The sequence below is a fragment of the Peribacillus sp. GL_122 genome (assembly GCF_057835005.1).
Genome location: NZ_CM174415.1, coordinates 4,155,732 through 4,271,074, shown reverse-complemented (window position 1 = coordinate 4,271,074; position 115,343 = coordinate 4,155,732). Strand labels below are relative to the sequence as shown.

General features: G+C 42.8%; 111 protein-coding genes, 1 pseudogene, 1 riboswitch and 2 other annotated features (2 of these 115 cut by a window edge). Of the genes and pseudogenes, 89 read left to right on the top strand and 23 right to left on the bottom strand.

The features are described 5' to 3' along the window. Nucleotides 1-152, bottom strand: partial view of a histidinol-phosphatase HisJ gene (gene hisJ / locus AC3ISB_RS20640; protein WP_141993928.1) — the beginning only. 652 nt of this gene lie to the left of the window's left edge; only the first 152 of its 804 coding nucleotides appear in the window; the start codon lies at nt 150-152; its stop codon lies beyond the left edge, outside the window. A gap of 166 nt (nt 153-318) precedes the next feature. Between hisJ and ezrA the strand changes: the two genes are divergently transcribed. The 8 genes from ezrA to rarD all read left to right on the top strand — a co-directional run bounded on the left by ezrA (nt 319) and on the right by rarD (nt 10,325). Next, a complete protein-coding gene (gene ezrA / locus AC3ISB_RS20635) occupies nt 319-2,013 on the top strand; it encodes a septation ring formation regulator EzrA (RefSeq protein WP_141993927.1) in 1,695 nt (564 codons plus the stop codon). 232 nt (nt 2,014-2,245) lie between these two features. After that, on the top strand, nt 2,246-3,394 hold the full coding sequence (locus AC3ISB_RS20630; RefSeq protein ID WP_098369943.1) for a cysteine desulfurase family protein: 1,149 nt from the start codon (nt 2,246-2,248) through the stop codon (nt 3,392-3,394). After that, nucleotides 3,391-4,602 carry a tRNA uracil 4-sulfurtransferase ThiI gene (gene thiI, locus AC3ISB_RS20625; protein WP_098369944.1) on the top strand — a complete coding sequence of 404 codons (1,212 nt, stop codon included), beginning with the start codon at nt 3,391-3,393 and terminating at the stop codon, nt 4,600-4,602. Before AC3ISB_RS20630 ends, thiI begins: the two co-directional genes overlap by 4 nt. An 82-nt stretch (nt 4,603-4,684) precedes the next feature. Then, nucleotides 4,685-4,891, top strand: coding sequence for an alpha/beta-type small acid-soluble spore protein (locus AC3ISB_RS20620; protein WP_034309203.1), 207 nt, complete (start codon nt 4,685-4,687; stop codon nt 4,889-4,891). Between the two features lie 796 nt (nt 4,892-5,687). Then, nucleotides 5,688-5,876: a hypothetical protein gene (locus tag AC3ISB_RS20615; protein WP_489274079.1), complete on the top strand. Its 189-nt coding sequence runs from the start codon at nt 5,688-5,690 to the stop codon at nt 5,874-5,876. 101 nt (nt 5,877-5,977) lie between these two features. Then, nucleotides 5,978-7,561, top strand: a complete 1,584-nt coding sequence (gene mbcS / locus AC3ISB_RS20610; RefSeq protein ID WP_489274077.1) for an acyl-CoA synthetase MbcS — start codon at nt 5,978-5,980, stop codon at nt 7,559-7,561. A gap of 152 nt (nt 7,562-7,713) precedes the next feature. Continuing rightward, entirely contained in the window at nt 7,714-9,315 is a 1,602-nt protein-coding gene (locus tag AC3ISB_RS20605) for an amidohydrolase (RefSeq protein WP_489274075.1), read from the top strand. An 80-nt stretch (nt 9,316-9,395) separates the two neighbouring features. Next, nucleotides 9,396-10,325, top strand: a complete 930-nt coding sequence (rarD, locus tag AC3ISB_RS20600; protein WP_489274073.1) for an EamA family transporter RarD — start codon at nt 9,396-9,398, stop codon at nt 10,323-10,325. 93 nt (nt 10,326-10,418) lie between these two features. Here rarD and AC3ISB_RS20595 read toward each other — a convergent pair whose 3' ends face one another. Continuing rightward, a complete protein-coding gene (locus AC3ISB_RS20595) occupies nt 10,419-11,246 on the bottom strand; it encodes a protein-glutamine gamma-glutamyltransferase (RefSeq protein WP_489274071.1) in 828 nt (275 codons plus the stop codon). Nucleotides 11,247-11,549: 303 nt separating this feature from the next. Further along, nucleotides 11,550-11,658, top strand: a riboswitch (TPP riboswitch). A 134-nt stretch (nt 11,659-11,792) separates the two neighbouring features. On the opposite strand from AC3ISB_RS20595, the gene AC3ISB_RS20590 reads away from it, so the two are divergent. Genes AC3ISB_RS20590 through AC3ISB_RS20570 form a run of 5 tightly spaced genes read left to right on the top strand, consistent with a single transcriptional unit; the run spans nt 11,793 to nt 15,385 of the window. Beyond that, entirely contained in the window at nt 11,793-12,797 is a 1,005-nt protein-coding gene (locus AC3ISB_RS20590) for an ABC transporter substrate-binding protein (RefSeq protein WP_489274069.1), read from the top strand. An 11-nt stretch (nt 12,798-12,808) separates the two neighbouring features. Beyond that, complete coding sequence (locus AC3ISB_RS20585; protein WP_034309193.1) at nt 12,809-13,093, top strand: thiamine-binding protein; 285 nt, start codon at nt 12,809-12,811, stop codon at nt 13,091-13,093. Next, nucleotides 13,090-13,872 (top strand): ABC transporter permease, encoded by a 783-nt coding sequence (locus AC3ISB_RS20580; protein WP_098369949.1) that lies wholly within the window; start codon nt 13,090-13,092, stop codon nt 13,870-13,872. The genes AC3ISB_RS20585 and AC3ISB_RS20580 overlap by 4 nt, the downstream gene beginning before the upstream one ends. Then, nucleotides 13,856-14,599: an ABC transporter ATP-binding protein gene (locus AC3ISB_RS20575; protein WP_141993921.1), complete on the top strand. Its 744-nt coding sequence runs from the start codon at nt 13,856-13,858 to the stop codon at nt 14,597-14,599. Before AC3ISB_RS20580 ends, AC3ISB_RS20575 begins: the two co-directional genes overlap by 17 nt. 15 nt (nt 14,600-14,614) lie before the next feature. Then, the gene (locus AC3ISB_RS20570) at nt 14,615-15,385 is read left to right on the top strand and encodes a TatD family hydrolase (protein ID WP_144551107.1); all 771 of its coding nucleotides are present in this window, start codon (nt 14,615-14,617) and stop codon (nt 15,383-15,385) included. Nucleotides 15,386-15,420: 35 nt separating this feature from the next. On the opposite strand, the gene AC3ISB_RS20565 is transcribed toward AC3ISB_RS20570, so the two are convergent. Next, the gene (locus tag AC3ISB_RS20565; RefSeq protein WP_141993919.1) at nt 15,421-16,221 is read right to left on the bottom strand and encodes an NAD kinase; all 801 of its coding nucleotides are present in this window, start codon (nt 16,219-16,221) and stop codon (nt 15,421-15,423) included. Nucleotides 16,222-16,549: 328 nt separating this feature from the next. Here AC3ISB_RS20565 and AC3ISB_RS20560 point away from each other — a divergent pair, with 328 nt between their 5' ends. From AC3ISB_RS20560 to tpx, 9 genes are all read left to right on the top strand, one after another. Then, complete coding sequence (locus AC3ISB_RS20560) at nt 16,550-18,217, top strand: sigma-54-dependent Fis family transcriptional regulator (protein ID WP_181762272.1); 1,668 nt, start codon at nt 16,550-16,552, stop codon at nt 18,215-18,217. A 155-nt stretch (nt 18,218-18,372) separates the two neighbouring features. Next, nucleotides 18,373-19,347 carry a 2-keto-3-deoxygluconate permease gene (locus AC3ISB_RS20555; protein WP_063232702.1) on the top strand — a complete coding sequence of 325 codons (975 nt, stop codon included), beginning with the start codon at nt 18,373-18,375 and terminating at the stop codon, nt 19,345-19,347. 29 nt (nt 19,348-19,376) lie between these two features. Next, on the top strand, nt 19,377-20,669 hold the full coding sequence (locus AC3ISB_RS20550; RefSeq protein ID WP_141993917.1) for a four-carbon acid sugar kinase family protein: 1,293 nt from the start codon (nt 19,377-19,379) through the stop codon (nt 20,667-20,669). Beyond that, entirely contained in the window at nt 20,669-21,664 is a 996-nt protein-coding gene (gene pdxA / locus AC3ISB_RS20545) for a 4-hydroxythreonine-4-phosphate dehydrogenase PdxA (protein WP_098369955.1), read from the top strand. Before AC3ISB_RS20550 ends, pdxA begins: the two co-directional genes overlap by 1 nt. Before the next feature lie 307 nt (nt 21,665-21,971). Next, nucleotides 21,972-22,973: a signal peptide peptidase SppA gene (gene sppA / locus AC3ISB_RS20540; RefSeq protein ID WP_098369956.1), complete on the top strand. Its 1,002-nt coding sequence runs from the start codon at nt 21,972-21,974 to the stop codon at nt 22,971-22,973. A gap of 12 nt (nt 22,974-22,985) precedes the next feature. Then, nucleotides 22,986-23,525, top strand: a complete 540-nt coding sequence (locus AC3ISB_RS20535) for an RDD family protein (RefSeq protein ID WP_489274064.1) — start codon at nt 22,986-22,988, stop codon at nt 23,523-23,525. A 99-nt stretch (nt 23,526-23,624) separates the two neighbouring features. Continuing rightward, the gene (locus AC3ISB_RS20530) at nt 23,625-24,317 is read left to right on the top strand and encodes a DUF2953 domain-containing protein (protein WP_480338518.1); all 693 of its coding nucleotides are present in this window, start codon (nt 23,625-23,627) and stop codon (nt 24,315-24,317) included. Between the two features lie 14 nt (nt 24,318-24,331). Further along, nucleotides 24,332-24,808 (top strand): GerW family sporulation protein, encoded by a 477-nt coding sequence (ytfJ, locus tag AC3ISB_RS20525; protein ID WP_489274062.1) that lies wholly within the window; start codon nt 24,332-24,334, stop codon nt 24,806-24,808. Nucleotides 24,809-24,981: 173 nt separating this feature from the next. Then, entirely contained in the window at nt 24,982-25,482 is a 501-nt protein-coding gene (gene tpx, locus AC3ISB_RS20520; protein ID WP_034309176.1) for a thiol peroxidase, read from the top strand. 168 nt (nt 25,483-25,650) lie between these two features. Here the strand turns inward: tpx and AC3ISB_RS20515 are convergent, their stop codons facing one another. After that, nucleotides 25,651-26,007 (bottom strand): hypothetical protein, encoded by a 357-nt coding sequence (locus AC3ISB_RS20515; protein WP_489274060.1) that lies wholly within the window; start codon nt 26,005-26,007, stop codon nt 25,651-25,653. A gap of 489 nt (nt 26,008-26,496) precedes the next feature. Here AC3ISB_RS20515 and AC3ISB_RS20510 point away from each other — a divergent pair, with 489 nt between their 5' ends. The 4 genes from AC3ISB_RS20510 (at nt 26,497) to AC3ISB_RS20495 (ending at nt 30,428) form a co-directional block, all read left to right on the top strand. Continuing rightward, complete coding sequence (locus AC3ISB_RS20510; RefSeq protein ID WP_098369961.1) at nt 26,497-27,483, top strand: class I SAM-dependent methyltransferase; 987 nt, start codon at nt 26,497-26,499, stop codon at nt 27,481-27,483. A gap of 177 nt (nt 27,484-27,660) precedes the next feature. Further along, nucleotides 27,661-28,866 (top strand): acetate kinase, encoded by a 1,206-nt coding sequence (locus AC3ISB_RS20505; RefSeq protein WP_480338520.1) that lies wholly within the window; start codon nt 27,661-27,663, stop codon nt 28,864-28,866. Between the two features lie 210 nt (nt 28,867-29,076). Continuing rightward, a complete protein-coding gene (locus AC3ISB_RS20500) occupies nt 29,077-29,919 on the top strand; it encodes an EcsC family protein (RefSeq protein ID WP_098369963.1) in 843 nt (280 codons plus the stop codon). Beyond that, the gene (locus AC3ISB_RS20495) at nt 29,916-30,428 is read left to right on the top strand and encodes a MogA/MoaB family molybdenum cofactor biosynthesis protein (protein WP_098369964.1); all 513 of its coding nucleotides are present in this window, start codon (nt 29,916-29,918) and stop codon (nt 30,426-30,428) included. The genes AC3ISB_RS20500 and AC3ISB_RS20495 overlap by 4 nt, the downstream gene beginning before the upstream one ends. A gap of 58 nt (nt 30,429-30,486) precedes the next feature. On the opposite strand, the gene AC3ISB_RS20490 is transcribed toward AC3ISB_RS20495, so the two are convergent. After that, nucleotides 30,487-30,801 (bottom strand): hypothetical protein, encoded by a 315-nt coding sequence (locus AC3ISB_RS20490; protein WP_480338522.1) that lies wholly within the window; start codon nt 30,799-30,801, stop codon nt 30,487-30,489. A 212-nt stretch (nt 30,802-31,013) separates the two neighbouring features. Here AC3ISB_RS20490 and AC3ISB_RS20485 point away from each other — a divergent pair, with 212 nt between their 5' ends. Together AC3ISB_RS20485 and argH are read left to right on the top strand one after the other, a co-directional pair. Further along, a complete protein-coding gene (locus AC3ISB_RS20485) occupies nt 31,014-32,219 on the top strand; it encodes an argininosuccinate synthase (RefSeq protein ID WP_144526551.1) in 1,206 nt (401 codons plus the stop codon). Then, a complete protein-coding gene (argH, locus tag AC3ISB_RS20480) occupies nt 32,216-33,595 on the top strand; it encodes an argininosuccinate lyase (RefSeq protein ID WP_144551124.1) in 1,380 nt (459 codons plus the stop codon). Before AC3ISB_RS20485 ends, argH begins: the two co-directional genes overlap by 4 nt. A 55-nt stretch (nt 33,596-33,650) precedes the next feature. Here the strand turns inward: argH and AC3ISB_RS20475 are convergent, their stop codons facing one another. Further along, nucleotides 33,651-34,085 (bottom strand): universal stress protein, encoded by a 435-nt coding sequence (locus AC3ISB_RS20475; protein WP_141993998.1) that lies wholly within the window; start codon nt 34,083-34,085, stop codon nt 33,651-33,653. A 490-nt stretch (nt 34,086-34,575) separates the two neighbouring features. Then, the gene (locus AC3ISB_RS20470; protein ID WP_480338523.1) at nt 34,576-35,673 is read right to left on the bottom strand and encodes a M24 family metallopeptidase; all 1,098 of its coding nucleotides are present in this window, start codon (nt 35,671-35,673) and stop codon (nt 34,576-34,578) included. A gap of 119 nt (nt 35,674-35,792) precedes the next feature. Here AC3ISB_RS20470 and AC3ISB_RS20465 point away from each other — a divergent pair, with 119 nt between their 5' ends. The 3 genes from AC3ISB_RS20465 to AC3ISB_RS20455 all read left to right on the top strand — a co-directional run bounded on the left by AC3ISB_RS20465 (nt 35,793) and on the right by AC3ISB_RS20455 (nt 38,287). Then, nucleotides 35,793-36,473: a metal-dependent hydrolase gene (locus AC3ISB_RS20465; protein ID WP_098369969.1), complete on the top strand. Its 681-nt coding sequence runs from the start codon at nt 35,793-35,795 to the stop codon at nt 36,471-36,473. A 198-nt stretch (nt 36,474-36,671) separates the two neighbouring features. Then, nucleotides 36,672-36,896 carry a hypothetical protein gene (locus tag AC3ISB_RS20460; RefSeq protein ID WP_098369970.1) on the top strand — a complete coding sequence of 75 codons (225 nt, stop codon included), beginning with the start codon at nt 36,672-36,674 and terminating at the stop codon, nt 36,894-36,896. Between the two features lie 71 nt (nt 36,897-36,967). Beyond that, the gene (locus AC3ISB_RS20455) at nt 36,968-38,287 is read left to right on the top strand and encodes a DRTGG domain-containing protein (protein ID WP_137018167.1); all 1,320 of its coding nucleotides are present in this window, start codon (nt 36,968-36,970) and stop codon (nt 38,285-38,287) included. A 27-nt stretch (nt 38,288-38,314) separates the two neighbouring features. Here AC3ISB_RS20455 and AC3ISB_RS20450 read toward each other — a convergent pair whose 3' ends face one another. Next, nucleotides 38,315-38,617: a YtpI family protein gene (locus AC3ISB_RS20450; protein WP_076364735.1), complete on the bottom strand. Its 303-nt coding sequence runs from the start codon at nt 38,615-38,617 to the stop codon at nt 38,315-38,317. A 168-nt stretch (nt 38,618-38,785) separates the two neighbouring features. Between AC3ISB_RS20450 and AC3ISB_RS20445 the strand changes: the two genes are divergently transcribed. Further along, nucleotides 38,786-39,724: a DHH family phosphoesterase gene (locus AC3ISB_RS20445; RefSeq protein WP_144526553.1), complete on the top strand. Its 939-nt coding sequence runs from the start codon at nt 38,786-38,788 to the stop codon at nt 39,722-39,724. A 57-nt stretch (nt 39,725-39,781) separates the two neighbouring features. Here AC3ISB_RS20445 and ytrI read toward each other — a convergent pair whose 3' ends face one another. Next, nucleotides 39,782-40,285: a sporulation membrane protein YtrI gene (ytrI, locus tag AC3ISB_RS20440; RefSeq protein ID WP_480338524.1), complete on the bottom strand. Its 504-nt coding sequence runs from the start codon at nt 40,283-40,285 to the stop codon at nt 39,782-39,784. Further along, the gene (gene ytrH, locus AC3ISB_RS20435) at nt 40,282-40,617 is read right to left on the bottom strand and encodes a sporulation membrane protein YtrH (protein WP_098369973.1); all 336 of its coding nucleotides are present in this window, start codon (nt 40,615-40,617) and stop codon (nt 40,282-40,284) included. Before ytrH ends, ytrI begins: the two co-directional genes overlap by 4 nt. 182 nt (nt 40,618-40,799) lie before the next feature. On the opposite strand from ytrH, the gene dnaE reads away from it, so the two are divergent. The 10 genes from dnaE (at nt 40,800) to aceA (ending at nt 54,942) form a co-directional block, all read left to right on the top strand. Beyond that, nucleotides 40,800-44,159, top strand: a complete 3,360-nt coding sequence (gene dnaE / locus AC3ISB_RS20430; protein WP_489274054.1) for a DNA polymerase III subunit alpha — start codon at nt 40,800-40,802, stop codon at nt 44,157-44,159. Nucleotides 44,160-44,271: 112 nt separating this feature from the next. Then, on the top strand, nt 44,272-45,513 hold the full coding sequence (gene ystJ, locus AC3ISB_RS20425; protein WP_141993903.1) for an NADP-dependent malic enzyme: 1,242 nt from the start codon (nt 44,272-44,274) through the stop codon (nt 45,511-45,513). Between the two features lie 5 nt (nt 45,514-45,518). Then, complete coding sequence (locus AC3ISB_RS20420) at nt 45,519-46,148, top strand: FadR/GntR family transcriptional regulator (RefSeq protein ID WP_098369976.1); 630 nt, start codon at nt 45,519-45,521, stop codon at nt 46,146-46,148. Between the two features lie 90 nt (nt 46,149-46,238). Next, nucleotides 46,239-47,102, top strand: coding sequence for an acetyl-CoA carboxylase, carboxyltransferase subunit beta (gene accD, locus AC3ISB_RS20415; RefSeq protein WP_098369977.1), 864 nt, complete (start codon nt 46,239-46,241; stop codon nt 47,100-47,102). Then, a complete protein-coding gene (gene accA, locus AC3ISB_RS20410) occupies nt 47,099-48,097 on the top strand; it encodes an acetyl-CoA carboxylase carboxyl transferase subunit alpha (RefSeq protein ID WP_098369978.1) in 999 nt (332 codons plus the stop codon). The genes accD and accA overlap by 4 nt, the downstream gene beginning before the upstream one ends. A 268-nt stretch (nt 48,098-48,365) precedes the next feature. Next, nucleotides 48,366-49,325: a 6-phosphofructokinase gene (pfkA, locus tag AC3ISB_RS20405; protein WP_480338526.1), complete on the top strand. Its 960-nt coding sequence runs from the start codon at nt 48,366-48,368 to the stop codon at nt 49,323-49,325. 98 nt (nt 49,326-49,423) lie between these two features. Next, complete coding sequence (gene pyk, locus AC3ISB_RS20400; protein ID WP_480338527.1) at nt 49,424-51,184, top strand: pyruvate kinase; 1,761 nt, start codon at nt 49,424-49,426, stop codon at nt 51,182-51,184. 81 nt (nt 51,185-51,265) lie between these two features. Further along, nucleotides 51,266-51,658, top strand: coding sequence for an FxsA family protein (locus AC3ISB_RS20395; protein WP_098369980.1), 393 nt, complete (start codon nt 51,266-51,268; stop codon nt 51,656-51,658). A gap of 376 nt (nt 51,659-52,034) precedes the next feature. Beyond that, nucleotides 52,035-53,627, top strand: a complete 1,593-nt coding sequence (aceB, locus tag AC3ISB_RS20390) for a malate synthase A (protein ID WP_489274049.1) — start codon at nt 52,035-52,037, stop codon at nt 53,625-53,627. A 31-nt stretch (nt 53,628-53,658) separates the two neighbouring features. Continuing rightward, nucleotides 53,659-54,942: an isocitrate lyase gene (gene aceA, locus AC3ISB_RS20385; RefSeq protein ID WP_098369982.1), complete on the top strand. Its 1,284-nt coding sequence runs from the start codon at nt 53,659-53,661 to the stop codon at nt 54,940-54,942. A gap of 86 nt (nt 54,943-55,028) precedes the next feature. Here the strand turns inward: aceA and ytvI are convergent, their stop codons facing one another. Beyond that, the gene (gene ytvI, locus AC3ISB_RS20380; protein WP_098369983.1) at nt 55,029-56,153 is read right to left on the bottom strand and encodes a sporulation integral membrane protein YtvI; all 1,125 of its coding nucleotides are present in this window, start codon (nt 56,151-56,153) and stop codon (nt 55,029-55,031) included. A 193-nt stretch (nt 56,154-56,346) separates the two neighbouring features. Between ytvI and AC3ISB_RS20375 the strand changes: the two genes are divergently transcribed. From AC3ISB_RS20375 to AC3ISB_RS20315, 13 genes are all read left to right on the top strand, one after another. Then, nucleotides 56,347-56,808, top strand: coding sequence for a DUF441 domain-containing protein (locus AC3ISB_RS20375; RefSeq protein WP_034309113.1), 462 nt, complete (start codon nt 56,347-56,349; stop codon nt 56,806-56,808). 539 nt (nt 56,809-57,347) lie between these two features. Continuing rightward, on the top strand, nt 57,348-58,463 hold the full coding sequence (citZ, locus tag AC3ISB_RS20370) for a citrate synthase (protein WP_141993900.1): 1,116 nt from the start codon (nt 57,348-57,350) through the stop codon (nt 58,461-58,463). Between the two features lie 95 nt (nt 58,464-58,558). After that, nucleotides 58,559-59,875, top strand: a complete 1,317-nt coding sequence (icd, locus tag AC3ISB_RS20365; RefSeq protein WP_427614037.1) for an NADP-dependent isocitrate dehydrogenase — start codon at nt 58,559-58,561, stop codon at nt 59,873-59,875. 122 nt (nt 59,876-59,997) lie between these two features. Next, nucleotides 59,998-60,933 (top strand): malate dehydrogenase, encoded by a 936-nt coding sequence (mdh, locus tag AC3ISB_RS20360; RefSeq protein ID WP_098369986.1) that lies wholly within the window; start codon nt 59,998-60,000, stop codon nt 60,931-60,933. Between the two features lie 238 nt (nt 60,934-61,171). After that, nucleotides 61,172-61,891: a response regulator transcription factor gene (locus AC3ISB_RS20355; protein WP_098369987.1), complete on the top strand. Its 720-nt coding sequence runs from the start codon at nt 61,172-61,174 to the stop codon at nt 61,889-61,891. Beyond that, nucleotides 61,888-63,663, top strand: a complete 1,776-nt coding sequence (pnpS, locus tag AC3ISB_RS20350; protein ID WP_141993897.1) for a two-component system histidine kinase PnpS — start codon at nt 61,888-61,890, stop codon at nt 63,661-63,663. Before AC3ISB_RS20355 ends, pnpS begins: the two co-directional genes overlap by 4 nt. A gap of 252 nt (nt 63,664-63,915) precedes the next feature. Continuing rightward, nucleotides 63,916-64,950 (top strand): FtsH protease activity modulator HflK, encoded by a 1,035-nt coding sequence (gene hflK / locus AC3ISB_RS20345; RefSeq protein ID WP_141993997.1) that lies wholly within the window; start codon nt 63,916-63,918, stop codon nt 64,948-64,950. After that, complete coding sequence (gene hflC, locus AC3ISB_RS20340) at nt 64,947-65,879, top strand: protease modulator HflC (protein ID WP_098369989.1); 933 nt, start codon at nt 64,947-64,949, stop codon at nt 65,877-65,879. Before hflK ends, hflC begins: the two co-directional genes overlap by 4 nt. Before the next feature lie 127 nt (nt 65,880-66,006). Beyond that, nucleotides 66,007-68,631, top strand: coding sequence for a DNA polymerase I (gene polA, locus AC3ISB_RS20335; RefSeq protein ID WP_489274046.1), 2,625 nt, complete (start codon nt 66,007-66,009; stop codon nt 68,629-68,631). 19 nt (nt 68,632-68,650) lie between these two features. Next, the gene (mutM, locus tag AC3ISB_RS20330; protein WP_141993895.1) at nt 68,651-69,481 is read left to right on the top strand and encodes a DNA-formamidopyrimidine glycosylase; all 831 of its coding nucleotides are present in this window, start codon (nt 68,651-68,653) and stop codon (nt 69,479-69,481) included. A 79-nt stretch (nt 69,482-69,560) separates the two neighbouring features. Further along, nucleotides 69,561-70,193 (top strand): sporulation membrane protein YtaF, encoded by a 633-nt coding sequence (gene ytaF, locus AC3ISB_RS20325; RefSeq protein WP_098369992.1) that lies wholly within the window; start codon nt 69,561-69,563, stop codon nt 70,191-70,193. A 23-nt stretch (nt 70,194-70,216) separates the two neighbouring features. Then, nucleotides 70,217-70,816 carry a dephospho-CoA kinase gene (gene coaE, locus AC3ISB_RS20320; protein ID WP_098369993.1) on the top strand — a complete coding sequence of 200 codons (600 nt, stop codon included), beginning with the start codon at nt 70,217-70,219 and terminating at the stop codon, nt 70,814-70,816. 159 nt (nt 70,817-70,975) lie between these two features. Further along, the gene (locus AC3ISB_RS20315) at nt 70,976-72,013 is read left to right on the top strand and encodes a glyceraldehyde-3-phosphate dehydrogenase (protein WP_141993894.1); all 1,038 of its coding nucleotides are present in this window, start codon (nt 70,976-70,978) and stop codon (nt 72,011-72,013) included. A 144-nt stretch (nt 72,014-72,157) separates the two neighbouring features. On the opposite strand, the pseudogene AC3ISB_RS20310 reads toward AC3ISB_RS20315, so the two are convergent. Continuing rightward, a pseudogene (locus AC3ISB_RS20310) lies at nt 72,158-72,399 on the bottom strand (IS5/IS1182 family transposase); the annotation flags it as partial. Nucleotides 72,400-72,984: 585 nt separating this feature from the next. On the opposite strand from AC3ISB_RS20310, the gene speD reads away from it, so the two are divergent. The 13 genes from speD (at nt 72,985) to AC3ISB_RS20245 (ending at nt 83,107) form a co-directional block, all read left to right on the top strand. Then, complete coding sequence (gene speD / locus AC3ISB_RS20305) at nt 72,985-73,365, top strand: adenosylmethionine decarboxylase (RefSeq protein WP_034311443.1); 381 nt, start codon at nt 72,985-72,987, stop codon at nt 73,363-73,365. Between the two features lie 268 nt (nt 73,366-73,633). Continuing rightward, nucleotides 73,634-74,095 carry a transcriptional regulator NrdR gene (gene nrdR, locus AC3ISB_RS20300; protein ID WP_057911467.1) on the top strand — a complete coding sequence of 154 codons (462 nt, stop codon included), beginning with the start codon at nt 73,634-73,636 and terminating at the stop codon, nt 74,093-74,095. Between the two features lie 58 nt (nt 74,096-74,153). Continuing rightward, nucleotides 74,154-75,572, top strand: coding sequence for a replication initiation and membrane attachment family protein (locus AC3ISB_RS20295; protein WP_489274042.1), 1,419 nt, complete (start codon nt 74,154-74,156; stop codon nt 75,570-75,572). Beyond that, the gene (gene dnaI, locus AC3ISB_RS20290; protein WP_098369997.1) at nt 75,559-76,497 is read left to right on the top strand and encodes a primosomal protein DnaI; all 939 of its coding nucleotides are present in this window, start codon (nt 75,559-75,561) and stop codon (nt 76,495-76,497) included. The genes AC3ISB_RS20295 and dnaI overlap by 14 nt, the downstream gene beginning before the upstream one ends. 120 nt (nt 76,498-76,617) lie before the next feature. Next, a complete protein-coding gene (gene ytxC, locus AC3ISB_RS20285; RefSeq protein WP_489274040.1) occupies nt 76,618-77,478 on the top strand; it encodes a sporulation protein YtxC in 861 nt (286 codons plus the stop codon). Between the two features lie 389 nt (nt 77,479-77,867). Then, a complete protein-coding gene (gene thrS, locus AC3ISB_RS20280; protein WP_098369999.1) occupies nt 77,868-79,799 on the top strand; it encodes a threonine--tRNA ligase in 1,932 nt (643 codons plus the stop codon). Nucleotides 79,800-79,921: 122 nt separating this feature from the next. Then, on the top strand, nt 79,922-80,092 hold the full coding sequence (locus AC3ISB_RS20275) for a hypothetical protein (RefSeq protein ID WP_179085987.1): 171 nt from the start codon (nt 79,922-79,924) through the stop codon (nt 80,090-80,092). A 53-nt stretch (nt 80,093-80,145) separates the two neighbouring features. Beyond that, entirely contained in the window at nt 80,146-80,640 is a 495-nt protein-coding gene (locus tag AC3ISB_RS20270; RefSeq protein WP_141993891.1) for a GNAT family N-acetyltransferase, read from the top strand. A gap of 127 nt (nt 80,641-80,767) precedes the next feature. Next, nucleotides 80,768-80,904: a sequence feature (ribosomal protein L20 leader region), on the top strand. A 98-nt stretch (nt 80,905-81,002) separates the two neighbouring features. Beyond that, complete coding sequence (gene infC, locus AC3ISB_RS20265; protein ID WP_034309072.1) at nt 81,003-81,503, top strand: translation initiation factor IF-3; 501 nt, start codon at nt 81,003-81,005, stop codon at nt 81,501-81,503. Between the two features lie 34 nt (nt 81,504-81,537). After that, complete coding sequence (rpmI, locus tag AC3ISB_RS20260; RefSeq protein ID WP_034309070.1) at nt 81,538-81,738, top strand: 50S ribosomal protein L35; 201 nt, start codon at nt 81,538-81,540, stop codon at nt 81,736-81,738. 35 nt (nt 81,739-81,773) lie between these two features. After that, on the top strand, nt 81,774-82,133 hold the full coding sequence (gene rplT / locus AC3ISB_RS20255; protein ID WP_034309067.1) for a 50S ribosomal protein L20: 360 nt from the start codon (nt 81,774-81,776) through the stop codon (nt 82,131-82,133). A 68-nt stretch (nt 82,134-82,201) separates the two neighbouring features. Next, nucleotides 82,202-82,477, top strand: a complete 276-nt coding sequence (locus AC3ISB_RS20250) for a DUF1294 domain-containing protein (RefSeq protein WP_098370001.1) — start codon at nt 82,202-82,204, stop codon at nt 82,475-82,477. Between the two features lie 60 nt (nt 82,478-82,537). Further along, nucleotides 82,538-83,107, top strand: coding sequence for a TVP38/TMEM64 family protein (locus AC3ISB_RS20245; RefSeq protein ID WP_098370002.1), 570 nt, complete (start codon nt 82,538-82,540; stop codon nt 83,105-83,107). Nucleotides 83,108-83,160: 53 nt separating this feature from the next. Here the strand turns inward: AC3ISB_RS20245 and AC3ISB_RS20240 are convergent, their stop codons facing one another. Further along, nucleotides 83,161-83,541: a sigma-w pathway protein ysdB gene (locus tag AC3ISB_RS20240; RefSeq protein WP_141993889.1), complete on the bottom strand. Its 381-nt coding sequence runs from the start codon at nt 83,539-83,541 to the stop codon at nt 83,161-83,163. Nucleotides 83,542-83,650: 109 nt separating this feature from the next. Between AC3ISB_RS20240 and AC3ISB_RS20235 the strand changes: the two genes are divergently transcribed. Both AC3ISB_RS20235 and AC3ISB_RS20230 read left to right on the top strand, forming a co-directional pair. Further along, the gene (locus tag AC3ISB_RS20235; RefSeq protein ID WP_489274035.1) at nt 83,651-84,139 is read left to right on the top strand and encodes a dUTP diphosphatase; all 489 of its coding nucleotides are present in this window, start codon (nt 83,651-83,653) and stop codon (nt 84,137-84,139) included. 64 nt (nt 84,140-84,203) lie between these two features. Beyond that, entirely contained in the window at nt 84,204-85,289 is a 1,086-nt protein-coding gene (locus tag AC3ISB_RS20230) for a M42 family metallopeptidase (RefSeq protein ID WP_489274033.1), read from the top strand. Nucleotides 85,290-85,349: 60 nt separating this feature from the next. Here AC3ISB_RS20230 and AC3ISB_RS20225 read toward each other — a convergent pair whose 3' ends face one another. From AC3ISB_RS20225 to AC3ISB_RS20210, 4 genes are all read right to left on the bottom strand, one after another. Further along, nucleotides 85,350-86,054 (bottom strand): LutC/YkgG family protein, encoded by a 705-nt coding sequence (locus tag AC3ISB_RS20225; protein ID WP_489276976.1) that lies wholly within the window; start codon nt 86,052-86,054, stop codon nt 85,350-85,352. Then, entirely contained in the window at nt 86,048-87,478 is a 1,431-nt protein-coding gene (locus tag AC3ISB_RS20220) for a LutB/LldF family L-lactate oxidation iron-sulfur protein (RefSeq protein ID WP_489274031.1), read from the bottom strand. Before AC3ISB_RS20220 ends, AC3ISB_RS20225 begins: the two co-directional genes overlap by 7 nt. Nucleotides 87,479-87,501: 23 nt before the next feature. Further along, entirely contained in the window at nt 87,502-88,218 is a 717-nt protein-coding gene (locus AC3ISB_RS20215) for a (Fe-S)-binding protein (protein ID WP_489274030.1), read from the bottom strand. Between the two features lie 186 nt (nt 88,219-88,404). Further along, nucleotides 88,405-89,130: a FadR/GntR family transcriptional regulator gene (locus AC3ISB_RS20210; RefSeq protein ID WP_141993886.1), complete on the bottom strand. Its 726-nt coding sequence runs from the start codon at nt 89,128-89,130 to the stop codon at nt 88,405-88,407. A 254-nt stretch (nt 89,131-89,384) separates the two neighbouring features. Here AC3ISB_RS20210 and AC3ISB_RS20205 point away from each other — a divergent pair, with 254 nt between their 5' ends. From AC3ISB_RS20205 to AC3ISB_RS20175, 7 genes are all read left to right on the top strand, one after another. Then, nucleotides 89,385-91,073: an L-lactate permease gene (locus AC3ISB_RS20205; protein ID WP_144526573.1), complete on the top strand. Its 1,689-nt coding sequence runs from the start codon at nt 89,385-89,387 to the stop codon at nt 91,071-91,073. A 73-nt stretch (nt 91,074-91,146) separates the two neighbouring features. Beyond that, the gene (locus tag AC3ISB_RS20200; RefSeq protein ID WP_141993884.1) at nt 91,147-92,259 is read left to right on the top strand and encodes a PucR family transcriptional regulator; all 1,113 of its coding nucleotides are present in this window, start codon (nt 91,147-91,149) and stop codon (nt 92,257-92,259) included. A 118-nt stretch (nt 92,260-92,377) separates the two neighbouring features. After that, nucleotides 92,378-93,790, top strand: a complete 1,413-nt coding sequence (glcD, locus tag AC3ISB_RS20195) for a glycolate oxidase subunit GlcD (protein WP_098370012.1) — start codon at nt 92,378-92,380, stop codon at nt 93,788-93,790. Next, nucleotides 93,787-95,112: a (Fe-S)-binding protein gene (locus AC3ISB_RS20190; RefSeq protein ID WP_489274027.1), complete on the top strand. Its 1,326-nt coding sequence runs from the start codon at nt 93,787-93,789 to the stop codon at nt 95,110-95,112. Before glcD ends, AC3ISB_RS20190 begins: the two co-directional genes overlap by 4 nt. A 232-nt stretch (nt 95,113-95,344) precedes the next feature. Next, a complete protein-coding gene (locus AC3ISB_RS20185) occupies nt 95,345-96,274 on the top strand; it encodes a YsnF/AvaK domain-containing protein (protein WP_480338534.1) in 930 nt (309 codons plus the stop codon). Between the two features lie 169 nt (nt 96,275-96,443). Next, the gene (locus tag AC3ISB_RS20180; RefSeq protein WP_489274025.1) at nt 96,444-97,256 is read left to right on the top strand and encodes a general stress protein; all 813 of its coding nucleotides are present in this window, start codon (nt 96,444-96,446) and stop codon (nt 97,254-97,256) included. A gap of 403 nt (nt 97,257-97,659) precedes the next feature. Further along, nucleotides 97,660-98,043, top strand: coding sequence for a general stress protein (locus AC3ISB_RS20175; RefSeq protein ID WP_489274023.1), 384 nt, complete (start codon nt 97,660-97,662; stop codon nt 98,041-98,043). Nucleotides 98,044-98,059: 16 nt separating this feature from the next. Here the strand turns inward: AC3ISB_RS20175 and sspI are convergent, their stop codons facing one another. Beyond that, on the bottom strand, nt 98,060-98,269 hold the full coding sequence (gene sspI / locus AC3ISB_RS20170; RefSeq protein ID WP_061464325.1) for a small acid-soluble spore protein SspI: 210 nt from the start codon (nt 98,267-98,269) through the stop codon (nt 98,060-98,062). Nucleotides 98,270-98,391: 122 nt separating this feature from the next. On the opposite strand from sspI, the gene AC3ISB_RS20165 reads away from it, so the two are divergent. The 3 genes from AC3ISB_RS20165 to pheT all read left to right on the top strand — a co-directional run bounded on the left by AC3ISB_RS20165 (nt 98,392) and on the right by pheT (nt 102,978). Beyond that, nucleotides 98,392-99,150, top strand: a complete 759-nt coding sequence (locus tag AC3ISB_RS20165; protein ID WP_489274021.1) for a TrmH family RNA methyltransferase — start codon at nt 98,392-98,394, stop codon at nt 99,148-99,150. Between the two features lie 44 nt (nt 99,151-99,194). Continuing rightward, nucleotides 99,195-99,436, top strand: a binding site (T-box leader). A 58-nt stretch (nt 99,437-99,494) separates the two neighbouring features. Continuing rightward, the gene (gene pheS, locus AC3ISB_RS20160; protein WP_098370018.1) at nt 99,495-100,535 is read left to right on the top strand and encodes a phenylalanine--tRNA ligase subunit alpha; all 1,041 of its coding nucleotides are present in this window, start codon (nt 99,495-99,497) and stop codon (nt 100,533-100,535) included. Between the two features lie 28 nt (nt 100,536-100,563). After that, nucleotides 100,564-102,978: a phenylalanine--tRNA ligase subunit beta gene (gene pheT / locus AC3ISB_RS20155; RefSeq protein ID WP_339200493.1), complete on the top strand. Its 2,415-nt coding sequence runs from the start codon at nt 100,564-100,566 to the stop codon at nt 102,976-102,978. Nucleotides 102,979-103,049: 71 nt separating this feature from the next. On the opposite strand, the gene AC3ISB_RS20150 is transcribed toward pheT, so the two are convergent. The 5 genes from AC3ISB_RS20150 to rnhC all read right to left on the bottom strand — a co-directional run bounded on the left by AC3ISB_RS20150 (nt 103,050) and on the right by rnhC (nt 105,079). Then, on the bottom strand, nt 103,050-103,259 hold the full coding sequence (locus AC3ISB_RS20150; protein WP_489274019.1) for a hypothetical protein: 210 nt from the start codon (nt 103,257-103,259) through the stop codon (nt 103,050-103,052). A gap of 137 nt (nt 103,260-103,396) precedes the next feature. After that, nucleotides 103,397-103,606: a hypothetical protein gene (locus tag AC3ISB_RS20145; RefSeq protein ID WP_489274017.1), complete on the bottom strand. Its 210-nt coding sequence runs from the start codon at nt 103,604-103,606 to the stop codon at nt 103,397-103,399. Next, the gene (locus AC3ISB_RS20140; protein ID WP_489274015.1) at nt 103,603-103,749 is read right to left on the bottom strand and encodes a hypothetical protein; all 147 of its coding nucleotides are present in this window, start codon (nt 103,747-103,749) and stop codon (nt 103,603-103,605) included. The genes AC3ISB_RS20145 and AC3ISB_RS20140 overlap by 4 nt, the downstream gene beginning before the upstream one ends. 99 nt (nt 103,750-103,848) lie before the next feature. Then, the gene (locus tag AC3ISB_RS20135) at nt 103,849-104,079 is read right to left on the bottom strand and encodes a hypothetical protein (RefSeq protein ID WP_489274013.1); all 231 of its coding nucleotides are present in this window, start codon (nt 104,077-104,079) and stop codon (nt 103,849-103,851) included. Nucleotides 104,080-104,119: 40 nt separating this feature from the next. Further along, the gene (gene rnhC, locus AC3ISB_RS20130) at nt 104,120-105,079 is read right to left on the bottom strand and encodes a ribonuclease HIII (RefSeq protein WP_347940070.1); all 960 of its coding nucleotides are present in this window, start codon (nt 105,077-105,079) and stop codon (nt 104,120-104,122) included. A gap of 172 nt (nt 105,080-105,251) precedes the next feature. Between rnhC and zapA the strand changes: the two genes are divergently transcribed. From zapA to AC3ISB_RS20085, 9 genes are all read left to right on the top strand, one after another. Further along, nucleotides 105,252-105,512, top strand: coding sequence for a cell division protein ZapA (gene zapA / locus AC3ISB_RS20125; protein WP_048678967.1), 261 nt, complete (start codon nt 105,252-105,254; stop codon nt 105,510-105,512). Between the two features lie 4 nt (nt 105,513-105,516). Beyond that, the gene (locus AC3ISB_RS20120) at nt 105,517-106,062 is read left to right on the top strand and encodes a CvpA family protein (protein ID WP_098370021.1); all 546 of its coding nucleotides are present in this window, start codon (nt 105,517-105,519) and stop codon (nt 106,060-106,062) included. A 210-nt stretch (nt 106,063-106,272) separates the two neighbouring features. After that, complete coding sequence (polX, locus tag AC3ISB_RS20115; RefSeq protein WP_098370022.1) at nt 106,273-107,991, top strand: DNA polymerase/3'-5' exonuclease PolX; 1,719 nt, start codon at nt 106,273-106,275, stop codon at nt 107,989-107,991. Between the two features lie 35 nt (nt 107,992-108,026). Next, entirely contained in the window at nt 108,027-110,381 is a 2,355-nt protein-coding gene (locus AC3ISB_RS20110) for an endonuclease MutS2 (protein WP_144526581.1), read from the top strand. Between the two features lie 65 nt (nt 110,382-110,446). Beyond that, nucleotides 110,447-110,854, top strand: a complete 408-nt coding sequence (locus AC3ISB_RS20105) for a DUF350 domain-containing protein (RefSeq protein ID WP_098370024.1) — start codon at nt 110,447-110,449, stop codon at nt 110,852-110,854. Nucleotides 110,855-111,146: 292 nt separating this feature from the next. Then, nucleotides 111,147-112,844, top strand: coding sequence for a long-chain-fatty-acid--CoA ligase (locus AC3ISB_RS20100; protein WP_377407965.1), 1,698 nt, complete (start codon nt 111,147-111,149; stop codon nt 112,842-112,844). Between the two features lie 199 nt (nt 112,845-113,043). Then, nucleotides 113,044-113,631, top strand: a complete 588-nt coding sequence (fadR, locus tag AC3ISB_RS20095; protein WP_141994379.1) for a fatty acid metabolism transcriptional regulator FadR — start codon at nt 113,044-113,046, stop codon at nt 113,629-113,631. 123 nt (nt 113,632-113,754) lie between these two features. Beyond that, the gene (locus AC3ISB_RS20090; protein WP_141994378.1) at nt 113,755-114,528 is read left to right on the top strand and encodes an enoyl-CoA hydratase; all 774 of its coding nucleotides are present in this window, start codon (nt 113,755-113,757) and stop codon (nt 114,526-114,528) included. Nucleotides 114,529-114,650: 122 nt separating this feature from the next. After that, a protein-coding gene (locus AC3ISB_RS20085; RefSeq protein WP_098370028.1) for an electron transfer flavoprotein subunit beta/FixA family protein crosses the window boundary here: on the top strand, nt 114,651-115,343 show its 5' portion. 81 nt of this gene lie beyond the right edge of the window; the window shows 693 of its 774 coding nt (coding positions 1-693); the start codon lies at nt 114,651-114,653; its stop codon lies beyond the right edge, outside the window.

The window sequence follows — 115,343 nt, the reverse complement described above, 5'->3', positions numbered from 1 at the left end:
GTAGGATCTTGAAAATTTCGTGGCAATGGAGCATGTTCCGTAAATGAGATTTCCTTTAATCCTAGCTCGATTCCCCGCGTAATATATTCATCGAATTTATCCGTAGAGCCGTGTGGGCAAAACGGAGTGTGCACATGACCGTCAACTTTCATGGTTCTTCCCTCCCAAAAAACAGGTATTTGTAGCAATTTTCTACAAAAAAATCATTTTTCTCGTCAAAAATTATTGCTAACATGGTATCATAAAAGCATTAAATTTAACATTTTTAAAATTGATATAAACGAGCAAGACTGTAAGGACTAGAACAGGGGGCTTACCATGGATTACATAATTGGCGTAATTGTATTAATTTTGATTTTCATCATTTGGGGTTATTTTTTCAAAAAGAGATATTTTAAAGAAATCGATCGACTGGAATCCTGGAAAATAAGCATCATGCACCGCCCCGTGCTGGAAGAGCTTTCTAAAGTCAAACAATTGAATATGACAGGTGAAACAGAGGAAATGTTCGAAAACTGGCGCATTGAATGGGACGCCATCATTACGGATCATATGCCCGAAGTCGAAGAGCTTTTATTCGATGCCGAGGAATTCGTCGATAAATACCGTTTCAGCCGATCAAAAGAGGTACAGCACAAAATTACAGTCAAGCTGAATGAAATCGAAGAAATGATCAAAAAGATCTTATACGAACTGAATGAACTCGTAGGCAGTGAGGAAAAGAATCGATTGGAAATTGAGGATATCAAAGAATCCTACCGTCAATTGAAGAAATCCCTGCTTGCTCACAGGCATAATTATGGGAAAGCGGCTGATAAGCTGGAAAATTCCTTGGATGAAGTAGTGCAAATCCTCCAGAAGTATGAAGAAGAGACGGTGAACGGCAATTATTTGAATGCGAGGGAGCTTGTTCTATCCATTAAGGGAAAATTGGCGCTTCTGTCAGTTAAAATGGAAATGCTCCCAAAATTATTGGTAGATAGCCAATCAGAGCTGCATTCCCAGCTTCATGAATTGAAGGATGGTTATGAGGAGATGTCAGGGCAAGGTTATCTGTTGAGCCATATCCAATTCGAGCAGGAAATATCACGGCTTGAGGAAGAACTGGAACTATATAAAACACAATTGGAGAATGCCGAAACGGAAGCCGTGGAAAAGGGCATTAAGGAAATGCGCGAAAGCATTGAAGTGCTGTATGACCTTTTGGAAAAAGAAGTACTTTCAAAACAGTATATCTTGAAAAATGATGAAGTTCTCAGAAAAACGTTAAGTGACCTTGAATATGAAAACGATAAACTTAAAGTTGAAACCATACATGTTCAACACACATATCATTTGACGGAAAATGAGCTCGATGCACAACGGAAAATGGAAAAGCAGATTGCCCAGATTTCGAAACGCCATCAATTGCTCGTCTTGAAAATGGAGGATAATGTGATGGCAAGCTCCCTTATCAGTGAAGAGATGCAGGGGCTGGCGGCACAGTTGAAGGAATTACAGGAAAATCAGAAAGACTTTACCCTTAAATTACAGGCTTTACGAAAAGATGAAATGGATGCCAGGGATGCATTGGCCGAATTGAAACGCAAAATGGTCGATACTGGACGTTTAATTACAAAAAGCAATATTCCAGGTCTCCCAGAAGAGTATAAAGTGGTGCTTCAGGACGCCAAAGAAAGCATGGATGACGTTCAGGGGAAACTTGAAGAAAAGCCGCTTGACATGGCCTCTGTTTATATTTATTTGGAAAAGGCGGTTCAACAGGTGAATAGGGTCCACGAAAAAGCCAATGAATTGATCGAACATATGTATTTGGCCGAAAAGGTGATCCAATTCGGAAATCGCTATCGAAGCAGTCACGATATGGTTGCCGAGAGCCTTAGGGAGGCGGAGGCCAAATTCCGAAGCTACGAATATCAAGCCGCATTGGAAACGGCAGCCACGGCCATAGAAAAGGTCGACCCAGGCAGTTTACAAAAAATCGGGGCGAACATAGAAGAAGTCCTTTCCTAAAAAACCCGCCATGGCGGGTTTTTTTCTTTTACAGGACCCTGAATCGACTAGGTGGGAAGTTAAATCATTCTGCAGGAATAAAAAGAAGCAGGTCTCCTATCATTCAGTGGACCAGTGTTTTACATTCTCTTTCAAATTCAATTATGTTAATATTAGAAGTTGCAACAGCAACATTGAAACTTATATTTAGTAGAGTGACCATCATAGATACAAAAACATGGAAGGTGAACCCATGATTTATTTTGATAATAGTGCAACAACAAAACCATATCCCGAAGTAATCGAATCATTCATGAAGGTTGCTTCGGACTATTTCGGAAACCCCTCTTCGCTTCATGGACTTGGGGTGCAATCCGAAAAACTGCTTTCCGCTGCAAGAAAGCAAATCGCTGATTTATTAAAGGTGAAGAGTTCGGAAATATATTTCACTTCCGGGGGGACGGAAGGAAATAATCTTGCCATCAAAGGGGCCGCCCACTCTCAGGGAAATCGCGGCAAACACATAATCACGACAGCGATTGAACATCCTTCTGTAGAAGATGCATGCCAATCATTGACGAAAATGGGCTTTGAGATCACATATCTTCCCGTTAACGAATTTGGGCAAATTGATGTAATGGATCTTAAGGAAGCATTGAGGGAAGATACCATTTTGGTTTCCGTCATGCATGTTAATAATGAAGTTGGCTCGATACAGCCGATTGCTGAAATTGGCAAATTGTTAAAACAATACCCAAACGTGCTCTTTCATGTCGATAATGTACAGGGAACAGGCAAAGTTTCGTTATCATTGCGTGAAGCCAATGTGGATTTATGTACAATTTCCGGCCACAAGGTTCACGGCTTGAAGGGGACGGGCATCCTTTATGTTCGTGAAGGCGTTCGGGTCGATCCGCTTTTCCATGGTGGCAATCAAGAAACGAAAATCAGGAGCGGCACCGAAAATGTTGCGGGAATCGTCGCCCTATCGAAGGCTTTGCGTATTAGTATGAACAATCAATTGCTGTATCATGATAAGCTGCAGCAAATCAAAACTTATTTATATAAAGGCTTGAAGGAAATGGACGGGGTAATGGTTAACAGTCCTGAAAAGGGTGCACCCCATATTATGAATTTTTCCGTTCCGGGGCTTAAATCCGAGGTATTGCTGCATGCACTTGAATCGGAAGGAATTTATGTTTCGACGACCAGTGCCTGTTCTTCGAAAAAAAGAACGGTAAGCAAAACGGTGGATGCGATGTTCCATAATTCAGCCCGTTCCGAAAGCGTCATCCGAATCAGTACTACCTATAGCAATGAAATGGAAGAAGCAAAGCATGTTCTGGCGGCGATACAGAAAATAGTCGCTAATTTAGAAAAAATAATGAGGGTTGCAAAATGAAATTTGATCATATAATTATCCGCTATGGAGAAATCTCCACGAAAAAAAGAAACCGTAAAGGCTTTGTAGACAAAATGAAGGCACATATCCGCTGGAGTTTAAAAGATATAGAAGGTGTAGTGCTTACTGCCAACCGGGAGCGGATGTACGTTCTCCTGAACGGTGCGGACCATAAGCCTGTCATTGAGCGGTTGAAAGGCATTTTTGGAATTCAGTCATTAAGCCCTGCAATAAAAATAGAGCGTGATCTTGAAGTGATGAAAACGGCAGCATTGTATTATCTTAATCATACTCTTGAAGAGGTGAACACGTTCAAAATCACGACAAAACGCGCGGATAAGGATTTTCCATATAATACCGATGAAATTAACAGGGCAATTGGCGGGCATTTACTTCGAAATACAGAAGATTTAAAAGTGGATGTAAAGAACCCTGATTTGAACCTGCTAGTGGAAGTGAGACGCGAAGCCGTGTATTTGACAGGTGAAATCATCCAGGGGGCAGGCGGTCTTCCATTCGGTTCAAGCGGGAAGGCGATGCTGATGCTTTCAGGCGGGATTGATAGCCCTGTTGCGGGATTCCTTTCGATGAAACGGGGATTGGACGTGGAAGCAATCCATTTTTACAGCCCGCCGTTCACAAGCGAACGTTCACGTCAAAAGGTCATTGATTTGGCAGGCAAGCTTGCAGAAATAAGTGGAAGCATGAAAGTGCATATCGTTCCATTTACGGAAATCCAATTATTGATTCAAAAACAAATCCCGGAAAACTACTCAATGACTACAACAAGGCGTTTAATGATGCGGGTCGCCGATCGAATCCGTGAAAAGGAAGAAGCCATGGCACTGATTACCGGTGAAAGCCTTGGACAGGTTGCGAGCCAGACGATGAGCAGCATGTTTGCCATCAATGAGGTGACGAATACACCGATCCTGCGTCCGCTGATTACCATGGATAAGACAGAAATCATCAAAATTGCAAGAGAGCTTGATACTTTTGAAATATCCAATCTGCCGTACGAGGATTGCTGTACGGTCTTTACGCCGGCAAGCCCAAAAACGAAACCGAAACGTGAAAAAGTCAATTACTATGAAAGCTTCGTCGACTTTGAATCCTTGATTGAAAAAGCGGTCTCCGAAACAGAAATATTAACGGTTAAACCTGGTCAGACTTTCGATAAGGAAGAAGCGATGGAAGACTTATTTTAATATCCTGTAATTACCAATGAAATTGAACGAATGAAGCCATGTGTTTTAACACACTCTATAATCACAAGGAGGTGAAAAACACATGGCAAACAACAACAGCTCAAACGAATTATTGGTACCTGGAGTGGAACAAGCTCTACAACAAATGAAATATGAAATCGCTACAGAATTCGGCGTACAACTTGGTGCCGACACAACATCTCGCGCTAACGGTTCAGTTGGTGGAGAAATCACAAAACGCCTTGTTCAAATGGCTGAACAACAATTAGGCGGAGGATTCAACAGATAATTTAATAAACATGGCTACAGAGAGCGGGTTCTAACACCCGCTCTCTTTATTTTTGTTGACAAAATTCGTGACGGCCGATTAAAGTGCGGACCATTATTTTAAACAAGACCTAGTAATACCTCATGATTTTTTACTTTTTTATATAAAATGAAAACTCACTGGATTGAAGAAATTTGCGACACTCCTGCCGAAAAACTGGCTAGCTGAGACCCCAGAGACGCTTGCTTTGATGAGGCTTGGCAGACAGTCGGCGGAAAGGGAGCGGGTTTCTGAAATCAACTGTAACGGTTTTTTTTAGTGAAAACTGGATTTTCATCGAATTTGACTACAACCTAAAGAGAGCGGGTACTAACACCCGCTCTCTTATTTTGTTGACAAAATTCGTAGCGGCCGAATAAAGTGCGGACCATTATTTTAAACAAGACTTAGTAATACTTCATGATTTTTTACTTTTGTATATAAAATGAAAACTCACTGGATTGAAGAAATTTGCGACACTCCTGCCGAAAAACTGGCTAGCCGAGACCCCAGAGACGCTTGCTTTGATGAGGCTTGGCAGACAGTCGGCGGAAAGGGAGCGGGTTTCTGAAATCAACTGTAACGGTTTTTTTTTAGTGAAAACTGGATTTTCATCGAATTTGACTACAACCTAAAGAGAGCGGGTACTAACACCCGCTCTCTTATTTTGTTGACAAAATTCGTAGCGGCCGAATAAAGTGCGGACCATTATTTTAAACAAGCCTTAGTAATACTTCATGATTTTTTACTGTTTTATATAAAATGAAAACTCACTGGATTGAAGAAATTTGCGACACTCCTGCCGAAAAACTGGCTAGCCGAGACCCCACAGACGCTTGCTTTGATGAGGCTTGGCAGACAGTCGGCGGAAAGGGAGCGGGTTTCTGAAATCAACTGTAACGGTTTTTTTAGTGAAAACTGGATTTTCATCGAATTTGACTACAGTCTAAAGAGAGGCGGGTTCTAACACCCGCTCTCTTTATTTATTTGTAAAAATAAATAGAAATATTAGAGAAGTATCTTGTATAATGAGTAGGTACTAAGAGTTCATAATTGGAGGGGAAGAATATGAAGCGTGAAGACTTATTGGCTCCGGAACATTACAACTTAGTGAGTGAAATGGAAAGTTTTGCAAAAGATCCAGAAAAAGTTGCCGTCCTCTGGGAGAATGAAACCGGGGATAAAAAACAACTTACATATGAGAATTTATTAAAAAGTGCAAATAAAATCGGAAATGCCTTCAAGAAAAAAGGACTGGGTAAAGGTGATACGGTCCTTATCATAATCCCTCGTTTGGTGGAAGCTTATCAAGTGTATTTAGCCGCATTGAAAATTGGCATGATTGTCATACCTTGTTCCGAAATGCTTCGTGCGAAGGACTTGCAGTATCGAGTCAACCATGGTGATGTCAAAGGAATCATCAGTTATCATGAATATACTCATGAATTGAATGAAATAGAAGGGGCGGAAAGCCTCCTGAAATTTTCAATCGGAAAACGAATCGAAAATTGGCTGGATTTGAATGAGCTTGCCGATGAGGAATCAGATCAGCTGACTATGGCCGACACGAAGAGTGAGGATATGGCGTTCTTATCGTATACTTCCGGAACGACAGGAAATCCAAAAGGGGTCGTCCATACACATGGATGGGCTTATGCACATTTGAAAACGTCTGCAGCAAACTGGCTCGGCATCAGCGAAACGGATGTGGTTTGGGCAACTGCAGGCCCAGGGTGGCAAAAGTGGATCTGGAGTCCTTTCCTGGCGGTTCTGGGAACGGGAGCGGCCGGTCTTGCCTATCATGGGAAGTTCGAGGCGAAAAAATATCTTCAGCTGCTTCAGGACTACAAAGTGAATGCATTATGCTGCACACCGACCGAGTATCGATTGATGGCAAAGGCAGATAACCTTGATGACTATGATTTATCCCATCTTCATAGTGCTGTATCAGCGGGAGAGCCTTTAAATCAAAAAGTGTTCGAGGTCTTTAAAAACCATTTCAATATTGAAGTGCGTGATGGATATGGTCAGACCGAAAATACCCTGCTGGTAGGTGTAACGAAAGGCATGGAAATTAAATTGGGCTCCATGGGCAAACCGACTCCGGGCAACCATGTGGAAATCATTGATGATTCCGGTAAACCTTGTTCTCCTGGCATAGTGGGGGATATTGCCGTACATGTAGATACACCTGCTCTCTTTAAAGAATATTTTAAAGATCCCGAGCGGACATCGCAGCAATTCCGCGGGGACTATTATATCACCGGCGACCAAGCGAAAAAGGATGAAGATGGTTATTTCTGGTTTGAGGGTCGTTCTGATGATATCATCATCAGCTCGGGATATACGATTGGACCGTTTGAAGTGGAAGATGCACTCGTTAAGCATCCATTTGTTAAAGAGTGTGCCGTTATCGCAAGCCCTGATGAAATAAGGGGAAATGTGGTCAAGGCATATGTAGTTCTGATGGAGGATATCGATCCGAACAGCCAAGGCTTGATCCAGACGCTCCAATCGCACGTGAAAGAATTGACTGCCCCATATAAATATCCAAGGAAAATCGAATTTTTAGAAGAGCTGCCCAAAACGACATCAGGTAAAATCAAACGAGTGGATTTACGCAAAAGGGAAGAAGCACTCCTTAACAATTGATTGATAGCATTACCGTCAGCCCCCACGGCTGGCGTTTTTTTATTAACAGGTGTTTGGATAAAAGCATAAATATGGGAATTCATGATATGAGATGGTACACTTACTGCATATCTGCACAGTAACAATCATTTAATAAGGAGTGTAAAGCCGGAATGGGAACGTTATGGTTCAATGGGTCGATTTATACGATGATTAAAGAATACGATCAAGTAGAGGCAGTCTTCACTGAAAAGGGGGTAATTGTTGATACTGGCAGCCTGGACTATTTGAAAAATGAATATGCCGGCAATATTTCCAGGGAAATCGACTTAAATGGACAAACGATGCTGCCGGGGTTAGTGGATAGTCACCTTCATTTGGTCGGGCATGGTGAAAGGCTGCTACGTTTAGACCTCTCTTTGATGGATAGCAGGGAGTCCATCTTGAAATCCTTGAAGGAAAAGTGCTCAAAAACCCCGGCTGGAAAGTGGATTGTTGCCGAAGGGTGGAATGAAAATGAATGGCCAAGTCCTGAATTGATATTACGGGATGAGCTTGACGCGATATCGACAGAACATCCCATCGTATTGAAAAGGATCTGCCGTCATGCCTTGGTGGTCAATTCCCGCGCCCTTTTGGAAGCGGATATTAAAGAAGATATAAAAGAACCTTCAGGCGGGGTGATCTGCCGTTATCCTGACGGACGTTTGAATGGTTTATTTAAAGAAAGTCAGGCGCAGAGCCTTATTTTAGACAGTCTTCCCGGCATTGATCAAGAGTATATCGAAAACGCGCTCACAGAGGCCATAGAAGACGCATATAAGCTAGGTTTGACTGGCGGACATACAGAGGACCTCCATTATTACAATGGCTTCATGCCGACATATCAGGCGTTTAAATCGGTAATCGAGGACCGGGAAATGGCCTTCCGCGCCAATTTGCTCGTCCATCACGAAGCGTTTGAAGAAATGCTGGCAGCAGGCGGCGGCTATCAGAAAGGTACGCGATATATCAAATTCGACAGCATGAAGATATTTACCGACGGCTCCTTGGGCGGACGCACAGCCCTGTTGAGCGAGCCTTATGTAGATCAAGAGGATACGAATGGAGTCGCGATATTCACTGAAAACGAGCTTCAGGAATGGGTGAAAAAAGCAAGGGATGCCGGAATGCCGATTGCTGTCCATGCGATTGGCGATCTCGCTTTTGAATACGTCTTGAATGCAATAGAAGCCCTCCCCCCGAAAAAGGGGCAGAGGGACCGGCTCATCCATGCGCAGATTGTCCGGCCGGAGCTGTTGGAGCGGGCGGCAAAGCTGCCGGTAATCTTTGATATCCAACCGGGTTTCGTCCCGTCCGATTTCCCGTGGGTGGAAGAAAAGGTTCCAGCCGATCTATTGGAATCCTCCTATGCTTGGAAAACCTATTTGAAGTTGGGCATCATTTGTGCGGGAGGGTCGGATGCACCCATTGAACCATTAAATCCAATTTTGGGCATTCATGCAGCTGTCACAAGGATGAAAATCAACAGTGAGGACCGGACCGTATATGGCTTGGGCGAAAGGCTTTCCGTATACGAGGCTTTCGCACTGTATACAAAAGGGAGTGCTGCAGCAATCGGCCAGGAAAAACGTCGCGGTGTGATCATTGAAGGGTACGATGCCGATTTTACCGTGTTTAATCTGGATGTTTTTGCTGTTGCGCCGGAAGATCTCCTAAAAGCTGAGGCGGTCATGACGGTCATCGATGACAAAATCATGTATGATAAAAAATAACAGTTGCAAAAAAAGAAATGCGAATACAAAATTGTTAGATGGAATTAGATAAAGGAATGTAAATGGAAAGAAGGCTTGTTATGAAAGTGGATGAACAAAAAGAAGGGGCGATCTATGCAGCCCTTTCTTACATGATGTGGGGAGTCGTGCCGATTTACTGGAAGTTCCTTCAGGGAGTCGGTGCAACAGAAATTTTAGCTCAGAGGGTATTATGGTCTTTCGTGTTCATGCTGGTTTTATTGATGTTCATGAAAAAATGGCAAGCGTTTCTTGTTTATGTCAAAAACATATTGGGAAATCCCAAACTCTTTGCGGCATTACTAATGGCGTCACTGCTTGTTACAGCTAATTGGGGAGTGTTCATCTGGGCCGTTAACTCAGGACGGATCCTCGACACGAGCCTTGGATATTATATCAATCCGCTAGTCAGTGTACTATTGGGAGTGATAGTTTTAAAAGAAAAATTGAGCAGGGCCCAAATCATTTCATTCCTGCTTGCAGGAATCGGAGTCTTGATCCTTGGCATTCATTTTGGCACGATCCCGTGGATCTCTCTTGTTTTGGCCATGACGTTCGGATTATACGGTCTGGCAAAAAAAATGATCAAGGCCGAATCGGCGATCGGGCTGACGCTCGAAACGATGATGGTAACGCCTCTTGCTCTGGGTTACCTGATATACTTGATGAACAGGTCAGAAATGCAATTCTTTACAGAGGGAAGCACAAGCCTGCTGTTGGTGGGCGGCGGGATTGTCACGGCATTGCCTCTTTTATATTTTGCGAAAGGGGCGGAGAAGATCCCGTTATCGATGCTTGGCATTTTTCAGTATATCGCTCCGACCTTATCTTTATTGATCGGGGTATTCGTCTATCATGAAAGTTTTACTAAAGCACATCTTTTAGCCTTTTTGTTCATATGGTCAGCCTTGGCTGTTTATACATTATCCATAACGAAATGGGGTCAGGCAAGTGCCCGCAGGTTCAAAGGCAAAAGGAATATTGGTGCGTGAATAACAAAAAATGCTTGGGAGATTTCTCCCCAAGCATTTTTTGATATGCCAGTTTTAATGAAGCAGTTTTACGGCATAAGTGAAATGCCAGGGTCATGAAAGGTAAATATTCGAACCTATTTCAGAAACAATACAATTGGAAAGGCTGACAGGACTGTGATCAGGCTTTGCACGGGGGATATTTAGTTGGAATTGACTATAGAAGGAACTATCCAGGAAAATGATATGATCTGTCAGGAATGCTGATATGGTGGCGAATGGCTTTCTATTGCTATTTAATTCAGTGATGATTCCCTGTGCACTGGTAATCCCGATCCCGTGGCCATAAAAGAGGTTATTTCCTAATAATATGGCATTTTCACCTTGCCATTCAGGAGTTGACTCGTCGTGTTCAGGGTTTTTGAAGTAAACACAATCACCTGGTGAATAATCCCTTCCTTTATGAATGATGAGAGCCATATTTTGTGGAGGGTGCCAGTCATATAAAACTAGGTTTGAAAAAAGGTTGTCGAAATTCCTCGGGCCGATTAAATCCAAAATGGCCTTTAAAAAAGTGACGACTATTGCTGTCCCGCATTCGAAAGCATAAAGCCTTCCATTTATGAAAATGTCAACGAGTGCAGCATGAGGGAGAATCCCTGGCTGAAGGGTAAAGGTGCCATCCTTTGAAAGGCGCCAATATTGTTTATTGCTTTCCGATTCCTCAAGTGTGGAAAATTCTACATTACTTTTATCCAACGCAATAGCTGCCGCAATGACTCGGTTCCTCAGTTGTATCTCGAAATTAAACTCTCCAAAGTTCCGATATTCAAAGACGTTAGAATCTTCCGCCAGCAAATGGACAATTTCAAGCGATTTAGCAGATGCTATTCCTGGTTGGATTTGACTGACATCTAACCATTTGTGATTAATCTTTATCATGATCATATCCACCTTTTACTTATGAAATTAACGGTTTATAAAACCGGTAAACAAAAATGTCTACATGTAATGCTCATTATATGAATGCAAGCTTTGAATTGACTATTTGGAACGTGTCAGTCAGCGTTGCAGCCGAGAATGATTGGAATGAAAAGAGGCAGAATTTTATTGCTTTCATTCCAAAAGATGTTTTGCTAGATATCCTAGAGTGCAAGGAATACCTTTCCAATTAGCGAGAAGAAGCAAATTAGTATTCCTTTTTCCCCATGAATTGATATAATGAGAGAGAAAAGTTCATATGTGCGAGAAATGTAGGGGGGCCAGTATGCTGGCTGAGATTGCATCCTTTAGATGCTGACTCTTTGAACCTGATCTGGATGATGCCAGCGGAGGGAACATATTATTACTGATTTTCTGTTTTGTATGTTAACGTCCGAATTCATCTTCGGGCGTTTTTTGCTTTTTTATCCAGTATTTGAATAAACCCTGGAGCCCCATTATGGTTCCGGCATATGGAACTTATATGATGTGTAGGAGGATAATGACTTGAATAAATTCTTGCCACTGTTAACTTCGTTGTTCCTTTTGGCTGGATGCGGTGCAGGCGGAACTAATGAAAAAGAAGAAGCATCTAAAAATGAAGGAAATGAAAAATTAAAAAAAGTATCGGTCGTGCTCGATTGGACACCGAATACAAACCATACAGGATTGTATGTAGCCAAGGAAAAAGGTTATTTTAAAGAACAAGGTCTTGATGTGGAAATTATCATGCCAGGTGAAGCCGGAGCTGATAAGCTTGTCGCTTCAGGGAAATCTGAATTTGGCGTGAGTTACCAGGAGGGCATAACGCAGGCCCGCGTGCAGGGCGTGCCGATTGTTTCGGTAGCTGCCGTCATTCAGCATAATACCTCGGGATTCGCTTCCCCTGAGGCAAAGAACATTAAAACTCCCAAGGATTTTGAAGGGAAAACGTATGGCGGCTGGGGGTCTCCGGTTGAAAAGGCCATCATTGATTCACTCATGAAAAAAGAAAATGCGGATGTAAATAAAGTGGATATAGTCAATACAGGAGACACGGATTTTTTCACTTCGGTTAAAAGGGATATAGATTTTGCCTGGATTTATTATGGATGGACAGGCATTGAGGCTGAATTGCGAAATGAAAAGCTTAATATGGTTTACTTAACCGAATACTCTGATAAGCTTGATTACTATACGCCTGTATTAACTACGAATGAAAAGATGATAAAAGAAGATCCGGAGACTGTTAAAGCATTCGTTCAAGCAGCTTCGAAAGGGTACCAGTTTGCGATTAAGAATCCTGACGATGCAGCGGACATGTTAATTAAGTCTGCACCGGATCTTGATGCAAAACTAGTGAAGAAAAGCCAGGAGTGGCTTGCAGACAAGTATCAGGATGATGCTCCGCGATGGGGTGAACAAAAGCTTGAAATTTGGAAGAATTACAGTGAATGGATGACTGAAAATAAGCTTCTTGAAGGTGATTTCGATCCTGAAAAGGCATTTACCAATGAATTTTTACCAAAATAGGAGGAAATACAATGGCCAACTCATTAATTAGTATTCAGATTATTCCTAAAGGGGAAAATGTCATCCCTATGGTCGATGAAGCAATCAAGATCATTGAAGAATCAGGTGTCAAGTATGAGGTTCACCCGCTAGAAACGACAATGGAGGGTGAGCTTTCCGAACTTTTTGCCGTGATAGAAAAAATGAATGTAAGAATGATTGAAATAGGATCGCCGAATGTCATTTCCCAAGTGAAAATATTATATCAGCCAAGCGGGATTACGATGGATACGTTAACGGAGAAATATCGCGCATGATCGGAAGGGGAATTTGGAAGAAGGGGGCTCCCTTCTTTCTTTTATTATTGTTGCTGATAGTATGGGAGTCAGTGACAGTCTTATTGAAAGTCGAAGAATGGCTGCTTCCCGCTCCATCGGCCATTTTCATTGAAGGAATTGAGTCGTCCCGCAATCTTTACGGACACCTTATATCCACAACCGAGCTTGCGTTGTCGGGTTTTTTTATTGGAAGCTGCATCGGCTTATTGATCGCGGCAATTTTACACCTATTTCCCGGTGTGAAGGACGCGGTTTATCCTCTGCTCATACTATCACAAAATATACCCATCATTGTTTTGGCGCCGCTCTTGGTGATCTGGTTTGGCTTTGGCATGCTGCCTAAGTTAATAGTGATTTCGCTTGTATGTTTTTTTCCGGTGGCAGTTGCATCATTGGACGGTTTTCGCCAGACACCATACGAACTTAAGCATTATTTCAAGATGATGGGAGCGGGAAAAAACCAGTTATTTTGGAAGCTGGAACTTCCTCACTCGATTCCGTTCATTTTCTCCGGCCTGAAAATTTCAGCCACCTATAGTGTAATGGGTGCAGTTATTTCGGAATGGCTTGGAGCAAAATCGGGGATTGGTGTTTATATGACTCTCGCTTCCTCTGCGTTCAGGACAGATCGGGTGTTTGTTGCCATTTTCATCATCATGGGAATGAGCCTGATCTTTTTTGGAATCATCACCATCCTGGAGAAATACTTAGTTTCTTGGAAGAGAAAGGAGGGCGAAAAGGATGAAGCTGGAAATTAAAGACGTCTCCTATTCTTTCGATGATAAACAGAATATATTGGAGAAGATGAATTTCCATGTGGATGAAGGAGAATTTGTCACGATCCTTGGGCCATCAGGCAGCGGTAAAAGTACATTGTTCCACTTGATCGGCGGCATTTTGAAGCCGGATCATGGCATCATTTCACTGGATGGTAAAAAGATAAATGGCTTAAAGGGCCATATCAGCTATATGCCTCAGCAGCCTTCCCTTTTACCTTGGAGGACGGTATTGGAAAATGTTTTGCTTGGAAGTGAACTTGCTGGGGTCAGAGATAAAGAAAAGGCAAAAGCCCTTTTGATGAAAGCTGGATTAGAAGAGTACGAGAAAGCATATCCGCATGAATTATCTGGTGGCATGAAGCAAAGGGCCGCATTCATCCGGAGTATCTTAAGTCCACAGGACTTGATGTGCTTGGACGAACCCTTTTCTGCCTTGGATGAACTGACAAGATTGCAAATGCAAAAATGGCTGTTGTCGGTTTGGGAAGAAAATCGGAGGTCGGTGCTTTTTGTTACGCATAGCATAGATGAAGCGGTTTTCCTTTCAGATAGGATTTATGTGTTATCAGCAAAACCGGCTGCTGTCATCAAAGAAGTGGAAATTCCATTTCCAAGGCCAAGAAGTGAAGAACAGCTTCTTAGTGATGAGTTTTTTCATTTGAAGAGAGACTTATATGCAGCACTGAAACCAACTTTTTCTACTTAAGGGAGGCGATTAAACTTGAGGATCATCGACAGTCATATCCATTTGGACCGGTATGATGTTGTTAAGCGGAAGCAGATTCTGACTGACATGGAAAAGGTTCATATGGAATCCTTGCTGTCTGTTTCCATGAATTTGGCCTCTTCGATTAACAATTATCAGCTCTCACTGAAGGATTCACGAATAAAGCCTGCCTTTGGTTTTCATCCAGAGCAGCCCCTCCCAAGCGATGAAGAAGTGAACGAACTTTTGAACTGGATGCGGGAACATCGTCAAGATATGGTTGCCATAGGTGAGGTTGGGCTGCCCTATTACTTAAGGCAGGAAAATCCCGATATTGATAACTCAGCGTATATAGTGATACTGGAGAGGTTCCTGACCTTAGCTAAAGAGGTTGAAAAGCCGGTTATCCTTCATGCCGTACATGACGATGCACCCATCGTTTGCGACCTTTTGGATAAGCATCAAATCACAAAGGCACACTTTCATTGGTTTAAAGGCGATATCCGGACAGTCGAAAGAATGGCCGAAAAGGGCTACCGTATTTCGATTACACCTGATGTTTGTTATGAGAGGGAAATACAGGAATTAGTTTTTGCATACCCACTTAAGCTGATGATGATTGAAACGGATGGACCATGGCCGTTTGAAGGGGTTTTCAATGGGAAATGGACCCATCCCGGCATGATGCATGAGAGTGTGCGTCAGATTGCTTCGATTAAAGGATTGCCGATTGAGGATGTCTATGAAATCCTTTATCAAAATACGAAAGATTTTTATCATATATAAAGGTACCGGTTACCATACCCGGTACCTTTTTTAGTTCAAAGAAAGGTTCTTTTAACCTTTTCCCAAAAGGAATTGTCTTTTAGCTTAACGGTCTTGATGACTTTACCGCTTAACCGGACCTTTACCTTTTCGACATGATTGATGCTTAGTGCTTCATTGTCCATTCCGATGATCGGATAGCTTGGTCCGTTTTCTTCAAGGTGGACGGTCAACGTCTTATCACCGCTTAAAATAAATGAGGAACCTAGGGTCCGATAGGTATTATTATTGACGGAAGCAAGTTCACTCACTTGAAAGCAAGGGAGGAGAGGATCGACAACGGCCCCATTGACCGATTTATTATAGGCGGTGCTTCCAGTCGGAGTCGCAATGATGATCCCGTCCCCGCGAAAAGTTTCAAAATGGAGTTGATCAATGAAAATATCCATGATGAACGTTTTGGTGATGGAAGACCGGATACTGAGTTCATTAAGGGCATAAAAGGAGGGCTGATCGTCCAATTGGATAGCGATAGTTGGATATTTACGTACCTCGATTTGCTCTTTTGTCATGGCATCGATCATTTTATCACTGTCTTCCAAGTGGAAATCGCAATACATATTCAAGTTACCTGTGGTGGAAATGCCCGCATATAAACAGTCATCCCTGAATCCGGTTTTACGGGCTGCCTGCAGGAATGTGCCGTCATCACCGATGCTTACGATGATGTTTGCTTTCGTGAAATCCTGGATGACTTCATACGAATGTTGCTTCGCCAAGTCTGACAAGTATTCCACCTTGCTGATCATCTCTGCATTCGGTGCATGGAAAAAATAAATATTCCTTCGAGTGTTCATCATGTTCCCCCCTAGTATGTATGGTGATGAAAGGGCTTTCTTTTCTTTCAAGAAGGGAAAGCCGCCAGTACAAAATGAAGCTGCACATTTCGTACACTTTTATATGACATAGTTTATCATGGAATGAAGCATTTTTGTTATTCGTTTGAGGAAGCAGTATCGAAGAAAGAATGATTAACTGGATAGCGAAGCAGTTCCTTTTAGGAAGTGAAAAGCGAATGATGGTATAATTAATTCTCAATAAGGGCTCTTTCAATCCCTGTCATACAATGGGTATATGATTAAATGGTGAATAGGGTTCGGATATATAAGAAAGTAGGTTATGTGTATGAAAGTACATATCATTGCCCCGTATGAATCAATGATTCCAATAATTAAAGCGTGCGTGCCTCTTTATCCAGATTTAGGAATAGGGTATTCCATAGGAGACTTGGAAAAGGGTGTGGAACTTGCGAAATTGGAAGAGGAAAACGGAGCGGATGCTATAATCAGCAGGGGAGGAACGGCTAAGTTAATTAAGAAATCCGTCAATATCCCAGTGATCGACATGCACCTTTCCGGTTATGATATGATTCGTTCCCTGACATTAGCCAGTGAGCTTAAAGATAAAACGGCGATCGTGGGATTTTCAAATATAACATCAGGTGCCCAATCGATAATCGACTTATTGGACCTTCCTTTACAGGTTTATACGGTCCGTGAGTCAAAAGATGTTGCTCCTCTCATTTTGACTTTGAAAAACGAGGGTTATAAACAGATCGTTGGTGATGTGATTACAATCAATACAACCATCTCTTATGGCATGAAAGGATTCCTCATTCAATCGGGAAAGGAATCAATCATAAGGGCAATCAATGATGCGAAGGAAATGATTACCTATCTTCAATACAAAAGCGACATCAATAGGATGTTTGAAAGGCTTTTAGTCAAAGAAGTCCAAAATATCGTCATTTTAAATAGTGATAATCAAATCGTCTATGAGCATTTAACCGATTTTGACTCCAATCCATTGACCGATGATCAATTTAGAAGCATGAATGGAGAAGTGAACGTAAGTAAGCAGCTGCATACCAGTTTTTCACACGATGGCAGCAGTATAGAGGTAGACGGCTTTTGGCATGATGGTTTGTACTCGTCATATGGGGTTTATGTATTAGATGCCAGTCCAATGAAACGATTCGATCAAAAAGGTGTACAGATCAAGGCAGCTTCTATCTCAGAACCGATTGCCTTGGATACCGTTCTGATCAAAAATGTAACAGCACTCTATAAGAACCATGAAATCATTCACTTAAAAGGAAATCGAGGGACGGGTAAAGAGTTTCTTGTCAATCATATACATAATGAACAAACAAAAAATGGAAAGCTCCTTACAATTGATTTCAAAGAATTCAAGGAAGCTGATCTTAACAAGCTGCCTCTTGAGCATATCCGCACCATAACTATGAAGAATATCGATTGTCTGCAGGATTATGAACCATTAAGAGAATTTCTAAGCACTTGCTGCAGAAAAAGTCTATCGATATTCATTGTAGCAAATGTTCAAATCAACGAAGCTATTGCTGGAAATTTTGCAATAAATACGATTCATATGCAGGATTTATCGCAACGTAAGAGCGATATAGGAAACTTAACGAAATTCTTCTTATCCTATTATCATCAGAAGTACGGAACAACGGCGATGAATATAAAAAGTGATGCCCTTGCACTTCTGGAAGAGTATTCGTATCCTAACAACATTGACGATTTAAAACAATTAATTAAGCAAATAGCCTTGAATGAACAAGAGTATGTGATACGAAAGGAAACGATCGAGAAAATAATAGCGGATAATAACATTCCGACTGATATCTTCGTTTCACAAAAAGCGACGCTAAAAGAAATGGAAAAGTATATCATTCAGCGAGTTCTTAAAGAGGAAAATTATAATCAAACGAAAACTGCCGAACGATTGGGTATCAACCGGGCAACATTATGGCGCAAACTTAAAGAATGACTTTAAGTTTGCTTTTTTTTTGATTAAAGTGTTGCATTTTTAAACTATTTTTATTAAAAATAGTTTTATATTTTCATAAGTGTTGCTTTTATTAACATCATATTCTAATATAAAGTTTGTAAGCGCTTTAATAATAAAACAAAGGGGTTTTTATTATGAGAATTAAAGCAACGCTTGATCGTATCCCAGGGGGGATGATGGTTGTTCCGCTATTGCTGGCAGCCACTATCAATACATTATTTCCTAGTCTATTAAGGATTGGCGGTTTTACGGAAGCACTGTTCGTGAACAGTTCAAGTGCTTTGATAGCATTATTCCTATTAATTGCCGGAACGCAAATCAATCTTCGTACAGCAGGAACTTCGGTAAAAAAGGGCGTTACACTTTTAACATATAAATGGGTGTTAGGAGCGCTGGTCGGGCTACTAGGATTCTGGCTGGCCGATAGTAACGGATTATTTTTAGGAATGGCACCATTGGCAATTATTGCAGCCATGACAAATTCCAATGGCGGGCTTTATATTGCATTAGCCGGTCAGTATGGGAAGGAAGAAGACAAGGCCGCCTACCCATTTCTCGCTTTAAGTGACGGTCCATTCTTAACAATGGTAGCGCTTGCTATTTTCGGGACAATGGGCTTCGCTGATGGCATGTTCTCTCCAACTTCGTTCATAGCCGTATTGCTTCCGCTACTAGTCGGGGTGGTATTGGGGAATTTAGATTCCGAGATGAAAGATTTCCTTTCTAAAGGAAGCGATAAGCTTGTTCCGTTCTTTGCCTTTTCATTAGGTATGGGGATTAATTTCACAGCGATAATCCAAGGAGGATTAAGTGGGGTATTACTTGGTGTGATTACAGTTCTCCTAACTGGTGGAGGAGGGTATCTGATCTTTAAATGGATAGGATGGAACCCTATTGTCGGTGCTTCCGAAGGTTCCACTGCGGGTAATGCTGTCGGGACCCCGGTAGCTATCGTGGCAGCAAATGCCTCATTCGGAATCCATGCTGAGCTTGCTACTGTTCAAATTGCAGCAAGTGTCGTGACAACAGCTATCCTTCTCCCGATATTCATCGGCTTCCTATCCAAGCACTTGGATAAGAAGGGTGGAGTGGCTAAATACAATAATTAGGCTAGCCCATGTTTTGGAGGGGATTGAAAATGAAATTAGCGATCATCGCGGATGATTTAACGGGTGCCAATGATAGCGGTGTCCAATTAGCTCGACATGGTCTTAAAACGACCGTACTATTTGGATTGGATGAAGAAAATGTACGAAATTATGATGCCGTCGTATTTGATACAGACAGCCGCTCACTGGAGAGGCAAGATGCTTACGATAAAGTCAAGGCAGCAGCAGATTTTTTAAAGCAGGCTGGCTTCTCAACGATCTTCAAAAAGCTGGATTCGACAATGCGCGGAAATATCGGTGCTGAAATGGATGCCATGTATGATGCTATAAAACCGGATTTAGTCATGATTGCTCCAGGGTATCCCAAAAATGGAAGATCCATTCTGGATTCTACCCATTATTTAAATGGCATCCCTCTTGGTGAAACAGAGATTTCCAAGGATCCAAAAACGCCTGTGACCCAATCATATCTGCCAGAGTTGATTGGTTCCCAGACATCACATCGAATTGGTACAATTACAGTGGGAGATTTGGAAAAAGGCAAAAACCATGTGAACAATAAGTTAAAAGGGTTTATAGACGATTCGATAACGTATATCATCATCGATGCAACCGAAGAGCAGCATTTGAAAGACATATTGAATTATACAAAGGAAATGGATCTTGAATTGGCCTGGGCGGGATCGGCAGGAATCGCCAATTACCTGCCTGACCATTACTCCATTCCACAAAAGGAAAATCGATTGACGATCCCTAATTCTAGCTCGCCGGTCCTTACGGTGATCGGAAGTGTAAATAAGAATTCAAGGAAACAATTGAAAAAAATGTTGGAACAGATACAGGTACATGCAATATCATTCGAGTCCCATAAAGCTGTAGGGGACGACCGGGAAAGAACAGAGGAAATCAGGAGAGTCTATCATGAGGCCATCCAAATGGCAGCAGAAGGGCAGGATGTCGTCATTTATTCCACTGCAGAAAAAGCGGATATTGAAATGGCTTGGAAAACGGGCGAATCTAAAGGCCTTACTCATACTCAGGTCAGCAACGAGATTGTGAAAGCGATTGGCACAGTATGTTCTGTCCTGTTAGAGAAACAATATTTTAAAGGTGTGACAATGACCGGCGGCGATACAGCCAAGCAAATATGCAATCTATGGGATGTAAAAGGTTTCGAATTGCTTGATGAACTGGAAATAGGAGTCCCTATCTCCAAATTCTTGGGTAATGACGCTATTTATGTCGTCACGAAAGCTGGAGGATTTGGTTCAGAGGACGTATTTATCCATGCGTTGAATAAGTTGAAAGGGGAGAATGCTTGATGAGACCCATTATCGGAATTACTATGGGAGATGCGGCGGGAATTGGCCCGGAAATTATCGTAAAAGCATTGGCTCACGTTGAGGTGTATCAACAGTGCAGGCCGCTTATTATCGGAGATGCGAAAATAATAGAAAAGGTAAAGCCTATCGTAGGCTTTGAGGGGATGGTGCATGCCATTAAAGATCCTGCAGAGGCGAAGTATGAGTTCGGTTCGATAGATGTTCTGGATTTGGACATCCTGCCTTTAGACCTTCCGTTTGGAGAGGTTTCTGCTCTAGCGGGAGACGGCGCCTTTAAATTTTTGGCAAAGGCCATCGACTTGGCAAAGGAGAAGAAAATTCATTCAATCTGTACGGCCCCTTTGAATAAAGAAGCGCTCCACAAAGGTGGTCATATGTACCCTGGCCATACAGAGATTCTTGCTGATCTTACAGGTACAGATGACTTTTCGATGATGCTGACCACTCCCAATTTAAAGGTCATCCATTTGACGACTCATATGGGGCTGATCGAAGCTATCGAAAGCATTAATCCTGAGCGGACGTACAGAGTGATTAAGCTTGCACATGAAACGCTGACAAAGGCGGGCTTTCAAAACCCAAGCATCGCTGTTTGTGGTATAAACCCCCATGCAGGGGAAAATGGCTTATTTGGAAATGGTGAAGAAGAAGAGAAATTAATGCCTGGAATAGAACGGGCACAGGGTGAGGGAATCAATGTAAGCGGGCCGCTTCCTGCAGATACATTGTTCTTCAGGGCTGGCCGTGGAGATTTTGATATTGTCATTGCCTGTTATCATGATCAGGGACATGCCCCGATCAAGGTCATGGGAATTGAGGCTGGAGTCAATATTACCGTAGGGCTCAAGGGCGGTATAGTCCGAACTTCCGTAGATCATGGGACAGCATTTGATATTGCCGGGAAGAATATCGCTGATGAAAAAAGCATGCTTGCGGCCATTCAGTCAGCAATTGAATTAGCTCCAAAGCAATAAATATAGAAGCTGCCGGGATGAATCCCGGCAGCTTTTTAGTTTGGCTGATTTTCCGTTTAAAGCATGGCCTGCTCCGGCTCAAAATTAGAAACTTGAGGAAATTTTTTTATTTGCATGTATAACATCATCCCTCTTTTGTATAAATAGGAAAGAAAGGTATATGCAAATTGTACAAAATGCACCAATGCATTTCCAATTAGAGGATTATTTGCTACAATTTTATATGTCTTAGTTTATCATAGAATGAAACATTTTCATCATTAGTTCGTATGGTAAGAAGGATACATATATTTAAGGGGGAAAACAGATGAATGGAAAGCGTTGGGCGGCACTTGGAATCGCAGCCGTTTTATTTTTTGTCTCTATTGCTGTTGGGGCGGCTACGACTCTATTTACAGCGGATACGGAAAATATCATTGATGAATTATTTGCTTCCGAAAGTGCATTTTACGAGGAAGTCATAGAAGGCGATGATTACTCAAATGTTATTGCCGTATTTGATGTAGAGGGCACGATTCAAGATACAGGAGAAGCCTCATTACTTAGTTCAGCAACATATAATCACCGTGCCTTCATGGATAAGCTGAAGATGGCAGAGGAAAATGATGATATCAAAGGAATCATCCTTCGGGTCAATTCTCCAGGAGGCGGTGTCGTCGAAAGTGCAGAGATTTATGACAAGATCCTTGATATCAAGAAAGTGAAAAAACCTGTCTATGTTTCCATGGGGTCTATGGCGGCTTCCGGCGGATATTATATTTCTGCACCAGCCGATAAGATATATGCTAGCCCAGAAACGATGACGGGTTCACTTGGCGTCATCATGCATGGGTATAATTACGAGAAGCTGGCCAAGAAATATGGTGTCGAGTTCGAAACCATCAAAAGCGGACCACACAAGGATATTATGAGCCCGACCAGGGAGATGACTGGGGAAGAACGTGAAATACTGCAAAATATGATTAATAATTCTTATGATCAATTTGTAAAAGTAATTGCAGACGGACGCGGTATGACAGAGAAGGAAGTAAGGGAAATTGCCGATGGACGCATTTATGATGGGCGTCAGGCTAAAGAAAACCATCTAATCGATGATTTCGGCCATTTGGATGATGTAATTGCCGCAATGAAAACGGATATCGGTGAAAAGGATGCTCAAGTTATCCGTTATACAGATGAGGCAGGTTTTGGTTCATTATTCAGTATGGGTGCGCAAAAAATGTTGGGAAATGATGTGGAAACGGCAGTCTTGACAAAAATCCTTTCCTCTTCAAATTCTCCACGCTTAATGTATTTGTATGCGGAATAGGGGGGCTGAAGGATGACGGAACGAAATGAAAACAATGAACAAATCGCTTCATCCAATCTAATGGCAGATCAAGAGGTTCCCGTTCAGCAGGAATTTACACCAGCCAATAAGACCGTGGATGATGACGGAGTCAAGAAAGTGCATTTTGCAGGTTTTTGGATGAGGTTTTGGGCCTATCTAGCCGATCTATTGGTTATCGGAAGTTTGAACCGGATTTTGATTCATCCGATCTTCAAGTTTTATGAAGGGACAGATGATCTCTGGTTTTCCGCAGAGGGCTTCTTAACGGGGGTCGTATTCTTCTTATACTTTGTTTTGATGACCAAATTCTTGAACCAAACCCTTGGCAAGATGATTTTTGGACTGAAAGTCGTGGCATTGAAGGAAGAGAAAAAAAACATTTCATGGGGTACGATATTGTTCAGGGAGCTGATTGGCCGCTATATTTCAAAAGTCACTTGGATTGGCTATCTCTTGGCAGGCCTTTTACCGAAGAAACAGGCATTGCATGATGTCTTTGCAGACACGGGCGTTGTGTTGATCAGAAGATGATTTCTTCCATTCATAAATCTGTAAGAGCGGGATTTTCGCTTTTGCAGGTTTATTTTTTTTGCATATGCCGATAATGATAGGCTGAAGGGGTGTGGGTGCATGAAGTGGCTTTTGTTGATAATAGGTATCCTCATTTTAGTGCTGCTGATTGTTGTTTTCACTAATGTAAGAGTGTATATCGACTACAAACGTATCCAAACGAATGACCAAATACATATTAAATTATCAGCTTGGTATGGGCTTTTTCACTATACATTCAAGGTTCCGGTCATCAAAATGGAAGATGACTCTGCGGCTATAGTAGTAAAGGAAGAGCAAGAAATGACCGGAAAAACCGAAAAGGAAGAAAAGAAAAAAATTACAGCCGAAGATTTGCGTGACGGATTCGCAGACAGTCTGGAGATGCTTCATCATATAATCGGATTTCATAGGATCGTCCGTCAATTCACAGGGAAAGTCCAAGTCAAAAAATTCACCTGGCATAGTATGGTCGGTACTAAAAACGCTGCACACACCGGTGTTTTAACTGGAGCATGCTGGGCACTTAAAGGTTCAATCATCGGGTTGCTGACAACCTATTTCAACTTCCGGATTATGCCCTCCTATTCCATTACACCCGACTTTCAGAGATGGCAGGCAAACACGTCGATTTCCTGCATATTACAATTTAGAATCGGGCAAGCTATGGTGACTGGAATAAAACTGCTTCGTTATAGGAAAGGCGGAAAGCCGCATTTCAAGTCGAAGAAATTAGCGAAGCTATCAGATGATTCCAATAAACAATCGTTCTAGAGGGAGGAATTTAAATGTCAGATCATCCGATCCAAGGTTTAATGAAAGAAGCTATGGAAAATCTGAAAGAAATGGTTGATGTGAACACGATCATCGGGGATCCGGTGGAGACTCCGGATGGAAGTGTCATTTTAACCGTATCCAAAGTGGGATTTGGTTTTGCAGCCGGTGGCAGCGAATTTATGATGGATGGGAACAATCAAGGACAGCAAGGTGGTTCCAAGCAGCCTTTTGGCGGCGGTAGCGGCGGTGGGGTTTCCATAACACCAATTGCTTTTTTGATTGTCGGTTCCCATGGGGTGAAAATGATTCATCTGGATGAAGGGACACATCTTCTCGAAAAAATGATGGATTTAGCTCCTCAAGTCGTCGATAAAATTCAGTCCATGCTATCCAAGAAAGACAGTAATCAAAAGCAAGGCAGTAATCAAGGCGGCAGTCAACCAGCTGTAAAGAGGTATCAAGAACCTAAACAGGATATAGATTTCTAACTGTGACTCGGCACCCGCCGAGTTTTCTTTTTGCTGCAGTATTCCATCAACATAAAAAGCATGTATGTAATGTACAAGCATCATTCACATTTCCCAATTCAATTTATTGCAAAATTCCGGTAAAACAAATATGATTATGCTTGTACATATAGCAGAAAAGGGAGGAATTATTAATGGCTTCAGTTACATTTAAAAACAACCCGATCACTTTAGTGGGACAAGAACTAAAAGTTGGGGACAAAGCACCTGATTTTACAGTATTGGCTAATGACTTATCACCGGTTACATTAAGCGACTCCAAAGGTTCTGTCCGCATTATCAGCGTGGTTCCATCCGTGGATACAGGTGTATGTGATGCACAGACACGTAAATTCAATGAAGAAGCGGCAAAATTGGATAATGTGAAAGTACTGACGATCAGTAACGATCTTCCTTTCGCGCAAAAACGCTGGTGTGCTGCAAGCGGCTTGGACAATGTTCAAGTTCTTTCCGATCACCGTGACCTTTCATTCGGTGAAGCATATGGTGTCGTCATGCAGGAACTTCGTCTATTGGCCCGCTCTGTATTCGTAGTGAACAGCTCTGATGAAATCACATATGTAGAATATGTGAGTGAAGGTACTAACCATCCAAATTACGAAGGTGCAATCGAAGCGGCTAAAGCGGCAAAATAAGATGCAATCCTAAGAAACCGGGCGCTATGTGCCCGGTTTTTTGTTTTAACTTTTAACGGATGTTATTCTTGCCTGATTTTCAATGGAGCTGTGTATATTAAACTTTGAGTGCCGACCAATACAGTTCGTTTCTAATACACTGTTTTTATCATTATATGCTTGATTTAGTTATGGCTCCAAACTCGGACCATTCAGTGGTAAAACAATTTTGCCAGACCACTCTTGACCATTAGGTGTACCAACTTTTATGTCAATTTCATTAGGCCACGACGGCATTTGTCTTTGATGAGGTCCTGGAATATACCCCGCTTGTTGCCCTGCTCGATATCCATCCCTATACCCTTGTCGATACCCTTGTCGATATCCTTGTCTAAACCCTTCTTGAAACCCTTGTTGTTGCCTGTTAAATTCATCTGCTGACTGTGTACCATGTTGTTGCCTGTTAAATTCATCTGCTGACTGTGTATCATGTTGCTGATTTATCGGATTAACCTGCCCATGATAGTATTGATATTGATTATCCATAATAATCACCACCTCATGTATGGTATTCTGTTTGGGCATTCATTGAGCCTTTCCAAGTAATAAAAAATCAGGGCAGCAACCCTGTATTTCAGTTTGTAGACAAAAGGGCTTCGGAAAACGTAACTGTGATCAAATGATGTTCCCGAACCAACTGACCCAAAGCAATATCTTCAACTCCTTGGGTATGGTTTATATCTAAATTTTATAACAAAGATGATTGGAGAGGAAGGTGCGAGACTCCTGCGGGGAAAGCGAGTGCCTGGAGCGGAAATCAACTTCCAAATTTCACACCCTGTATTTAATTTACCTTTTAATTACTCGTGGTTGAAATTTTGAAAAAAGGAGTGCGCGCGAGATTCCATATATTTAACTTTCAAATCGAAAAACAGTATGTTAAACATACGAAGAATGATAAGCAGGACGTACGGCTTGTATCTCTTTCTTCTTACCTATAAAATAGGGACAGAAGCAAACAGGAGGAATTAATAAGTGAAGTCTACCCCAGTTGAACAATTATTTTATGAATTTGATGAAACAGCCCAAATATTGCAAAGTGAACTTTCATGTACGTATCTGGATGCCCTGGGTGAAACGGGCGAGAATTTCTTCCAAGGGAAAGTCCTGCAGGAGGAAATCAGTGAAGTATCGAAGAAAAGGTTAGTGAAGCATTATGCAGATTTTTCACCGGAGAAATATGAGAAGGAAGCAATCCGTAAAGCGTATCAGCTTGCTATTTTAAAAGGCATGCAGCAGAGCGTTCAGCCGAATCATCATATGACCCCTGATGCAGTCGGCATGTTCGTCAGCTATTTAGTCGGTAAATTCACCAAGAATCAAAAAGAGATAGTCATGCTCGATCCTGCCATTGGAACGGGGAATTTACTATTTGCGATCTTGAATCAACTTACTGATAAAAACATCGCTTCATATGGTGTCGAGATTGATGAAACCTTGATCAGGCTTGCATACGCAGGTGCCAACCTGCAAGAACACCCGCTGGAATTTTTCAACCAGGACAGCTTGGAGCCGCTTTTCATCGATCCTTCAGATGTTGTGGTCAGTGATTTGCCGATAGGTTATTACCCGAATGATGTGCGTGCAGCTGAGTATGAATTGAAGGCTGATAAGGGACATTCGTATGCACACCATTTGTTTATTGAACAAGGTGTTAAACACGCGAAGGATGGCGGACACCTATTCTTCATTGTCCCGAATAACCTGTTCGTCTCGGAGGAAGCTCCGAAACTCAATGATTTCCTGAAGAAGCATACACATATCCAAGGGATGGTGCAACTGCCGCTTTCCATGTTTAAGAGTGAAGCGGCTGCGAAAAGCATCCTGATCCTCCAAAAGAAAAAAGAGGGTATCGAAGCACCGAAGAAGGCATTGCTCGTACAACTTCCGAAGTTGTCGGATTTCGAAGCGACCAGGTCTGTCATGCAACAGATGGACGATTGGTTTAAAGAGGAAAAATAGTCAATGAAAGCTGATGCCGCAGGCATTGGCTTTCTTTTTTTTTGAAAGAGTGATTATTTGCAATTTTTCATTATTATTTGGTTGAATCCGCTTGCCATGATAAGATTGTACAATACACTGCACGTTTCGTTGGGATGAACATTGGGGGAACTAGCTTAGAGTAAAGGAGCAGGATGGATGTCAAAAATCGTGGCTATTAATGCGGGCAGCTCATCATTGAAGTTTCAGCTTTTTGAGATGCCAAGTGAAAAAGTAATTACAAAAGGTCTTGTAGAAAGAATCGGCTTGAAAAATTCCGCATTTACCTTAAGCGTCGAAGGCGAAAAGGTTTCTGAAACGATGGATATACCCAATCATGAAATAGCTGTAGGGCTTTTATTGAAAAAGCTGATTGACCATCGCATCATTGACTCCTTTGAAGAAATAGATGGCGTAGGGCATCGGGTGGTGCATGGCGGTGAGATATTCACGGACTCGGTCTTGATTACGGAAGACGTAATAGAGGAAATCGAAAAGCTTTCCGAGTTGGCGCCCCTTCATAATCCCGCCAATATCACCGGAATCAAAGCCTTCAGGCGAATACTGGATGATGTGCCAGCGGTTGCGGTATTCGACACTGCCTTCCATCAAGCGATGGCGGCAGGTTCCTATTTGTACAGCTTACCTCTTGAATATTATGAAGATTACGGAATAAGGAAGTATGGGTTTCATGGCACTTCACATAAATATGTATCGCAGCGGGCTGCCGAAATGATTGGCCGCCCAATTGAACAGCTTCGATTGATATCGTGCCATTTAGGGAATGGCGCAAGCATTACGGCCATAAAGGGCGGCAAATCAATTGATACATCAATGGGATTTACACCATTGGCCGGTGTTACTATGGGAACGCGTTCAGGGAACATCGACCCTGCACTGATTCCTTATATCATGGAGAAGACGGGAAAAACAGCAGATGAAGTTCTGGATGTCCTGAATAAGAAAAGCGGCATTCTGGCCCTTTCCGGATTTTCCAGCGACCTGCGCGATATTCAAGTTGAAGCGGATAAAGGCAATGAGCGGGCTGAACTCGCACTTAAAGTGTTCGCAGACCGGATTCACAAGTACATAGGCTCCTATTCAGCTAAAATGGGAGGTGTGGACGGCATCATTTTTACAGCGGGCATCGGTGAAAACAGTCAAACCATTAGGGGGCGAATCTTGGAGGGGCTTGAATTCATGGGGGTATATTGGGATAAGGATCTCAATCGCACCTCGGGTAAGGAAGCGTTCATCAATGCACCCTATTCCCCTGTGAAAGTCATGGTCATCCCCACTAATGAAGAAATCATGATTGTCAGGGATACAATGAAAATAGCTTTGAGCGAAACTTGGAAAATATGACTTCCTGTTTTATAATGACCCCCTTATCTCTCTGGTAAGGGGTCTTTCCCATGAAAATTCATCCTCAAAATCCGCCTTCCCATGGATTTTATCTCCATGCAAACCGATCCCCTTGAACGCTGGGTCGCCATCATCTATTCTTTGAAAAACTTTTCTCTATGTTATACTTAAGGGAGAATCCACCAATTCTGTACATAGGAGGCTTGATGCATGGAATTCACGAACCGGGAAATAAAACTTTTGAATGAAATTAGTGAATGGCAGGAAAAACTTTATCAATATGAGCCAACGGATCTGGCTGCATTGTATGATAAATGGTTGGAGCAGGGGTTTGCCCTGCTTCCGGAAAACATCCAACAACAGTTTTTTGACAAGCTTGATACTTGGCTTTTTCATTTGCATGCCATGGTTCAGAGCTCACAAGTTCAAATAGATGCAAGAGAGCGGATTTTAGCATCTGCGCGCGTGTTTAATGAAGAAATCGAAACGTTGAGTGATTTGAAACACCTATCGATCGATCAGTTGAATTACATAGCCAATCAGCATATCGCTAAGCATCGCTTATATTCATTTGCACAAGGCGGGATGAGCGGATCAGGAGGCCTGCTTCTGCTAGGGAGCGATATTCCGGCCATGACGGTCATCAATGTCAGGATCGTACAGCTGATTGCGATGTCTTATGGTGTTGAGGTGAATACACCGTTTGAAATGATGCTGGCCCTTAAGGTATTCAATGCAGGAGCGATGCCAAAGAGGCTCCAAGGAATAGCTTGGGAAGAATTGATCCGCGAGGTCCAGACCGCAGAAGATGATTATTTTTATTTAGGAATCGAAGAACTGACAAACCCTACCTGGATGGAACAGCCGCTGAAGCAGCTGTTGAAAGCATTATCCATTACTGTTTTCCGAAAAAAACTGGTTCGGGGCATACCGTTCATCAGCATGGCCATAGGGGCTGGGTCCAATTATCAAATGACCCGGAGTGTCAGTGAATTTGCCCAGAAGTTCTATCAGTACCGTTATTTACTTGAGAAGAAGGCTGATGAAGAATGAGTGTCAAGAATCATAAAAACGCCATCACGGAGGCAGTTCGCTGCATGGTGATAACCGTCAGCGATACGCGAAATGAAGAAACGGATAAAAGCGGAGCACTGATGATGGAATTGCTGAAGTCGAAAGGACATGAAGTGACGGATTATGTAATCGTTAAAGATGAGCGGAAAGCGATTCAGGATGCGGTCAATTCCGGTAGCCAAAGCAGCACGGTCGATGTCATATTAACAAATGGAGGCACTGGCATCGCCAATAGGGATGTGACGATCGAGGCGGTCAAAGAGTTGATGACCAAGGAAATTCCCGGTTTTGGCGAGATTTTTCGAATGCTCAGCTATCAAGAGGATATCGGGTCTGCCGCCATTCTATCCAGGGCGATTGCCGGAGTCGTGAATAACAAAGCGGTTTTTTCCACCCCAGGCTCTTCAGGGGCGGTTAGGCTTGCGATGAATAAATTGATTCTCCCGGAATTGGGACATGTCGTTGGTGAACTTCGCAAGGATTTATAAGAGGGATGCAAAAAAAGCCACAGTTATAAACTGTGGCTTTTTTTGCATGGAATAGGCCTTAATTATGCATCTTTTCAGTTACGCCTTGATTGGCACGATACCATAGCCATAAATCATTGATGATGGAAGCAAGTTCCGCAATTTCGGAATTGAGCTGGCATGATTTGGTGAAATTACTCTCATCGGAGAGCCGAAGCTGCTTTCGGTTAATGGTGGATTCCAGTTCCTTGATGCGGTCCGGGATGCTTCCACGGATATTCTCCCAATGTACGAGTATTTGCTGTTGCTCGCCTTTTGTATATTCATCCCACTCCTGATTTATATCGGGAATTGAGATGCCAAGCCGTTCATCATGGATAAATAGTTCTTTCATATGCCCTCCGCTTTTCGATTTATCATACTCCTAGTTTACTATATTCTCGCGTAAGCATCCAATGTGTAAATTCCCAGAAATATTAGCGAATTATTTAGCAAAATGTTTGAAATACTACTTGTATTCCATTAATAAAGATGATAAAGTACTAATCATAGATTGAATAAAAATAACAAACGATGAATTTTTATTCACATGAAAGGACGATGAAAATGAAAAATCAAAAAGTTGTTTTAGCATATTCCGGAGGTTTGGATACTTCCGTTGCAATTAAATGGTTACAAGATCAAGGGTACGAAGTTGTGGCATGCTGCTTGGATGTCGGTGAAGGGAAAGATTTGGACTTCATTAAAGAAAAAGCGATCACTGTCGGTGCGGTAAGTTCCTATGTCATTGATGCGAAGGACGAATTCGCTGATGAATTCGCATTGACGGCTCTTCAGGCACATACTTTGTATGAAGGGAAATATCCATTGGTATCAGCTTTATCACGTCCGCTGATCGCGAAGAAATTAGTGGAAGTGGCTGAAGCGGAAAACGCGGTAGCCGTTGCGCACGGTTGTACGGGGAAAGGAAATGACCAAGTGCGTTTCGAAGTATCCATCTCCGCCTTGAACCCTAATTTGCAAGTTCTTGCACCTGTTCGTGACTGGAAATGGTCTCGTGAAGAGGAGATTGAATATGCAGCGAAAAATGGCATTCCCGTTCCGATTGGCATGGCGAGTCCATTCTCGATTGACCAAAACCTTTGGGGAAGAAGTAACGAATGTGGAATCCTGGAAGATCCATGGGCAGCTCCGCCGGAAGAGGCATATGATTTGACTGCAAGCCTTGAAAGTACGCCAGATACAGCTGATATCATTGAAATTGGTTTTGAACAAGGTGTGCCGGTTACATTGAATGATAAAAACTATAAATTGGCTGACCTGATCGTCGAGTTGAATCAAATTGCCGGCAAGCACGGAGTTGGACGTATCGATCACGTTGAAAATAGATTAGTAGGAATCAAATCGCGTGAAGTCTATGAAGCTCCTGGTGCAATGACATTGATTGCTGCACATAAAGAACTTGAAGATATCACGCTAGTAAAAGAATTGGCTCACTTCAAACCGGTGATCGAGAAGAAAATGACTGAATTGATTTATGAAGGACTTTGGTTCTCTCCGCTTCAAAAAGCTTTGGCTGCATTCCTGAAAGAAACACAAGTGAATGTAACCGGTACGGTCCGTGTGAAACTATTCAAAGGTCATGCGATTGTTGAAGGAAGAAAATCCGAGTACTCCCTATATGACGAAAAATTGGCTACTTATACAAAAGCTGACGAATTCGATCATGATGCAGCAGTTGGATTCATTAAGTTATGGGGACTTCCAACGAAAGTGAACAGCATGGTCACTAACAAGAAGGTGACAGTGTGAGCAGCAAGCTTTGGGGAGGAAGATTCACGAAATCTGCCGAAGAATGGGTAGATGAGTTTGGAGCTTCCATTTCCTTTGACCAGGAACTTGTCCTTGAAGATATTCAAGGCAGTTTAGCTCATGTAACCATGTTAAAGAAATGCAGCATTTTACCTGAAGAAGATGCGGATCAGATCATTGCGGGTCTGAAAACTTTACAGGAAAAAGCTGAGAAGGGTGAATTGACTTTTAAGGTTGAGATGGAAGATATCCATCTTAACCTGGAAAGTATGCTAATAAGCGAAATCGGTCCAGTTGGCGGAAAGCTTCATACAGGAAGAAGCCGTAATGACCAAGTTGCAACCGACCTTCATCTGTATATGCGTAACCAAACGAAAGTGATTCTGGAACTCATCAATGATTTGCAAATGGCGATTTTGGGACAATCCAAGAAAAATGTGGAAACACTAATTCCAGGTTATACACATTTGCAGCGTGCACAGCCCATTTCATTTGCCCACCATTTAATGGCTTATTTTTGGATGCTTGAGCGTGATAAGCAGCGTTTCACCGAGAGTTTCAAAAGGATTAACATCTCTCCATTGGGTGCCGGGGCATTAGCTGGGACTACTTTCCCGATTGACCGTGCCCTCAGTGCCGAGTTATTGGGGTTTGAGGGAATTTACGAAAACAGCCTTGATGCGGTGAGTGATCGTGATTTTGCCATTGAATTCATGAGCAACAGTGCGACAATGATGATGCATTTATCCCGTTTCAGCGAAGAAATCATTCTCTGGTCAAGCCAGGAATTCCAATTCATTGAATTGGATGATGCATTTTCTACGGGAAGCAGCATCATGCCGCAAAAGAAAAACCCTGATATGGCGGAATTGATCCGTGGTAAAACAGGACGGGTTTATGGGAACCTAACGGGGTTATTGACTGTTTTGAAAGGACTGCCGCTTGCTTATAACAAAGATATGCAAGAAGATAAAGAAGGCGTTTTTGATACGGTTAAGACCATTGTTGGTTCACTTAAAATATTTGCCGGCATGATTTCAACGATGAAAGTGAAAACAGAAGTAATGGAAAAAGCAACAAAAAATGACTTCTCGAATGCGACGGAATTAGCTGATTACCTGGCTTCAAAGGGGATGCCTTTCCGTAAGGCGCACGAAGTGGTCGGGAAGCTTGTATTGTTCTGTGTCCAGAATGGCTGCTATTTAGTGGACCTAAGCATTGAACAATTCCAGGAAGCTTCCGAGTTGTTTGAACAAGATATTTATGATGCATTAAATCCTTATGAGGCCGTTAAACGCCGTAACAGTGCGGGCGGTACAGGTTTTGCCCAAGTATTGCTGGCGATTGAAAAAGCGGAAAAACTTGTAAGTGAATAACAGGAAAAAGCTCGTTCACCAATTTGGCGAACGAGCTTTTTATCATTTTCTTTTATCAATTCGTACGCACGATCATTACATCACATTTTGAATGGCGAACGATGCCTTCCGACACGCTGCCGATGAGGAAACGTTCGACTGCATTTAGGCCTGTTGCACCGCAAACAATTAAATCGATTGAATGCTTTTTCGCTAAATCCCTTGGAATTTGAACTTTAGGAGAACCATATGCAACTTCTGTTTGGACCTTTGCAATCCCGGAGGCAATGGCTTCCGTTTTATACTTGTCCAATAGCTCATTGGCAAAGGTTTCAGAGTGATCACGGATAGTCATATCATAAGCTTCGACAGTAGGGAAATTCCTTGTATCCACGATATGTGTGAGCACAAGGGTAGCGTCACTGAGTTTTGCTAAATAGATTGCCTTTTTTAGGGCCCACTCTGCTTCTTCCGAACCGTCCACTGCTACAAGAATATTTTTATAATCTATACTATTCAAGTGAATCTCCTCCTTCTATTATATTCCTATTATACTATGTTTTACCTAATGGATCTGATTTCAATTGTAACAAATTAGCGAATGTTTTAGCCAATGATCTGGAAATCGCAAAATGAAAAAATGATTCAAACCTTAATATGTGATGTGAAAAATATAAATGAAATATATCAAAGCATGCAAAAGCAAGTATAAATATAATGCATAGTTTAATATTCTTGAGAACAGCATAATAAAGGAAAATCAAAATTAGATTTATAACCATTTCAAGGCTTGGCTTTTCTCTTCTATTATAGTGTGGTTATGTCAGGGGTAAATGAATATGAATCAAGGTTCACCACTGAAAGATGGTTAAATGATGATGAAGGAGGAGTATATCTGGTTCGGAGCGATTAGTTGAAATGAATTTTGAATAATAAATACCCCCGTCTTAAATGAAGGCGGGGGTATCCGGGTTTCGATATATTAAATGGTTAACACATCATCACCTTATGATTTGCAGGCTCTTCGGGAATTTGGTCAAAACTTCACAGCCGGTATCGGTGATCAGTAGATCATCTTCAATCCTGACGCCGGCAACATTTGGAACATATATGCCAGGTTCGATGGTATAAACCATTCCGGATTGAAGTTCAAGCGAATTCGTTTCAGTCAAGGATGGATACTCATGGACGCTGATCCCAAGTCCGTGCCCGAGCCTGTGCGGGAAGAATTCACCGTATCCTTTATTCCTGATGATGTTTCTGGCAGTCAAGTCTACCTCGGAACAGGATATACCAGGTTTACTGGCTGCAACGGCAGCTTCTTGTGCTTTAAGTACAGTTTCGTATATTTCTGCCTGTTTATCATTGATATCTCCGTAAGCAACCGTTCTAGTGATGTCAGAGCAGTACCCTTCATGAACGACGCCTAGGTCAAAGAGGACAAGGTCACCGCGCTGAACCTTCGTGTTCCCGGGTGTGCCATGTGGGGAAGCGCCATTTTTACCAGTCAGGACCATGGTGGAAAAAGACATTTGGCTGACGCCGGCCTTTTTCAATTCGTATTCTATCGCTGCAAGGATTTCCATTTCCGTTTTACCCTCATGAATTTCGCTGACACCCACTTCGATCGCAAAGTCGGCAAGTCGGCATGCTTCACGGATTTTGACCATTTCATCTTCCGATTTGATCATTCGCATCCTTTGAAGTTTTTCTTCTGCGGAAACAAGCTTTGGTGCTCCGAAGCATTGTTGGACCTTTTCATAACGTTCTACATTCATATGCTCTTTTTCAATGGCCATTGTATTAATAGTTATCCCGCGATTCTTCACTGCTTGCTTAACTTTTTCCCAAGGATTTTCAATGTCGGTGTAACCGATGATATCTCCAGCCCATCCTGCCTGTTTAGCATCCGGGACTTCCATCTGCGGGCAGACAAGGAATGGGTCGGCATTTGCAAAAGTCGCAAGTGCTAGCAGTCTTTCATGTGGATCACTATAAAAACCGCTCAAATAGAAGATGCTCTCTGTAGATGTAAGTAAAGCGGCTTCTGCCTCATTGGCCTGTAACCAATTTTGTAGTTCTGTCAAACGTTCATTCATGACGATACCTCCATTAATAAGATATAATTACCTTAGCAATATTTAAAAGTATAGTAAATGGGAAAGGCCTAAGAAAGCTACTAAAAAAAATTAGTGGGTATGGGAAGGGAGCATCAAAAATGAAAGTATCTTTTCATGGACATGCAGTTGTAAAAATAGAAACGAATGGTAAAACGATTTTAATCGATCCATTCATTACTGGAAACGAATTGACCGATTTGAAGGTAGAAGATGTGAAACCGGATGTGATCATCTTAACACATGGCCATAATGACCACGTCGGTGATACGGTTGAATTGGCCAAAAGGCATGATGCACTTGTCATCGGCATTGCAGAAATTGCCGACTACCTGGGTGCTCAAGGAGTTAGGACCCACGGGATGAGCATCGGCGGAGCTTTCGAGTTCGATTTTGGAAAAGTGAAACTGACGCCAGCTTTCCATGGAACGGGATTCAATAACGGAGAGGGGCAAATCATTTATTTAGGAATGCCTGCTGGCGTATTGCTTATGTTAGAAGGGAAAACGATCTATCACGCAGGGGATACAGCGGTATTTTCCGATATGAAACTGATTGGGGAGAGACATCCGATTGACTTGGCATTCTTGCCAATCGGTGACAATTACACCATGGGGCCTGAAGATGCAGCACTTGCTGCGAAATTCCTTCAAGCCAAACAAGTCGTGCCGATTCATTACAATACTTTCCCTGTCATCAAACAGGATCCTGACAAATTCATCGACTTGCTTGAAGAGGGAAATGGACTGATCATGGAAGCCGGGGATGAAATAGAATTTTAATAGGAGCGGGAGCCTGCAGGGGCTTCCGTTTTTTTGTGTAACGTGTTGGCATAGCCGACCGAATTGACTGATTCTCCGTTCAGTATTGCCTTTTACGCAGATGATTCCAGCAATGGAAAGTAAAGTCTCGTTCTGCAGCCAAGTCTTTTTTCCTTTCACAGGCATAAAATGAATAGATGAGAAAAAAGGGGGGATTGGATGAAACAGAGATTATTGCTGTGTTTGCTTTTATGCGGTGTGATGCTGTATTATGCCGTGCCGCGTTTGTCGTTGGAAAGTGGCGGTCTGGAGAGTCTGTTTGCGGGATCCTGGCTGTTGTTTGCATTGTTGGCGGTAGCTGGAAACTTGACGGGCATACTATATTCTCCTAAGAAACAAAAGGTAAAACGCAAGCTGGAATACAAAAGGTTGCGCCAATACTAGTAGTTGTTTGATAAACTAGGCTCTTTGACCTTATAATGGGGAATAGGAATACCGTGAAAAGGGTGAAGCGCTTGGCTACAAAGCATGAACAAATATTAAAACATATCGATGGGCTCCCTGTTGGCGAAAAGATTTCCGTCCGTCAAATTGCGAAAGCATTGAATGTTAGTGAAGGTACGGCATACCGGGCAATTAAAGAGGCGGAGAACCAGGGCTACGTGAGCTCGATTGAGCGGGTAGGCACGATCCGTATTGAGAAAAAGAAAAAAGAGAATATTGAAAAGCTCACTTTCGCAGAAGTAGTCAATATTGTTGACGGACAAGTTCTTGGTGGGAAAACGGGACTTCATAAGACATTAAATAAATTCGTCATCGGGGCGATGAAGCTGGATGCCATGATGAGATATACAGGGGCAGGAAACCTGCTGATCGTCGGGAACCGTACACAGGCCCACGAGCACGCGTTAAAAGCGGGTGCTGCGGTGCTGATCACCGGGGGATTCGATACGGAAGAGCCCGTTAAAAGGTTAGCCGATGAATTGGAGATGCCAGTCATCTCAACGAGTTACGATACGTTTACCGTCGCAACGATGATCAATCGGGCGATCTATGACCAATTGATCAAAAAGGAAATCTTGCTGGTGGAGGATATTTTGACACCCGTACAGGAAACGACCTTTTTGACTGTGGGTGACCGGGTTCAGACTTGGCATGAACTGAATCAGGAATCCGGGCATAGCCGTTTCCCTGTTGTCGATGACAATATGAAGGTTCAAGGAATGGTCACATCAAAAGATATCATCGGACAGGAAGAGCTGACGCTCATTGATAAGGTGATGACGAAAAACCCGATGACCGTAGGCGATAAAATGAGTGTGGCATCTTCTGCACATATGATGGTTTGGGAAGGGATTGAGTTAATCCCGGTCGTGAATGACAGCCATATCCTAAAGGGAATCGTGAGCAGGCAGGATGTGCTGAAGGCACTGCAAATGAGTCAAAGGCAGCCACAGGTCGGCGAAACGATCGACGATACGATTACAAGCCAGCTTGTAATGACTTCGAATCGTGGCAAGGGCGAGGAAGTGTATAACTATGGCGTCACTCCGCAGATGACCAATTACCTTGGGACCATTTCAAGCGGTGTGTTCACGACATTGGTCACCGACTCAGCAAACCGTGCACTTCGAAGCTATAAGCGCGGTGACTTGGTCGTGGAAAACATGACGATCTACTTCATCAAGCCAGTCCAGATCGACAGTACGCTTGAAATCCACCCGCGTGTCCTTGATGTAGGACGTAAATTCGGAAAAGTGGATGTCGAGGTGTTTAACCAAGGCAAACTTGTCGGCAAGGCGATGTTGACTTGCCAATTGCTGGACCGATCATGAAAAATAAAAAGGATAATCGAAATTCGATTATCCTTTTTGGTTTGCAGCTTCTTCGATTGCATGTGGCAAATAAAATTTATACATTTTATAGCCACCCCAAACACTGAATAGGCCAACGAAGATGAAAACGGCAGCAATGATATAAGTGATGGTCGTGTGGAATAGAAAAAGCTGATTGATTCCGAATAGTGCGACAAACGCACCGAGGGCGATGGAAGACTTCCCAGAAATCCACTTTTTCTCCATCGGCATCCTGGTTCGGACCGATTTGATTTTATAAAACAGATAGACCCCTAGCGAAAGAACGATCAAGGTGACAAGAATAGGCATCGTTTGAAATTCCCCCAATTTAACATATGTACCTTTTTATTGTAGCGGGAAATGAAAGAGAATGCCACAGTTAACAAGATGAGTCTTCCTATTTCCCCAATTTTTTGATTAAATGAAATATATCATCTTTATAAGGCTCGATAATACATATGTTAAGGGGAGATCTATATGAAAGCTGAAATATTAGCAGATATAAAGCGTTATGATACTATCATTCTCCATCGTCATGTCCGTCCAGATCCGGACGCTTATGGTTCACAGGGGGGATTGGCGGAAATCCTGAAAGCATCTTTCCCAGAAAAGCGAATTTTTACGGTCGGGAAAGAAGAACCGTCGTTGAATTACTTAAGAAGGCTCGATGTGATTTCGGATGAAACATATCAAGGTGCTCTGGTCATCGTTTGTGATACCGCAAATACGGACCGGATTTGTGATGCAAGGTACACGACGGGTGATAAACTGATTAAGATCGATCATCATCCTAATGAAGATCCATATGGGGATATGCGTTGGGTCGATACATCGGCAAGTTCAGCAAGTGAAATGATTTATGAGTTTTACCAGTTCGGTAAAGAACAGGGCTTGAAGATGAGTGATGAAGCGGCACGCCTTCTATATGCAGGCATTGTTGGCGATACAGGTCGTTTCCTATTCCAGAATACGACTGAAAAGACATTTGCCTATGCCAGTGAATTGATTAACTATTCGTTCTCCCGCCCGCAGTTATATCAGGAGATGTATGACGTCGAGGAAAGCATAGTCCGGTTGAATGGCTATGTGTTGCAGCATTTTGAAATCCTTCCATATGGCACAGGGAAAATGATCATCACAAAAGATATACTTGAACAATTCCAGGCTTCTACATCTGAGGCATCTCAGCTCGTTTCCTCGCTCGGTTCGATTAAAAATGTTAAGTCATGGGTCTTTTTCATTGAAGAGGATAAAGAAATCAGAGTCCGTTTCCGTTCTAAAGGTCCGATCATCAATACGATTGCCCGTAAATATAACGGAGGAGGCCACCCGCTTGCAGCAGGGGCTTCGATTCATTCTTGGGATGAAGTGGATAATATCCTTGCCGACATGGAAGAGTTGAATAAATCGGAATGAAAAAAACTTAAAGACCAAATCGCATATGATTTGGTCTTTAAGATTTAGTGGATATTATTAAGAAGTAGTCCTTTTTAGTTTGATTTCAATATTCATTTTCGTATAAAACATGATCTCGACGACTTCAAGTCGATAGCGCTTTTTATTGATGGTAACGATCTTATTTTCGATGGATTTTTTCAAAAGCAGCTTTCCGTCATAGACACTGGCGACATCTTTGGCAAGAAGAGAGGAAAGGTCGTCCTCGATCACATCCTCGGCTTCTGCAATACTCAGCCGATCCAGACTGTATTTTTCATTCGTAATGGTTACTTCCACTTCCTGAATCGTCAATATCTCCTCGTTTTTCTGGTTCAATTTTTTATAATCCTGCTCCCAAATTGCGATTTTCCCGTTTAAATCCTGTATCATTTCACTTTGTTCGTGAAGGGTCCGGATCTGCTTCTCCTGCTGGACACCATGCATATAAAAGAAAATCACCCAACTGATCAATCCGCCAAGTGCGGCTCCGGCAAAGAAGCGCTGCCAGGTGGGAGACCGGTGATAGGGAGGAATCCTCATGATGAAATATGCTCCTGCGTGAACCAGTTTATGATCAGTGCTCCTGTCTGTGCTCCGCCAAGTGCAGATAGAATCAATAGGACCTGCTTGACTATATCCTTCGTTTCCCCGTGGAAAATACCGCGTTCGAAATTATAAACCATATCAAAAGTACCCCCGATTGCAGCGACAATCGCCCAAATACGAAGGCTGTCCGACAGTCGGAATACAGTCGTCATCGGGGCTTGTCCAGTAAAAAAAGCGGCGAGGCCCCCGATTATCGAGCCGCCAAGTAATACGCCAAGCGATATGAAAAAGCTGTTGATGAAGGCTGGAACAAAGGCTTCATTCATATATCATCATCCTTTTTTTCTTGATATTCTTCTATTCCATTTATATGGGAAGTTCAGAGGTAATATGATAGTCGCCGGAAATCAGTAAGTTAAATTCCATTGGTAATGAGAACATATTTTCTTTTTTTGAAATAAACACTATAATGAAAAGAAACATGCCTTACAAAGGTGGGAGAAAAAACGTGTATACTCATCTCCATATTCAGAGCGGATACAGCCTGCTGACAAGTACGGTGAAGATCACTGAACTTGTGGCCAAAGCGAAAGCGGATGGCTGTACAAGTCTTGCCTTAACCGATCGAAATGTTATGTACGGTTCGGTCTATTTTTATAAAGAATGCAAGAGACAGGGGATAAAGCCGATCATCGGCATACTTGCAGATGTCCTTGATGAACGGGATTCGCCACATGGACTTCTTTTATTGGCAAAAAGTCTACAAGGATATCAAAACCTGCTTAAAATAAGCAGTGCCATAAAAACGAAATCCCCGTCAGGCATTCCAATGAATTGGCTTAAAGCCTATTCTCGGGGCTTGATAGCAATCACACCGGGTGCGGAGGGGCAAATAGAAACGCTATTGAGAGAAGAAAATCCTGAGGAGGCCAAACAGGCAGCGGGGCGATTTTTGCAAATTTTTGGTCATGATAACTTTTATGTATCCATACAGAGACTTTCGATCGCGAATGAGGAAAAAGGCAACGAAGCCATAAGTCAGTTGGTGAGAGATTTAGATATAAAGATTGTCGCGACGAATCCAGTCTATTATTTGAACGAAAGCGATGCACTCGCTCAAGAAGTCCTATTGGCAATTGGAAATGGCAACAAGCTGGCGGATGAGACGCATACGGTTCTTGAATCCGATCAATTTTATTTGAAAAGCCGGGCACAGATGGCAGAACTATTTCATGACAGACCGGATGCACTCGAAAATACACTGCATATTGCCGCGCAATGCAATCTGGAAATTCCATTTCACCGTTCACTGCTTCCTAAGTACCCGACTGAAGATGGAGTCACAGCCGAGGAAATGCTCGAAGCCATCTGTTTCCAAGGGCTGAAGAAAAGATTGCCGGAGCCATCCATTCAATATGAAGAGCGCCTGCGATATGAATTGGATATCATCACCAAGATGAAATTCAGCGATTACTTTTTGATCGTTTGGGATTTCATGAAATTCGCTAAGGATCATCAAATCCTGACTGGTCCTGGAAGGGGGTCGGCCGCCGGATCGATGGTCGCTTATGTGCTGTCGATAACGGATGTCGATCCAATCGAACATTCCTTGCTGTTCGAGCGTTTCCTGAATCCGGAACGTGTCTCGATGCCGGATATCGACATTGACTTTCCGGATAACCGTCGTGAAGAAGTGATTGCCTATGTCGCGAAGAAGTACGGGGAACTTCATGTAGCACAAATCATTACATTCGGAACATTGGCTGCCAAAGCTGCGTTAAGGGACACAGGCCGTGTTTTCGGCTTGAATTCAAAGGAACAGGAAGCGGTATCGAAAATGATTCCAGGCCGCCTGGGCATCACGCTTCCCGAGGCCTTCAAGGAATCGAAAAGGCTCAGGGAATTCGTTAATGAGAGTGACCTGAATCAAAAACTTTTTCAAACCGCTTTATTGCTTGAAGGGCTGCCTCGCCATGCCTCGACACATGCCGCCGGCGTCGTCATCAGCGATCAGGCACTGACCGAGCATATTCCGATTCAGGGGGGGCATGAAGGCATCCATCTGACTCAATATCCAATGGACCTTCTCGAAGAACTGGGACTTCTTAAAATGGATTTTCTTGGACTCCGCAATTTAACGCTCATTGATAATATTTTAAATAACATCAAAAAGGGAACGGGGAAAAAGCTCGACTTGTCCCATATCCCGATGGATGACCCCGAGACGCTAGCCCTTTTAGGGAGAGGCGAAACAACTGGAGTGTTTCAATTTGAATCGGATGGCATCCGAAAGGTTTTGATCAAGCTGAAACCGAACCGATTCGAGGATATCGTCGCGGTCAATGCCCTATATCGTCCAGGTCCGATGGAAAATATACCGCTGTTCATCGAGCGAAAACATGGACTGGCTCCGATTGATTACCTGCACGAGGATTTGAAGGATATCCTCGAGCCTACATACGGGGTCATCGTTTATCAAGAACAAATCATGCAAATCGCCTCCCGCTTAGCCGGGTTTTCATTAGGGGAGGCTGACCTGCTCCGTCGTGCCGTTTCGAAGAAGAAGAAGGATGTTCTGAATCAAGAGCGGCAGCATTTCGTGAACGGCTCATTGAAACAAGGATACTCCGAAAAAACGGCAGATGAGATTTATTCCTTGATCGTCCGCTTCGCTAACTATGGATTCAACCGAAGCCATGCAGTGGCGTATAGTTTCATCGCTTATCAGCTGGGTTACTTGAAAACCCACCATCCGGAATATTTCATGGCAGCACTCCTGACATCGGTCGTCGGGAATGATGAAAAGATATCGCAATATATCCGTGAAGCCAAAAAGAAAGGGATAATGGTTCTGAGTCCCTCGATTAACCGGAGCGGTTACCCGTTTTTACCGGAAAAGGAAGGGATCCGTTATAGCCTTGGAGCCATAAAAGGGATAGGCGGTACGGTCCTAAAAGAAATCTTTGCTGCACGGAGGCAGAAGAAGTTCGCTGATTTATTCGATTTCTGTTTGCGCGTTTCGGGAAAAATCGTAAATAGAAAAGTGTTGGAGGCGCTTGTGCATTCAGGTGCATTTGATGAATTCGGTGAGGACCGGGCAACATTGTTGGCGAGCTTGGACGTAGCGATCAATCATACTGAATTGGTTAATCCAGATGATGACCTATTCGATATGTTTTCCGATGGCGAGTTTTCACTCAAACCGAAATACAACCGTGTCGAGCCTATCCCTATCGAGCACAAACTCTCATTGGAAAAAAGCGCATTGGGGCTTTATCTATCGAATCATCCGGTGACAAGCTATAGAGAACTTTTTCAGCACTTCGGCTGTTTGACCATAGATGAAGCTACCAATAAAAAGGAATCAAAAGTCTTGCTTGGCGCGTACATTACGTCGGTTAAAACCATAAGGACAAAAAAGGGCGATGTGATGGCTTTTTTGAGCGTTAGTGATGAAGAGGGGGATATTGAAGCGGTCGTTTTTCCAAATGTTTATAAAAATCACTCTGCCGACTTGAATCACGGACAACTCGTTATGTTGCAAGGAACATTGGAAGAGCGGGATGGAAAAACACAGCTCCTGATCAGGAACGTATACCCGCTTGAAAAAGTGAAGCAGATGAAAGAGGAAAGAAACGGAACGATATTCCTGAAAATCGAGGCTGGTAAGCAAACGAAGGATACACTGCAAAAAATAAAAAAAATTTTAATGCAGCATAGCGGTGAAACGAAGGTCATGCTTTTTTACGAGAGGGAAAACCGCTATGTACAGCTATCTTATTGGGATTGGGTCAATCCTACAGATAGACTGATGCAGGCATTATTTGACTTGGTCGGAAAAGGGAATGTGGTTTACAAGAAAGAATAACTGTTTTACAACTTTAATAGTTATGTTATATTGAAAACAGGCCGCTGTGGTCTGACCACTAGATTTCAGCATATAAGATATGGGATACCCAATTTGGTTTAGGAGTGAAACTATGACATTAAGAGAAGAAGCTTTACATATGCACCGCTTGAATCAAGGAAAATTAGAAACAGTTTCGAAAGTACCGGTAAGGAATGCAGTAGATTTAAGCCTGGCTTATTCTCCTGGTGTCGCAGAACCGTGTAAAGATATTTACGATAAGCCGGATACCGTTTATGACTATACAATGAAGGGGAATACTGTTGCTGTTATTTCTGATGGAACGGCTGTATTGGGACTTGGGAACATCGGTCCGGAAGCTGCCATGCCGGTTATGGAAGGTAAAGCCGTTCTATTTAAAAGTTTCGCTGGAGTTGACGCTTTCCCAATCTGTTTAAAAACGACGGATGTGGACAAAATTGTAGAGACCGTTAAATTACTCGAACCGACTTTCGGCGGAGTGAACTTAGAGGACATAGCCGCACCAAATTGTTTTGAAATTGAAGAACGACTCAAGAAAGAAATGAATATTCCTGTTTTTCATGATGATCAGCACGGTACAGCCATTGTTACTGTTGCCGGTCTTGTGAACGCGTTACGACTAGTGAATAAATCAATGTCAGAAATTAAAGTGGTAGCGAATGGAGCAGGCGCTGCTGGCATTGCCATCATTAAATTGCTTTATAGCTATGGAGTTCGTGACATTATCATGTGTGATACGAAGGGTGCCATTTATGAGGGCCGTTCGACAGGTATGAATGATACAAAAGAACAAGTGGCGAAAGTGACCAATCGAAATAAGGTTTCAGGACCTTTGGAAACTGTCATTCAAAACGCTGATGTATTTATAGGTGTTTCTGCTGCAGGAGCATTGACAAAAGAAATGGTTTCTTCGATGAACCGGGATGCGATCATTTTCGCGATGGCTAATCCAGATCCGGAAATCATGCCGGAAGATGCAAAAGCGGCAGGAGCCAAAGTTGTTGGAACAGGCCGTTCGGATTTCCCGAATCAGGTCAATAACGTCCTTGCTTTCCCTGGGATTTTCCGTGGTGCCCTAGATGTACGTGCGACTCATATCAATGAAAAAATGAAGGTTGCTGCAGTACAAGCCATTGCCGGTTTAATACAGGAACATGAGTTAAACGAAGACTACGTCATCCCTGCTCCATTTGATGAGAGGGTAGCACCTGCAGTCGCGGCTGCTGTTGCCAAGGCAGCGATGGAAACGGGAGTAGCTAGAATTAATGTAGATCCAGAGGAAATTAAAGAAAAAACAAGGAAATTAGCGATCATTGGAAAAAGTGAGGAATAATTAATTTGGCAGGTCGTACTTCTTCATCCAAAATTTATCTCGATGTCGTTGAGAGCCTACGTACCATGATTGAAGCGGACAGCCTCCTGCCGGGAGATAAAATCCCATCAGAACGGGAGTTATCGGATCGTTTTAATGTTGGCCGTTCCTCTGTCCGTGAAGCATTGCGTGCCTTAGAACTATTAGGGTTAATAGAAACAAGGCGTGGTGAAGGGACGTTTATCAGGGATTTCCAGGAGCATAAGCTAGTCGAGCTTCTGGGAACCTTTTTTTTGCAAGATAAAAAAGTACAAGAAGATTTGTCTGAGACGAAAAGGCTGATTGAAATTGACTGTTTGCGGATAGTCGCCTTTTTCGCTACGGCTGAGGATATTAAAAGATTAATGGTCTGGGTCAAAGCGGATGAGTTTCATGATGATGATTTCTTCTTAAGAATTGCCATTTTGAATCGCAATCGATTGCTGGAAAGAATTTGGCGCATTGTCAACAGCTATGCTAGAACATCAGAGATGGTACAGGGTAATGTGAAAAAAGAAGATTATCTGGCACTTCTTACATATTTGCTCGAACGTGATGAAGAAAAAGCCATCGAAACTTATCTTATTAGAATTAGAAATATGTCGAAGGACGAGTGACACCTTTTTACACGATACTAATTTCATTTCTGATATAGTTTGTACCAAGTATCATATAATAGATAATTGGTGGTAAAGGGAGGATTAAGCTTGCTTAAAGAGCTATTTGCGAAGTCTAAGAAGAAATATGCAACGGTTCCTTTAGATCGTGAGAAACAAGATGTACCGGAAGGAATCATGACAAAGTGCACCGGCTGTAAAAAAATCATGTATACAAAAGAATTGGTGAAAAACAAGAAAGTCTGTCTGCATTGCGGGTACCATCATCCGATGTCTTCCCATGAGCGCATCGAATTTTTATTCGACGCAGGCACTTTTAATGAATTTGATAAAGAAATGATTTCAGTTAACCCGCTTGAATTTCCGGATTACTTAGAAAAATTGGAAAAAGATAGAAAGAAAGCCAAGATTAATGAGGCGGTTGTCACAGGAGTGGGAAACATCAATGGGTACCAAGTTTCAACTGCCATCATGGATTCGAATTTCCGGATGGGAAGCATGGGATCCGTTGTTGGGGAAAAAATTACCCGTGCTATTGAACGTGCAGGTGAATTGAAGATTCCGTTCATCATATTTACGGCTTCAGGCGGCGCTCGGATGCAGGAGGGTGTTTTAAGCTTGATGCAGATGGCGAAGACAAGTGCGGCACTCAAGATATTCAGCAATGAAGGCGGACTGATCATTTCAATGATGACTCATCCTACCACAGGCGGGGTTTCGGCAAGTTTCGCGTCACTTGGCGATATTAATCTAGCCGAACCTGGAGCCCTTATTGGTTTTGCGGGACGAAGAATCATTGAACAGACGATTCATGAAGAGCTTCCTGAAGATTTCCAAACGTCTGAATTCTTGATGAAGCACGGCCAATTGGATGCGGTCGTCAAACGTACGGAAATGAAGGAAACCTTGACGACGATCCTTAAAATCCATGCCCCGGGCGGTGAGTGGTTATGATTTACGAATTAGAGTTCGAGCGTCCCATTACGGACCTTAGAAATAAGATTAAAGAGCTAAAGGCAATTTCGAAGGACGCTGATGTAGACTTAACAGCTGAAATCGAAACATTGGAAAAGCGTCTAGAGAAGCTGGAAGTGGATATTTATAACCATCTTAAACCGTGGGATCGCGTTCAGATTGCCCGGCATCCAGCCCGTCCGACGACGCTTGATTACATTCCGCTATTATTCAATGACTTCATCGAGTTTCATGGTGATCGTTATTATGGGGATGATGAAGCGATTGTCGCTGGAATCGCAGAATTTGATGGACTTGCCGTGACTGTCATCGGTCATCAGCGAGGTAAGGATACGAAGGAAAACATCCGTCGTAACTTTGGCATGCCCCATCCTGAAGGCTATCGAAAAGCTTTACGTCTGATGAAACAGGCGGAAAAATTCAACCGTCCGATTATTTGTTTCATTGATACGAAGGGAGCTTTCCCTGGTAAAGCTGCTGAAGAGCGCGGGCAAAGTGAAGCCATTGCGAAAAACCTTTTCGAAATGGCGGGGCTGAAGGTGCCGGTCATCAGTATTGTCATCGGTGAAGGCGGAAGCGGCGGTGCATTGGCACTTGGCGTCGGGGACCGAATTTTCATGCTTGAGAACTCAACATATTCGGTAATTTCCCCTGAAGGGGCTGCAGCCTTGCTGTGGAAGGATGCCTCTCAGGCTAAGAGGGCTGCGGAATCGATGAAAATCACGGCTCCCGATTTAAACCGCTTAGGAGTCATCGATGAGATCATTCCTGAAGTGAGGGGCGGCGCCCATCGGGATTCAAATTTACAGGCAGAAGCCATCAAGGATATCCTGAAACGTTCATTCAATGAACTTCTGCCATTGAATAGTGATGATCTTATCAACCAGCGTTATATGAAATTCAAGAAAATCGGTGAATATGAATTTGCAAAACAGCCTGAGGGAGAGCCTAAGGAAGTTGAACAGCATTCATAAACACATTTACAAAAGGGAAAACGTGCTGCCTTGGGCAACACGTTTTTTCATCCTTTCATGGGCACATATGTATTCATTACAGAAACGTGTAAAGAATATGGTTTGTGTGTAGAATGTAAACTTTTGCGCCATTTTACTTCAATTTCTGATGAGAATCGGTTAGGCTTATAACATCAAGTGAGCATGTTACTGCTTATTGAAGCTTGAAAAAGGGTACAATGATATAACGAGGCTAAAAATTGATTAGTGCTGTAGAGGGGTGACATTTATGAAAAGAATAGGTGTATTGACAAGTGGAGGAGATTCTCCTGGCATGAATGCGGCAGTCCGAGCGGTTGTCCGGAAAGCAATTTTTCATGAAATTGAGGTCTTCGGTATTTATCATGGCTATCAGGGACTGATAAATGGAAATATAAAGAAGCTTGAACTTGGGTCGGTCGGGGATATCATTCATCGAGGCGGCACGATGTTACATACGGCTCGCTGTCCGGAATTTAAGACGGGGGAAGGCCAGCTGAAAGCGATTGAACAATTGAATAAACTTGGTATCGAGGGCATTGTCATCATTGGTGGCGATGGTTCATACCGCGGAGCGAAAGCTTTAACGGAAAGGGGCTTCCCTTGTATCGGAGTTCCTGGAACGATTGATAATGACATACCGGGTACGGACTTCACGATTGGTTTTGATACGGCCCTTAATACAGTCATCGATGCTATCGATAAAATTCGGGATACGGCCACTTCTCATGAAAGGACTTATGTGGTTGAAGTGATGGGAAGAGATGCCGGCGATATTGCGCTTTGGGCTGGATTGGCTGGCGGAGCTGAAACGATTCTTTGTCCTGAATATGAATATGATATAGAAGATCTGATTGGAAAGCTGAACCGCGGACATGACCGTGGGAAAAAGCATAGTATCATCATTGTAGCTGAAGGTGTTGGAAGTGCCGTTGATATCTCCAGGAAAATTGAGGAAAAGGCAGGGTTTGAAACCCGTGTAACGGTCCTGGGCCATGTCCAGCGCGGAGGATCTCCTTCGGCAAATGACCGTGTATTGGCAAGCCGGCTTGGAGCAAAAGCCGTTGAACTGCTTCTTGAAGGAAAAGGAGGCAGGGCTGTCGGGATAGAACAAAATCAACTAGTGGATTATGATATCATTGAAGCTCTTGCTAAACCGCATACAATTGATAAGAAAATGTATGAATTATCTGCTGAGCTATCCATTTAATCATTATTGATAGGAATGTTTAAAGAAGACATAAAACACTGCGCCCCTGTCTTCAAAAGGTGGACAGGCGGCAGTTTTCCTTAAAGGAGGATGACAATATGCGTAAAACCAAGATTGTTTGTACGATTGGTCCCGCAAGTGAAAGTATAGAAAAGCTGGTTCAATTAATAGAGGCGGGGATGAATGTAGCACGGCTTAACTTTTCTCATGGAAATCATGAAGAACATGCCGTTAGAATACGCAATATTAGAGAAGCGAGCGAAAAAGCGGGTAAACAGGTTGCTATCCTGTTGGATACAAAAGGACCTGAAATACGGACAAATAATATGGAGAATGATTCCATAGAGCTTGTAGCCGGCAATGAAATCATTATTTCCATGAATGAAGTCCTGGGAACACCTGAAAAATTCTCCATTACCTATGAAGGGCTTCTGCATGATGTCCACCCAGGATCTAAAATCCTTTTGGATGATGGATTGATTGGGCTTGAAGTGTTGAAGATAGATAAGGTAAGAAAAGAAATCCATACCAAGATCTTGAATAGCGGTACACTTAAGAACAAAAAAGGCGTGAATGTTCCTGGGGTTTCGGTTAACCTGCCTGGCATAACGGAGAAAGATGAACAGGATATCCTTTTTGGAATCGAACAGGGTATCGACTTCATTGCTGCCTCATTTGTACGCAGGGCTTCCGATGTGCTTGAAGTTAGTGAATTATTACAGCAAAATGGAGCGGAACATATTCAAATCATCCCTAAGATCGAAAATCAAGAGGGTGTAGACCGTCTTGATGAAATCTTGGAAGTTTCAGATGGTTTGATGGTAGCACGTGGAGACTTGGGAGTGGAAATTCCTGCAGAAGAAGTGCCATTAGTCCAAAAACAAATGATCAAAAAATGTAATAATGCTGGGAAACCAGTCATAACGGCTACACAAATGCTCGATTCGATGCAGCGTAACCCAAGGCCGACCCGTGCAGAAGCAAGTGACGTGGCCAATGCCATATTTGATGGAACGGATGCAATCATGCTTTCTGGTGAAACAGCTGCTGGAACCTATCCTGTCGAAGCGGTGCAAACGATGCATAACATTGCTTCACGTGCTGAAACTGCCCTCGATTATCGGGATATATTATCAGTCAGAAGCAAAGTGAACCGTCATAATGTCACTGATGCTATTGGCCAATCCGTTGCCCACACCGCGCTTAATCTTAATGCCGGGGCAATCATCACCCCTACGGAAAGCGGTCATACGGCCAGGATGATTTCCAAATACCGCCCTAAAGCACCGATCATTGCGGTTACATCCAATGATCATGTTACAAGAGGGCTTGCATTGGTTTGGGGAGTCTATCCGCAGATTGGTCCAAAAGCAACGACTACCGATGAAATGCTTCAAACCGCAATAGATGAAAGCTTGCATTCCGGCTTAGTTTCCCATGGGGATTTAGTCGTCATTACAGCCGGTGTGCCTGTAGGTGAAACAGGTACGACTAACTTGATGAAAATTCATGTGTTAGGAGAGGTTCTTTTGAAGGCTCAAGGAATCGGCAGGAAATCAGCTAAAGGTGAAGTGGTTATCGCTAAGAATGCCAAGGAAGCTTTGGAAAAAGTGACGGAAGGCTCTGTATTGGTTACGATCGGTTCGGACCGCGAAATGATGCCGGCGATTGAAAAGTGTGCGGCCTTGATTACGGAAGAAGGCGGTTTGACAAGCCATGCAGCTGTTGTAGGAGTCACATTGGGCATACCGGTCATCGTTGGGGCGGAGGACGCGACCAAGGTTTTCAAGGATGGTCAAAGAATAACAGTCGATGCAGGTCGCGGAGTCATTTACGATGGACATGCCAACGTTTTGTAAAACGAAATTTTGGCTGATTCCGTGCCGATGAGGTAAGATGGATGTACCGCACCAGAAATGGGCTGTGCAGGAGGAATGTAGATGAAATATTTTTTAATGTTTATCATTGCGATGCCGGTCGTTGAAATTATTGTCCTTTTGCTGTCAGGCAACCTGATTGGTTTTTGGCCAACGCTGTTCCTGATTGTAGCCACAGGCTTGATCGGAGCATATTTGGCTAAACGGCAAGGGATGGAAACGTGGAAAAAGGCACAGGAACAGATTCGTTACGGAATGATGCCAGGAAATGAAATCATTGATGGAATCTGTATCTTTATCGGAGCTGCACTGTTGCTGTCCCCTGGGCTCATCTCGGATATCATGGGATTGATCCTTGTGTTTCCGCCAACCCGGAATCTCCTCAAACCGATTGTTATCCGGTTTATCATGAACAGGGTGAATAAAGGGAAAGTTACTATCATTCAGCATAAATAATATAAGGCTGTCTAAAGGCTTAAGCTTTTAGGCAGCCTTTTTTGGTCTGGAAAAAAGGTCAACAAAAGCATCCAAGTTTTTTATAGGGTGCTTTTTTTGATTAACAAATGGGAGTTTTAATGTTAATCGGATTTTGCCTGTTTCACCATTAAATGATGAATTCCACGAGAATGAAAAAGTGTATAATAACAGGATTTTTAAAGATTAACCCTTTGAAAACATTGGTAAATCAGGCTTTTCCACGCTTGAAAATCTTTTTTTAGATTTTTTAGAAAAAACTGGTGACAAATTTATACAACGTGTTATATAATACAAACAGGAAATAAAACAACTGTATTATAACATAAAAGAGTTGGAAAGGATGTGGAGAGGCAACATGATTACGGAAGCAAAAGGCTTACAAATTACAGGCAACATTAAGCCAGGATATGAACAAATACTTACAACGGAAGCTCTTCAATTCATCGAAAGAATTGAACGGCATTTCAATGAAAGAAGGGCAGAACTTCTAGAACGGCGGAAAAGCGTTCAGGAAGAACTGAATCAAGGTAAGCTTCCTGATTTCCTTGAAGAAACGAAGCATATTCGCGAAAGTGATTGGACGATTGCGCCCCTCCCGAATGATTTGCAGGACCGCAGGGTTGAAATCACTGGACCTGTTGATCGCAAAATGATCATTAATGCCATGAACTCAGGTGCCAATGTATTCATGGCGGACTTTGAAGATGCCAATTCACCCACTTGGGAGAATTGCATTGATGGCCAATTGAATCTGCGGGATGCAATCCGCGGGACCATTTCATTTAAAAATCCAAATGGCAAAGTGTATGAACTAAATGAAAGAACAACTGTCCTAAAGGTAAGGCCACGCGGCTGGCATTTGGAGGAAAAACATGTCCTTTTGGATGGACAGCCTATATCAGCCAGCATTTTTGATTTTGGACTGTACTTTTACCACAACGCAAAGGCGTTGGTCGAAAAACAAAGCGGTCCATACTTTTACTTACCAAAAATGGAAAGCCATCTCGAAGCAAGATTATGGAATGACATATTCGTATATGCACAGAACGATTTGAGAATTTCGCAAGGAACCATCAAGGCAACGGTCTTGATAGAAACGATTCTTGCTGCATTCGAAATGGACGAAATTCTGTACGAGCTGAAAGAACATTCGGCAGGCCTGAACTGTGGACGCTGGGATTATATCTTTAGTTTCCTGAAAAAATTCCGTCACTCGGATGATGTCATCTTCCCAGACCGGCAGCAGGTCACGATGACCGTCCCGAACATGAGGGCGTATTCCTTACTGGCAATCAAAACATGTCACACTCGTAATGCTCCTGCAATAGGCGGGATGGCGGCGCAAATTCCTGTTAAAAATGACCCGGTTAAGAACGATGAGGCTTTTGCAAAAGTAAAGGCAGATAAAGAACGCGAAGCAAGAGACGGTCATGATGGAACATGGGTTGCCCATCCAGGTATGGTAAGCACGGCAAAAGAGGTTTTTGACCTGCTCGTCCCAAAACCGAATCAAATTTTCCGAAAACGGGAAGATGTTCATGTAACAGCTCAAGAGTTGCTGGCTGTACCGGAGGGAACGATCACAGAGGCAGGATTAAGAACGAATATTAACGTTGGCATCCAATATATCGCCTCCTGGTTAAGCGGCAGAGGTGCGGCACCCATCAATAACTTAATGGAAGATGCTGCAACCGCTGAAATTTCAAGGGCTCAAGTTTGGCAATGGATCCGTCATCCAAAAGGCATTCTCGAAGATGGCAGGAAAATAACCAAGGAATTATTCCATCAAATCAAAGAAGAAGAATTGGCGGTCATTAAATCGGAAGTAGGGGAAGGAACTTTCAAATCAGGAAAGTTTGAAGAGTCTACTAAACTATTTGAACAATTGATTGAAGCGGATGACTTTGCAGATTTCTTAACGAATGCCGCATACGGAAAATTATCTTAATATTCAAAATATAAATTAGGAGGAAATAATGATGATGAATGAGAGAGCGCAAAAATTACAACAAAGCTGGGAAAATGACTCACGGTGGACTGGTATTAAACGTCCTTATACTGCCGAAGAAGTTATTAAACTAAGAGGTTCCATCGATATTGAACAAACATTGGCACGCCGTGGTTCTGAAAAACTATGGGATCTATTGAATACGGAGGATTTCATCAATGCATTAGGAGCATTGACTGGTAACCAAGCCATGCAGCAGGTGAAAGCTGGTTTAAAAGCAATCTACTTAAGCGGCTGGCAAGTGGCGGCAGATGCTAACATCGCAGGGCAAATGTACCCTGACCAAAGTTTATATCCAGCCAACTCCGTGCCGCAAGTAGTTAAACGCATTAATCAGACACTTCAGCGTGCAGACCAAATCAGCTTTGCTGAAGGAAAAGATGATATCGATTGGTTCGCTCCAATCGTGGCGGATGCTGAAGCAGGCTTTGGTGGTTCCCTTAACGTCTTCGAATTAATGAAAGGCATGATCGAAGCTGGAGCGGCAGGCGTTCATTTTGAAGACCAGCTTTCTTCCGAGAAAAAATGCGGTCACCTGGGCGGTAAAGTCCTTCTACCAACCCAAACGGCAGTACGGAATTTAGTTTCCGCCCGATTGGCAGCTGACGTAATGGGTACACCGACTATCTTGATTGCCCGTACGGATGCTGATGCTGCAGATTTGATCACCGATGATATCGATCCGGTCGATGCACCATTCATCACTGGTGAAAGGACTCCAGAAGGATTCTACCGCACGAATGCAGGTCTTGACCAAGCAATTGCAAGAGGCCTTGCTTATGCGCCGTATGCCGACCTTATCTGGTGTGAGACTTCTGAACCTAATCTAGCGGATGCTCGCCGCTTTGCCGAAGCGATCCATGCAGAGTTCCCGGGCAAACTGCTAGCTTACAATTGTTCTCCATCATTTAATTGGAAAGCGAAATTAAGTGATGAAGAGATTGCAAATTATCAGGTGGAATTGGGTAAATTGGGTTATAAATTCCAATTCGTTACACTTGCAGGATTCCATTCATTGAATCATAGCATGTTCAACCTTGCTCTTGGTTATAAAGACCGCGGCATGGCTGCATACTCAGAACTTCAACAAGCGGAGTTCGCTAGTGAGCCCGACGGCTATACAGCAACACGTCATCAGCGTGAAGTGGGAACTGGTTACTTTGATGAAGTGGCACAAGTCGTTTCTGGTGGAACATCATCCACAACAGCGCTTGCAGGTTCTACTGAAACAGAACAATTCGAGACGTCAAAATAATTTTAGCTTAAAAACAAAGATCCGCCTTGTACTCAAGGCGGATTTTTAAATGGAAATGGGTGAATGCTAATAGTGTATGGGATATCTTAAGTCGTTTTCTTCGTATCCCCGATGATGAAAGTCCATATGGCCTTGAAGACATTGGCACGCTGGAGTGTATTGAATATGACAAGTACGACAGGTCCTGCAATCAGACCTAGGAAACCGATCAATTTGAAGCCGATGAACAAAGCGATGAGAGTGGCAAGCGGATCCAAACCAATACTGGAAGAAAGTACTTTTGGCTCTATTAACTGACGCTGGACAACGACGATTATGTAAAGAACGGACAAACCGATTGCAAGACTTGTATTCCCGGCAATGAATTCAAAGATGATCCAAGGAATGAAAATCGTACCTGTCCCTAAATAGGGGATGATATCGACCAGTCCGCATATCAGGGCAATGGTAATTGAATAATTCACCCCCAAAATGAGAAATCCGATTAAAATCGTCACAGTCGTCAATGAAACAAGAGTGAATTGTGCACGGATAAATCCGAACAAAGCCCGTTTTAAGTCCCTGAATAAACGCTTGGCACCCGCAAAAATCTTATCAGGCAACACTTTTCCGGTCATGCGGCTAAAGGTATCCCAATCTTTGCTGATGAAGAAAGTGCCCAGCAGGGTAAAAAGGAGTGCTGTTGCTGTAGTTGGAAACCATCCGATGATTGTGGGGATGTTCTTCAAGAAAGCTTGAATGAAGCCGCTTACTCCGGTAGTGATCGATTCACCGATATTTTGGATATTCTTGAGGACTGTGTCCTGCTGTTCGGTATCCAAATTATTGAACATGGCAGCTATTTGATTATAAAAAGGGATGACGGTGGACGCGATGTATGTTTCTATATAATCCACGATGGTTTCAATATGTTTCGGGATGACTCCGGCCAGGTAATTGGTCCCTGAAATGATCTCTGTGACCAGTAAGGTGATAAGACCCGCAAATAAAAGGAAAATGAGTAAAAGGGAAACGAATACAGCCAACCCCCGTGGCAGCCTTCCTTTCCTTTCGAAAAAAGTGACCAGGGGATTCATCAAGAAAGCGATTATCATGGCAATGATGAATGGATATGTATATTTAGATAAATAAAACAAGGCGATTCCGCCTAAAATAATCCCTCCGATGACCAGTAAAGAGCGAATGAAACGATACATATATACCGGATTCAAGTCATATCCTCCTTCAATCATAAAGTTTGTATTATAATTGTAACGATGATGGAAAAGAAAGGAAAGATTCTTTCATCTTTCGGCTTAACTTTTTTCCGCCGATGCATCGTTCCATAAATCATTTTTCTCTCAGGAAACATGGGAGTTTGTTATGTTAAAATAACAAAAACAGAAGGAAGAAGGTGAAGGGAGAATGATCAACGGTCCTGTAGTATTTTTAATTCTGCTTGCTGCAATCGGTTGGTTTGGGAAAAACACCTCACTGATCATGGCTGCGGGTTTTCTTTTAAGCATGAAACTGATTGGCCTTGACGCTAAAGTGTTTCCATACCTGGAAGCGAAAGGAATCAACCTGGGCGTTACGATCATTACGATTTCGGTACTCATACCCATAGCAAACGGGGCGATAGGTTTCAAGGAACTCGGAGACGCAATAAAATCTCCCTATGCCTGGATTGCGCTTGCATCTGGAATAGCGGTTGCGCTCATAGCGAAAAATGGGATTACGCTCCTATCACATGATCCGCACATTACCACGGCTCTTGTTTTTGGGACGATTCTTGCAGTCGCATTATTCAAAGGTGTGGCTGTCGGTCCGTTAATCGGGGCGGGAATTGCTTATTTATGCATGCAAATCTTCAATTTTTTTAAATGAAGCGAGTGGCAAAGGGGAGAAAAGTCCGTCAGTTCTGGAGATATAAATTTTCTATTTAATGTTTCGTTTATTCTGCTTTGAGGCAAATTTTCAAAAAAACGTTTTGAATCGCATAAAAAAAAGCAAGAGAATATGTAGCTAATTTTTCTAATAAAATAATAATTTTTTCACATTTTAAGTGCTTTTCATTCCCAAAAAAGTGTTTATTGTTTATAATAATGGTGTAACTGCTCTGATTTATTAAAATTGGGATTCAGAATATCATTGATATTTTTGAGGAATCTTAAAAAAAAGATGTAGTTATTGAGCAAGCGCTCACTAGGAATAGCTACAAGCATTATTTTTAGAATTTCGTTTAAAAGATTATCGTACATTTTACTATTGTTGGGGTCATATTCTGTGAACGCTTCCAATACAAGATGTATGTCTTCTGCTAAAAAATAGATGGTTGTTTACAATAGCTAATTTCTTGGAAGCGCTATATTTATACGCTAATAGCAAGGGCATAGGGGAATATTTAGGAAAAGGAGAGATTTAGTATGACAGCAACAAAAGGTCTTGAAGGTGTGGTAGCAACAACTTCATCAGTAAGCTCCATTATCGATGACACATTAACATATGTAGGTTATGACATCGATGATTTAGCTTCTAACGCAACATTCGAGGAAGTAATCTATCTTTTATGGCACGGAGCTCTTCCGAACAAAAGCCAATTAAAAGAATTAACTCAACAGCTTGCTGAAAATGCTGAAATTCCAGCTGAAGTGGTTAATCACTTCAAAACATACCCAATCGATAAAGTACATCCAATGGGAGCTCTTCGCACTGCAGTATCTCTTCTGGGTCTTTATGATGAAGAAGCAGATGTAATGAGTGAAGATGCTAACTATCGTAAAGCAATCCGCATCCAAGCAAAAATCCCTACATTGGTAACAACTTTCGCTCGCATCCGTCAAGGGAAAGAAGCTGTTGCTCCACGTACAGATTTAAGCTTTGCTGCTAACTTCTTATATATGTTAAGCGGTAACGAACCAACGGCAATTGAAGAAGAAGCATTCAACAAAGCATTGGTTCTTCATGCTGACCATGAATTAAACGCTTCTACATTCACTGCACGCGTTTGTGTGGCTACATTATCTGATATCTATTCTGGCGTAACTTCTGCCATTGGCGCTTTAAAAGGCCCTCTTCACGGCGGAGCTAACGAACAAGTCATGAAAATGCTTACAGATATTGGTTCAGTTGAAAACGTTGAGCCATATATCAACGAAAAATTAGCCAATAAAGAAAAAATCATGGGCTTTGGTCACCGTGTATACCGTAAAGGTGATCCTCGTGCTAAACACCTTAAAGAAATGTCACAAAAACTGACTGAACTTACTGGACAACCGCAATATTATGATATGTCCATCAAAATTCATGAAATCGTGACTGGTCAAAAAAATCTTCCGCCGAACGTGGATTTCTATTCTGCTTCCGTATACCACAGTTTAGGTATCGAACATGACCTATTTACACCAATCTTTGCTGTAAGCCGTGCTTCAGGCTGGATCGCTCATATCCTTGAGCAATATTCAAACAACCGCCTTATCCGTCCGCGTGCAGAGTATGTTGGACCAGGTATGCAAAAATACGTACCGATTGAAAAACGCTAATTAAAAGTTTTTTCGAAAAATCATTTTTTATTTCATCGAATTTGTAGTAAATTAATAGATGTGAGTAAAAAAGGTTAGTGGTTCTGCCTCATTTAATGGCAGGCCATCTAACCTTTGAATTTGAATCGGAGGTAAGAGACATGACACAAAGCCAAAAAATCACAGTTACTAACGGTGCTCTTAACGTACCAAACAACCCAATCGTTCCTTATATTGAGGGAGACGGAATCGGTCCTGATATCTGGGCTGCAGCATCCCGCGTTTTAGACGCAGCAGTTGAAAAAGCTTACAATGGCGAAAAGAAAATCGAATGGAAAGAAGTTTTAGCTGGACAAAAAGCATTTGACCAAACGGGCGAATGGCTTCCACAAGAAACTCTTGATGTCATTAACGAATATCTAATCGCTATTAAAGGACCTCTTACAACTCCAATCGGTGGCGGTATCCGCTCATTGAACGTTGCATTGCGTCAAGTATTGGACTTATTCGTATGTCTTCGTCCAGTACGTTACTTTGATGGTGTACCTTCACCAGTTAAACGTCCGGAAGACACTGACATGGTCATCTTCCGTGAAAACACTGAAGACATCTATGCTGGTATCGAATATGCAAAAGGTTCTGACCAAGCGAAGAAATTAATCGACTTCCTACAAAATGAATTCGGTGTTACAAACATCCGTTTCCCAGAAACTTCTGGTATCGGGATCAAACCGATTTCTGAAGAAGGAACGAAACGTCTTGTTCGCTCTGCACTTAACTATGCGATCAAAGAAGGCCGTAAATCATTAACGCTTGTTCATAAAGGTAACATCATGAAATTCACGGAAGGCGCGTTCAAAACTTGGGGTTATGAAGTTGCAGAACAAGAATTTGCCGATAAAGTGTTCACATGGAACCAATATGACAAAATTAAAGATGCTGAAGGCACTGAAGCTGCTAACAAAGCACAATCAGCTGCTGAAGCTGAAGGCAAAATCATCGTTAAGGATTCCATTGCCGATATCTTCTTACAACAAATCCTGACTCGTCCTAAAGAGTTTGATGTTGTTGCAACAATGAACTTGAACGGAGATTACATTTCTGATGCATTAGCTGCACAAGTTGGCGGAATCGGTATCGCTCCAGGAGCAAACATCAACTACGAAACTGGACATGCCATCTTCGAAGCAACTCACGGAACGGCTCCTAAATATGCTGGTCTTGATAAAGTTAACCCATCTTCAGTTCTTCTTTCAGGCGTTCTTTTACTTGAGCACCTTGGCTGGAACGAAGCTGCAGACAGCATCACTAAATCAGTGGAACAAACAATTGCTTCTAAAGTTGTTACATACGACTTTGCCCGCCTAATGGAAGGTGCAACGGAAGTTAAATGTTCTGAGTTCGCAGACGAGCTTATCAAAAACCTTAAATAATTCATTACATGCTTTCTGGAAAGGTGCCTGAATGGGCTCCTTTTCCAGGAAGCTTATATATATTTTCATGAGGATGTTAAAAGTATTCCAAAAGTATTCATATATTTTAAGGAGGAAATAACATGTCTAAACGTAAAAAAATCACAGTTGTAGGTGCTGGATTCACTGGTGCTACAGCAGCATTCCTAGCCGCTCAAAAAGAACTTGGCGATATCGTTTTAGTTGATATCCCGCAAGCTGAAAATCCTACTAAAGGTAAAGCCCTTGATATGGCGGAAGCAGGACCTGTCCTAGGTTTCGATGCTAACATCATCGGTACATCCGACTATGCAGAAACAGCTGATTCCGACGTAGTGATCATCACTGCCGGAATTGCCCGTAAACCCGGCATGAGCCGTGACGACTTAGTTCAAACTAACCAAAAAGTTATGAAATCAGTAACTAAAGAAGTCGTTAAATATTCCCCTAACACAACCATCATCGTTTTGACTAACCCTGTAGATGCAATGACTTACACTGTTTACAAAGAATCAGGTTTCCCTAAAGAACGCGTTATCGGACAATCAGGTGTCCTTGATACAGCTCGTTTCCGTACTTTCGTAGCTCAAGAATTAAACTTATCGGTTAAAGATGTAACTGGTTTCGTGCTTGGCGGACACGGAGATGATATGGTTCCATTGGTACGCTACTCTTATGCAGGCGGAATTCCTTTGGAAACATTGATCCCTAAAGATCGTTTAGAAGCAATCGTGGCTCGTACCCGCACTGGCGGCGGAGAAATCGTCAACCTTCTTGGAAACGGAAGCGCCTATTATGCACCAGCTGCATCTCTAGTGGAAATGGCTGAAGCGATCCTTAAAGACCAACGTCGCGTTCTTCCGTCCATCGCTTATCTTGAAGGTGAATACGGATTTGAAGGTATCTACCTTGGAGTGCCGACTGTTCTGGGTGCAAACGGTATTGAACAAATCATCGAACTTGAATTGACTGAAAACGAAAAAGCAGCACTTTCAAAATCAGTTGAATCAGTTAAAGCAGTAATGCAAGTCCTTCAATAAGTGATCATGATCAGACTGTTCGGATATAGGAAGAAAAGGCCATGGTCTTTTTCCGGTTCCGGGCAGTTTTTTTTGCTTCAAAAGTCCTGGGAACTTATAAACACCCTGCTGAAGATAAGGAATAACTTACTTTCCGTTTTTTTTATGTGTAAATTTCATATAATATTCTTTATAATGGAATTGGATGAGTAGACCAAGAAATTGGTCTTTTGGGTAATACATAATTCAGGAGGATCTAATGTCAAAGAAAATTCTCGTAGTGGATGATGAACAATCAATAGTTACCTTACTTCAGTACAATTTAGAACAAGCAGGCTATTCGGTAATCACAGCTTTGGATGGAGAACAAGGGCTGGAGGCTGCCGTGGATATACGCCCCGATTTAGTGGTATTGGATTTGATGCTGCCTAAAATGGACGGGCTTGAAGTATGTAAGCAGCTTCGCCAGCAAAAAATCAATATACCGATCTTGATGCTGACAGCTAAGGACGATGAATTTGACAAGGTGCTGGGACTTGAACTAGGGGCGGATGATTATTTGACCAAGCCATTCAGTCCTAGGGAGGTAGTGGCCCGGATTAAAGCCATTTTAAGAAGATCCCAGTTACAAGCTAACGGTAGTGATTCAAGTCAGGATCAAGAAGATGGCCTCTTGAAATTAGGGGAATTGAAAGTGTTCCCGGAACGATACGAAGCATTCTTTGATGAACAGCAATTAGAATTGACTCCAAAGGAATTTGAATTACTTTTATACTTGGCGAAGAATAAAGGAAGAGTGCTGACCAGGGATCAACTGCTCAGTGCGGTATGGAATTATGATTTCGCGGGAGACTCCCGAATCGTCGATGTCCATATTAGCCATCTTCGTGAAAAAATAGAAAAAGATACAAAAAAACCTTTATATATTAAAACGATAAGAGGCTTGGGGTATAAGCTTGAGGAGCCTAAAAAAGAATGACGACCTATCGTAAAAAGCTCTTATATACCCTCATCACATTGGTGATGGTCGTCCTGATGGCCGTGGGCTTTTTATTAGGACACTTGTTCAAAAGCTATTATATTAAAACGTTCAATGACCGTATACAGAACGAAACATTTTTCATTTCTACATATATTCAGGAGCATGGCGGGATTGAGTCCTTTTTGGAAAAAGGGAAGACGGCAAAACTGACACCCCTTTTAGATTCAAATTTAACCATTCTCTCCACGAATGGGGAAATATTATACGATTCGACATCATCCAATGAAATATTTAAAGGCCATGCCAATGTCCTTCGTAAAATAACTTTGGAAAAAGGGCTTAAGCAAGGGGAAGGGTATGAAGTGGTCGAAGGCGAATCGGACCTCCATTATTATTGGAAGACGATTGAAAAGGATGGGGAGATTGAAGGCTTTGTCGTACATAGCAATGAAATAGAGGCCATCAATCAAGTGAATAAACAAATGTGGCAAATATTGATCATTTGTTTAGGGGTTGCCTTGATCATCATTCTCATGCTTGCAAGCAAAATCACTTCATATTATACGCGTCCGATCGAGGAAGCGACGATGGCGGCCATTGAACTGGCAAAAGGGAATTATGGAACCCGGACATTCGGGCGGCATTCCGATGAAACGGGAATGCTGACAACTTCCTTGAACATATTGGCGAGGAATCTTCAGGAAACAGAGATTGCGAGGGAAATGAATCAGGATCGTTTGGAAACACTTGTTGAAAACATCGGTAGTGGTGTCTTGCTGATAGACAGTAAAGGGTATACCACATTAATCAACCGGGAATTCAAGAAAAGCTTCCGTGTGAATTCCGCTACGTTTTTGTTTCAGGAATATTATTCGGTCATTAAAGATCAGGAAGTCATAGCCATCATTGAAGAAATCTTTCGAACGGAAAAAACGATTAAACGACAGGTGAAGATACCGCTTGCCATAGAACGTAAGCATTTTGAGATTTACGGGGCTCCCATTATCGGGAATCATGATGAATGGAAGGGGATCCTCCTCATTTTCCATGATATCACCGAATTGAAAAGGCTCGAGCAGATGCGGAAGGATTTCGTGGCTAATGTGTCCCATGAATTGAGAACCCCGATCACTTCTATTAAAGGCTTTTCTGAAACTTTGTTGGATGGCGCCTTAAAAGACGAAAAGACCTTAAAGCACTTTTTATCGATTATCCTGAAAGAAAGTGATCGGCTGCAAGAACTCATTCAGGAGCTTCTGAATTTATCCAAAATGGAGCAACAGGAATTCGTTTTAAACGCAGGGGTCGTGGATATTACGAAAGTGCTTGGCGAAATACAAGAGATGCTTATAGGCAAGCTGAAAGAAAAAGAAGTATCCCTTGAAATTAAAACATCACCGGAACCTGTATTCATTGAAGGGGAATCTGACAGGATCAAACAGGTTTTCATCAATTTGATTACGAACGCATTGACCTATACACCAAATGGCGGCAGGGTCACCGTTGATATCATTGAATATGAACAGACGGTCGATATTGCAGTTCAGGACAGTGGGATCGGCATCGAAGAAAAAGAACTGCCGAGGATCTTTGAACGGTTTTACCGGATCGATAAGGCGAGGAGCCGCGATTCAGGAGGAACGGGCATTGGACTGGCAATCGTCAAGCATATAATAGAAGTCCATAAAGGTAAAATCAATGTGGAAAGCACACCTGGAACCGGGACGACTTTTACAGTCACATTAAATAAAAGCTTAAAAGGAATGTAGCGGATTTCTTATTTACATATCCTTTACAATTCCTTAAAATGGACTTCATAATGCAGGGGTACAATGGTTGTACAACCCCTCATCCAAGGAGTTAAACATTGACAGAGACATAGTCTCTGTCTTTTAATTTTGGCTATATTCCCCGGGAACCATTCCTCTATCCTATTTTCCTGGGAAAATATTTTATTTTTATGAAACTTTAGGCCCTTCCTTGCGTAAATAAGATATAACTGCAAAGAAGGGGTGATACATATCGTTAGCTTAAAAAGGATATATACGATCACAGGACTTGTCTTTCTTATTTTAATTTTAGGTGTAGTTGCGATATCGACCTGGTACACGGTTGATGAATCCGATCAAGCTGTCATAATGACGTTTGGTAAAGTGGAGCAAACGATAACGGAACCAGGACTTCACTTTAAACTGCCTTGGCCCGTTCAATCGGTCGAGAAATTATCCAAAGAAACATTCAGTCTTAAATTTGGATATAAGGAAGAGGATGGAGAGGTGAAGGATTACCCGAGTGAGACCAAAATGATTACGGGTGATGAAAATATTGTGCTGGCCGACCTGGTGGTCCAGTGGAAAATCACCGACCCTCCAAAATATCTATACAATGCGGATGATCCAGAAAAAATATTATACGATACGACTTCAGCTGCATTACGGAGCATTATCGGCAGCACGAAAATCGATGATGCCCTTACATCCGGAAAAGCGCAAATCGAAGCGGATGTACGCGATTTATTGTCACAGCTAATGGAGAAATATGATGTCGGGATTTCCATATCTGCGGTTAAACTCCAGGACGTGGAGTTGCCGAATGAAGAAGTTCGGAAAGCATTTACCAATGTAACGGATGCCCGGGAAACGGCGAATACGAAAATCAACGAAGCGGATAAATATGAAAATAAGCGTATGAATGAAGCGGAAGGGGAAAAAGATGCCCTCATTTCACAGGCTAATGGGGATAAAGCTGCCCGTACGGAAGCTGCCCGCGGGGATGTAGCGGTTTTTGAAAAATTACTCAGTGAGTATAAGGGCAATAAGGGGATTACGAAGGACCGCCTTATTATTGAAACCCTTGAGGAAGTAATGCCGAATGCAGAGATGTATATTATGAATGATGATGGAAACACAATGAAGTACTTGCCGCTTCGCTCGCTTGAAAAGGAGGAAACGAAAAAAACTCCTGCCCCTGATGAAGCCGCTATACCCGAAGAAGAAACGAAAATAGGGAATGCATCGGAAGAAAAAGCGACAGGGGAAGGGGGCACTAAACAATGAGCGGAAAAATAATAGATTTCTCTGAGTTGAAAAAAGGGGATTTTCATTGGAGGGGCTATGTGAGAATCGGCATTTTCCTGATTATTTTCATCGCGTTGCTGCTAATCATCCTCACCAATGTCTATATCGTCAAAGAGGGAGAATACAAAGTCGTCCGCCAATTCGGTGAGGTGGTAAGGATCGATAAGACCCCGGGATTGAAGGCGAAGGTGCCATTCATTCAGAGTGTCATGACCTTGCCGAAGTATCAGATGACTTCTGATGTTTCCGAAGCGGAAATCAATACGAAAGATAAAAAGCGGATGCTGATCGATAACTATGCAGTTTGGAGAATAGAAGATCCGAAGAAATTGATTACAAATGCAAGGACACTTGAGAATGCCGAAACGAAAATGGAAGAGTTCATCTATTCGGCAGTTCGTTCAGAGCTGGGCCAGCTGAATTATGATGAGATCATCAATGATGAGAAATCATCCAGGGGAAGTTTAAACGACCGCATAACCGAAAAAGTCAACGAACTGCTGCAAAAGGACAGTTATGGAATCAGCTTGACGGATGTCCGGATAAAGCGGACTGACTTACCCTCCGAAAACGAAGCATCCGTCTTCAAGAGGATGATTTCCGAGCGGGAATCGAAAGCGCAAGAATACCTATCCAAAGGTGATGCGAAGAAAAACCGTATCATTGCGGATACTGATCGGAAAGTGAAAGAATTACTCTCTACTGCAGAGGCTGATGCAGAAGTGATCAGGGCTGAAGGAGAAGGGGAAGCAGCGAAAATCTATAATAAGTCGTTTTCCAAAGATCCCGAATTCTATAAACTATACCGGACTCTTGAATCCTACAAAAAAACGATTGGAGATCAAACGGTCATCGTTCTGCCTTCGGATTCCCCTTATGCCAGCTTGTTAATGGGAAATACTAAATAACCTTGATGCCGTCATTTTTCTTTCCGCTTCTACTCATGGTAGAATAGAGAAAGAAAATGAACGGCTTTTTGCGTTTTTATATAGAAGCTATAACTACATAAACATGTATGACTGGAGGAAGACGGATTTGGATAAAAAGTTAGTACTCATAGATGGAAACAGCATTGCATACCGTGCGTTTTTTGCGCTTCCGCTCTTGAATAATGATAAGGGGGTCCATACGAATTCCGTGTACGGATTCACCATGATGCTCAACCGCATTCTTGAAGAAGAAAAGCCAACGCACATACTTGTGGCATTCGATGCGGGTAAAACGACATTCAGACATGCATCATTTAAAGAATATAAGGGTGGGCGCCAAAAAACGCCGCCAGAATTATCGGAGCAATTCCCTTTCATTCGCGAACTGCTTGATTGTTTTCAAATAAAAAGGTATGAACTGGAGAACTACGAAGCCGATGATATTATCGGTACGCTGTCTTTACAAGCGGAAAAAGATGGTTTTGAAGTGAAGGTCATTTCCGGTGATAAGGATTTAACACAATTATCCTCCCCTAGTACGACGGTTTCCATCACGAAAAAGGGGATTACTGAAATTGAGGAATACACTCCAAAGCATATACATGAAAAATACGGTCTATCCCCTTTGCAAATCATTGATTTAAAAGGGTTGATGGGAGATGCTTCCGACAATATTCCCGGTATTCCGGGTGTTGGTGAAAAGACCGCCCTTAAATTATTGCATCAATTTGAAACGGTTGAAAACCTTCTGCAGTCGATTGATGAGGTAAGCGGACAAAAATTGAAAGAGAAAATAGAAGAACATAGAGACCTGGCCCTATTAAGCAAAGAGCTGGCTACGATAACGAGGGAAGCGCCGCTTGAAGTTTCCGTAAACGAGACCGAGTACACTGGCATGGACCAGGATAGAGTCATCTCATTCTATAAGGAGCTTGGCTTTTCGACTTTGCTCGATAAATTGGATGTAACGGAAAGTGCACCGCTTGAACAGGAGAAGATAGAGGTGCACACTGCCGAAATGACAGAAGCAATGTTTGCAGATGAAAGTGCCTTATATGTTGAGATATTAGAAGATAATTATCATCGTGCCGATATAATGGGGATCGCCATCAGTAATGAACAAGGTAATTTTTACTTCAATGGGGATGATGCTCTGAGTTCCGGGGCATTTAAATCCTGGGCAGAGGATGAAACAAAAAAGAAAACGGTATTCGATGCGAAGCGTACGGTTGTGGCACTGCGTCATCGAGGAGTCGAAATAAAGGGCATCGATTTTGATGTATTTTTGGCATCCTATATCCTGAATCCCGCAGAGTCAGTGGACGAAGTGGCAGAAATCACGAAAACACAAGGTGCGATCCGTCTTGAAACAGATGATGTTTTTTATGGAAAAGGTGCAAAACGCAAAATACCTGAGGAAGCGGAATTGAGGGAGCATATCGCCAGAAAATCGAAGGCGATCCTTTCTCTGAAAGAACCGATGATTGAAAAGCTGCAAGAGTTCGAGCAATTTCACCTATTTACGGAACTGGAGCTGCCACTGTCGATCATCCTGGCCAATATGGAATGGCAGGGAATCAAGGTGGATATAGGCCGATTGAAAAACATGGGACAGGAATTAGCCATTCGCTTAAGAAACATCGAAGCCCGAATTTTTGATTTGGCTGGAGAGGCGTTCAATATCAATTCACCTAAACAGCTCGGGGCCATCCTGTTTGAAAAGTTGGAGCTTCCTGTCATGAAGAAAACCAAAACAGGTTATTCGACTTCAGCCGATGTGCTGGAAAAACTGGAGAGCAAGCATGATATCGTTAAGGAGATATTGCTGTATCGCCAGCTTGGTAAGTTGCAATCAACTTATATTGAAGGGTTGCTTAAAGTGGTCAATGGCAAAACGGACAAGGTGCACACCCGGTTCAACCAAGCATTGACCCAGACCGGCCGGTTAAGTTCTACAGATCCCAATCTGCAGAATATCCCGATCAGACTGGAAGAAGGCAGGAAAATCAGGCAGGCCTTCATTCCTTCCGAAAAGGATTGGATCATTTTTGCTGCCGACTACTCCCAGATCGAGTTACGCGTCCTGGCGCATATCGCCAATGACAGCGGATTGGTGGAAGCATTCCAGGCCGGGATGGACATCCATACAAGGACAGCTATGGATGTATTCCATGTACCGGCAGAGCAAGTCACTTCGAACATGAGGCGCCATGCCAAAGCGGTCAACTTCGGAATCGTTTATGGTATAAGTGACTACGGGCTATCGCAAAGTCTTGGCATCACGAGAAAAGAAGCCGGAGAGTTCATCGAGAAGTATTTAAGAAGCTTTCCTGGTGTTCAGGAATATATGGAAGAAAGCATACATGAGGCCCGTCAAAAAGGATATAGCACGACTCTGATGCAAAGAAGGCGCTATATACCTGAGATAACAAGCAGGAATTTCAACATCAGGAGCTTTGCCGAACGGACAGCGATGAACACGCCGATTCAAGGCAGTGCCGCGGATATCATCAAGCTAGCCATGATAAACATGAATATGCGCCTGAAACGGGAAGGTCTTAAAACGAGAATGCTTCTTCAGGTGCATGATGAATTGATTTTTGAAACTCCTCCTGAGGAACTCGAAATCCTTAAAGTGATCGTTCCGGAGGAAATGGAAAATGCCATTGAATTGAACGTGCCCCTTAAAGTGGATTATGCTTTCGGGCCAACATGGTTTGATGCCAAATAATAAAAGATAGGTGATTGCAATGCCAGAACTTCCAGAAGTGGAAACAGTCAGAAGAACGTTAGAGCAGCTCGTGCTCGGAAAAGAGATCAAGGAAGTGTCAGTCTTCTGGCCAAAGATCATAAAAGCGCCTGAGCCTGTCGAACAGTTTCAGGATGCTTTAAGGGGACAGACAATTTCTGGAATAGGCCGTCGGGGCAAGTTCCTCATTTTCACCTTGGATGATTATTCGTTGGTTTCGCATTTAAGAATGGAAGGGAAGTACGGCGTGCATCCAAAAGAAGAGCCGTATGATAAGCATACCCATGTGATCTTCACTTTCACGGATGGCAGTGAACTTAGGTACAGGGATGTCCGGAAATTCGGAACGATGCATCTATTTGCCAAAGGGGAAGAACTTGAGCGGCTGCCACTGTTGCATTTAGGGCCTGAACCGCTGTCTGAAGATTTTACTGTCGAGGGGCTTAGTGCGAAGTTGGCAAGAACCAACAGGAAAATCAAGCCCGTTCTCCTTGATCAAACGGTTGTCGTCGGGATTGGGAATATATATGTAGACGAGTCGTTATTCCGTTCCGGTATCCATCCGGAGAGAATCGCTTCTTCACTCTCGTTGCAGGAAATCAAAACGTTGCATGCAGAAATCATTGCGACGTTAGGTGAAGCTGTGGAAAAAGGCGGGAGTACGATTCGTTCATACATTAATTCCCAAGGGCAAATCGGCATGTTTCAGTTGGAACTGAATGTTTATGGCCGAAAAGGCGAGAATTGCAAAATATGCGGCACGCCCCTTGAAAAACTGGTTGTTGCAGGACGCGGCACACATATTTGCCCGTCATGCCAGCCGCTAAAATAGTTAATGTTTTTTCAAACACATCGGATGGGCTCCATCCATATACTAGGGTAGCAACGAGTAGGGAAGGAGTATTATTCCGATGTGGCTACAAATTATTTTTCTCGCTTTTGCAGTTAGTATTGACGGATTTGGCGTAGGTTTGACATTCGGTATGCGGAAGATGAAAATCCCCTTAAGGTCAATAGCGGTCATCTCATTTTGTTCTGCATTGAGTTTAGGTATTGCGATGGTCATCGGACAATTCATCAGTCAGCTCATATCGATCGGGGCGGCTGAAAAAACGGGTGGCATCATCCTCATTTTCCTTGGTGCCTGGATGGTATACCAGTATTTTAAGCCTGAAAAAGATTTGAAAGAAGATAGATATCATGAAAAAATCATCTTTAATTTTGAAATTAAATCACTTGGGGTAGTCATTAATATTTTACAAAAACCATTGAATGCCGATTTTGATAAATCAGGTACGATTACGGGTGTTGAAGCGCTTGTTCTGGGGTTTGCACTTTCGCTGGATGCGTTCGGGGCCGGAGTTGGAGCGGCTATGATCGGCATTTCGCCGATTATCCTCGCAGGGTGCATCGCTGTTATGAGTTCAATTTTCATTTGGAGCGGAATTCAAAGCGGGAAATTGCTTTCAAATAATAAAGTTGTCCAGCATTTGACCTTTCTTCCAGGTGTACTATTGATTATCATCGGTTTATTCAAGTTATGATACATGGTTAAAAGGGGGAGCTTATGGGACAAATCATTGGAATCACCGGAGGCATCGCCAGTGGGAAAAGCACCGTCAGCCTTTATTTACAGGAACTCGGATTCACGATTGTCGATGCAGATCTGGCTTCCCGTGCTGTCGTTGAGCCAGGGGAAGAGGCCTATCATCAAGTTGTGAAGGCATTTGGTGAAGATATCTTATTGCCGGATGGGAATATAGATCGCGTAAAGCTCGGGTCGATCATATTTAATGATCAGGAAAAGAGATTGCTATTGAATGGCATCGTGCATCCTGCCGTCAGGAATTGGATGCGCCTCAAAACGGAAGAGGCACTATCATCAGGGGAAGAAACGGTGTTCATGGATATTCCGCTCCTATTCGAAAGTAAGCTGACATTCATGGTGGAAAAGACGCTTTTGATCTATGTGGATGAGCAAGTTCAATTGCAACGATTAATGAACAGGAATGGTCTTTCGGAGACGGAGGCACTTGCCAGGATCAATTCGCAAATGCCCTTGGCCGATAAAAAGGCTTTAGCGGATGCCGTCATCGACAATAATGGGGACATTAATGAAACGAAGAGGCAAGTGAAGTCCATACTTAGCGAATGGCATGTCATATAATTATGATAAAAAGAAGAAACCACCCGGTTTCTTCTTTTTGTGTTGAAAAAATAAGTACAATCCGCATTTTTATTAGCACAATTCCTTCGAATTATGTTATACTAATTACATGTGAAGGGTAATAAGTATAACATTAATATTTTCTGGAGGGTCCGAACAATGAATTCAAGAATAGCGATTAACGGGTTTGGGAGAATTGGAAGAATGGTTTTCCGAAAGGCCATATTAGATGAGAGTTTGGACATTGTTGCCATTAATGCAAGCTATCCAGCTGAAACTTTAGCACACTTACTAAAATATGATACGATACATGGAAAATTCGACGGTATCATTATAGCGGAAGATGATTCACTAGTAGTGAATGGCCGCCGAGTAAAACTAATAAATAACCGCGATCCAAAGCTATTGCCTTGGAAAGAGATGAACATAGATATTGTAATTGAAGCTACGGGCAAATTCAATGATCGTTCTAAAGCGGCTCTTCATTTAGATGCAGGAGCAAAAAGAGTTATTTTATCAGCGCCGGGTAAAAATGAAGACGTTACCATTGTAATGGGTGTAAATCAGGAAGTGCTGGAAATTGACAAGCATTTCGTCATATCCAATGCATCTTGTACAACCAACTGTCTTGGACCGGTTGCAAAAGTGCTTGATGAAAAATTCGGCATAAACAACGGTTTAATGACAACGATCCATTCTTATACAAATGATCAAAATAATATTGATAACCCGCACAAAGACTTAAGACGTGCCCGTGCCGCTGCGGAAAGCATGATTCCTACGACTACAGGAGCTGCAAAAGCCATCTCACTAGTGTTGCCGCAATTAAAAGGCAAGCTTCATGGAATGGCGATCCGCGTACCGACACCTAACGTATCTCTAGTTGATCTTGTTGTGGATTTAAACCGTGATGTCACGATTGATGAAGTGAACCAAGCCTTCATCGATGCTTCAGAGAATGAACTCAAAGGAATTATGGAATTCACGATGGAACCTTTAGTTTCAAGTGATTTCAAAACGAATCCTCACTCTGCAATCATCGATGGTTTGACGACGATGATGATTGGGGACAGGAAAGTGAAAGTCCTTGCATGGTATGATAATGAGTGGGGTTACTCCAACCGGGTAGTGGATCTTGTGAAATTGGTGGGATCCGAGTTGAAAAAAACTTCCGAAGTCGAACTATCAGTAAAATAATGAAAAAAAATCGAGCCTGCTAAAATTTTTTAGCGGGCTCAGTTTGTAGTCAAAAAGGTTTCAAAATGGTCACATTCCGAAACCTTTTTGATTTTTATTGGATTTGAAGCAGTTATAGAGAATGTTGACCCAACGCATATCATGCTTTTCTTTTGCATCTGCGGCAACTGCTCTTGGTTTTCCAACTTTCTCAATCACTTGTTTAACCAGAGGTTCTAAGATATGAATATCATGCGTATTTCCGGGTCGTCCCCAACACAAATCCATTGCGGTTAGATGCCGCATGAAACGAATAGGCAAACTTGTTTTGTTCGTTCATCCTTCAAATAGTAGCTACTCTCAGTATCAGTTGAACTGTCCTTAATCTCCTTGGTTTCTTCCTTAAATAGACTGTAGGTAAAAGGTGTTCTATCTTACTGTTAAAACAAAGTTGATTGGAACGGAAGGTACGAGACTCCTGCGGGAAAAGCGCGTCCAAGGGAGACCCCACAGGCGCAATGGCGCCGAGGAGGCTCCCGGACCGCCCTCGGAAAGCGAGTGCCCTACGTTCCAATCAACGGCCAAATATAAAAAACCTAAAAAACAGTAGACAAACTCAATTATTATCGGGTTTGTCAACAGTCTGAGCCTGCTAAAATTTTTTTAGCGGGCTATTTTTAATGCAGTGATCCATTAATTCCTGGCTGCTTTAAGGCGCTGAATAAACCCGGAAAACAGAATTCCCCCCACATTGGAACCTTCGCTATATCCCTATTACATATAAAGTTTATCTTTCCAAAATTTCAATTTGGAGTTGCAAAAAAAAATCAAACCATATATACTATGAATCGTGAACTTCTTCAAAAGCGGTTTGCATGATGGCTACTTAAAGGGTTAGGACCTCTTTGGACTAACTTTCCCCCGTGGTAGTTATCAGAACTTATTTTTAAATCATGGTAAGGGGGAAGCTTAATATGGAAACAGCTTACACTATGGAAACAATGGGTAGACATGTCATTTCTGAACTTTGGGGTTGTGACTTTGAAAAACTGAACAATATCGATTTAATTGAAAAGATTTTTGTTGATGCTGCTTTGAAATCAGGTGCAGAGGTACGGGAAGTTGCCTTTCACAAATTTGCTCCACAAGGAGTCAGCGGGGTTGTCATCATTTCTGAATCACACTTAACGATTCACAGTTTTCCAGAACACGGCTATGCGAGCATCGATGTCTATACATGCGGTAACTTGGATCCGAATATTGCGGCAGATTATATTGCAGAAGCTTTGAATGCGCAAACACGTGAAAACATAGAATTACCACGTGGATTAGGTCCTGTACAAATGAAAAAAGCTAATATAAGTGCCCTATAAAAAACACGTATACACAGAGATGCCATGGGTGCATCTCTTTTTTAATGCAATGAATCGGCAGCCTGCTCACTTTATAGCTAAGGATTGCCTTGTAGCACAAAGACCTTGATAAAGGTGCTCCAAGGGCAGAACCAATGTGCCTGCTGCTGGAAGTTACACTTTTTACTTGTACTGGCCGTTCCTTTTAATATAAGATTAAGATAGAGAAGTAAATCCTTGGGGAACATTTAGATAGGGGAGTCCTACATAAAATACGGAGCTGATAATGATGAAATGCCCATCATGTCAATATAACGGAACAAGAGTGCTCGATTCCAGGCCAGTCGATGAAAGTAAATCGATTCGACGACGCCGTGAATGTGAGGCATGTGGTTTTCGATTCACGACATTTGAAAAGGTGGAGGAAACACCGCTTATTGTAGTGAAAAAGGGCGGGACACGGGAAGAGTTCAGTCGTGATAAAATCCTGCGTGGCTTAATCAGGGCTTGCGAAAAACGCCCGGTTCCCTTGAAGGAACTAGAGCAAATTACCAGTTATGTAGAAAAAGAACTGCGCAACCAGGGCATATCGGAAGTGAAAAGCGACAATGTCGGCGAAATGGTAATGGACAAGCTGGCGGAAGTCGATGAGGTTGCCTATGTAAGGTTCGCATCCGTCTATCGGCAATTTAAAGATATCAATGTCTTTATCGATGAATTGAAAGATTTAATAAATAAGGAAAGAAAGTAGAGCTGAAGATTCACTTTGGCTCTTTTTTCACTACATCTTTTGAAAGGTTTGAATGGAGATGTCAAAGCATTGGCAAGAATTGCTCCCAGCGGATTCATATTTGGTCTCATCTGCGGGGCTGCTTCATGATTATGATCGGAAAATACTTACCCGACTATATCAACCTCTTATTGGACCTATCTGCATTAGCCTATATATGACGTTATGGAGTGAGCTGGAGGAAAACAGGCTATGGTCGGAATCCTCCTCACATTATCAATTAATGAATACCATCGGCCTTAAGTTAGGTGATATTTACGAAGCACGCCTTTTACTTGAAGGAATTGGTCTGTTGAATGTATATAAGAAATCGAAAAATGAAACGAAGGAATTCATCTATGAGTTAAACCCGCCGCTTTCCCCGCAGCAGTTTTTCACGGATGGAATGCTGAATATTTACTTGTACAAAAAAATCGGCAAAGCGCAATTCAACCGGTTAAAAAGATTCTTTTGTGATGATCATATCTTAACCGATCAATATGAAGGTGTGACTAAATCTTTTGCGGAAGTATTCTCATCAGATCATTTGGACTCTTTATATGTAACGGATGAAGCGAAGAACGAATGGAAACCGATGCCTGAACAGCAATTCATCGATCGGACGGAGGGCGTCGAGCCATCGGGATTTGATGACTTATTTGATTTTGACCTTTTATTTGCCGGGATGAAATCCTCAATCGTACCGAAAAAGGCCTTTACTCCGAAAATAAAAAGTACGATTGCCAAACTTGCTTTTTTATATGGCATTGATCCGCTGGAAATGCAAAAACTAGTAATGGATGCCGTTTCATTGGATGATGAGATCGATGAGGAAGTGCTCAGAAAGGCGGCAAGGGACTGGTACCAGATCGAACGGCAGGCAGATATGCCTTCCCTAGTCAATCGGGTGCAGCCGATTCGTGAACGGACACAAAAAGAAGAACCGAAAACACAGGAACAAGAGTTAATCCGTCATTTGGAGACGATTTCCCCAAGGGAGCGACTGATGCAATTGTCTGGCGGTGCAGAGCCATCAAGCGGTGATTTAAAAGTGGTTGAGGGCGTGATGATCAATCAAAAGCTGAATCCGGGTGTCGTCAATGTCTTGATTGAATACGTCATGCTCAAAACGGATATGAAGTTCACGAAGGGCTATGTGGAAAAGCTGGCAGGCCATTGGGCACGGCTGAAGGTCTCTACGGTCGTCGAGGCGATGGAACTAGCTAAAAATGAACATAGGAAATATCAGGACTGGGCTCAAGGAAGCAGGAATGCTGCGAAGGGCAGCCGGAAAAAGGCGATACGGGAAGAAGTGGTTCCGGAGTGGCTTGAGAAAAAAGAAGAAGCACAGCTGGAGCAGAATGCAGATCAGCCTGAATTGAATGCCCAGAAACGCGAGCTACAGGAGAAATGGAAGCAGTGGAAAGCAGGAGGTGAAATGAACGATGGAAAAGATTAATAGATCCCTTAATAAATTGGCCAATACAAACCAATTTCAACAGCGTTATGAAAAGCTGAAACAGGAGATTTTTGAAGACGAACAAGTGCGGTTATTTTTGAATGCCAACAGTTCGACGGTCACGAAGGAAATGATTGATAAAAACTTGGGGAAGCTTTATGAGTTCACTTCACAAAGCAATAAATGTGATAAATGTCCAAGCTTGAATGGCTGCATCAATATGATGCAAGGGTATTATCCCAAATTGGTGGTTCAAGGGAAGGCCCTGAACCTGAATTATGAAATCTGCCCGCGGAAATTGGCAGAGGATGAAAAGCGGAAACGGGAAAAATTGATCCGCAGCCTGTATGTACCGAAGGATATTTTAAGGGCGACCATTGAGGACTTTACTCAAACGGATAATGAAAACAAACGCTTGGGTGTTTTAAGTAAGGCGATGTCGTTCATTATGGAATATGAGCCAGGTAAAATGCAAAAAGGCTTATATATATATGGGAAATTCGGTGTTGGGAAAACGTACTTATTAGGTGCGATTGCCAATGAACTTGCAGAAAGGCAAATTTCCTCCCTTATTGTCTATGTCCCTGACTACTTGCGGGAACTTAAGGGGTCGATAGGTGATAATACGGTCAATGAAAAAATTGAGATGGTGAAAACGGCACCTGTCCTCATGCTGGATGATATTGGAGCGGAGTCCATGACGAGCTGGGGACGCGATGAGGTTTTTGGTCCGATTTTGCAATTTAGGATGCTGGAAAACCTGCCGACGTTTTTCACTTCGAATTTTGACCTGAATGGCCTGGAAAACCACCTAACCTTTTCACAGCGTGGTGAGAAGGAAGAAGTGAAGGCGGCCAGGATAATGGAAAGAATTCAATATTTAGCGGAGCCGGTCAAGCTAGATGGCTTGAATCGGAGAAGATGAAGGAAAGTGGTCTCTTAATGGAGGTCACTTTTTTCTTTTACAAGGCCCATCCTACTTCTAAACACGTCCCCATCCCCATATACATGAACAAAGAAGCAAGGGGGAAGGGGGGATGTCGTAGTGCAAATTTCGTTTCAAAACGATTCAGAGGCAATGAAATTACTGAATTTTGTTTCTGTCCATCCACTGGGGGCAGAATTTCAAGCATACATTCGATTTCTTCCGCAACAAGGCATGCATGTGGATATGACGAAGTCTTCAGGTGATAAATGGCTAATTCTGCTTCGTGATGCATTTCATTCTTTTTTATTGGAAGAAAAGACGCTTCCTGTTCTGGAGCAAATAATAGTCGGTAAATTTTTTTATAGGGAACGGGAAGAAATTGAAGCCATCATTGAAATTGCATCATCGATCATCGAGGTGGAAAGAGCCAGGAATCAAGATGGAGCATTCAGTAAGGAGAAACGATTGATTGAGGAAGGACTTCAAAGCATCTTGGCTGGGAAGGTATCTTTTTCATTCGATTCTTTTACGACCTTCCGTTTAAAATCATTTCAGCACACTTTGGAAAAGTATGTCGTTAAGGCTATTGATGAATACAAGCTGGAACAGGACTATCAAAATTTCATTGCCACTCTCCGTGATTGCCTTCATGGGCAGGAGTCGAAATTAAGAAAGCTGCACCTGGTCAACCGGGATGGTTTTCATTTCTATGATCAGAAATTCAGCAAACTCGACCGGCCAAAAATCAATAGTATGATCGACAGGAGGCTTCTTGTCAAAAGTTCACTTTTTCTCGATACGGTGATACTTGCCCCGCTTTTATCGATTGCACCCGAAAACTTGTGCATCTATACCGATGACAAGGAAGAAGGGCTGATCCAGACCATTTCAAGGATTTTCGAAGAACGGGCGACCATCTTGCCACTTTCGTCATTTTCGATGCATTTGAATGATCTTTCGTGGAAAAAAGAAAATTAACCTTGATTTTCACCGTATAACAAATTATAATTTCCTACATACTATTAAAAAACTAAAAGTTATGATGAGGACAAGGGTATTCTAGTCGCCGATTATCAGAGAGGGGAGCCAACAGGCTGTAAGCTTCCTATTCGCATGGAACACTTACCACCTTTAAACTTCGGCTCGGAAAGCAGGCATTCTGCGAATATGAGCTGACGGGAAGCTGCCGTTACCAAGTTACAAGTGCCATTTTGCCGTGAAAAGCAAGCTGGAACGAGGGTGGAACCGCGGGTTAATGATATTTATTACTAAGCTCGTCCCTGTTTTATACAGGGGCGGGCTTTTTTGTGTTGTAATGGAATCAAAAACCTGTAATTTGTTCGAACAATAAGAAGGAGTGAAACTGAATGTCAGAATTACTGAAAATATCTTTTCCTGACGGAGCGGTTAAGGAGTTTGCTAAAGGCACAACAACTGAAGACATCGCTGCATCCATCAGTCCTGGTTTAAGGAAAAAATCCATTGCCGGAAAATTCAATGGTGAATTATATGATTTGAAACGTCCGATTGAACAAGATGGTACAATCGAAATCGTCACACAGGACGCAGCGGATGCTCTTGAAGTATTGCGTCACAGTACAGCACACTTGATGGCACAAGCGATCAAACGTTTGTACAAAAACGCTAAATTCGGCGTAGGTCCGGTCATCGAGGGCGGCTTTTACTATGATATGGATCTGGAGGAATCATTGACTCCCGAAGACCTTCCATTGATTGAAAAAGAAATGAAGAAAATCGTCAACGAAAACTTGGAAATTTCCCGCATCGAAGTGAGTCGTGATGAAGCGATTTCCCGTTTTAAAGAAATCGGCGACGAGTATAAATTGGAGTTGATCGATGCGATTCCTGCCGATCAGCAGGTAACGCTTTATGAGCAGGGTGAATTCTTTGACCTTTGTCGTGGAATTCATGTTCCATCAACGGGGAAAATCAAAGAGTTCAAGCTATTGAGCATCGCTGGAGCGTACTGGAGAGGCGATAGCAAAAACAAAATGCTTCAACGCATTTACGGTACGGCTTTCTATAAAAAAGAAGATTTGGCCGAACACCTCCGTTTCCTTGAAGAAGCCAAGGAACGTGACCATCGTAAAATCGGTAAGGAATTGAACTTGTTCATGAGCTCACAGAAAGTGGGGCAAGGGTTGCCGATGTGGTTGCCAAAAGGCGCGACCATCCGTCGGACAATCGAAAGATATATCGTGGACAAGGAAGAACGATTGGGTTATGACCATGTCTACACACCTGTAATGGGAAGCGTGGACCTTTATAAAACATCTGGACACTGGGATCATTACCAGGACGGCATGTTCCCTGTCATGGAAATGGAAAACGAACAGCTTGTCCTGCGTCCGATGAACTGTCCGCATCACATGATGGTCTATAAAAACAGTATCCACAGCTACCGCGAACTGCCAATTCGGATTGCCGAGCTAGGCTTGATGCACCGCTATGAAATGTCAGGTGCCCTTTCAGGCCTCCAGCGTGTACGTGGAATGACATTGAATGATGCGCACATTTTCGTCCGACCCGACCAAATCAAAGAAGAGTTCAAGCGCGTTGTGAACCTGGTTCTGGAAGTATATAAAGATTTCGATATCAAGGATTATTCATTCCGACTGTCTTATCGCGATCCTCAGGATACAGAAAAATACTTCGATGATGATGACATGTGGGAAAAAGCACAAAGCATGTTAAAAGGCGCCATGGATGAACTTGGCCTGGATTACTTTGAAGCGGAAGGTGAAGCGGCATTCTACGGTCCTAAGCTTGATGTTCAGGTGCGTACTGCCTTAGGGAAAGATGAAACGCTTTCCACTGTTCAGCTTGATTTCTTGCTTCCTGAACGTTTTGATCTTAATTACGTCGGTGAGGACGGCAAACAGCACCGTCCGGTCGTTATCCACCGCGGCGTCGTTTCCACAATGGAACGTTTTGTCGCTTACTTGATCGAAGAATACAAGGGGGCATTCCCGACTTGGCTTGCACCTATCCAAGCGCAAGTGATTCCGGTCTCACCTGAAGTGCACTTGGATTATGCGAAAGAAGTACAGGAAAAACTTAAAGCGCAAGGCATTCGTGTCGACCTGGATACACGTGACGAGAAAATCGGTTACAAAATCCGTGAAGCGCAAATGCAAAAAATCCCGTACATGCTGGTTGTTGGAGACAATGAAGTCAAAGAAGGCAGCGTGAATGTACGTAAATATGGTGAACAAAAATCCGAAACGATCGCTTTTGAAGATTTCGTTTCAGCGATTAAGGCGGAAGTAAGCCGTTAAAAGCAAAAAGAGGGGCACATATAGTTGTGTCCCTCTTCTTAATTAAGGCATGATAAAATTAAGGCATGATAAAATGAAAACATCATGTGAAAATATGTACAGCAATGAAAAGGAGGGTCAGCATGAAAAAGAAATTTTCTTATCTATTCGGACCGACATTTCTTGTCATCATCATCTTATTGTTATTGGATGATTATCGACAATATGCCATTGTCCCGGTCCTGCTTTTTTGGATAGTCCTATTTTCCTGGGACACCATTGAGAAAAAGAAAAAGGCGAAAGAAAACTCTTAGCATTTGATCGCTTCGATCAGTATGGACTGTAACCAAAGGGGGAGTGGGGATAAATGGAGATTAGAAAGGCTTCAAGGAAAGACGCGTGTAACCTAGCTGCTCTGTTCAATCATGTTGAAGATTCCGGGTATATGCTGTTCAACCCTGGGGAAAGAAAAGCGACGGGGAAACAAATGGAAAAGCAAATGGAGCAAATCGAAAAAAATCCCCTTTCCGTTTTCCTCGTTGCTGCTAGCGGCCATGAGTTGAAAGGTTATTTAATCTTATTGGGCAATCAAATGGGCCGAACGAGGCATTCAGCCAAAATCGTCATCGGCATCAATGAACAGGACAGAGGAAAAGGTATCGGTACGAAGCTATTTCAGAAAATGGAGGAGCATGCACGGACAAACGAAATACGGCGCCTGGAATTGTCCGTCATCGCAAACAACGCCACTGCGCTTTCCTTATATCGAAAGATGGGTTTTGAAAAGGAAGGAATAAAGCGGGAATCACTGTTTTTTGATGGAAAGTATCATGATGAATATTTTTTGTCCAAATTACTTTAAAAAACGTATTGTCAAATAACTGAATGTCTGATAATATTAATTTTGTTGTGAAAAACGAATAAAATTTAGCATTTGACAAGTCATCAGTGTTTATGATATATTTCTAAAGTGAATTGAATACGTGTTTGATGAAAAGAAGAAGCACCCGCTTCTCACCTGGTTGACGCAAACAATGCAGTTAACAGGTCATGATTTGATTATTTGGATCTTTCTGAATGAGTCTATCAGTGTGGGTGCAGCATGCATCCACACTTTTTTATTATGATTATATCCTGTAAGCGAGTTGTGAGCGTGACCGAATTTATTCAAATATTCGTATTCGCCAATATCTTTGGAGGTGGCTAACTATTAGTAAAGACGCGATGGTAAACGAGGGCATCCGAGCCCGTGAAGTTCGTCTTATTGACCAAAACGGAGAACAACTTGGAATTAAAACGAAATTCGAAGCATTGGAAATTGCCGCTCGTGTAAATCTTGATCTAGTTTTAGTTGCTGCAAATGCAAAGCCTCCGGTAGCCCGGATCATGGACTACGGAAAACACCGCTTCGAGCAGCAAAAGAAAGACAAGGAAGCACGTAAAAATCAAAAAGTCATCAGTCTGAAAGAGGTTCGTTTGAGCCCGACGATTGAAGAACATGATTTCAATACGAAGCTTCGCAACGGTATTAAATTCCTTGAAAAAGGCGATAAAGTAAAAGCTTCTATCCGATTCAAAGGACGTGCCATTACGCATAAGGAAATTGGTCAACGTGTACTCGTTCGTTTTTCTGAAGCATGTAAAGAAGTGGCTACAATCGAGCAACACCCAAAAATGGACGGGCGCAGCATGTTCATTATCTTAGCACCGAAAAACGAAAAGTAATTGTAAAGTAATTTGTAATGAGGAGGAATACCTTATGCCTAAAATGAAAACTCACCGCGGATCTGCTAAACGTTTCAAAAAGACTGGATCCGGCAAACTTAAGCGTTCTAACGCTTACACAAGCCATTTATTTGCTAACAAATCTACTAAGCAAAAGCGTAAGCTTCGCAAAGCTAGCCTTGTAAGCAAAGGTGACTTCAAACGTATTCGTCATATGCTAGACAACATTAAATAAGTTCGATTTATCGAGTTAAATAGGAGGGAAATAACATGCCACGTGTAAAAGGCGGTACTGTTACTCGCAAACGTCGTAAAAAGGTAATAAAATTAGCTAAAGGTTACTATGGCGCGAAACATATTCTTTTCAAAGTAGCTAACCAACAAGTAATGAAGTCAGGGAACTATGCTTTCCGTGACCGTCGTCAAAAGAAACGTGATTTCCGCAAACTTTGGATCACTCGTATCAACGCTGCAGCACGCATCAACGGTCTTTCTTACAGCCGTTTAATGCATGGTCTAAAGCTTGCTGGTATCGAAGTGAACCGCAAAATGCTTGCTGATCTTGCTGTTGCTGACGAACAAGCTTTTGCTCAATTAGCAACTGCTGCTAAACAACAATTAGACAAATAAGTCTGACTGATACAGCCACTCTCTTTTCAAGAGGGTGGCTTTTTACATATTTAAAGGAGGGAATGAAAATGCAAGGAGTATGGTTCATTGCTGCTTATATGATCATCACGAACATCATCGGATTTGCCTTAATGGGAATCGACAAAAGGAAAGCGCGTAATGGGGAGTTCCGGATCAGCGAAAGGACACTTTGGTTTTGGGCGGTCATAGGCGGGGGGACTGGGTCCTTTTTGGGGATGAAACAATTCCGCCATAAGACGAAGCATGCCGCTTTTAAGTGGGGCCTGCCCCTATTGATGATTCTTCAGATAGCCTTATTGATCAAGATATTCATTCAATTGTAATATGTAGCCCGTATGATGTATATGCTTGTAGAAGCAGCAAAGAGTAGCTGGAGGGAGAGCATGAATGATAAACTGACACTTGTGATGAGCTACGTTCAATCTGGAAGCGTGTTTGCACCGTTGATTTTTATCACTTTTCATTTATTAAGGCAATTTTTATTCATTCCCGTCATTGTGGTTTGCATGTCTGGCGGAGTATTATTCGGGGCAGCCTTTGGAACCATCTATTCGGTAATCGGTTTGACGTTGTCCAGTATGGCCTTTTATTTCGTGATAGGCAAATTTCCGAAAACAAAGGATAGGCTGCTGCGGCTAAAGAATAAGCTGTTTGGAAATCGAAAGCTAAATAGCCGGCAAATTGCAGTACTGAGGCTAATACCATTCATACACTTTTACTTACTGTCGCTTTGCTTATTGGAATCCAATAAAGGGCTGAAAAATTATTTTTATCTATCCTTCATGACCAATCTCCCTGTAGCATTCGTATACACGGTTTTTGGCCACTATATTGCAGATTTCAGTCCAACGATGATCGTCATCATTTTATTATCCTTAACCTTATTGATATATTTATTGAGAGAGAAGCAGACGGTCGTCCCTTGGAAGGAATTTTTTCGTTCAGATGATTAATATAGAGCCTTGAGTCCATTTTTCTCAAGGCTCTTCATTACGTTTAATTTTTTTCATTTTTGTAAAAACTCCTTTACCGGGCTCTTCCAATCAATAACGGCATCCGGATAATGTTTTTTAATGGCTGCCTCGATTTTTAAGAAGTCATTTCGCTTCAAGCCTTTCAGGCCGGCCATTTTTTTAGGCCATATGAAGATGGAGATGACCTCGAAGGAGCGTTCCGTCGTCCCTAAATACTTTTCCCCTTCAAACATCACCCCGTTGTACGTCAATAAAAAATTCTTTCGTATATTGGCTGTATCGTCGAGCAGAAAGAACTTTTTCTGTTCATGTGCAAGTTCTAATTTTCTTTTCGGATTAAATAGGTATTTGATGACTGTATATATTAAGAAAATAATGAGAGTCAAAAGAATGAACCGCATGATCAATACCATGGTTCTACCTCCTTAAACAGAGTGATTCCCTTCATTTACGTATGGGTTTTTAATAAGTTTCATTTATTTGATATAATTTAGGGGAAGACGATAGAAAGAAGTGATGAAAATGAATATAGGTAAATTAATGGAAATGCAGGCAGCTTTGGACGAGCATATACAATCAAAGCATGATTTGGGTGCTGAAGATTTAGTGGAACGGAAGATACTTGCTCTTTTAGTGGAGCTTGGAGAGCTTGCCAATGAAACAAGATGTTTTAAATTCTGGAGTCTTAAAGGCCCCTCTGATAAAGAAACGATATTGGCTGAATACGTGGATGGCATTCATTTCATTTTGTCACTTGGAATCGAACGGGGATTTGTACCGGAAGTTCCTTCCGCCTTCAAGGTGAATCAGGAGGATCTGACGGTTCAATTTACTGCTATTTACGGCTACATCAGTGAATTTCGCACACAGTTGACAGAGGCATCTTTCCAAAAGGTTTTTGCTGCGTATTTACATTTAGGGGAGTTGCTTGGATTTTCAGCAGTGGATGTGGAAAAAGCATATGTAAGCAAAAATGAAGTGAATTACGAAAGGCAAAAGCAAGGCTACTGATTGTTTATGCAATCGATTATCTGTATAATTATTCTTGTAATGTAAGTTATAGGGAGGTATAAGTATGGCTCAATTGGATGAAACGTTAAGGATGCTTGCTGACTTAACGGATGCTAAAGGCATCGCAGGAAATGAAAGTGAAGTAAGAAAAGTGATGACCGAATACATAACACCATTTGCGGATGAAATATCGACAGATGGCCTGGGAAGTTTGATTGCCAAGAAAACAGGTGATGAAAACGGACCGAAAATCATCGTTACCGGGCATATGGACGAGGTCGGTTTCATGATCACCCAAATTGATGATAAAGGATTTTTGCGTTTTCAGCCAGTAGGGGGTTGGTGGTCACAAGTAATGCTGGCCCAGCGCGTGACGATCGTTACAAGTAAAGGTGATCTAACTGGCATTATCGGTTCCAAGCCGCCGCACATCCTGTCAGCGGAGGCGCGGAAGAAGCCGGTTGATATTAAGGATATGTTTATTGATATCGGTGTATCCAGCAAAGAAGAGGTTAAGGAATGGGGCGTCAAGCCAGGGGATATGGTTGTGCCATATTTTGAATTCACGGTCATGAATAATGAAAAGATGCTGCTTGCCAAAGCCTGGGACAATCGAATTGGCTGTGCAATCGCCATTGATGTGCTTAAACAGCTGAAAGACAGCGACCATCCTAATGTAGTTTATGGAATTGGCGCTGTGCAAGAAGAGGTCGGCCTGCGTGGCTCCAAAACATCCACATTCAAAATTCAGCCGGATATCGGTTTTGCCGTCGATGTTGGCATTGCTGGTGATACACCGGGGGTTTCCGAAAAAGAAGCGATGAGTAAGATGGGGGAAGGCCCGCAAATCGTCATCTATGATTCATCGATGGTGGCACATAAGGGATTACGCGATTTCGTCACCGACACGGCTGATGAAATGAATATTCCTTATCAATATGAATCGATTCCAGGCGGCGGGACGGATGCCGGCTCCATCCATTTAACTGCAAATGGTGTTCCCGCACTGGCAATCACGATTGCCACACGCTACATTCATTCACACGCAGCAATGCTCCACCGGGATGATTATGAGAATGCAGTTAAGCTCATTGTCGAAGTGATCAAACGTCTCGATCGTGAAGCGGTTGATCGGATCATTTACGAGTAATATAGAAAGTTAAAAATGGAGAGGCCTAATCAGGTCATCTCCATTTTCTTTTCCTTATTTCTACTTATCTTCGACGATTATATAGACTGCTTTGATGGGACCATGGACGCCGACGACAAGGTCCATTTCGATATCAGCAGAATTGCTCGGCCCTGTTATGAAGTTGATGCAGGAAGGAACGACTTCGCCCCGGGTAACTTTTGAACGGATGGCCGCTGCAGCCTGTGTCATTCGCGGAACGATGGTGCTTTTTGGAATGATGGAAACATGACAGGAAGGAAGGAAGCTGATGGAACGGCCATGGTCCTTATCGCTGAACAAGACGACGGTCGCTGATTCTGCTAGTGTCATCTCACTGAATGTGATTCCGATGTTAGCTCTTTCTGCTTTTTCGATATTTTCTTTCCCGGCTTGGTGATCCCATATATGGACATCTTTTTCCTTTAAGATACCCTCCAATCCATAGTCGGAAAATCGATCGTCCTTAGGAATGATCAAGGGTCCGTTTCCAAGTTCCTCGATCACCTGTTTTAAACAATGCATCACTTGCTTGGAGTCGGTAACGTGAAACTGAGTATGCACCCGTTTACATTGCTCCTCCAATTCCGCAACAAGGTCATTTGGTGTCGCATGTTTCAAAACTTCTTTTTGGGGGGCGTGCTTCCATTCCGGAACGGAGATGCCTTCCGTAATAGGAGCCCTTCCCAGGTTTTTGGCTATATTGTTTAAAAATGTCCCTTCATTATGGATGGTTCCATTCATGATGGTTTCCCTCCTTTTTCCCGATTTTTGAACCAGTCCCGAAAGCTCTCTTTCCCTGGAGCAGGGAACTCGCGGCTTTCTGTCCAAGTTTTGAGTGGTCCCGGTCCTTTCGAGATGATATCCCCCGTTTTAAAAGGAGACATCGCGGATGGGGCCATTTTGGAGCCGAACTTATAAAGCATAGGCGAGGCCGCACCGATTCCGAAGGCTTTCATGGCCATCTTTTCTGAGAATGGCGCCATTTTTTCCTTTTCAACGATGACTTCACGATGCTTCCTCAGTAAGTCATGGAGAGGAATCTTAACCGGACAGGCATCTGTACAGGCCGCACAAAGAGTGGAGGCATATGGCAGCTCCTTGAAATCATCATACCCCCCGAGTAAGGGGGAAAGCACAGCACCGATTGGTCCTGGATATATTGAACCATATGAATGACCGCCAACCTGGCGATAAACCGGGCAAACATTTATACAGGCAGCACATCGAATGCATTGAAGAACGGATTGAAACTCAGTTCCTAAAATGGAGGAGCGTCCATTATCTACGATCACAAGGTGAAATTCCTCGGGGCCGTCTATATCTCCTTCATCACGCGGCCCGGTAAGTGCGGTGATGTAACTGGTCAACCTTTGGCCGACAGCGCTTCTTGTCAATAAGCTGACAAGGACTTCGAATTCATCGAATGTAGGTACAAGCCGTTCCATTCCCATCACGGTGATTTGCGTTTTTGGGAGGGCAGTGACCAAATCGGCATTTCCTTCATTCGTCACCAAACCGATCGAGCCTGTTTCCGCAATAGCAAAATTACAGCCAGTAATGCCCACATCGGCGCTTAAGAAATCTTTCCGCAGAATGCCCCGCACATGGGCGGTAAGCTCTTCCGGTTTTTCGGTTTGCGTATATGCAAGCTTTTCTTTAAAAACATCCCTAATCTGCTCCTTATTTTTATGGAGAGCAGGTGCGACGATATGGGAAGGGGGATCATGATCATCCACTTGTAGAATATATTCACCAAGGTCCGTTTCAACGACATCGAGGCCAACTGCTTCAAGAGTCGCATTCAAATTGATCTCTTCCGTGACCATCGATTTGGATTTCACGACCTTTTTGGCGTTCTTTTTTACAATGACATCCTTAATGTAGCCGCTTGCTTCTTCAGCGGTTTCAGCGAAGAAGACATGACCGCCCCTTTTCGAAACGTTTTCTGCAAGCTGGTGCAAATAGAAATCAAGGTTACTAAGCACATGCTGCCGGATTTCTTCCCCAAGGGACCGCCAATCCTCCCAGCTTCCCAATTCATCAACGGCAGTCAGACGCCTTCCGTGTAATCGTTCTTGGGCACTCGATACGGCCAATCGCATAAAATCATTATGTATTCCTTCATCCACCCGGTCTTTAAACTTGGCAGAGCTGGTTTTCATAGCCATTAGTTTTTCCCTCCTCGCTTTCTTTAAATACTATTCAGGACTTCCGCGATATGAAGCACTCTCACCGGTTGCCCCTTCCTTTGGATCCGTCCGCCGATATTCATCAAACATCCTGCATCCCCGCCTATTAAAAAATCAGCGCCGGTAGCTTCAATATTGCAGACCTTCTCCTCGACCATTTGCCCGGAAATGTCCCCCATCTTAACCGAAAAGGTCCCCCCGAACCCGCAGCAGTTTTGGGCATCTGGAAGTGGTGTCATTTCCAGCCCCCTGACATGGCTTAACAAAATGGCAGGTGCTTCCTTCACCTTAAGCAGCCGTGTCATATGGCATGAAGTATGATAAGTTGCCTTTCCCTTAAGGGTCGCCCCGACATCGGTCACTTTTAAGACATCCACGATGAATTGGGTCAATTCATATGTTTTAACCGCTAATGATTCCGCCCTCTTTTCCCATTCGGCATCGCCTTTGAAAAGGACCGGATATTCTTTGAACATCGCTGCGCAGGAACCGGAAGGGGTTACGATGTATTCAGCATCTGCGAACGTTTTAATCATCTTTTTCATAGCTTCCTTCGATTCCTTCGTATACCCGCTATTATATGCGGGCTGTCCGCAGCATATCTGGGACTCCGGGAAATCGATCTCACAGCCTAATCTCTCGAGTAGCTCCACTGTCGCTTTGCCGACATTGGATTGAAACAAATCCACTAAACATGTTGCAAAGAGAGTAACTTTCAATTTGAACTCCTCCTTATTCAAATAGGTTAACAGGTCATCTGATGACTAGAAAATGGAAAAAGGAAATGGTTAAGAGAATATACCAATTTCCAAGATTTTTTAAATGAAGTAATCGTTTTCAAAATAATATATCAATTTAATCCTTTTTTGTATAGGGTATTTTTGAAATTTAAAGGAAGGTCAACTCTAATTTTGCTGATTTTTTTGGATGACCCGGTCCAGTGATTCCTCGACACTTTGAAGGTGAAACAGCATGGCACTGCGCGCTCCGTCTTCATCCTTTGCCACGATTGCATCATGAATCCGGACATGCTGCTGGTAAAGCTGCTTAAGTGTCATCTCTTCGGAATATAGCGCTATCCGGCGGATATCACCCATCTTTTCCGTCATTAATTCTGAAACGTGGTTCATCAATGTAATCAGCAGTTCATTTTGTGATGCATTTGCCACTGCAACATGGAAGGCGATATCTGCTTTATCACTGAGTTCTTCATCGTCGGATACCTTTTCCATATTAAAAAGACTTTCCTTGAGTTCGATAAGGTTTTCTTTCGTTCTCATCTTCGCTGCCACTTCTGCCGTACCGGACTCAAGTATTTTCCGGACTTCCAGTAAATGCTTGATATTGGCTTGATCCATCAAAAGGGCGGCAGACAAGGGATGGTTCATGATGGTGGGGTCGAAGGTTTTGACGAATGTTCCTTCACCTTGTTTTATTTCAATAAGACCCATTGAACTCAATGCACTTAATGCTTCGCGGATGGCCGGGCGCCCGACTTGGAAATTTTCCGCAAGCTGCTGAATGGAATCCAATTGTTCACCGGGTTTCAGGCTGCCTGACCGAATCATTTCATAAAGTTCATCGCTGACTTCTTCATAAATTTTTTTCGGCTTTATTTTTTTATATACCAAGTAGTAGCACCTCTATTTTCTATGAGTTTCTCTGGTTAATATTATATAACACAAATGATCTTTGACACTTCCAGAAGGTTAAAAAATCAACAAAAAATAAAAAAAATCTTGATTTTATATTTTTAATCATTTAATTTTAATGAGTACTCATCAAGTCATCTGATGACTTAGAATTTTCAGATATGTAAGGGGTTTCAATTAGCGGTTGATTTCTGAATTATTTAAAAAATTTATAGAAAATGGAGTCGAAATGAATGACATGGACACAAAACTTTACGCCGATCACCGATAATTTAGTTTTATCATCTCTTGCCGCACTCATTCCAATTCTTTACTTTTTTTGGGCACTTACCATCAAACGGATGAAAGGTTACATTGCAGGTATAACCACGTTGCTTGTAGCTCTTGCAGTGGCTGTATTGATATATGGAATGCCTGCAGGAAAAGCAGTGATGTCCGCTTCACAAGGAGCCGTATATGGGCTGCTCCCAATCGGGTGGATAATCATCACTTCCGTATTTTTGTACAAAATGACTGTTAAAAGCGGACAATTCAATATCATTCGTTCTTCGGTGCTTTCGCTTACGGAAGACCGCCGCCTCCAGGCATTATTGGTGGCATTTTCTTTCGGGGCCTTTTTAGAAGGTGCCGCGGGATTTGGGGCACCGGTTGCCATTTCAGCCGCGCTTTTGGTCGGTCTCGGATTTAACCCGCTATATGCTGCCGGGATTTGTTTGATCGCGAATACCGCTCCGGTAGCATTCGGGGCGGTTGGAATACCGATCATCGCCATGGAAGGCCCGACTGGCATAGCCGCCATGGAGATTTCAAAAATGGTCGGCCGCCAATTGCCATTCCTTTCGGCTTTCATTCCGCTATATCTCATATTAATAATGACTGGGTGGAAAAGGTCACTTGAAGTCTTGCCGGCAATATTGGTTTCCGGATTTTCCTTTGCCATCACACAGTACTTAAGCTCAAATTTTCTTGGGCCAGAATTACCGGACATCCTTTCCGCGTTAGTGTCACTATTTGCATTGGCAATTTTCCTTAAATTCTGGAAACCTAAAACGATCTTTCGCTTTGCATCCGAGGAAACGGCAGCAGCCGTCGAACCTTTATATACGGCAGAAGCGGAAACAAAATACACGAAATGGCAGATATTCCATGCTTGGTCACCATTCCTTCTGTTAACGCTTTTCATAACAATATGGGGGATGAACCCAATAAAGCCGGCACTCTCAGGGCATTATGAAGGCAACAATGCGTTGCTTGGCGGAATCAATGAAATCGGGAAACTATTAACCTTCCAAATCGAAGTCCCAGGTCTGCATAATGCGATAATCGGAAGCGATGGATTGCCGATTGCGGCTTTCTATAAAATAGAACTGCTCGGAGCGGCCGGGACTGCGATTTTACTGGCTGCCATCGTAACGAAGTTCATCGCACACATGTCTGCAAAAGACGTTTATAGCACCTTTGTTGAAGCGATGAAAGAGTTGGCAAAACCAATCTTGATGATTTCTGCCGTGGTGGCTTTTGCCTATGTAACGAATTCTTCAGGCATGTCGACAACATTAGGGATGACCCTTGCAAAATCGGGTGATTTATTTCCGTTCTTCGCACCGGTTCTCGGCTGGCTGGGTGTGTTCATTACCGGCTCGGATACATCAGCCAACCTCTTATTTGGCAGTCTGCAAAAAGTGACCGCACTTAAAGTGGGGATGGAGCCGGTCTTGGCACTTGGGGCGAACTCTTCCGGAGGGGTCACCGGAAAGATGATTTCCCCCCAATCGATAGCGATTGCATGTGCTGCCGTTGGATTGGCGGGCAGGGAATCGGAATTATTGAGATTCACGCTCAAACATAGTTTATTTTTATTGCTGCTTGTTTGTGTGATTACCTTCTTGCAAAATGGCGTCCTTTCCTGGATGATTCCATAAGTAGAATGAGGCTCCCTTTTCATAGGGGAGCCTCGAAATATTTTCAAGGCCAATCAAAAAAGGAGGACATATCATGCAATTGACAGCTGTGGCAGGAAAATTGGTTCATGAGGTTCGGAAACTGATTGATGAGGAAATCATCATTATTGATCATGCTGGCACGATTATCGCCAGCACCGATAACAGCCGTATTGGAGCTTATCATGAAGGAGCTATCCACGCTTTCAAAAATCGTGAGAAATTGATCATCAATAAACAGGATGAACGAAGTTGGAAAGGAGTGAAGGCAGGTATAAATCTACCTATTTTCTTCAACCAGGAAGCAGTTTGTGTCATTGGAATTACAGGCGACCCCAAACATGTTTCCCCCTATGCGGAACTTTTAAAAAAGATGACGGAGATGTTCATTCAGGAAAGCTATCATATCGAACAAGCAGAATCCCAATCACGTCTGATGGAATTCTTTGTATTTGAATGGCATCAGCTGGAGACGTTCAATGAGCTTTTCCTTCAGAAGGCCAAGTTGCTTGGGGTCGATGTTCATGCAGACCGGATCATCACCCTTGGTGAATTTAAGACTGAGGAAATCATTGAACCTCATGTGTGGAGAACGCTTCAGATATACATAAGACAGCAGCATCCCAATGACATCGCAGTCCGATGGGGGAGGAACCAATTCGTCATTCTTTCTATAGCCGATTTCATCGGTACAAAAATCCAGCAATTAAAGAAATTAAGTAAACTCCAAAAAAAGCTGGAAGAGAGTTCGGGTTATAAAGTGTGTGCAGGAGTTAGTTCGCGTGCATCGGGATCCGCTTTCAGGTCAGCGTTTTTTAAAGCGGAACGTTCTTTGAAAATCGCGCTTCCTTCATCGGGGATCATATTAGACGAGGACTTGAAGCTTGAGGTCCTGCTTGATGAAGTTACCGCTGAAACAAGACAGGAATATTTATCCCGGACGATTCAGGAGTTGCTTCCTAATGAGGAGCTGCTTAAAACCCTTTCCATGTATTTTGCATGTGATCTATCCTTAAAGGAGACCGCTAGAGCCCTGCATATCCATATCAATACCCTCCATTACAGGCTCAAGCGCATAGAAGATTTGACCCGCCTGAATCCCAGGAAGCTAGACGATTTAGTCACTATGTATCTAGCATTAAGTATATTGGATAAACATACAAATTAATTCTATGGAAAGCTCTAAATTCTATATGTTCATACATAGATGATAGAGTGTTTTCTTTCTTATACTTACATCATATAAAAAATCTCGAATTTCCTATGTTTATATGAGGAGGATGTACATGTTAACAAAACAGGTTAAGCAGCTACTTCTTACCATCGTCGGTCAGGAGAATTTCGATGACTCGAAAGTGGAATGTCTAGTCTATTCATATGATGCAACGCCAGGGTTTCAAGCGATGCCTGATGCTGTCATTAAACCGGGCTGCACAGCTGAAATCGCAGCCATCGTCAAAGTTTGCAATGAATACCATGTTCCGATCGTTCCACGCGGGTCTGGGACGAATTTAAGCGGAGGCACTTGCCCGACAGAGGGGGGGCTTGTGCTTTTATTCAATCGAATGAATTCATTACTTGAAATAGATGAGGAGAACTTAACGGCGACCGTACAGCCTGGGCTTATCACATTGGACTTGATTTCAGCAGTTGAAGAAAAGGGATTGTTTTATCCGCCGGATCCCAGTTCGATGAAAATCTCCACTATTGGCGGAAACATTAATGAGAACTCTGGTGGACTGCGAGGATTAAAGTACGGAGTCACCCGTGATTATGTCATCGGGCTAGAAGTGGTCCTTCCGAATGGGGACATCATTCGAACAGGGGGCAAGCTTGCCAAAGATGTAGCCGGATATGATTTAACGAAACTTTTTGTCGGGTCAGAAGGGACGTTGGGCATCGTTACGGAAGCGATCTTAAAGCTGATCCCAATGCCGGAAACGACAAAGACGATGCTTGCCTTATATCAAGATCTGGATGCTGCAGCCCAGTCAGTGGCCAAGATCATTTCAAATAAAATCATTCCAGTTACATTGGAATTTCTGGATCGGCCGACGTTGATCGTGGTTGAGGACTTCGCGAAAATCGGTTTGCCCACCAATGTGGAAGCCGTCCTGCTAATTGAACAAGATGGTCCGCCTGAAGTGGTGGAACGTGATATGAAAAGGATGGCCGATATTTGTCTACAGGAAAAGGCGGTTTCAGTGGAAATTGCCGAAACGGAATCTGACGCTGCCGCCTTGAAAACCGCAAGACGGACAGCCCTCTCTGCACTGGCACGCCTCAAGCCGACGACCATTTTGGAAGATGCCACCGTTCCACGGTCGGAAATTGCCAAGATGGTTAAGGCGATTAATGAGATCGCTGTCAAGCATAACGTGGACATTTGCACTTTCGGCCATGCTGGGGATGGGAACCTGCATCCAACGTGCATTACCGACGCTCGTGATCATGAGGAAATGGAGAGAGTGGAGCTCGCTTTTGCCGACATTTTTGCCGCGGCTATCGACCTTGGCGGGACGATTACCGGTGAACATGGTGTAGGGGCGATGAAGGCCCCTTATCTTGAATGGAAGCTGAAGAAAGAAGGGATTGATGCCATGAGAGCGATTAAACAAGCTTTTGATCCCAATAACATCATGAATCCAGGCAAAGTATTTGCCAAGGAAACCAGGAAAAGGGTGGTGGTTTCTTCATGACGACAGTTCAGGAAAGGGAAATCATCGCCATGCAATTCGCTGAAAAAATGAATGAAGATGAATTGTTGAATTGTATGCGCTGCGGCTTTTGCTTACCCCACTGCCCGACATATATTGAATCGGGGCTGAAGGAATCCCATTCACCAAGGGGCCGGATTGCACTTATGAAAGCGGTGGCGGATGGTGTGATTGAGCCCGATGAGGATGTAGAACGTTCATTAAGTCTTTGCCTCGGCTGCAGGGCTTGTGAACCTGTGTGTCCTTCAGGTGTGAAATATGGACATCTTCTTGAAGAAGCAAGGGATATCATCCATCAGAATAAAAAGCATAGTTACCCTGTAAAAACGATCCGCAAGGCCGTTTTTAGTGGGTTATTCCCGCACCAGGAGCGAATGCAGGCCATGACGAGCTTGCTTGGCTTCTATCAGAGATCAGGTCTGCAATACATGGCCCGAAAAACGGGAGTCCTCAACATGCTTCCGAATAATTTGGCAACCATGGAAAAGGTGCTGCCGAAAGTCCCGAAAAAATCAGAAATGAAAAATAGGCCAACCGGGCTGCCTGCAATCGGAACCCCGCTCAAAAAGGTGGCTTTCTTTTCCGGCTGCTTGATGGATACGATGTTTTTGGAAACGAACAAGGCCACACTAAAACTTCTTCAGCTGGCAGGATGTGAAATCGTGATTCCGAAATCCCAGGCATGTTGCGGGGCGCTGCATGGGCACAGTGGTGAAAAAGCAGGTGCAAAGCAACTGGCCAAGCGTAATATAGAAGCTTTTGAAGCGGAGGAAGTTGATTATATCATTACGAATGCCGGCGGCTGTGGAGCTTTTCTCATAGATTATGACCATTTGCTCCAAGCTGAACCGGAATGGCATGACCGTGCAGTTGCATTTAAAAATAAGTTGAAAGATATCAGCGAGATACTTGTTGATTTGCGTTTCCAGGAAAAGGTTCGCTTAAAACTGCCGGCTCAATCGGTAACTTTTCAGGATTCCTGTCATTTACGGAATGTGATGAACACCTCCTTGGCTCCGCGAATTCTCCTTCAATCGATAGAAGGAATCGACTTCAGGGAAATGAAGGATGCGGATCGGTGCTGTGGCTCCGCAGGGATTTATAATATTGTTGAATCAGAGATGTCCATGAATATCCTCGACTCCAAAATGGAACACACGAAATCGACTCAGGCCGATATTGTTGTCACGGCAAACCCTGGCTGTCTATTGCAAATGCAATTGGGGATCGAGAGGGAAAACTTGGGGGAATGTACGAAAGCGGTGCATATAGCGGACCTGCTAATAAAGGCTGTGGCATTATAATAGAAGAAAAAAAATGAAATAGAATTATTTGGCTAAACATTACATTTTTATAAATGGGGAAACCCTTGAAAAGTCTGGATTTCAATTGAAAAAGCGTTCTGTGCCGAGAACAATTTGTAAATGATATAACATAAATGAAATATTCATTCCTCGTTTACTTAGGTTCATAGCGGGTAGAGTTTATACATAGCATCCACTAAACGAAACAACAAAACCTAAGGAGGAATGTAAAATGAATAAAACAGTATATGGAGTATATGAATCAAATGCAGAAGTGATCCAGGCAATTAATGCACTTAAAGCAAAGGGCTTTGAAGGGGACGATATAACGGTCGTCGCAGACAAGGAAGAAACATTGGATTTCACGAACACTCAACGTGAAACGGATGTTCATACAATGACGAATGTTCCTAACGACGAATCATTTATGGACAAGGTGGCACGTTTCTTCATGCCGGATGATACGGCAGACCTTTCAACAAGATTGGCGAATGCAGGCCTTTCGAATAGTGAAGCGGCTGAACATGTCTTTGATATAGAAAATGGAAAAGTCCTGGTTCTGGTAGAAGAAGGTGAAGGCCATCTTGGAACGGCAAGAGATAAATTCACGACCGGAAATATGGATACTGCCGCTACACGGCTTGATACAAATTCCACCAACCAACTATATAATGGCACTGAAAAAACCGATTCATTAAATAAAGAAGATGTTTATGGAGTCAACGGACAAGGCCGTGAATTGCCAGAGGATGAAAGGACGCTTACACTTCGGGAAGAACAGCTGAACATTGACAAAGAAAGAGTTCAGACAGGAGAAGTCGTCATTAACAAAGAAGTCAATGAACAGCATAAAACGATTAATGTCCCTGTTGAACACGAAGAAGTGACAGTCGAGCATAGATCAGTTTCAGGACGTGAAGCGAACCTGGAAACCGGAAGCATTGAAGATGGGAAAACATTACGGATCCCCGTAGTTGAAGAAAAATTGGAAGTTTCGAAAAAGCCGGTCGTCACAGATGAAATTGTCATCAAGAAACATGCTGTACAAGAAACGGAACAAGTTCAGGATACTCTTAAAAAGGAAGATATCCAGCTTGATAGTACAGATGAATCGATCGTAAATGAGAAAAAGGCAACTGAACGTAGAACCGACCGCTTCTAAAGGTGAAGAAAAAAGCCTGCAGTTTTTAAAACTGCAGGCTTCTTTTGGGTCTAAAAGACTGATTAAAGGTACGAGTCTAGGGAAGGCAATCCTTTTTGTTTAATTGGCACCCATCAGGGTATAAATACACATAAGAAGAAATATCGGAATAATTGGAGGAGGAAGATGCATGGGAAAAACATTATATGGTGTTTTTAATACGGAAAGAGAAATAATCCAGGCTATTCAATCCCTCAAGGAAAAGGGGGTCCATGAAGGAGAAATAACGGTAATGGCTGATAAGAAAGAAGAATTGGATTTCGTCAATCAAAAGCGTGATCCGGATGTCGACGTCGTTACTAACTCTAACGAGGATTCCTTCATTGATAAGATGAAACACTTTTTCCTGAATGAGGGTTCTGAAGATATAAGGAACCGACTAGGTGAGTTAGGGCTTGCTGATAGTGAAGCCACCGCTTATATAAATGAAGTGGAGGCTGGAAAATTCCTGATTCTGATAGATGAATCGGAAACCGTAACAGCACGGGAGAGCATAACTTCCAATCGCATGGAGGAAACGGACGAACCTGCAGAGAATCCGCTTAAAACAGGGGTGGTGAACAATCCGGACCCGAACCTATTTCCTGAAACAACAGCAAATGCCTATCAAACAGGGGAAGTGGAGGCACAGCCAGGAAGAAGCGAAGAACTGCATGGGAATTCTGCGAACATCTTTGGAAATGAAGAGCTGGATACAAAGCGAGCTCAAGAAAGGGAAATCTGGGGGAACTCCACAGAAAAATTCAAGAAGAAAAAACCAGGGAATTATGAAGGAACACTAGCAAGCGACCCTCATGCAGACCCGTTTTCTGCTGATACTGATAAAGCCCTTGATGCTCAAGGATCACTGGATCGGACCGTGAGCCCGAATGCCAGCGGGCAGCAAGAGGAAGGCTTGCAGGATGAATACATCAAAAATCGAATCAATACCGACAATCTGTAATACGCAAAATAACTGCCTGCACAAGGCTTTTCAGACTGTAGACAAACTAGATGAAAATCGAGTTTGTCTGCAGTTTCTTTATGGCTTGTAAAATTGGGACGTTGATTTCCATTCTAGGCATTCGCTTTACGCGGGGTCTCCCTTTGATAGAAATCATACATGATGATGAGTTGAAGATATTACTTTGGTTCAGTTGGTTCGTTTGATGAAGGATATATTTTTCGAACCCTTTTTATCTGCAAACTGAACCAGGCTGTTTTTTTTAAAAAAACCTTTAGGCAAAGGGTTCCCTTGTTCTTTAGTCAGGAATTCTCAATAGACTATTTGCTTGTTTATTGTTAAAGCTGCAAGGTATAATGACAAAGGTATTATTTTAAGTAGAGTAACAAGGAGGGGGAGAAACATGGAAAAAAACGTATATGGTGTTTTTGACTCTAATCCGGAACTACTTGCTGCAATTCAAGACTTAAAAGCTAAAGGCATATCTGGCACCCAAATGACAGTAGCAGCTAATATAAAAAATAATGTGCAGCTTGGAAATGAACATACGGATATACTGATCATCGCCAATCAGGATAAGGAGGACACTCTTTTTTTAAGAATCTTCCACTACTTCACAGATGAAGGATCTGGAGATTTACGCAGCTTTTTCACGAAATACGGCTACTCTTATGATGAGACAAAAGCGATGCTTGAAGAAGTGAGCGCAAAAAAATTCATCTTGCTGCTTGATGAAGAAGTCTCCATCGAAGAACTGAAGGCTTGCGAAGCGAAATCAAAAAAATAACAGCCTTTGAAGGCTGTTATTTTTTTAATCCTGCTTCAAGGGCAGTGATCATTTCCTGTTTTTCCTGCTCAGATGAATTTTGCCAGATGACCTCGAATAAGACTCCCAATCCAGGTAGCATTTTTTCCTCGCCATTTTGTATGGCATCGACAATCGTGTCTTCCAACTGATCTTGCGAATTTCCAGATACATTTTGGATGATCGCATTACGTAAGTTTAAATTCATAATTATTCCTCCTCTAACACATAATGACTGACATTAATAGCATTTCACAAACTCACATGCAATATGTATGTGAATTGCGTTATAATAGGAAAATCAGTGTGAAGTTAAAGGAGCGTTTACCCTTGAAATATATTGAATCCGTAAAAAACCCGCAAGTTAAGCAATGGAAAAAACTTTTGACGAAAAAAGAACGAGATAAAACAGGGAAATATTTAGTCGAGGGTTTTCACCTAGTTGAAGAAGCCTTAAAAGAAGAAATCGTCTTGGAAGTGATCATCAATGAAGAAACTGAAATGCCTGCACATTTTAAGGTGGAAGGCACAGAACTCATTTATGTGAAAAATGATATTATGAAGGCGATTTGTGATACCGAAGCCCCGCAGGGAATTGCTGCTGTTTGTGAACAGAAATCAACGAGCATGGCGTCCATCAATCCGGATAAACTTTTGTTGATCGATGCTGTACAAGATCCGGGGAATATTGGAACGATGATCAGGACAGCGGATGCAGCTGGAATCGATGCAGTCATACTTGGCGAAGGGTGTGCTGACTTGTATAATCCCAAAGTGGTCCGTTCGACGCAAGGGAGCCTCTTTCATATGCCTGTCATTAAAGGAAACCTTTTCGAAATCATCGATGAGCTGAAGGAAAGCGGCACACCGGTATATGGCACGGCATTAGAAGGCGCATCGCCATTTGAAGAAGTGGGAAAGTCTTCCAGGTTTGCCCTGTTGGTCGGTAATGAAGGCCAAGGAGTATCGAAGGAATTACTGGAGAAAACGACTAAAAACCTTTATATTCCCATCTACGGAAAAAGCGAATCATTGAATGTGGGGATCGCTGCCGGGATTTTAATGTACTATTTACGAAAATCGATTTGAAACGGCCGAAGAATTATAATATAATAAAACAGAATTTTATAATGAAAACAACGATGACAAAGAGTAGTAGCTTAAGTTAACCATATCCAGGGAAAAAATGCCTTGACTGAAAGCATTTTTATGGCACTGCTTAAGGGAATTCACCTTTCGAGTTGGCATTGGGAAGACATGATGTCCGAAAAATGTTCCGGTGAAGAGCCGTTATTTTTAATGAAGTGAGTGCAGAAGTTTTTTTGTTCGTGCACTAATAAGGGTGGTACCGCGATACATAAACCTCGTCCCTTTAGGGATTGGGGTTTTTTTGTGTTCATTTTTACAAAAGGAAAATAAAGGAGGAAGACATGATGCAGGAACGTTTACTAGAACTGCAGGAAGAAGCGTTGCAAAAAGTTGCCGCCGCTTCCGAATTAAAAGAACTGAATGAAGTCCGAGTTGCTTATTTAGGGAAAAAAGGGCCAATCACTGAGGTATTACGCGGCATGGGTAAATTATCTGCCGAAGAACGCCCGAAAATCGGGGCACTGGCCAATGATGTAAGGGAAGCGATCGCAACAAAGATCGAGGAGAAACAAAAAGCACTTGAAACTGCGGCAGTCAATGCAAAGCTAGCAACTGAAACGATTGACGTCACACTTCCTGGACGTCCGGTTAACAAGGGGAATCTTCACCCATTAACACGTGTCGTGGAAGAAATCGAAGACTTATTCATCGGTATGGGTTATACCGTTGCGGAAGGTCCTGAAGTCGAAAGCGACTACTACAACTTCGAGGCACTTAACTTGCCAAAAAGCCATCCGGCACGTGATATGCAGGATTCCTTCTACATAACGGATGAAATCCTGATGCGTACACACACTTCACCTGTTCAAGCCAGAACGATGGAAAAACATAAAGGGCAAGGTCCTGTTAAAATCATTTGCCCAGGAAAAGTATATCGCCGTGATAACGATGATGCTACACACTCCCATCAATTCCAGCAAATTGAGGGCTTGGTCATTGATGAGAACATCAGCATGAGCGACCTGAAAGGAACGCTGGACGTATTTGCGAAAAAAGTATTCGGGCAAGACCGAGAAATCCGTCTTCGTCCAAGTTTCTTCCCATTTACGGAGCCTTCCGTCGAAGTGGATATTTCTTGTAAAATCTGTGGTGGTAAAGGCTGCAGCGTATGTAAACAAACAGGCTGGATCGAAGTGCTTGGCGGCGGGATCGTTCATCCGAACGTCCTTGAAATGGCTGGCTTCGATTCCAAGAAATACTCTGGATTCGCATTTGGAATCGGCGTGGAACGGATTGCCATGTTGAAGTACGGTGTGGATGATATCCGTCATTTCTATACGAATGATGTTCGATTCTTAAAACAATTCAACCATCACGAAGCATAAATTTTTATTTTAAAAAGGAGGACCTACCATGTTTGTGTCATATAAATGGTTACAAGATTATGTTGACCTTTCAGGCATCAATGCGACGGAGCTAGCTGACAAAATCACGAAAAGCGGCATTGAGGTTGAAGGGGTGGAAAAGAAAAGTGAAGGGCTAAAAGGGGTCGTCATCGGGCATGTCATTGAACGTGAACAGCATCCAAATGCGGATAAATTGAATAAATGCCAAGTTGATATCGGGGCCGAAAATCCCGTTCAGATCATCTGTGGAGCACCGAATGTCGATAAAGGCCAAAAGGTCGCAGTCGCTACTGTTGGCGCAGTCCTTCCAGGTAATTTCAAAATCAAGAAAGCGAAACTTCGTGGAGAGGAATCGCACGGGATGATTTGCTCGCTTCAGGAATTGGGCTTCGAATCCAAGCTCGTTTCCAAGGATTATGCTACAGGTATCTTCGTCTTCCCTAATGATGTGGAAGTAGGGAAAGATGCATTGGAGGAACTTGGTCTAAGTGATGAAGTGCTGGAACTTGGGCTGACTCCAAACCGTTCCGACGCATTGAGCATGCTTGGTGTTGCATACGAAGTGGCAGCCATTCTAGGACGGGAAGTGAAATGGCCGGTTGTCGAGAAAGAAGAGGCAGCTGAAAAAGCAACTGATTATATCAGTGTCAAAGTTGAAGCGAAAGAAGATAACCCGATATACATTGCTAAAATCATCAAGGATGTCAAGATCGGACCCTCACCGCTTTGGATGCAGACTAGGTTGATGTCTGCAGGTATCCGACCTCATAATAATGTGGTGGATATCACGAACTACATTTTACTTGAATACGGCCAACCGCTCCATGCCTTTGATTATGACCGCTTTGGTTCAAAGGAAATCGTCATCCGCAGAGCGAAGGATGCTGAAAAAATCGTAACATTGGATGAAGCGGAACGCACTTTGACACCTGACCATTTAGTGATCACAAATGGCAGCGAGCCAGTAGCGATAGCTGGTGTGATGGGCGGAGCGGATTCCGAAGTGAAAAATGATACGACGAATATCATTATTGAAAGTGCATATTTTGCAGGTACAGTAGTTCGTAAAGCTTCAAAGGACCATGGATTACGCAGTGAAGCTAGTGCCCGCTTTGAAAAAGGTGTCGACCCGGCCCGTGTACGTGAAGCTGGAGAACGTGCTGCACAATTGATTGCACAATATGCAGGCGGAACAGTCTTACAAGGAGCAGCAGAAGTTGATGAATTGACAATGGAACCTGCGGTCATTAGCATCACTCTTGAAAAAATCAACACACTTCTTGGAACAAGCATGACCGTATCGGTTGTGGAATCGATCTTCAAACGTCTGCAATTTGGCGTTGAACTTGACAATGAAACATTCACAATCACAGTCCCGACGCGCCGTGGTGATATTACGATTGAAGCTGATTTAGTCGAAGAGGCTGCACGTTTATTTGGATATGATAACATTCCCGCTACACTGCCGATTGGTGCTGCTACCCCAGGCCAATTGACTGACTATCAAATTAAACGGCGGAAGGCACGCCGTACACTTGAAGGCGCAGGCCTTTATCAAGCGGTGACCTATTCACTGACAAGCCAGGAAAAAGCGTCCCAATTCGCATTGGAAGCAAGAGAATCCATTCGATTAGCAATGCCAATGAGTGAAGAAAGAAGCCAGCTGCGTTTAAGCATCGTGCCTCAATTGCTGGAAGTCGTGAAATATAACAATGCCCGCCAAATTGATTCACTGGCACTGTATGAGATCGGTTCGGTATTCTTTAAGCGTGATGAACAAGAACTGCCTGAAGAAAAAGAACATATTGCTGGAGCAATCACCGGCCTATGGGAGTCACATCTATGGCAAGGCGAAAAGAAACCAGTGGATTTCTTTGTAGCCAAAGGCGTGATCGAAGCATTATTCGACACACTTGGATTAGCTGATCAAATCAATTATCGCCAAGCTGAAATCAACGACATGCATCCAGGACGGACAGCGGAAGTACTATTGAATGGTGAAGTGATTGGCTTTATCGGCCAAGTGCACCCAACTGTCCAAAAAGACTTGGATATTAAAGAAACATACATTTTCGAACTTTCCTTAAAAGCATTGGCCGAAGCCGAAGTCGCGCCGATTGCGTACCAAACCATTCCGCGCTATCCATCAACCACACGCGATATCGCTCTAGTTGTGGATCAAGCTACGAAAGCCGGGGACATTCAGGATATTATTGAAGAAGCCGGTGGCAAACTGCTGAAAGAAGTAAGCATCTTCGACTTATACGAAGGTGAAAGAATGGAGGAAGGCAAGAAATCCATTGCCTACTCACTGAAATACTTCGACCCGGAACGTACTCTAACGGACGAGGACATTACAAAAGCACACGATAAAGTGCTTGAAGCCGTTAAAGAAAAAGCTGGCGCAGAACTTAGAGGATAAAACCAAAAAAACAGCTCCCTGATACATGGGGAGCTGTCTTTTTTTGGATTTTACGAGTAAAAGGTGCAAACTCACGAGTAAATCGTAAATTTACGAGTAAATAGCGTGAATTCACGAGTAAAAGGTGCAAACTCACGAGTAAACGGAGCAAACTCACGAGTAAATGGCGCAAACTCACGAGTAAATCGTAAATTTACAAGTAAATAGCGTGAATTCAAGAGTAAATGGTGCAAACTCACGAGAAAACGGCGTAGATTCACGAGTAAATGGCGTAAACTCACGAGTAAATCGTAAATTTACGAGTAAATAGCGTGAATTCACGAGTAAATCGTAAACTCACGAGTAAATCGTAAATTTACAAGTAAATAGCGTGAATTCACGAGTAAACGGCGTAAACTCACGAGTAAACGGAGCAAACTCACGAGTAAATCGTAAATTTACGAGTAAATAGCGTGAATTCACGAGAAAACGGCGTAAACTCACGAGTAAACGGCGTAAACTCACGAGTAAATGGTGCAAACTCACGAGTAAACGGCGTAAACTCACGAGTAAATCGTAAATTTACAAGTAAATAGCGTGAATTCACGAGTAAACGGCGTAAACTCACGAGTAAACGGAGCAAACTCACGAGTAAATCGTAAATTTACGAGTAAATAGCGTGAATTCACGAGTAAACGGCGTAAACTCACGAGTAAACGGCGTAAACTCACGAGTAAATAGCGTGAATTCACGAGTAAACGGTGCAAACACAAGTAAACGGCGTAAACTCACGAGTAAATCGTAAATTTACAAGTAAACAGCGTGAATTCACGAGTAAACGGCGTAAATTTACGAGTAAATAGCGTGAATTCACAAGTAAACGGCGTAAACTCACGAGTAAATCGTAAATTTACAAGTAAACAGCGTGAATTCACGAGTAAACGGAGCAAACTCACGAGTAAATGGTGCAAACTCACGAGTAAATGGTGCAAACTCACGAGTAAACGGCGTAAACTCACGAGTAAATCGTAAATTTACAAGTAAATAGCGTGAATTCACGAGTAAACGGCGTAAACTCACGAGTAAATGGCGTAAATTCACGAGAAAACGGTGCAAACTCACGAGAAAAAGGCGGCTGTTCCGGAAGGTCAGCCGCTTTCTTCTATTTATGATATTTCTGTTGATATAGTCGCTTCGCTTTTTCTGTGTTGGCGAAGTGGGTTTTCGTGAATTCGTGTAATGAATCGATTCCTTTTTCATGAATCAATCTTGCGGCCGCTTCATCGACTGCAAATCCGGCACCTTTAGGAATTTTGAATCCGGCTTTTTCACTCAGCAAGTCAAAGCGTTTGACGAATGCATATCGGGCAATGATGGATGCGGCTGCTACTCCAAGATGAATGCCTTCCGCTTTTGTGCATAGATAGGTGGCATTGGCCTGGAATAGTTCTTGGCCTTTGAGGTAATTGAAAAATACCTCTGGTTGAGCGAATTGATCAATAAGGACCGCTTCCGCTTGTTCCGGCTGGATTTTTTGCATGAGATTCTTGATTGCTTGGTTATGGAGGAGTGCCTTCATTTTTCCTTGTGACATTCCCTTTGCCTGCAGCGCATTATATTTCGGGTTGTCGCATGTGAGCAGGCTGAAGGGCACTACATCCTTAATCTGTTTGGCAATTTCGATGATCTGTGGATCTTTCAGATTTTTGGAATCCTGGACTCCAAGCTCCTTCAAGAGTGAGAGTTGTTCCTTTTTTGCATATACGGCTACGACGGTGATCGGGCCGAAATAGTCTCCTGTTCCGACCTCATCGGAACCGATCACTGACATGGTTCCGATATTTGCAGGCGGCGAATATCGATGGGCCTTGACTGATGCAGAGGATGCCGTTTTTTTCTTTTGAGCCGCAGCGGTGGTACCTTTTTGCCATTTTACCGCTTCTAGTTCGGCATTCTTACCTTGAAAAAGGACCTTCCCGGATTTATAGGCCGTCACCGTACATAGCGGCGGTTTTGCGGAAAAGATGCTCCCAGGCGGCAGCTTGGCGGCCAAGGATGAAGAATAATGGGACTTCATCGCCTTTATTTGTTCAGGACTGATAAGTAAAACAACATGGGACATAATGGGTTAGCTCCTAACTTCATTTTGTTTATTAGGTGATCTTCTTCCTAAATCCGCTTTCGTTTGACAAATTATTGAAATTTTTATGCGAGAAATGACGATGTACTCTCTTTCATGACGAAAAACTTCATGATATGATAGAATTAGGATTGTTTAGATTGGGGGCATCATTTTGTCAGACGATAAACGAAATAAAACAACAGTTGATATATACGGACAACCATATACAATCGTCGGCACAGAAAGCGCAAGTCATATGCGCCTGGTCGCTTCGATGGTTGACGAAAAAATGAGAGAGATCAGGATGAAAAATCCATACTTGGATACAAGCAAGCTAGCGGTACTAACGGCCGTGAATACCATCCACGAATATATTAAATTAAAAGATGAACTAGACCAGCTTCAACTGGAATTAAAGAGAGAGAAGGACTGAGTACATGCTTGATTTAGCAATTCTGGCCATTCTTTTAATCGGTTTATTAATCGGTTTAAAGCGTGGCTTCATTTTACAAATGGTTCATATGACAGGGTTCATTGTAGCCTTCATCGTCGCTTATGTATTTTACGGAGATCTTGCTCCCAATTTGAAATTGTGGATTCCGTTCCCAACGATGGGTGATTCCTCGACCCTTAATATGTTTTTCGATACAGTCGGGCTTGATACGGCGTATTACAATGCAATTGCCTTTGCAATCATTTTCTTTGCTGCCAAGATCCTTTGGCAAATGATAGGATCCATGCTCAATTTCATTACCCACCTACCGATATTAAAGCAGCTGAATCGCTGGGGTGGAGGGATATTGGGGTTTCTCGAAGTCTATCTTATCATGTTTATTATATTATATATAGCTGCCATGCTGCCAATGGATTCCATCCAGAAACCATTAACTGGCTCATTTTTGGCAGAATCGATCGTGAAACATACGCCGTTCCTTTCCGAGCAAGTGAAGGAACTTTGGTTTAATGATGTAAAACAATCTTAATGTCAGTATAAGAGGGCCTGCCTCCCTTTCTCAAAGTCCTGGATTCCTATACTTTGAACGGGGGAGGCCCCTTTTTATGTAGCAGCATGTAACTTCCCCCTATTTGATTCGAAAGTTAAGAATCTGACTGCTTGTACTTTACCTCCAAGAAAGGTATCTTTAAGAAAGTGAACAATGGACACCCTACTAATTTTTTCGGCGGTGAATTAAATGACAATTAATAAAAAAGATATCATTAAACTATTAGAAAAAATTGCAATATATATGGAACTAAAAGGAGAGAACCCGTTCAAGGTTTCAGCTTTCCGAAAGGCAGCTGGCGCCTTGGAAACGGATGAACGGAGCCTTTCGGCCATCGCTGACTTTACCGCTTTAAATGGAATCGGGAAAGGAACGGCCTCCGTCATCGAAGAGTATATAAATGAGGGGAAATCGACCGTACTTGAAGAGCTGCAGGAGCAGGTGCCAAAAGGATTGATTCCGCTTCTGCAGCTTCAAGGTCTGGGCGGGAAGAAAATTGCCAAGCTTCATAAAGAGCTGCATGTCAATGATGTGAATGATCTTAAAATCGCCTGTGAAGAAGGCAGGGTCGCGGCGCTTGCCGGTTTCGGCAAAAAAACGGAAGAGAAGATCCTGTCTGCAATTGCCGAGGCGGGTTCAAGGCCCGATCGGCTGCCCCTTGCCTTCATGAGGCCGATTGCGGATGATATTGAAACGGCCCTTGCTAACATGGAATACATCATCCGTTCTTCCAGGGCCGGCAGCATCCGGCGTATGAGGGAAACCATCAAGGACCTCGATTTCATCATCTCGACAGATCATCCCGAAGAAGTTAAGGATCAACTGCTTGCATTAACGGGGATAAAGCAGGTGATTGCGGCCGGTGATACAAAAGTATCGGTCGTGCTTGATTATGAATATGATATTTCTGTCGATTTCCGAATCGTGAAGGATCAGGAATTCATCACGACACTCCATCATTTTACAGGTTCGAAGGATCATAATGTGCGGATGCGCCAGCTTGCTAAAGATCGCGGCGAGAAAATCAGCGAATATGGGGTGGAAGTGGCTGAAACCGGTGATGTATTGACGTTTGAAACGGAAGAACAATTTTATAATCATTTTGGTCTTCCCTTCATTCCGCCAGAACTGCGTGAAGACGGAACGGAAGTGGAGCATTATGATGCTAATGAACCTCTCATATCTTTAGAGGCCATCAAAGGTGACCTGCATATGCATACCACATGGAGTGATGGGGCCCATACGATTGAAGAAATGATTGAAGCATGCCGTGCAAAAGGGTATCGGTATATGGCCATCACCGATCATTCGCAATATCTGAAAGTGGCGAACGGCTTGACCGCGGAACGTTTACGTGAACAAAAACGTATCATCCATGAACTAAATGAAAAATACGCTGACTTTACCGTTCTTTCAGGGATTGAGATGGATATACTTCCTGATGGGACCCTTGATTATGACGATGAGCTGCTTGCAGAGATGGATTTGGTGATCGCATCGATTCACTCAAGCTTTTCACAGCCTAGGGAAACGATCATGGAGCGCTTAAAAACGGCTCTGAATAATCCTCATGTAGATATCATTGCCCATCCAACGGGAAGGATCATCGGCAGACGAGCCGGATATGATGTTGATATAGAGATGCTGATCGAACTGGCCCGTGAAACGAATACTGCCTTGGAATTGAATGCGAACCCGAACCGATTGGATTTGGCACCTCCCCATCTGCGCAAGGCACAGGAAGCAGGCGTTCCGATCGTGATCAATACGGATGCCCACAGCATCGACATGCTTGAACATATGCCTGTTGGGGTCTCATCAGCTAAAAAAGGCTGGATTAAAGAATCAACGGTTCTTAATGCAAGGGATACGGATGGATTATTGGCGTTTTTAAAGAGAAATGATTAACTATTTGCCCATAAATAAGGAGGAGCTTTAACTCCATGCATAATAAAGCTTTAAAGACATTGGAATTTCATAAAATAAAAGAACAATTAATTTCACACGCATCCTCATCCATAGGAAAAGAAAAGGCAAAGCAATTGATGCCTTCAACGGATTTTGAAGAGGTGTCGAGATGGCAGGAAGAAACAGATGAGTCAGCCAAAATCGTCCGGTTGAAAGGTAACATGCCATTGGGCGGGATTTTTGATATCCGTCCGCATGCAAAAAGGGCACAGATTGGCGGAATGCTCTCACCGATGGAATTGATGGAACTTGCGAGTACGATTCGTGCCGGCAGGGTCCTCAGCCGTTTCTTTGAAGAACTTGCAGAGCAGGAAATTGATGTTCCGCTTTTGGCCGAATATATCGATTCCCTTCATCCATTGATAGATTTGCAGCAGGAAATTACGTATGCAATAAGCGAACATGGTGAAGTGATGGATTCTGCCAGCGACAAGCTTCGTACCTTAAGAAACCAAATTCGGACGAACGAAAGCCGTGTCAGGGAAAAACTAGAAAGCATGATCCGTTCTTCAAATGCATCAACAATGTTATCCGATGCCATCATCACCATCCGGAATGACCGATTCGTCATCCCGGTAAAACAGGAATACCGGAGTGTGTATGGCGGGATCATCCATGATCAATCCTCATCAGGGCAGACGCTGTTCATTGAACCGCAAGCAATCGTTCAGCTGAATAATGCCCTGCAGGAAACCCGAGTGAAGGAAACGCAGGAAATAGAACGGATATTGGTCGAACTATCGGAAAAAGTCGGTGCGTACACACCTGAATTGCTTCATAATGTCAAAGTGCTTGCACAAATCGATTTCCTTGTCGCCAAGGCAAAGTATGCAAAAGCGATAAAAGGGTCCAAGCCGATTCTGAATAATGAGGGACGCGTGAAATTATTCAAAGCGAAACACCCGCTCATTCCGAGTGATGTTGTCGTGGCCAATGATATTTTTCTTGGTGATGAATTTACGACAATCGTCATCACCGGTCCGAATACAGGTGGTAAGACGGTTACCCTGAAAACGATTGGCCTCTGTACGTTAATGGCCCAGTCCGGTCTGCAAATCCCTGCGCTGGATGGTTCCGAAACGGCTGTGTTTTCCTCTGTTTATGCCGATATTGGCGATGAACAGTCGATTGAACAAAGCTTAAGTACATTCTCTTCGCATATGGTCAATATTGTCGATATCCTTAAGCATGTCGATTATGACAGCCTTGTTTTATTCGATGAGCTTGGAGCGGGAACTGACCCACAGGAAGGTGCCGCTTTGGCCATTTCCATTTTGGATGAAGTGTATAAGCGTGGAGCACGTGTGATTGCAACGACACATTATCCGGAATTAAAGGCGTATGGATATGATCGGGAAGGCGTCATTAATGCAAGCGTCGAATTTAATGTGGAAACCTTAAGTCCCACCTATAAACTTTTGATCGGTGTACCAGGTAGGAGTAATGCGTTTGAAATTTCCAAACGTCTTGGTTTGGAAGAAAGCGTGATAAGCAGCGCCCGCAGCCATATTGGTGAGGATACGAATAAAGTTGAGAATATGATAGCGTCCCTTGAAGACAGCCGCAAAAAGGCCGAAGAAGAAGAACAGGAAGCCAAGAATCACCTGGAACAGGCGGAAATACTTCATAAAGACCTTCAAAGGCAAATTGGTGAATACCATGAAGAACGGGATGCGATGGTTGAAAAGGCAGCAAAAGAGGCAGCGGCAATCGTTGAAAATGCACAAAAGGAAGCGGAAGCGATTATTGCCGACTTACGTAAACTGCGACTTGAAAAGCATGCCGATGTTAAAGAGCATGAACTGATCGATGCCAAGAAGCGGCTTGAAGAAGCAGCGCCAAAAGTGAAAAAAACATCAAATAAAGCTGCAAGGCCGCTGGATAAAAGCTTGAAACCTGGAGATGAAGTAAAGGTCGTAAGCTTCGGTCAAAAAGGTCACTTGATCGAGAAGGTCTCAAATAATGAATGGCAGGTTCAAATCGGCATCATGAAAATGAAGGTGAAGGAGTCTGACCTGGAATTCATCAAGGCCACAAAAGTAAAAGAAACAAAGCCACTCACCACGATCAAAGGCCGCGATTATCACGTTAGCGTCGAACTTGACCTCCGTGGAGAACGCTTTGAAAATGCAATATCAAGAGTGGAAAAGTACATTGATGATGCTCTTTTGGCCGGTTATTCGAGTGTTTCCATCATTCATGGTAAAGGAACGGGTGCTCTTCGGTCCGGGGTCCAGGAATACTTGAAAAATCACCGCTCTGTCAAAAGGATTCGCTTCGGCGAAGCCGGTGAAGGCGGAACAGGTGTTACGGTGGTGGAATTTAAATAAAGGAAAGCGGTCACTCCGGCCATTCAGCCAAGCCGGGTGGCTAGTTACCATTCGGGAGTTGGACCATGGTGAACATGTGGGAAAATGAATATGTATATATAGCTGCTCGTTACAGTGTCGTTATTCTGTGCATGATTGTTTTTTTAGCCATTTTTGAACTTGTCACAAAGTACAAGAACTGGGAGGAAATCAAACAAGGAAACCTTTCTGTCGCGTTGGCAACAGGCGGTAAAATATTTGGGATCGCCTATGTATTCCAACAGTCCATTCTCCATCAGAATTCGCTTATTACCATGATTGGCTGGGGCGTATACGGATTTGTCCTGCTATTGATCGGTTATTTCATTTTTGAATTTATGACTCCTGGATTTAAAATAGATGAAGAGATACAAAAAGATAATCGGGCAGTTGGATTCCTATCGATGATCATATCAATCGCATTATCTTTTGTCATCGGCGCAGGGATTTCTTAATGCCCTTCATGAGAGGGAGTAAGCTGTGGAGAAACTTGCAAAAGTCTTAATTGTTTGTTGCGGAATCTTTTTTCTGTTTGGAATCATTTATATGACATTCTTCAACTGAAGCGGCCATTGTGCCGCTTCTTTTATTTGAGTTCCATTAAAAAGAGTGGGGGGTGGCATGTATAATAATAATGGTCAATTTCTCATCATAGGGTCTTTATACTCTGAAATTCGGCAATTGTAAGAAAATCCCGATTGTATTATAATGAAAAGAGTATTGAGAATATTCAGAAGGAGGGGGCAAATGAGCAATAAGCCATGGCAAGCTATTTATCCGGAACAGATACCCGCTGTTTTGTCTTACGAAGATAAACCTCTTTATTCTTTTTTAAAGGAATCAGCCGAAGAATTCCCCGATAAAGTATCGATTCATTTCCAGGGAAAAGAATTAACTTTCCGGGAAGTGCATGAATCTGCTTTAAAGTTTGCTGCCTATTTAAAAAGTATCGGTCTTCAAAAAGGTGAACGTGTTGCCGTCATGCTTCCTAACTGCCCACAGGGTGTCATAGGCTTTTTTGGGATATTGATGGCCGGCGGAGTCGTGGTTCAAACGAATCCAACCTATACTGAACGTGAATTAGAATATCAAATGAAAGATTCCGGAGCTAAAATAATTTTGGCGATGGATATTTTATTTCCCCGTGTTGCAGCAGTGGCATCAAGAACGGATATAGAACATATAATTGTAACCGCTATCAAGGAATATTTACCTTTTCCAAAAAATCTTATCTATCCTTTTATTCAAAAAAAGCAATACGGCATTGTCATCAATGTGGAGCATGAAGGGAATCATCATTTATTTTCCGAAATCATGAAACGAAAGATGACTGAAGAAGTCACTGTGCCGATCGATGTGGATAATGACCTTGCCCTTTTGCAATATACTGGTGGGACAACAGGCTTTCCCAAAGGGGTCATGCTTACCCATAAGAACTTGCTGGCAAATACGAAAATGTGCAATGCCTGGCTTTATAAAAATAAGCGCGGTGAGGAAAGGATCCTTGCGATTCTGCCTTTCTTCCATGTGTACGGTATGACTACAGTCTTGGTTCTTTCCGTTATGGAAGGGAACACCATGATCATCATGCCAAAGTTCGATGTCGAAGCGACGCTTAAAACCATCCAAAAACAGAAACCGACCATGTTTCCAGGAGCGCCAACGATGTATATCGGCCTCTTGAACCATCCGGATATCGCTAAATATGACCTTTCTTCCATCAATGCCTGTATAAGCGGTTCTGCATCATTGCCCATAGAGGTTCAAGAGCAGTTTGAGAAAATTACCGGCGGGAAGCTTGTAGAAGGCTATGGACTTTCTGAAACCTCACCGGTGACCCATGCTAATTTCATTTGGGATCAGCCGCGTGTAAAAGGAAGCATTGGGCTGCCGTGGCCAGATACTGACTCAGCGATTCTGTCCCTGGAAACCTTTGAAGAGCTTCCTCCGAATGAAATAGGCGAAATTGCCATTAAAGGACCACAGGTAATGCAAGGATATTGGAACCGTCCGGATGAAACGGAAAACACCTTTAAAAATGGCTGGCTGCTTACAGGAGATCTGGGTTATATGGATGAGCAGGGGTTCTTTTTTGTGGTCGAGAGGAAAAAGGATACAATCATTGCGGGCGGTTTCAATATATATCCACGAGAGGTGGAGGAAGTGCTATACGAGCATGAGGCCATACAGGAAGTGGTTGTGGCAGGTATCCCTGACCCCTATCGCGGTGAGACCGTTAAGGCCTATGTCGTACTGAAAAAAAATGCCAGGGCCACTGAAGAGGAATTGAATGAATTTGCCAGAAAGAACCTGGCTTCCTATAAGGTGCCGCGCAGCTATGAATTCAGGGATGAACTTCCTAAAACGACGATAGGAAAGATCCTGAGAAGAGTCCTTATCGAGGAAGAAAAGAAAAAAATATCCGAGGAAAGAAAAGAAGCTTAAACAAGCACCCCTTTTAACGGAGCAGCGGAAGAAAGCTCCGTGTTTTACAGAACGGCTGGACAACCTATGGATGGGGGCTGTACAATGAACTGAAGTGAATGTCAGGACCCCTAGAAGTTTTTGCTTGACAGTAAAGGGTCGTCATTTTATGATAGAAATATGAATGATGATTCATTCATTTTCTGAAAGGGGACATCCAGTGAAAAGCAACAGACCAAAGTATAATCAAATTATTGAAGCGGCCGTTATCGTCATTGCCCAAAACGGTTACTATCAAGCCCAAGTATCCAAAATCGCCAAGCAGGCAGGCGTAGCGGATGGCACCATATATCTATATTTTAAAAATAAAGAAGATATCTTAATATCATTATTCCATGAAAAGATGGGCTCTTTTGTGGAACAGATCGAAGAAGAAATAAAAGGAAAGACCACTGCTTCGGATAAACTGCATGTGCTCATCCAAAAACATTTTAAAAACCTTTCAGAAGACGTGAATTTAGCAATTGTCACTCAGTTGGAATTAAGACAGTCGAATAAAGAATTGCGCCTTAGAATTAATGATGTGTTAAGAGGCTATTTAAATTTAATCGATCAGATCATTATTGAAGGAAAAGAGAACGGCGAATTCCTGCCTGATTTAAATAATTTACTTGCCAGGCAGATGATCTTTGGAACGATTGACGAAACAGTGACGACTTGGGTCATGAATGAGCAAAAGTACTCTCTTCCTGACCTTGCACCAGACGTTCACCGCCTCCTAATTGGCGGCTGTGGCCTGAAAAGTTAACGATTTAAATAGAGGATGGCTAGCCATCCTCGAAAGAATCGATTAATCCTGCTTCCCCTTTATCGGGAAGTGATACATATTGAATTTCAAAAAAGTTCGACTAGCATGCCTGGAGGGATTGATATGGAATATCTTAAGCTTTCTGTCGAAAATCATGTGGCTTTTATAACGATTGATCATGCACCTGCAAATGCGCTTTCTTCGGCTATCATCGGGGAGCTTTCACAGGCCTTCGATCAAATTGGGAAAGACGAAGCCGTACGGGTTGTCCTTATTCATGGTGAAGGAAGATTCTTCTCTGCAGGAGCAGACATTAAAGAGTTTACGGAAGTGGAGAACGGGAAAGCTTTCGAGAAGCTGACCAAGAATGGTCAATCTGCATTTGAGAAAATCGAATCTTTTCCAAAACCGGTCATTGCAGCCATCCATGGAGCAGCGCTTGGCGGAGGATTGGAGCTGGCCATGGCCTGTCACATCCGATTGGTTACCGAAAGGGCTAAACTTGGTTTGCCTGAGCTGCAGTTGGGCTTAATCCCTGGATTTGCCGGGACCCAACGTCTTCCTCGTTATGTAGGCATGGCAAAGGCAGCTGAAATGCTGTTTACAAGTGAACCGATTTCAGGTACCCAAGCTGTACAATGCGGATTGGCGAATCATGCCTTCACGGATGAAGAACTGATTCCAAAAGCTAAGGAACTAGCCAATAAAATTGCCAAGAAAAGCCCAATGGCTTTAAAGTCGGCCATTGAGCTATTAAATTATTCTAAGCATGATTCCTATCATAAAGGTGTGGAAAGGGAAGCCGCCCTCTTTAGCCAAGCTTTTGATACCGCTGATGCACAAGAAGGAATCAGCGCTTTCATTGAAAAAAGGGAAGCTGTATTCAAAGGGAAATGATGATTTGGTATAAATAACTATTTTTATATATCATGCAGGATTTTGATGAAATCTGTAGAACAATACTATATATCAATAAAATTCATAATCTTCAAAACTCAAATTATTCGGGAGGTATTATCGTGAACATTTATGTACTGCTGAAAAGAACATTTGATACAGAAGAAAAAATTACACTATCCAACGGGAAAATTAATGAGGATGGAGCAGAATTCATCATTAATCCTTACGATGAGTATGCTGTTGAAGAAGCAATCCAGGTACGTGATGCACAAGGCGGCGAAGTAACGGTTATTTCTGTCGGAACAGAAGAGTCTGAAAAGCAATTACGTACAGCGCTGGCAATGGGTGCTGACAAAGCCGTATTGATAAATATAGAAGACGACATAGAAAATGGCGACCAATTCACGACTGCCAAAATTATAGGTGAATACTTAAAAGGTAAAAATGCCGATTTAATCATTGCAGGAAACGTTGCAATCGATGGCGGTTCTGGTCAAGTGGGACCACGCGTTGCCGAAATTTTAGAAATTCCTTATATTACAACCATTACTAAACTTGACATCGCAAATGGAAATGTAAGCGTTATCCGTGATGTTGAAGGGGACTCTGAAACGATCGAAGCATCCCTTCCATTGTTGGTGACAGCTCAACAAGGGCTAAATGAGCCGCGTTATCCATCATTGCCAGGAATCATGAAAGCGAAGAAAAAACCGCTTGAACAATTGGAATTGGATGACCTGGATTTGGAAGAAGAAGATGTTGAGGCAAAAACAAAAACGATTGAAATTTACCTTCCTGCTAAAAAAGAAGCT

Bases quoted from the DNA above. Each gene is read 5' to 3' on its own strand.
- ezrA (WP_141993927.1), top strand. From the start codon at position 319: ATGGATTACATAATTGGCGTAATTGTATTAATTTTGATTTTCATCATT.
- AC3ISB_RS20630 (WP_098369943.1), top strand. From the start codon at position 2,246: ATGATTTATTTTGATAATAGTGCAACAACAAAACCATATCCCGAAGTA.
- thiI (WP_098369944.1), top strand. From the start codon at position 3,391: ATGAAATTTGATCATATAATTATCCGCTATGGAGAAATCTCCACGAAA.
- AC3ISB_RS20620 (WP_034309203.1), top strand. From the start codon at position 4,685: ATGGCAAACAACAACAGCTCAAACGAATTATTGGTACCTGGAGTGGAA.
- mbcS (WP_489274077.1), top strand. From the start codon at position 5,978: ATGAAGCGTGAAGACTTATTGGCTCCGGAACATTACAACTTAGTGAGT.
- AC3ISB_RS20605 (WP_489274075.1), top strand. From the start codon at position 7,714: ATGGGAACGTTATGGTTCAATGGGTCGATTTATACGATGATTAAAGAA.
- rarD (WP_489274073.1), top strand. From the start codon at position 9,396: ATGAAAGTGGATGAACAAAAAGAAGGGGCGATCTATGCAGCCCTTTCT.
- AC3ISB_RS20595 (WP_489274071.1), bottom strand. From the start codon at position 11,246: ATGATAAAGATTAATCACAAATGGTTAGATGTCAGTCAAATCCAACCA.
- AC3ISB_RS20585 (WP_034309193.1), top strand. From the start codon at position 12,809: ATGGCCAACTCATTAATTAGTATTCAGATTATTCCTAAAGGGGAAAAT.
- AC3ISB_RS20580 (WP_098369949.1), top strand. From the start codon at position 13,090: ATGATCGGAAGGGGAATTTGGAAGAAGGGGGCTCCCTTCTTTCTTTTA.
- AC3ISB_RS20575 (WP_141993921.1), top strand. From the start codon at position 13,856: ATGAAGCTGGAAATTAAAGACGTCTCCTATTCTTTCGATGATAAACAG.
- AC3ISB_RS20565 (WP_141993919.1), bottom strand. From the start codon at position 16,221: ATGAACACTCGAAGGAATATTTATTTTTTCCATGCACCGAATGCAGAG.
- AC3ISB_RS20560 (WP_181762272.1), top strand. From the start codon at position 16,550: ATGAAAGTACATATCATTGCCCCGTATGAATCAATGATTCCAATAATT.
- AC3ISB_RS20555 (WP_063232702.1), top strand. From the start codon at position 18,373: ATGAGAATTAAAGCAACGCTTGATCGTATCCCAGGGGGGATGATGGTT.
- AC3ISB_RS20550 (WP_141993917.1), top strand. From the start codon at position 19,377: ATGAAATTAGCGATCATCGCGGATGATTTAACGGGTGCCAATGATAGC.
- pdxA (WP_098369955.1), top strand. From the start codon at position 20,669: ATGAGACCCATTATCGGAATTACTATGGGAGATGCGGCGGGAATTGGC.
- sppA (WP_098369956.1), top strand. From the start codon at position 21,972: ATGAATGGAAAGCGTTGGGCGGCACTTGGAATCGCAGCCGTTTTATTT.
- AC3ISB_RS20535 (WP_489274064.1), top strand. From the start codon at position 22,986: ATGACGGAACGAAATGAAAACAATGAACAAATCGCTTCATCCAATCTA.
- AC3ISB_RS20530 (WP_480338518.1), top strand. From the start codon at position 23,625: ATGAAGTGGCTTTTGTTGATAATAGGTATCCTCATTTTAGTGCTGCTG.
- ytfJ (WP_489274062.1), top strand. From the start codon at position 24,332: ATGTCAGATCATCCGATCCAAGGTTTAATGAAAGAAGCTATGGAAAAT.
- tpx (WP_034309176.1), top strand. From the start codon at position 24,982: ATGGCTTCAGTTACATTTAAAAACAACCCGATCACTTTAGTGGGACAA.
- AC3ISB_RS20515 (WP_489274060.1), bottom strand. From the start codon at position 26,007: ATGGATAATCAATATCAATACTATCATGGGCAGGTTAATCCGATAAAT.
- AC3ISB_RS20505 (WP_480338520.1), top strand. From the start codon at position 27,661: ATGTCAAAAATCGTGGCTATTAATGCGGGCAGCTCATCATTGAAGTTT.
- AC3ISB_RS20500 (WP_098369963.1), top strand. From the start codon at position 29,077: ATGGAATTCACGAACCGGGAAATAAAACTTTTGAATGAAATTAGTGAA.
- AC3ISB_RS20495 (WP_098369964.1), top strand. From the start codon at position 29,916: ATGAGTGTCAAGAATCATAAAAACGCCATCACGGAGGCAGTTCGCTGC.
- AC3ISB_RS20490 (WP_480338522.1), bottom strand. From the start codon at position 30,801: ATGAAAGAACTATTTATCCATGATGAACGGCTTGGCATCTCAATTCCC.
- AC3ISB_RS20485 (WP_144526551.1), top strand. From the start codon at position 31,014: ATGAAAAATCAAAAAGTTGTTTTAGCATATTCCGGAGGTTTGGATACT.
- AC3ISB_RS20470 (WP_480338523.1), bottom strand. From the start codon at position 35,673: ATGAATGAACGTTTGACAGAACTACAAAATTGGTTACAGGCCAATGAG.
- AC3ISB_RS20465 (WP_098369969.1), top strand. From the start codon at position 35,793: ATGAAAGTATCTTTTCATGGACATGCAGTTGTAAAAATAGAAACGAAT.
- AC3ISB_RS20460 (WP_098369970.1), top strand. From the start codon at position 36,672: ATGAAACAGAGATTATTGCTGTGTTTGCTTTTATGCGGTGTGATGCTG.
- AC3ISB_RS20450 (WP_076364735.1), bottom strand. From the start codon at position 38,617: ATGCCTATTCTTGTCACCTTGATCGTTCTTTCGCTAGGGGTCTATCTG.
- AC3ISB_RS20445 (WP_144526553.1), top strand. From the start codon at position 38,786: ATGAAAGCTGAAATATTAGCAGATATAAAGCGTTATGATACTATCATT.
- ytrI (WP_480338524.1), bottom strand. From the start codon at position 40,285: ATGAGGATTCCTCCCTATCACCGGTCTCCCACCTGGCAGCGCTTCTTT.
- ytrH (WP_098369973.1), bottom strand. From the start codon at position 40,617: ATGAATGAAGCCTTTGTTCCAGCCTTCATCAACAGCTTTTTCATATCG.
- ystJ (WP_141993903.1), top strand. From the start codon at position 44,272: ATGACATTAAGAGAAGAAGCTTTACATATGCACCGCTTGAATCAAGGA.
- accA (WP_098369978.1), top strand. From the start codon at position 47,099: ATGATTTACGAATTAGAGTTCGAGCGTCCCATTACGGACCTTAGAAAT.
- pfkA (WP_480338526.1), top strand. From the start codon at position 48,366: ATGAAAAGAATAGGTGTATTGACAAGTGGAGGAGATTCTCCTGGCATG.
- pyk (WP_480338527.1), top strand. From the start codon at position 49,424: ATGCGTAAAACCAAGATTGTTTGTACGATTGGTCCCGCAAGTGAAAGT.
- AC3ISB_RS20395 (WP_098369980.1), top strand. From the start codon at position 51,266: ATGAAATATTTTTTAATGTTTATCATTGCGATGCCGGTCGTTGAAATT.
- aceB (WP_489274049.1), top strand. From the start codon at position 52,035: ATGATTACGGAAGCAAAAGGCTTACAAATTACAGGCAACATTAAGCCA.
- aceA (WP_098369982.1), top strand. From the start codon at position 53,659: ATGATGAATGAGAGAGCGCAAAAATTACAACAAAGCTGGGAAAATGAC.
- AC3ISB_RS20375 (WP_034309113.1), top strand. From the start codon at position 56,347: ATGATCAACGGTCCTGTAGTATTTTTAATTCTGCTTGCTGCAATCGGT.
- citZ (WP_141993900.1), top strand. From the start codon at position 57,348: ATGACAGCAACAAAAGGTCTTGAAGGTGTGGTAGCAACAACTTCATCA.
- icd (WP_427614037.1), top strand. From the start codon at position 58,559: ATGGCAGGCCATCTAACCTTTGAATTTGAATCGGAGGTAAGAGACATG.
- mdh (WP_098369986.1), top strand. From the start codon at position 59,998: ATGTCTAAACGTAAAAAAATCACAGTTGTAGGTGCTGGATTCACTGGT.
- AC3ISB_RS20355 (WP_098369987.1), top strand. From the start codon at position 61,172: ATGTCAAAGAAAATTCTCGTAGTGGATGATGAACAATCAATAGTTACC.
- pnpS (WP_141993897.1), top strand. From the start codon at position 61,888: ATGACGACCTATCGTAAAAAGCTCTTATATACCCTCATCACATTGGTG.
- hflC (WP_098369989.1), top strand. From the start codon at position 64,947: ATGAGCGGAAAAATAATAGATTTCTCTGAGTTGAAAAAAGGGGATTTT.
- mutM (WP_141993895.1), top strand. From the start codon at position 68,651: ATGCCAGAACTTCCAGAAGTGGAAACAGTCAGAAGAACGTTAGAGCAG.
- ytaF (WP_098369992.1), top strand. From the start codon at position 69,561: ATGTGGCTACAAATTATTTTTCTCGCTTTTGCAGTTAGTATTGACGGA.
- coaE (WP_098369993.1), top strand. From the start codon at position 70,217: ATGGGACAAATCATTGGAATCACCGGAGGCATCGCCAGTGGGAAAAGC.
- AC3ISB_RS20315 (WP_141993894.1), top strand. From the start codon at position 70,976: ATGAATTCAAGAATAGCGATTAACGGGTTTGGGAGAATTGGAAGAATG.
- speD (WP_034311443.1), top strand. From the start codon at position 72,985: ATGGAAACAATGGGTAGACATGTCATTTCTGAACTTTGGGGTTGTGAC.
- nrdR (WP_057911467.1), top strand. From the start codon at position 73,634: ATGAAATGCCCATCATGTCAATATAACGGAACAAGAGTGCTCGATTCC.
- AC3ISB_RS20295 (WP_489274042.1), top strand. From the start codon at position 74,154: ATGTCAAAGCATTGGCAAGAATTGCTCCCAGCGGATTCATATTTGGTC.
- dnaI (WP_098369997.1), top strand. From the start codon at position 75,559: ATGGAAAAGATTAATAGATCCCTTAATAAATTGGCCAATACAAACCAA.
- thrS (WP_098369999.1), top strand. From the start codon at position 77,868: ATGTCAGAATTACTGAAAATATCTTTTCCTGACGGAGCGGTTAAGGAG.
- AC3ISB_RS20275 (WP_179085987.1), top strand. From the start codon at position 79,922: ATGAAAAAGAAATTTTCTTATCTATTCGGACCGACATTTCTTGTCATC.
- AC3ISB_RS20270 (WP_141993891.1), top strand. From the start codon at position 80,146: ATGGAGATTAGAAAGGCTTCAAGGAAAGACGCGTGTAACCTAGCTGCT.
- infC (WP_034309072.1), top strand. From the start codon at position 81,003: ATGGTAAACGAGGGCATCCGAGCCCGTGAAGTTCGTCTTATTGACCAA.
- rpmI (WP_034309070.1), top strand. From the start codon at position 81,538: ATGCCTAAAATGAAAACTCACCGCGGATCTGCTAAACGTTTCAAAAAG.
- rplT (WP_034309067.1), top strand. From the start codon at position 81,774: ATGCCACGTGTAAAAGGCGGTACTGTTACTCGCAAACGTCGTAAAAAG.
- AC3ISB_RS20250 (WP_098370001.1), top strand. From the start codon at position 82,202: ATGCAAGGAGTATGGTTCATTGCTGCTTATATGATCATCACGAACATC.
- AC3ISB_RS20245 (WP_098370002.1), top strand. From the start codon at position 82,538: ATGAATGATAAACTGACACTTGTGATGAGCTACGTTCAATCTGGAAGC.
- AC3ISB_RS20240 (WP_141993889.1), bottom strand. From the start codon at position 83,541: ATGGTATTGATCATGCGGTTCATTCTTTTGACTCTCATTATTTTCTTA.
- AC3ISB_RS20235 (WP_489274035.1), top strand. From the start codon at position 83,651: ATGAATATAGGTAAATTAATGGAAATGCAGGCAGCTTTGGACGAGCAT.
- AC3ISB_RS20230 (WP_489274033.1), top strand. From the start codon at position 84,204: ATGGCTCAATTGGATGAAACGTTAAGGATGCTTGCTGACTTAACGGAT.
- AC3ISB_RS20220 (WP_489274031.1), bottom strand. From the start codon at position 87,478: ATGGCTATGAAAACCAGCTCTGCCAAGTTTAAAGACCGGGTGGATGAA.
- AC3ISB_RS20205 (WP_144526573.1), top strand. From the start codon at position 89,385: ATGACATGGACACAAAACTTTACGCCGATCACCGATAATTTAGTTTTA.
- AC3ISB_RS20200 (WP_141993884.1), top strand. From the start codon at position 91,147: ATGCAATTGACAGCTGTGGCAGGAAAATTGGTTCATGAGGTTCGGAAA.
- glcD (WP_098370012.1), top strand. From the start codon at position 92,378: ATGTTAACAAAACAGGTTAAGCAGCTACTTCTTACCATCGTCGGTCAG.
- AC3ISB_RS20190 (WP_489274027.1), top strand. From the start codon at position 93,787: ATGACGACAGTTCAGGAAAGGGAAATCATCGCCATGCAATTCGCTGAA.
- AC3ISB_RS20185 (WP_480338534.1), top strand. From the start codon at position 95,345: ATGAATAAAACAGTATATGGAGTATATGAATCAAATGCAGAAGTGATC.
- AC3ISB_RS20180 (WP_489274025.1), top strand. From the start codon at position 96,444: ATGGGAAAAACATTATATGGTGTTTTTAATACGGAAAGAGAAATAATC.
- AC3ISB_RS20175 (WP_489274023.1), top strand. From the start codon at position 97,660: ATGGAAAAAAACGTATATGGTGTTTTTGACTCTAATCCGGAACTACTT.
- sspI (WP_061464325.1), bottom strand. From the start codon at position 98,269: ATGAATTTAAACTTACGTAATGCGATCATCCAAAATGTATCTGGAAAT.
- pheS (WP_098370018.1), top strand. From the start codon at position 99,495: ATGCAGGAACGTTTACTAGAACTGCAGGAAGAAGCGTTGCAAAAAGTT.
- pheT (WP_339200493.1), top strand. From the start codon at position 100,564: ATGTTTGTGTCATATAAATGGTTACAAGATTATGTTGACCTTTCAGGC.
- rnhC (WP_347940070.1), bottom strand. From the start codon at position 105,079: ATGTCCCATGTTGTTTTACTTATCAGTCCTGAACAAATAAAGGCGATG.
- AC3ISB_RS20120 (WP_098370021.1), top strand. From the start codon at position 105,517: ATGCTTGATTTAGCAATTCTGGCCATTCTTTTAATCGGTTTATTAATC.
- polX (WP_098370022.1), top strand. From the start codon at position 106,273: ATGACAATTAATAAAAAAGATATCATTAAACTATTAGAAAAAATTGCA.
- AC3ISB_RS20110 (WP_144526581.1), top strand. From the start codon at position 108,027: ATGCATAATAAAGCTTTAAAGACATTGGAATTTCATAAAATAAAAGAA.
- AC3ISB_RS20105 (WP_098370024.1), top strand. From the start codon at position 110,447: ATGGTGAACATGTGGGAAAATGAATATGTATATATAGCTGCTCGTTAC.
- AC3ISB_RS20100 (WP_377407965.1), top strand. From the start codon at position 111,147: ATGAGCAATAAGCCATGGCAAGCTATTTATCCGGAACAGATACCCGCT.
- AC3ISB_RS20090 (WP_141994378.1), top strand. From the start codon at position 113,755: ATGGAATATCTTAAGCTTTCTGTCGAAAATCATGTGGCTTTTATAACG.